The sequence below is a fragment of the Pedobacter sp. T50_32 genome (assembly GCF_057652195.1).
Genome location: NZ_JBYFBY010000009.1, coordinates 1 through 115,343, shown reverse-complemented (window position 1 = coordinate 115,343; position 115,343 = coordinate 1). Strand labels below are relative to the sequence as shown.

The following is a 115,343-nucleotide window of genomic DNA, read 5'->3' as shown; positions in this document are numbered from 1 at the left end:
GGGGACTGGACAATCTTATCGCAACGGCGAGAAGTAATAAGGTAGCGGTATGTTTGGGTTTTCAGGATTTTTCGCAATTAACAAGGGATTACGGCGACAAGGAAAGCAAGGTAATACAGAATACTGTCGGTAATATATTCAGTGGTCAGGTGGTTGGCGAAACAGCAAAAAGCTTTTCGGAACGTTTCGGTAAAGTATTACAGAAACGCCAAAGTATGACCATTAAGTGCAATGATAAATCTACCTCTATCTCCACACAGTTAGACAGCCTTATTCCGGCTTCCAAAATTTCAACATTGACACAGGGTATGTTTGTTGGTTCCGTTTCGGATAACTTTGATGAACGTATCGAGCAAAAAATATTTCACGGCGAAATTGTGGTGGATAATGAAAAGGTAGCAGCAGAAAGCAAAGCCTATCAGCAAATACCGCAAATCCTTTCTTTTGTAAATGAGCAGGGCGAGGATAAGATGAAGCAGGAAATTGAAAGTAATTACAAGCAGATAAAATTAGACATCCTGAATATTGTTGTAAGTGAAATGGAGCGCATTAAAAATGACCCGAACTTGCAGCATTTGGTACAACAGGAATAATTTTTTTCAAATTTCTTGTCTATTAAAAACAAACATCGTAATATTGCGATATTAAAATATCATAACAATGGGCGCAAGTAAAACAGACCATTTCACGGAACAACAAAATCGGATTGCAACTATTGCGAAAGCATTAGGGCATCCGGCAAGAATAGCCATTATAGAATACCTCTTAAAAGTAAATGCCTGTATATGCAGTGATATAGTTGATGAATTACCATTGGCACAGCCTACCGTTTCGCAGCATTTAAAAGAATTGAAAAATGCAGGATTGATAAAAGGAAATATTGAGGGTAATTCTGTTTGCTACTGTATCAATGAAAAAACCTTTGATGTACTAAAAAAATATTTTTCAAAAATCGGCTATGCTGTAACCAATCAAAAATGCTGTTAAGCATTTTTTTGAATATATCAATCGCAATAAAGCAATATAACAATTAAATAAAAAACAATGAAACTATCAAAAATCAAAGAAATATTACCAGCATTGAATAATGTTGAATTTCAATTAGAGAACGGAACATTTGTACCGGAACACTTTCACGTTACAGAGGTAGGCGTTATTACAAAACACTTCATTGATTGTGGCGGAACTATCAGAAATGAAAAAGTTGTGAATTTTCAATTATGGAATGCTAACGATTTTGAACACCGATTAAAGCCAACCAAATTATTAAGCATCATTAAACTATCTGAAGAAAAATTAGGTATTGACGATGCCGAGATAGAAGTAGAATACCAAAGCGAAACGATTGGTAAATACGATTTGGATTTTAACGGAAATCATTTTATTCTGAAGAATAAACAAACGGCTTGCCTGGCAAATGATGCCTGTGGCATTCCTGCCGAAAAACAGAAAGTAAACTTGGCAGAATTAAGTAATGCCTGCTGTACGCCTAATTCGGAATGTTGCTAAATACTAAAACAAAATACGATGTATCAAAAACTAAACGAAATCATTAATAATAAAATAGATGTTCACAGCATCAGCGAAGAACGTAAAAGCGTATTACAGCCATTGATAGATTTTATACAGCAAAAGGTAAGCAATCGGGAGGAAGTAAACATCAATTTCATTTGTACCCACAATTCCCGAAGAAGCCATTTATCGCAGGTTTGGGCACAGGTAGCGGCCACACATTACAATATCCCGAATGTGCATTGCTATTCAGGCGGTACAGAAGAAACGGCACTATTCCCGAAAGTCGCAGAAACATTGACCAATCAGGGGTTTAATATTTTCAAAATTGCAGACAATAATAATTCTGTATATGCTATAAAATACAGCGATAATGTTTTGCCTGTTATCGGCTTTTCTAAAAAATACGATAGCCCTTTCAATCCTATATCAGCATTTGCAACTATTATGACCTGTTCACAGGCAGACGGTGGATGCCCTTTTATTGCAGGTGCAGAAAAAAGAATACCTATTACATTTGAAGACCCCAAAATTTCGGATAATACACCGGAGCAGGCACAGGTATATGCACAAAGAAGTTTGCAGATAGCAACGGAAATGTTTTATGTTTTTTCAAAAGTCAGTCAATAACCAATGCAACCAAAACTAAAATTTCTTGACCGTTACCTAACCTTATGGATATTTCTTGCAATGACAATAGGTATAGGTTTGGGATATTTCTTTCCGGGAATATCAAAAATCACAAATGCTTTATCAGTAGGAACTACAAATGTTCCGTTGGCATTAGGTTTAATTCTAATGATGTACCCGCCATTGGCAAAGGTTGATTACTCATTATTGCCACAGGCATTTAAGGATAAAAAAGTAATCGGTATATCCTTATTTCTGAATTGGGTTATCGGTACGGTATTGATGTTCGGGTTAGCCGTTTTGTTTTTAAGAAATGAACCCGATTATATGACAGGCTTGATACTGATAGGTTTGGCAAGATGTATTGCAATGGTAATCGTGTGGAGCGATTTGGCAAAAGCCAACAGAGAATATACAGCATTATTGGTAGCATTAAACAGTATCTTTCAGATAGTAAGTTACAGTTTCTTAGTTTGGCTGTTCATCAACGTATTACCTGCAAAGTTAGGATTAGCCAATTTCAATGTAAGCGTATCCATTAAAGACGTAACAGAAAGCGTATTGATATACTTAGGTATTCCATTTTTATCAGGTTTTCTAAGCCGTTACTTCCTTATCAAATCAAAAGGTACAGAATGGTATAACCGAAAATTTGTACCCAAAATATCGCCCATTACATTATACGCATTGTTGTTTACCATAGTATTAATGTTTAGCCTGAAAGGCGATAAAATATTAGAGTTGCCAATGGATGTGGTAAAAGTAGCCATACCCTTAATCATCTATTTTGTACTGATGTTTTTTGTGAGCTTCTTTATCAATAAATCCCTTAAAGTTCCTTACGACAAAAACGCATCAATCGCATTTACAGCCACGGGAAATAATTTTGAGTTGGCAATAGCCGTAGCCATATCGGTTTTCGGTATTCATTCCCCACAGGCATTTGTAGGGGTTATTGGACCGTTGGTAGAAGTTCCTGTATTGATAATCTTAGTAAGGGCGAGCTTATGGTTAAAGAAGAAATATTACAGTTAGGCACAAGCAATAGATGTTATGAAAAGGCAATAGGATTTTAACTGATGCGCTAAAAATATACAGGGTTCAATAATTAAAACTATACCACGACAATGATACAACTAATAAAGACCATACCCGCCTTTCCTGTTCGGGATATTGAAAAAGCGGTTACGTTTTACAAAGCCCGATTTGGTTTTGATTGTAGATATAAGGAAGCAACTTTCGCAATATTAATTAGGGATGGTATAGAATTGCATTTATGGGCTTCCTGTAATTATAGTTGGAAATGAAAAAGTATTTTTTTATTTCTCAAACCGATTAGTAGCGGAGCAGAAAGTTTTTTGGCAGGTACACACAGTTGTAGGATTGAAGTAAAAGGTATTGACGAACTGTACAAAGAACTAAAAGAAAAAGAGGTATTACACAATAAAAAAAACGAAATAGAAAGCACTTACTACGGCACAACAGAATTTGCAACTTTGGACTTGTACGGAAATTTGCTTACCTTTTACGAAAATATTGCATAGTAGCAAACAGTTAAATAGAGCTGTTTGATTTTTATATTTTAGTAATTGCTTAAATAAGCAAATTAACTATATTTGCGCTATGGATAATACTTCTTGCATAAGACAACTGGCAGACATTAAACAAATCAATCGCTGTAAAGAACGAGTTTCAGAACTCCACGGCTCGTTTGACTATTTATCGAACGGACTTGATTTGGCGGGAAATAATGTAAGACTGAAAATTCTGTTTCTTCTTTATGAAGAAAAACGACTTTGTGTTTGTGACTTAAGCGATATTCTTGGTATGACAATTTCAGCAATTTCTCAGCACTTGCGAAAACTCAAAGACCGAAAACTTATTGAAACCGAAAGAGAGGCACAAACCATTTTTTACTCATTGACAAAAGAGTATGAAAAAATGCTGAAACCATTTTTTAAAATACTTGATGATAGCAAAATTTTAGAAACAATATGAAAACTGACAGCAAGCTAATCGGGACTGGACTTTTGACAGCAATTGCAGCCTCATTATGTTGCATTACACCTGTTTTGGCTCTCATAGCTGGAACAAGCGGAGTTGCTTCGACTTTTTCTTGGCTCGAACCTTTCCGACCATATTTTATAGGTTTAACAATTTTAGTGCTTGGTTTTTCCTGGTATCAAAAGTTGAAACCACCAAAGAAAATTGATTGTAAATGTGAAACAATTGAAAAACCAAATTTTATGCAAACAAAATCATTTTTAGGAATTATTACCGTTATGGCGGCTTTACTTTTATCATTTCCAATTTATGCCCACGTCTTTTTTCCAAAGACTGAAAGTAACGCAATTATTACTCAAACTTCCAAAATTCAGAAAGTTGAGTTTACAATTAAAGGGATGACTTGTTCAGGTTGTGAGCACCATATTAAAACAGAGGTTAGCAAACTAAAAGGAATTGTCGAAGTTGTGGTTTCTTATGAGAAAGGCAACGCCATTGTTAAGTTTGACAACAAACAAACAAGTATTGCAGAAATCGAAAAAGCAATTAATTTGACAGGTTATAAATCGCTTAAAAGTAAAATTATATCATAATGGAAATTAGATTACAATCAATAATAACTTGCCCAAGCTGTGGATACAAAAAAGAGGAAACGATGCCCACAAACGCTTGCCAATATTTTTATGAATGCGAAAATTGTAAAACAAGGTTAAAGCCATTGCAAGGTGATTGCTGCGTATATTGTAGCTATGGAACAGTAAAATGTCCACCTATTCAAGCCGGGCAAAAATGTTGCTGACAGACTGTAAACAAAGTCTTCCGAGAGGGCGTATATTGTCTTAAATATTCTGAATAATTGGAGATGCAGTAAAACAATATTACAATGACGAAATTAGGTGTAAAAACACAATGTAAACCAATTACGAATGTAAACTTTGTAAATTATTCAAAAATATGACGACATTATTTATTAAAAATATGGTTTGTAACCGCTGTAATATGGTGGTGCAAAATGAGCTGGACAAATTAGATTTGGGAGTAAAGAGTATCAGGCTTGGCGAAGTAACATTGGATGAAGAGCCTACAGTCGAAGAAAAAAAGAAATTGAGCGAAGCCCTCGTAAGGTTAGGGTTTCAAATCATTGATGATAAGAAAAGCCGCATCATCGAAAAGATAAAGAACATTATTATTGAACTTGTACATCATCAGGATAACGATGCGAAAACCAACCTTTCAGAGGTGTTAAGCAATAAATTACATCACGATTATAATCACCTGTCCAATTTATTTTCAGAGATAGAAGGCACTACTATTGAAAAGTATTTTATTGCCCAAAAAATTGAAAAGGTAAAGGAACTACTGGTATATGATGAACTCTCTTTGAGTGAAATTGCTTTCCGCCTCAACTATTCAAGTGTAGCCTATTTAAGTAACCAATTCAAAAAAGTAACAGGGCTAACACCGAGCTATTTCAAACAAATAAAGGAAGACAAAAGGAAGCCTTTAGATAAATTGTAAATTTTACAAATCATTCCCAAAATTCCACAATAGCCTGTCCTAATATAATTGCCAATTTTGTACTGTTAATTAAAACGAAGCGAAATATGGCAACGACTAATAATAAAGAAACCGTCTATCTTCCTTTGGAAGATGTAGAGAGCGAACATTGTGCGTTAATCGTTGAAAAAGGATTAGCACAGGTAACAGGCATCACAACCCACAAAGTAGAACTAAACAACCGCAGGGCAGCTATCACGGTAGAGAACAGCGAAGCACTAGGCGAAGCGGTTAAAGCAATTAAAGCATTGGCATATGGCGTTTCCGCTGTAAAAAAATCCTTTCCTGTATTGGGTATGACTTGCGCCTCTTGTGCAGGCAGTGCCGAAAGCATTGTAAAGTATCAGGAGGGTGTTGTTGATGCTTCCGTAAACTTCGCAACCGGAAATCTTACCGTTGAGTACCTTCCTAATATGACCGATGCCATTAAACTGCAAAAGGCGGTACAAAGCATTGGCTATGATTTATTGGTGGAAGATGAAACCAAACAGCAGGAAACATTAGAAGTAATTCACGCTCAAAAATTCCGGAAGCTAAAAACCAAAACCATTTGGGCAACTATCTTGTCTTTACCTGTCGTTGTTATCGGTATGTTCTTTATGGATATGCCTTATGCCAATCAAATTATGTGGGCATTTTCTACGCCTGTGGTATTGTGGTTGGGAAAAGATTTTTTCATCAATGCGTGGAAACAAGCAAAACACCGTTCTGCCAATATGGATACGTTGGTAGCATTGAGTACAGGTATAGCCTATATTTTTAGCGTATTCAATATGTTGTTTCCCGAATTTTGGCATAATAAGGGTTTACACGCCCATGTTTATTTTGAAGCCGCAGCCGTAATTATCGCATTTATTCTGTTAGGAAAATTATTGGAAGAAAAAGCCAAAGGCAATACATCATCTGCCATAAAAAAACTAATGGGCTTGCAACCCAAAACAGTTATTGTAATACAGGCAGACGGAACAGAAAAGCAGACCGCTATTGAAGACGTAAACGCAGGCGATGTTATCCTTGTAAAGCCGGGCGAAAAAATTGCGGTGGACGGTATGGTAACATCGGGTAATTCGTATGTGGACGAAAGTATGTTAAGCGGTGAACCTGTTCCGGTACTGAAAAAAGAAAACGAAAAAGTATTTGCAGGAACGATTAACCAAAAAGGAAGTTTTCAATTCAAAGCGGTTAAAGTCGGAAAAGAAACAATGCTTGCCCATATCATCAAAATGGTACAGGATGCACAAGGCAGTAAAGCACCAGTACAAAAGTTGGTAGATAAGATTGCAGGAATTTTTGTTCCCGTTGTGATAGGGATTGCTATTCTTACATTTATCCTGTGGTTTATTTTAGGTGGCAACAATGGCATAGTGCAGGGATTGTTAGCTTCTGTTACGGTATTGGTCATTGCCTGCCCCTGTGCTTTGGGATTGGCTACTCCTACCGCTATAATGGTTGGCGTTGGCAAAGGTGCTGAAAACGGTATTTTGATAAAAGATGCTGAAAGTTTGGAATTAGCCAAAAAGGTTGATGCCATTATTTTAGATAAAACAGGAACGATAACAGAGGGCAGACCGGAGGTAACAGGTATCGAATGGCTGAACAATGATGATACAACGAAAGATATTCTTTTAAGTATCGAGAAACAATCAGAACATCCATTGGCAGAAGCAGTAGTAAAATATTTAGATGGTATTACAGCTACTAATTTATCAAACTTCGACAGTATTACAGGTAAAGGAGCAAAAGCCAATCACAATAACAAAACCTATTTTGTAGGAAACAAAAAATTATTAGCAGAAAATAATATCATTATTGCAGATGAATTATTAAAGCAATCCGATGAATGGGGGAAACAATCCAAAACCGTTATTTGGTTTGCAGACAGCCAACAAGCACTTTCCGTAATTGCCATATCTGATAAGATAAAAGAAACATCGGTAGAAGCCATTAAGGAAATGCAGGAAATGGGAATTGATTTGTATATGCTTACAGGCGATAACGAAGCAACAGCCAAATCAATTGCCAAACAAACAGGCATCAAGCATTACAAGGCAGAAGTATTGCCACAGCACAAAGCCGATTTTGTGAAAGAACTACAAAGCAAGGGTAAAGTTGTAGCAATGGTTGGGGATGGTATCAACGACAGTACCGCATTGGCAACAGCCGATGTAAGCATTGCGATGGGCAAGGGTTCAGACATCGCAATGGACGTAGCCAAAATGACCATCATCTCGTCAGACCTTACCAAGATACCGCAGGCAATAGGTTTGTCAAAACAGACCGTAGCCACCATCAAGCAAAACCTGTTTTGGGCATTTATTTACAACCTAATCGGTATTCCGGTGGCAGCTGGCATCCTTTATCCTATTAACGGGTTCCTGCTTAACCCTATGATTGCGGGTGCGGCAATGGCATTGAGCAGCGTGAGCGTGGTAAGTAACAGCCTGCGGTTGAAGTGGAAGAAGTAAAACAGTAAAAATCAAATAAGAAATTACACAACAATACTGAACTGAATAGTACGGAAATTTGCATAATCAGATAACTTTAAAATTTATTAACAATGGAAAATAAACAATTTCAATTCAAGACGAACATCAATTGCGGCGGTTGTATCGCATCTGTAAAACCGCACTTGGACAAGGCAGAGGGCATATGCCATTGGGAAGTGGACACGGCCAACAAGGACAAGGTACTTACAGTGAAGTCCGAGGGCATTACCGAGCAGGAAGTAATATCGACCGTACAAAAAGCAGGCTTCAAAATAGAACCTTTGAATGCCTAAGCCAACTACCTTTTAAAATGTCCTTTTTCCGACCGAATTTTCTGAAGGTTGGGTTGCCGAAAAAGGCATTTCATCAAATCCTGAAGAAAGAGGATATCTTGTTGTGGTCGTAACATTGTTTGTTTATATAGAGAAATTTTGCCTATATAGCAAAAAAAAATGTAAAAACAATATAAAAAACCAATCTTATTTGTAACTTTGTTGAGTTGAAAAATTATAGAATACATATAGGCATTTTGACACTCTTCTGTCTGGTTTTCTTTATGATACCAAGCCAGAGTTTTGCCTGTTCCAAAAATTCGACAAAGACCGAGCGGTCCTGCTCAAAAGAGAAATCCAAAAAATCAGAACATAAAAAAGGTTGTAAGGGCAAATCCTGCAAAAAATGCAAAAGCGGCAACTGCGATGGTGGTTGTTCACATAGCTCTTGCAGATGCAGTGCTTCAACTACCTCCCTATACTTACCAATCCCAATCGAATTAAAAGCTAAAAATCCATTTGCTGAAGTTAAAAAGCAAAAATTCGGTTTCAAGGAAGCCTACTATTCTTCGGGATTTTTCTTCATTTGGCTACCTCCTAAAATAAGCTAAAACTATGGCCTGATAGCCATAGGTGTGCCTTGTCAAAAGCTATTCCGGCTTTTGCAAATCCCCTATTTGTACTATTTATTTTAAAATTCAAGGGAAATGGGTTTGCTAATACCCCTTTTCCGAAAATGTATATTATTATGAAATCATTATCAAAAATAGTGATGGTAATCGCCGTATTACTATCATCAATAAACGTGTTTGCACAAATCAAGAATGCGAAAACGGAAACCGTAAAAATTTATGGCAATTGTGGTATGTGCAAAGCCACCATCGAAAAAGCAGGTAACGTAAAAAAGGTAGCCAGTGTGGACTGGAACAAAGATACCAAGATGGCTACGCTCACGTATGACGGCGACAAAACAAATCAGGATGAAATCCTGAAACGTATCGCTTTGGCTGGTTATGACAGCGAGAAGTTCCGTGCGCCGGATGACGTATATGCTAAACTGGCTGGTTGCTGCCAGTATGATAGACCCGTGAAGACGGTTGCCAAAAACAAAGAGGCTGGCATGGACATGAATGCCGGACATGGCAATCACGACCATAGCCAAATGGCAGCTAACAAAAATGCAGCTCAAAACCAATCACAGCTAAAAGCTGTATTTGACAACTACTTTTCAGTGAAAGACGCTTTGATAAAAACCGATGCGGCGACCGCATCTGCCAAAGCCGCTGAATTGGCTGCATCCCTTAAAGCAGTCGATATGAACAAGCTATCGGCAGAGGAACATACGGCTTGGATGAAAGTGATGCAGGATTTGACGGCCAATGCGGAAAGCATTTCAAAATCAAAAGATGTTGCAAAACAAAGAAGTGCTTTTGCGGCACTTTCGGAAAGCATCTACACACTTGCCAAAGTTTCTAAGCAGGATACCCCCGTTTATTACCAGCACTGCCCTATGTACAATGGAGGTAAGGGAGCCAATTGGCTAAGTAAGGAGAATGCCGTTAAAAATCCATATTACGGCTCACAAATGCTTACCTGCGGCAGTACCGTTGAAACCATTAAATAACAGGTCTGAAAGCTATGGTACAGTACAATGACATGGTGCAGGCGCTTAAAGACCTAAGACAACGTGGGTACAGTATGGACTTTAGTCTGTTGCCGGACTGTCTGTACTGTACGTCAAGGAGCCTGAAACTAAAACCGGAGGATTTTACGGTTACGGAAACTCATAGGTTTGAAAGCCTCGACAGCAGTCCTGATAACAATGCCGTGATTTATGCCATATCGTCTAATGATAGTAAGAATAAAGGCGTACTTGTTGATGCCTATGGTACTTATGCCGAAGAAATGACCCATGAGATGGCAAAAAAATTAAGTGCAACATAACTTTTAAAACCCCTTGTTATGAAAAAATATACTTGTCCTATGCACCCACAGGTGCTAAAAGACGAACCGGGCAAATGCCCGCTCTGTGGCATGGCATTGGTTCCCGTTGGCGGTGCGTCAGTTTCTCATGAACACACATCAGAACATGGGCATTCCGGGCATTCTCAACATGGCCATGCTGATGAAACCTTTAATAAACATGAGGGACATCATACAGGCGATTTCCTCACACGTTTTTGGATAAGCCTTGTCATTACAATCCCTATCCTGCTCCTGTCTCACATGATACAGCAATGGTTGGGTTTCTCCCTTGCTTTCAATGGCGATAAATATGTGCTGCTGGCATTGGGTACGGTGATTTATAGCTATGGAGGCTTGCCATTCCTAAAAGGAATGATTGGCGAGATAAAAGCCAAAGCCATAGGCATGATGACCCTTGTCGCCATTGCCATATCCGTAGCCTATGTTTATTCCGTAGCCGTTGTATTTGGCTTGCAGGGTATGGACTTCTTTTGGGAACTGGCAACCCTTATTGACATCATGCTGTTAGGGCATTGGCTGGAAATGCGTTCCCAAATGGCTGCTTCACGGGCATTGCAGTCATTGGTGGCTTTGCTGCCCAACGATGTTACCGTGGAACGTGGCGGAGAAGCCGTAAAGATAAAGCTCGAAGACCTGCAAAGCGGTGAAACGGCTATCATAAAACCGGGTGAAAAAATTCCTGCCGATGGATTGGTTCTGGATGGGCTTTCATATATCAACGAGAGTATGCTTACCGGAGAAAGTGTTCCCGTAAAAAAGGAAAAGGACGGAAAGGTCATCGCAGGCTCTATCAATGGCGATAGTGCGCTGAAAGTTAAGGTAACAGCCGTTGGAAAAGACAGCTACCTGAACAGGGTTATCAATCTTGTGCAGGAGGCACAAGCTACTAAGTCCAATACGCAAAACCTTGCGGACAAAGTTGCCAAATGGCTCACCTTTATTGCCATTGCCGTGGGCATAGGCACATTTGCCTATTGGTATGCAAGCAGTGGAGATATTGCCTTTGCGCTTGAAAGAATGGTGACGGTAATGGTAACGGCCTGCCCGCACGCATTGGGCGTGGCTATCCCGTTGGTGGTCGCCATTTCCACAACGCTATCGGCGACCAATGGTCTGCTCATCCGCAACCGCACAGCATTTGAAACCACCCGTAAGCTATCTACCATCATTTTTGACAAAACCGGAACGCTCACCAAAGGTTCCCATGCCGTGGAAAAGGTTATTCCCTTTACGGACGAATACAATGCCGATGCAGTTATCCAGTATGCTGCCGCAGTACAGCAAAATTCGGAACACCATATCGCAAAAGGCATTATGGCTACATTGAAAGAAAAGAGGCTTGCGTTATGGAAGTCTGAAAACTTTAGCTATATGCAGGGTATAGGTGTAAAAGGTGTTGTAAACGGAAAGAGTGTTGTAGCTGGTGGCCCGAATTACTTCACCGAAAACCACCTTTCTTTGCCGGAAATTCCAACCGAAATTAATCAGGAAGCCGAAACAGTAAACTTTGTTCTCATTGATGACCGGGTAATCGGCCTCATTACTTTGGCAGACAGCATCCGTGAGGGGTCGGCACAGGCGATTGAGGAACTCAAAAAAATGGGCATCAAGTCCTTTCTGCTCACGGGGGATAACGACAGGATTGCTGCTGCCGTAGCCGGAAAATTGGGTATGGACGGGTATTTGGCCAATGTGCTTCCGCATAACAAGCAGGAGAAAGTAAAGGAGTTTCAGGCAAAAGGCGAAATCGTAGCAATGACTGGTGATGGTGTAAATGATGCACCTGCACTGGCACAGGCAGATGTTGGAATTGCCGTGGGTTCCGGTACGGACGTGGCTGCCGAAACAGCGGATATCATATTGGTAGACAGCGACCCGAGGGATGTGGTCAAACTGATTGACTTCGGCAAACTTACCTACAAAAAGATGGTACAGAACCTGATATGGGCGGTTGGCTACAACGTGGTGGCAATACCGCTTGCGGCAGGCGTACTCTATCCGAATTTTGTTTTAAGTCCCGCTATGGGTGCTGTGCTGATGAGTGTAAGCACCATTGTAGTGGCTATTAACGCAAGTTTTTTAAAAATCAAAAAATAAATAAAAATGAAAAATCTAACATTATCAATCATTGCTGTTATCATGGCATTTGTAACAGTATCATGCAATCAGGCATCCAACAAAAACGAGCAGTCTTCAAGTGATACTGCTGTGGTATCACAAGAACAGCCAGCTTCCCAACCAAAAGAGGATGATACGGTAGCTGCGCCCGCTGTGAGTGAAACACCGAGCGGTCAGGAAGCAATAGCAACAGGAAAAGAAGAAACAAAAAACTTTTCTATTGCGCCCATAGTTACCGATTATCTGTCCTTAAAGAACGCCCTTGTTTCGGACGATGACAAAGCTGCCGCCAGTTCAGGGAAAAAGCTGTTAGCTACCCTGAATAAAGTGGACATGAAAGCCGTTCCTGCTGATAAGCACAAAAAGTACATGGACATAGCGGACGATGCTAAAGAACACGCAGAACATATCGGGGAAAATGTCGGCAACATCCACCACCAGCGGGAACATTTGGCCTCGCTTGGCGAAGATTTGAAAGACCTGATTGATTTGTTCGGTACATCGCAAACATTGTATCAGGACCATTGCCCGATGTTCAATGACGGTAAGGGTGCTGTTTGGTTCAGCGAAAACAAGGAAATCAAAAACCCTTACTACGGTTCTAAAATGCTGACCTGCGGTAAGGTGGAAAAAACAATTAACAGCAAATAAAATTCAGGGTTATGGAAAATATGCAAAACAGTCACCATGCGGGTCATTCCTCGGAGCATGGCACGCACAATACAAAACATGCTTCGGGCATGTACAAACGCTTTGCGGTGATGGCTGTCGCCATGTTCGCAGTGATGTATTTTATCATGTACGCCATGATTGACGAGTGGCAGAACCTGATACCCAATATCAATAACCTGTACATGACCCTGCTGATGACCTCGGCAATGCTGCTTATCGAATTAGCGATAATGAAAGTGATGTACCCCAACAGGAAGATGAATTGGGCGATAGCCATCATCTCGGTTGCCGTTGGCATCTTTTCATGGTTTGGTATCAGGGAACAAATCAATGTCGGGGACAAGCAGTTTGCAAAGGGTATGATACCCCATCACGCAGCAGCCATATTGATGTCCGAAAAGGCACACCTGACCGACCCGGAACTGATAGAGCTGCAAAAAAACATACTTAAAACCCAAGCGGAAGAAATTGAACTGATGAAGCGCAAGCTAAAAGAGTTTGAAGAAAGTAAATAATAAAATTTAAAAAACAGTTTCGACATGAGCAAAATAATAATAGGCTTTATTTCCTTATCAGCCCTGCTATTCACCGCTTGCGGACAGGTAGGGTCAAATAAGGATGAAGCGACACAGCATTCGCAGGCAACTCCGGAAAGCCACGGGCATAGTAACCAAATAGGTGAATTGGTTCCATCGGATGAAGTCTGCATGGTCAACGATGCCTATATGGGCAAAAGGCAGTTTGACGTAAAATTTGATGGTAAAACCTATTACGGATGTTGCGAAATGTGTAAGGAACGTATTCCAAAAGATGCGACCGTGCGGATGGCGATAGACCCCTATTCCCATAAGCAGGTAGACAAAGCTAATGCGGTGATTGCTGTGACAGGAAATAACGGTGAAGTTTCTTATTTTGAAAACAAGGAGAATTATGCCAAGTATGTGAAAAAACAGTAGACACAAAAAGATGAAGCCACAATAAAATAATTATGACCATAAAGAAGAAAATCATATTGGGGCTGGCTGTCGTCCTGATTGCCATACAGTTCTTTCAGCCCTTACGGAACCAGGCGGTTGAAGTGCCAGCCACCCATATCGAAAGGGTGTACACCGTACCCCAAAATGTAAAGGCTATCCTTGTTCAGTCCTGTTATGACTGCCATAGCAACAATACCCATTATCCGTGGTACAGCCGTATCCAGCCCGGCGCATGGTACATGGCAGAGCATATAAAAAAGGGGAAAGAGGAACTCAACTTTAGCGAATTTGGCGACTATTCTGTCCGCAGGCAGCGAAACAAGTTCAGGGCTATGGCCGGGCAGGTTAAGGACGGGGAAATGCCGTTGTCATCATACACACTAATTCATCGCAATGCAGTATTGTCACCGGAGGATAAGCAGGTTTTGATAGCGTGGTTTAGCACAATGGAAGACAGCATTAAATAAAATTTTTCAAATCATGAACGGATATAATAAAATACCTATAAGAATTTTGCAAACAGTGCTGATACTGCTTTGCACGCAAACGCTGTTTGCACAGAGAGTGGTGCATTACGAGCTGTATGTAAAAGATACGCTTGTCAACTATGCAGGTAAGCAAAAAAGGGCAATTGCCGTAAACGGGCAAATCCCCATGCCCACCCTTACCTTTACCGAGGGCGACACTGCCGAAATAGTGGTGCACAACCAATTGAAAGAAAGCACATCACTTCACTGGCATGGTGTGTTCCTGCCCAATAAAGAAGACGGTGTGCCCTGGCTTACACAAAAACCCATCGCACCGGGCACAACCTACACCTACCGTTTTCCGATTATCCAGCATGGTACGCACTGGTACCATTCCCACTCAGGATTGCAGGAGCAGATTGGCATGTACGGAAGTTTTATCATGAAGAAAAGAAGCGATGATAAGACATTCAGAAAAGGAATTGACGATTTGCCGACCGTTCCAATTATATTAAGTGAGTGGACAAATCTTAACCCCGATAATATCAACCGTATGCTACACAATGCAAATGATTGGGCGGCCATTAAGAAAGGCGCAACACAATCATATGTTGAAGCTATTAAGGAGGGAAAATTAGGGGTAAAGGTAAAAAACGAGTGGAAGCGGATGCTGGCGATGGATGTCAGTGACGTTTACTATGATAAAATCCTAATAAATGGTAGCCATAGCACCGATTTGAAAACAATTGATGGTAAAAAGCTAAAAGCAGGCGACAAAGTCAGATTGCGTGTTTCCAATGGAGGGGCGTCTTCATATTTCTGGCTACGGTATGCTGGAGGAAAAATTACAGTAGTAGCGAATGATGGGAATGATGTTGAGCCTGTAGAGGTGGACAGGTTAATCATTGCCGTTTCTGAAACTTACGATATTGTAGTGACTATCCCTCAAGATGGTTTGGCTTACGAGTTCTTAGCAACAACCGAAGACAGGACACAATCTGCGAGTTACTTTATAGGTGATGGGGTCAAACAGCTTATTTCTCCACTCCCACGATTGAAGTATTTCGAGGGGATGAAGATGATGAACGATATGATGAAGATGAATGGCGATTTGGACGATATGGGCATGAAGATGAGCCTTAACCAAATGGACATGAATGTAGTGATGTATCCCGAAATTACCGGAGATGCAACAAAAAAAGCAGACCACAGTAAGCATGAGGGTATGGATATGGATAACGACGCTAACCGTTACAACGCTAATGCCTTGGGAGACATCAAAACATTAAATTATGCTATGTTGCAATCACCTTATAACACCTCTCTTCCAAATGATGCGCCTGTAAAAGAGTTGAAATTCACACTTACTGGCAACATGAACCGCTATGTATGGAGCATGGATAATAAAATACTTTCGGAAACTGACAAAATACCTGTAAAAAAAGGAGAAATTCTACGGATTACCATTTATAATAATTCAATGATGCGGCATCCAATGCATCTTCACGGATTTGATTTCAGGGTGATAAACGGAAAAGGCGAAAAATCGCCGCTTAAAAATGTGTTGGATATCATGCCTATGGAAACAGATACCATTGAGTTTTTAGCAAATGAGGAAGGTGATTGGTTCTTTCATTGCCATATATTATATCACATGATGGCGGGAATGAACAGGGTCTTTGAAGTTGGAGACTACAATAACCCCTATCTACCCGACAAGGCAAAAGCCTATAAAGAATTGCAAAGAGAAAGTAATATGCCTCATTTTATGGCACAAAACGATTTTGCAACCAATGGTAATGATGGAGAAGCTATGCTAATGAATGCACGCTACCAATTAGGAACAGAATGGCGTTTAGGCTATAATAGTATGCACGGTTATGAAGTAGAAACCCATTTAGGTAGATACATTGGAAAGATGCAATGGTTCATGCCCTTTGTAGGTTTTGATTACCGCTACCGTAAAATGGGAGAAGATGAACACGAAAAGAACATATTTGGACAAACCAACAAGAAAGACACCCGCAGGGCGTTCAGTTTAGGGTTTATGTATACGTTACCTATGCTGGTCAATTTTCAGGCAGAAGTATATCATGATGGAATTGTGAGATTGCAGTTAATGCGTGAAGATATACCAATTTCAAAAAGACTAAGAGGTGGTTTTATGGTGAATACCGACTTAGAGTATATGGGAGAACTTAGGTATATCATTAATAAGAATATAGGTATACGTACCCACTATGATAGCGATATGGGCTTTGGTGTGGGGCTGGCATTGACTTATTAAAATTAAATAACTAAGGGTTGTAAACTGCATAACCGTAAAAAAATATCGGTAAAAAAAAGGAGGTGATGCAGGTGTAATTCGCAAAGACTAACCTGCATCATACTACAACCCTTTAAAGTATGCAACAAAAATCTATCTATCGTTCCATCATCAATACGGTAGAGGTTGAATTTTTTTAAGCAGTAATTGCATCATAAGCTAATACGAACAGTGTTAGCTTTTCTGTATTAACCAATAATATATTACATCAAAATGAAGCGAATGGATAAATTTTACAATGAAACATATCTTAAATTGGAAACTGCAATCCAGGAACTGGAGATTGAAACCGACTGCCCCATAAAAAGAATTGAAGCCGTTATACACCATATCATACAAAGCCTTGCCGACTTAAAGGACTTTGTACTGAAAAATGACTTTAAGAATATGGAAGAAGAAATCCATTTTTTCAAGTATCAGAAACCTGTTATTGTTTCAAAGCTCATCTACTACAATGCCATCTATAAAATCGAAACAAGAAGACCCTACGGGAACAAGCGTACCAAGAAATATTTTACCAAAGAACTGAAAAAGCTAAAAAGGTTCTTTGAAAACAACCTTGATTTTTACAAGTATTACCGCAGCAATAATTCTTTCGTTGACGAAAAATTCTTTGTGCGTGGCAAGCACGATATAAGGCTGTGGTTAGACACATTTTATTTTGAAGCAGACCATCGTTTTTCTACTTCACACGATTATAAGGTTGCCAAGATTATTGCCAATGACCTGATACAAGTTTATTTGGAAGACAGGCTCAATAACATCAATGTGAAAAGGGGTTCGGACAATTCATTGAAATGGACGGCAAGTAAAACGGCACTGACGGAACTCATATATGCACTGTACTCCCACGGTGTATTTAACAATGGGAATACAGACATAAAATTGATAGCTAAAACTTTTGAAGAAGCCTTTAATATTGAGTTAGGCGATTTTTACCACACGTTTATGGAACTGAAAGCCCGTAAGATAAACCGAACCAAATTCCTTGACAGCCTCTGTGAAGCCCTAATAAAAAAAATGGACGAAAAGGACGAAAAGTAACGACTATTATAATACGCCACGAGGTGAATGAACGCCTTTTGTCCGTATAATGCTTTCCTGCACCTTTGGGGCTTCATTCTGCTTTTCTGCCTGCTCCGAAGCATCTTGTTTGGTTTCCGGCGTAATAGATAGCTGTATCTTTCTTTCTACGGCAGCCAGTTCCGTTTTAAGCTCACTCAATCGACTTTCCTTAGCCCAAGTACCGTTAACCACTTCCTGAAGTATCGGCAGGTCTTTTTGTATTTCAGCGATTTTCTCCTGCTCCTGCTTCACAAAGCCCGGCAGTTTTTCCAAAGCCCTTAAAAAATTCATTGCGGCGGTTTCGGGGTCTTTTGCCATCAGACCGTTATTGTAGGTGTACTCGATATTGCCCTCGCCAGTTATAAAAAATCTATTGACCCTTTCGAGTGTTGAATTATCCTTTGGAAGTTCTGTTTTAACCAATAATTGAAACCCGTAGAGGTTGCCTATTTCACGATAGTCGCCTGCCGTGCGGGCTTTGTTCGCAATCTCGTTCAGTTTTGCGCCTATTTGTTTCGGATTTGCATTGGGCGGCAAGCAATCTAACAGCACAGGGTTTTCGATTGTACCGTCCGAACGCTTTTGCAGGCGTTGCTGTAAGTTTTCCCAGTCGGTACTCATCCGGCTCAAACGGGATTGAGTGCTTTGCAACATTTCCATATAATCCTGTACCTTAAATTTGGCACTGGATTTAGAGCGGTTGAACGCCTGCTTTTCGCTTTCCAGTCCGGCAATCTGTTTTTCCAGTTTGGCTTTATCCAACAGGTCTGTATTTCCTGACAGGATTGCCACATATTCCGAAAAGTTCATTCCTGATTTTTCATCCATACTTCCCTCGTCAATCGTTCTTTTGGTCAGGTTGTTGTTCCCGATCTGGTCAGGTATAAAATGTCGCTCCCAGCTCAATGGTATCAAAACGTTTGGCATATTCCAGCAAAAAATCAACATCCCTCGTTTTTTCTGGATAGAGCGGCCCTACCCACTCCCTTCTGCCCCATTTGGCGCAGCCCACATAGAACTTTGTTCCAGCATTATCAATAGAGGAAAGTACCTTCTCGGTGAGTGTGCCATCAGGTGGCAGGCGATGATCGATCAATAAAATATCCTGTTCAGGTCTTCCAAATTCCATATCTCTATTTTAAGAGTCATAGCCTTCGATGGCCATGCCAATATTTCGGAGCGTATCTGCGGCAATCAGATCCGCCGTATGCCATTCCAGTCCCATGATCGAAAAGTTTGTCCATATCCGGCCAAGCTTTCTATCACCTTGGTAAACATCATACACACTCTGTTCCAAAGGATAGTTCTGGGGCACGACCAATAGCCGTACCATCCTATCTGCAATCAGGGCATCAATTTCAAAGGGTTCCATCGCGTTCTACTTGCTAGCTGTATTTACGCCAAAGAAATGGATTTGTTTGTCAAAATCAAAATACGCAAGCAATACCTTAATCGAAAAGATTGCCCGTTGGAGGTAGGGGCCGTTTGTGCTTCTGCTGTTTCTTGCCAGTTTGAGATGCCGGCTTTTCCTGCGATTTCGGCTTGATCACCTCTTCTCCAAACAGATTTTCCTGTCTGGGCTCATCCTTAACCTCTTCCAACAGATCCATTCCCTTATTTGGCTTGGCCTTTGTCGATACCGCAAGCGCCTTCTTGCTCACCCGGTACCTGTTCATCTTGTTGTCGGGATAGGGCTCGCAGAGCGACAATAGTTCATCTACCGAAAGCTTCTTGTTGAGCCATTTACGTTCGTCGATCTTGTGCAGGATCACCGGCATCCGTCCTTTCTCATGGATCTCCCCCACCGTCTTGTTGGCCTTACAGGTAAAGATCGCATAGGTGCGGTAAGGCTCACCATTTTCATCGATCCATTCCGACCACAGTCCAGCAAAGGCAAAAATTTTCCTTTCCGTTACAAAGCGCCATGGCCTTTTATCCTCTCCCAATTTCTCCGTTTCATAGAAACCGTCCGCTAATACCAGACAGGTCTTCCGCTGACGCAGTAAAGGCTCAAAAGTCGGCTTGTCCAACACCTCCTCGCTACGGATATTGAAGGAAGAAAAGTCCACTTTTTTGCTATCCGAATCAGGCGGCACGATCCCAAAGTGCATCCGCTGTACGATATCCGGTTCATCGGAGGTCACGATAAAACCCACATCAGTAATGGCAATATTGGGGTCGGGCTGGTATTCCCCGCGAAGGCTATAGCCCTGCTGCTTGATCAGTTCCTTTTCTTCTGCGGTAAGGGTATAGCGTGCACACATGTTGGAGGATTGAGCTACTAATCTACAAATAAATATCCTTACAGTAATGTGGTTTCAAATCAACTAGCGCACCGGGACCAATACACTCCTGCGCTGCAAAGAAGCTGCAATCTGTTCCACGATCTTTTTTACATAGGGCCTGATCAACTTGGTCGTTCCCTTCCATTTTTCTGGCCGTGACCAGTCTGGAAAGATGAAGATCCCATAACTCTCTTCCTCTTTACTTGCGGGCATGTACATGTCACCCAAATACTCGAAATCTTCATTGAAGATGCTGTACTCGCCAGTGGCCCCCATCACATCCGCCACAAACAATCTCTCCCTCCTGCCCTTGAACTGCAGTTCGATCCGATGCCCAAAATCTGGGTCGTTGTACCAGATGTTGTTCACCAGCTTTCTGCCGCAGTTGATATTGAAGCCGTAGGCCGTCCCCGGATCGCCGTGGACCGCCAAAAACTTCTTGATCAAAACATCCATTTCCTTGATCACCAAGTTCAGTTTTTCGGTGCCGGCGGCAAAATCTACCATGAAATAGGTGCCGTCCGAAGACTCGGTAATCGAACTGATCTCGGCAAACCTGTTCTTCAGATAGGTCGACAATTGTCCCATCTCCAATCCGATAATATCGATATGTGCTCCCATAATTCTATAACGTACATTAAATCAATTTGTTCTATATTGCCTTAACCACGATGACATCTTCGAGCCTCGTCGTAAATTTCCGCGACAGGTACTCCTGTTTCATGAACCATTTCTTTTCATAGCCCATGACCGCATAACGGATGGTATCCTTTCCATACACCGCATTCATCCCGTCGATCGCCCGCAGTGCCCTTTGCATCTTTTCATTTTTGACCATATCGACCCTATCAAACAGCGAGGACTGCACCTGCCCTGCAGGCTTCAGATCCTTCAGTTCGATCCCCACCTTTTGGTAACGGTAACCTTTGACAAAGATCATTCGCAGTGCCCTAACTGCCTGCTTGATCAAAACAGCCGTATCATTCGTCGCCACCTCAAGTTTGATTTCCTGGCCAGCCGAATAGCGATCGGTAACCACGGCAAACCTCGAAGTATGGGCATACACAAAAATCTTGGCGCAGACCGATCCCTGCGCACGCAGCTTCAACGCCGCATTGGCCACATAATTGGCCAAAGCCTCTTCCATCGGCGGCAGTTCCCTTTCAAATCCACGAAACGATCTGGCCGTGGCAATCGCCTGTTTGTCCGGCCTATCATATTCCATGGGAATACATCTTTCCCCCTTCAGCTCCCTATACGTTCTTCGCCCTTGTATCGTCATCAGTTTGAGTACATAATCTTCGGGCAACTGTATAAAATCCCAGGCCGTATATACGCCTTCCTGTATCAGCTTGATGGCATAACGTGGGCCAATGCCCCAGACATCATCAATCTCCGTTGCTTTCAGGCCCGCCTCGATCTTCTCCGGCGTATCCATCATAAATACACCCGTCTCCGTTTTCTTCGACAGCTTATTGGCGATCTTGGCCAAGGTCCTATTTGGGGCGATACCAATACCCACCGGAACACCTACCCACTTCAATATTCTTTCCCGAAGCTCTATTCCCTTTCCCTCCAAGTTTTCATACTTATGTCCCGACAGGTCACAGAAACATTCGTCTATCGAATAGATTTCCTGATCGGGAAAACTGCGCTTGATGATCTTCGTGATCCTGCGCATCATATCCTGATAAAGTGTATAGTTCGACGAACGCCACCATAACTTCCCCTGGTTCAACAGTTCCCGCAGCTCAAAGAAAGGCGTGCCCCGTCTGATCCCCATCAGCTTCGCCTCATTGGACAGCGCAATGGCACAACCATCCCCATTGCTCATCACACAACCGGGCATATATTTCAGGTAAGGTTGGAAAGCCCGTTCCACACTAACGTAAAAGTTGTTCGAATCGATTAAGACGACCACTGTTCCTCCTCCGCTGGTTATATATCGTATGCGGGACAACGCCCCAAATGTTGAACACCGTCCCCTCGGTCAGTTCAATCGGCTTGTACAATTTATTGTCAGGCATCAGGAAAACCCTGGCTCCCTTTTTGTAATAGCTGCGAAGGATAAACTCTCCATTATATTCCCCAACCACGACATCGCCATTCTGCTGCACCAATGAACGGTCCACCACCAATAAATCATCGGGAAGGATTCCCGAACCGATCATGCAGTCCCCTTCCACCCTCGCAAAAAAAGTCGCCTCTGGATATTTGGAGACGTAGTCGTTCAGGTCAATGCTGGCCTCCTCGTAATCTGCGGCGGGACTTTCAAAGCCCGCATGTATCCGCTCTGTAAATAAGGGAATCAGCTTTTCCGCATTCCCTTTTTGGTAAAGTGTTAGCTCCTTCATATGCCATCAATTAAATCAACACCACAAATTTATGCTAATATTTTTAGTATTTTATTAACAATTCGTCAACATTAATTGTTCGACTATTTCGAAATCAGCGAGAAAACACAGTTAGAAATCCAAATAATAGCGTTCGTACAGTTTGGAATAAATGTTTTGGCTTTTAAAAAGCCTAAATTATTCAGCAATTTTAGGTAATGACGGAAATATAAAAATTCTTGTAAATCCTTAGGAAGCAACTGGCTGTTAGCCGTTTCTGCAACTTACCACTTCTCATGAATCCGCACAACTAATATATCGGACGGATCTTTCATCTGAAAACAAAAGCTGGTCATTATTGTTGCCTAGTTATATCCAAGATCACACATGAACAAAGCATCTATTCTGACCGAACCTGCTCCACCAGCCCATCCAAATGAGGAACAGTTTTGCAGGGACGTCATCGAAGGACTTGACAGTTCTCCAAAAACAATGCATTCAAAATATTTTTACGATGAAAAGGGAGATCAGCTCTTCCAACAGATTATGGATTTGCCCGAATACTACCTTACTAGGGCAGAACTGGATATTTTCCGTAACCAGACTGTAGAACTTGCCTTTGCAATACAAACAGACAAGGCTCCCTTCGACCTCATCGAACTTGGTGCAGGCGACGCTTCCAAATCGAAATTCCTGCTCGGCCACCTGATTGAACAGGGTGTGGATTTCACCTATTGTCCAATTGACATTTCGGGACATATTCTACGGGAACTCAAAGACAGTCTCTCCAAAGATATGCCCACCTTGGACATACGCATCCTGGAAGGAGAATATTTTGATATGTTGCAAAAGGCCACGGCCTACTCCGACCGTCGGAAAGTAGTCCTATTTCTCGGAGGCAATATCGGCAACATGGAACTCGACCAGGCCTACTCATTTTGTAGGGAATTGCGCAGCCGATTGAACTTAGGCGATACGGTGTTGATGGGGTTCGATCTAAAGAAGAACCCACATCAGATCCTGGCGGCATACAATGACAGCCAGGGAATCACAGCGAGCTTTAACCTCAACCTTTTGGAAAGGATCAACCGAGAACTGGATGCGAACCTTGAAATCAAGAACTTCAGCCACTACCAGAATTACGATCCCCTCACTGGCGCCTGCAGGAGCTATCTGGTCAGTCTCGTGAACCAGGAGGCGCTCGTCTGTGGCCAAAGATTCTATTTTTCCAAGCATGAGTTGATCCATATGGAAGTTTCACAAAAGTTCTCCGAAGAGCAGATTGAAGACCTGGCGCAGCGCTCGGGCTTTAGCCACCAACAATACCATTACGATAAGAACAACTGGTTTACCGATGCCATATGGATAGCAGAATAAACACCCAACCTGAAGAAACAATTGAAGTGCTCAAAAGAAAATACGAGCTAGTGCGCAATCATACTGTAGACATCTGCAAGCCCTTGGCGATTGAAGATTATGTCGTACAGCCCACTGCGGATGTCAGCCCACCCAAATGGCACCTGGGACATTCAACCTGGTTTTTCGAAACATTCATCCTGCAACCCTATTCAGCGGGTTATGAGCTTTTTGATCCACTTTACAACTTTGTGTTCAACAGCTACTATGAGTCGATCGGCACGCGGGTCATACGCACTGATCGCGGCAACCTTAGCCGGCCATCAGTGGCGGATATCTATCGATATCGGAACTATGTAGACCGGCACATGATACTGCTGTTAGGTAGTGGGACACTATCCCAAGAAATAGTTCCACTTTTGGAACTGGGACTAAATCACGAGCAGCAGCACCAAGAACTACTCTACACTGATATCAAATATATACTAGGCCATAATCCCCTTTTCCCGGCCTATAACGAAAAAGGACTTATTGAACAGCATAGCACTACGACTGAGATGTTGCAGTTTCCAGAAGGTGTCTACGAAATTGGATTTAAGGGAGACAGCTTTTGCTTCGACAATGAGCTTGGAAGACATAAAGTTTTCCTTAACGATTTTCAGATTTCGAGTGTACTTGTTACCAATGCAGAATATCTTGAATTCATCAAGGCCGGCGGATACCATGATTTTTCACACTGGCATGCCGAAGGATGGGATTGGGTAAGGCAGCAGCATGCCTCGGCACCCCTTTACTGGCATTCCATTGAGGGCAGATGGATGAACTATACCTTGGCAGGGCTCACGGAAATCGTTATGGAGGAACCAGTATGTCACGTCAACTTCTACGAAGCATCGGCCTATGCCGCTTGGAAGGGATTGCGCCTACCGACCGAGGCCGAGTGGGAAACCGCCGCGCCGCATATCCAATGGGGCCAAAGATGGGAATGGACAGACAGTGCCTATCTACCCTATCCAGGCTTTAGTAAAGCGGCAGGAGCTATTGGGGAATATAACGGTAAGTTCATGGTCAATCAAATGGTGTTGAGGGGAAGCTCTGTAGCGACACCAAAAGGACATGGACGCCCTACCTACCGTAACTTTTTCCATCCGAAGCACCAATGGCAGTTTAGTGGAATAAGACTGGCAAAATAGCTTGGCAGATGTGGCGGCTCACTTTCTTCAACTAAATAATGAAACCACAGGGCACATTTTTTTCAAAAGTAAGCCCAAACATATCATCTTGTGCTAAGTAAATCAATACTTGGCGGCCACCTTAGAGAGATTGAGAAAATAAATGCCGACCACTTAGAGAAATTCCCTAATAGGCGATTTTGCGCAGGACATCGATTCGTTGGATATCGAAAAAAAAAAAAAAAATAACGGAGGAGTTTTCAAAGTATGGCAATACTGATCGAGGGAAAGCACACATGCCTTAAACTGACAAAACCAACAGTCTACAGCGCAGGTAGTTGACAGCCGGTTTTGAAGATTAATACCTGAAATACATATCATTCAAATTTGCCTTTGGTCTATTGGTTGGATCATCATGATTAGGCTAATGACAGTAGAAGATAATTAAATTGTTAAAAACTCACTTGAGAGCTACTTTAATGATCAGAAAGGGTGAGAGTTACCGCGACCGCAGGTGATGGCGTAATCGCCAGCAAATTATTGTCATCTGGGATAATGTGAGATGTCATACTTACTGACCTCAATATGCCAAGGATGGATGGCTACAGCTCACGGATTTCGTGGCCAACAACCACCCCGCTATCCCGATAGTAATTGCCACAATGAACGATGAGCCGGGCATCAGAGAACTGGCCAAATTTTTCGGTGCTAAAGCGATCCTTTCTAAATGTAGGCCCCTCCCTGAACTTTTAGAAACCGTCAGAAGATTAGCCGCTGCCGAGACCCTTGTCTAATTTAAAGCCTTGCTAGATCCATCTACCAACCCCGAAGATCAAATAGCGCTTCCGCTTCCACCCACCACCTTGATCTCCCCGTCAAACCTCTTCCAAAACCTAATGTAGCGATAGCTGGCCGCAAAAGGTTCATCTTTAAATTTTCCTTTCAGTAATATCGTCAATGTCACCACGGCCATGTCATCAATAATGTTCAGCTTTTCCATTTCCGGGCGCAGTTCCTGTACTTTTAAGACGCCACTTCGGTAGGTATCCAGATCTATCTCCTTAGTGATGGTCGTACCGCCCGGCAGCACGAACAACAGATCGTCGTGCAGCAACCGGTCGAGCTCGGTAACGTCACCAGCCTTGATCGCACTGTAAAGTCTGTTCTCCTGTTCCAGGATTTCGTCTGCTGTTAGCTTATTGTCCATTGTAATGAAGGTTACACTGAAAAATGGCACAAATACAAGAACGACACCTTCTAGGAGCGTCGTTCATATTAGATCGATTTAAATTAGTTCTTAATTACTTTCTTAATGATTTGTTCGCCTGCGCCAATTAGTTTTAGCATATAAATACCTTTAGCTAGCGTACTTAAATTTATTGTAGTAACGCCGCCATTTGCATTTAACTGAAAAGTTTTTATTATTTTCCCGTTTACATCAATCAGCTCTGCCTTATTAAAACGTTTGTCACTAATGTTTACGTTCAAATCACTTAAAACGGGGTTCGGATAAAGCACAACAGTACCAGCGGCTAATTGGAAGTTTACTGGAATAGTTCTTTCTAAACCTAATTTGCCGTCTTTATCTAGCTGTAATAGTTTGTAGTAAGAGGTACCAGCAAATGGGTTTATATCTACAGGCCGGACCATAGCGAAAAATAGATAAATAAGATTCCGCGCTGTTCTAACCGATCAAAATTCATGAAAGATAAACCTTTTTCCTATTTCGCATAAAAAGTGAATGCCTATTGAAAGCTTTGGCAACTAATACATCACTTTTTTACCCACGCTTCTTAGATATTCCCCCGCCTATTTCTATGGACAAGCTAAGATAGCTGTGAACGATTGGGGCCATAACCTTAACATCTGACTTGGAAGAGTTAACATCTCACAGTTTTAAAAGTTGCTTGACACTTTTATAATCCATGTCGATTAAGTCCTCCACTCCCACATTTTTTCCGGACGATGAAGAAATCTGTACACCAGCTGGAACCAATACAAATCTAAACTTGGTCAGCAGCCCTGTCTGACCGAATATAGCGGTATTATCTAAACGTCTAACGTAAACCGTGATGCTATTTGAACCTCCGCTGCGCATAAAGTACATGTAGGGTTTAGCATCCGAAACAATATACGGCAAAGAGTAATGGTAATAATCTGTCATATATCCCAGTATTGCACCGCCCTTATTCAGCATGACCGATAAAGAAGACTCACCAATAGCATTCAAATAAGGTGCTGGTAAAGAATAAGAAAAATTATAAAGAACGCCACCACCACTTTGTTGCCAAGTGATGTTGATATCCTGTGACGAAATTACATTGGCTGTTCCCCTAAGGCTAATCGGCATTCCCCATCCAGAAGCGGTTTTCGGCCCGAAGAAATCTCCGTTATTAGTGTTGAGGAAATAGTCTCCCATATCTCCGTAAGCAGAGGACGGATTTCCGTTTCCATTTAGGATTTTTGAGCCCGCTGCCCCGGCCGCCCCCGTGGCTCCTGGATTTCCTGGGTCACCTTTTTCTCCCTTACCACCTTTTAAATCTAACGGTATTCCCCAATTATTGGAAACTTTTGGACCGTAGAGCATCGAATTGGATATATCCAGATACATATCGCCTGTTTTTCCCAAACTATTAGTGGGAACTCCGTTTCCATGATGGATGACCGCACCGTCCTTTCCTGGAATACCTTGCATTCCTTGTTCGCCTCTTGGGCCTTCGGGACCTGTTTCACCTTTTTCTTTTTTACAGCCTATAAAAATACTGCTTACCATAAGCAATAGTCCTAAAATTTTGGATAGCTTTCTCATATTATCTAATTATACTTTACTTCAAATTCTGAAAGGTTTAAATGATATTCTGTTTGCGAAATGTACTTGAAAGCATACTGTACCGTACCGCCGGGAAATACGGTATTTTCGCTTAACGTGATAAAGTTGCCCGGTACGTCCTTTGGAAAGCGAACAGGCAGCTTCGCATCTAGATTCAAATCGTTGAAAAGAGATAAAACGGACAAATCCGCCTTTGTAGTCGCCAGATAAAACGTGGATTTATCATTGGTTTTAGTATAGCTGACTTTGTATTCCATACCTTTTATTTTAAGGAAACCAGAAAAAGTATCTCCAAAATATCTGCTTTTGCCTGTGGCTTTCCAATAATCGGGTAATTTGGCCTTTTTGTTGGAGTACAGACGGTGTTTTATCAACTTTTTTCCGCTGTTCTTTTCGCCGTCCTGATACGCCTGTAACACTTCGCCGTTTGGCTTCAATATGAACCACAAGGTCATCTCGTCTGTTTCACGAAAACCCGCATCATCAGACGTAAGCAGCCAATAGTTTAATTTGGGTTGACGGTATATTGCCATTTGTGCCTTTTTACCGTTGGCATTGGTGTATTCCCAGATCCACATTTCGGAGAAGTTGTATTGCGTGTTGCTTTTCATCGTTTTCTTTTGCTGTGCTACAACGAAGAGGGGGAACAGCAGAAAACCAATGAAAATTATTTTGACAAACCTGTTCATTATTTCGTGGATTAATAAGACTGATAACCTGCCGGATTAAAATTGTACGAACCGTCTGAAATGCCTCTGAGCTTTATCTGAAAGCCTGCACCGGAAATTTCGGTAACCAAATACGTCATTCCATCTACTGAAATATAGCCCAGGTTATAAAACCCGTACGCATCAAACTTACCGGGCGGCAGGCATACATCAGGGGATGGAACAATCCAAAAGCTGATGGTTCTGCCTTCATCGTCCTTTCCGGTGTATTCGGTTTCTGTGTTAACCGTATTAAGATGCTTTCGGGTCTTACCGGTTTTTTTGAAATTGTCTTTAAACCGTTTTTCATTGATAGCATCACTTTGAACAACTGAAACAGTAGTTCCCAGAGCCATTTTTGTGCGATACTTTTGTCCCTCGGCAATGGTATAGGTCTCCATTTCATTATTACGGATAAACTGGTCAACTGTTACTGCATTGCTTCCTTCCTTTCCCGACATAAATTGTTGAAAAGCCGCATTGGGCATATACGCTTCTCCTGCTTTTAGGTTCAGAAAGAAATAACCATTGCCGGACTGTCCGTCGCCACTTGCATAAAATGATATTTTCTTTGTTTCATTAGGGCAGGCAAAACAGCCTTTTTCTTTGAGGTACTTTTCTAAATCAATCTTTTTAAGGTCGATTGATTTTCCGCTTCCTCCGTAGTTGCGGTCAATTTCTTCCAGCGTTTGCTTTTCATCTTTTATGCTTTCGCACTTATCCAATATCAGTGTGGCGTTGGATGCGGCAGCAGTCCAGAAATTGCTTTTCCCTAACAGCTTGTCCACTTCGCTGGCAGCGATAGTGATTTCCGAAAACTCACAGCCTTTTCCATCTGTGCAAACCGCAAGCATTTGCTTTGTTTTCTTCTCCTGGGCATTGGTACAGGAAGAAAAGGACTGAACAAAAATGAGTAGGAAAAAAATATTTTTCATAATGAGCGGTTTAAACATAAATTTTACTTTTTGTTAATAGATAAAGTCTTCCTTAGCCTTTCCCAAGGCTTGAAAGACGGGATAATTCAAGGTAATGCTGCCTTCAAATGCTTTCCATTTTTCGGGGTTTTGGGCATCTTGCGTGTATCCGATATTTCCTTTGAGCCTGATCACAGTTTTTTTCGGTTTTAATGATAGGATTTCTCCTTCCACATCGAAAGCCATCATCATATCGGCTTCGTTATTTTTATAGTTCGCCGTAGAAAAGCTCATGGAATTTTCTCCACTGGTAATCATTCTGCCTTTTATCGGTCGCATCTGAGTGAGGTCTGTTCCTGTAAAGCCAATGAGGATATTATCTTGTCCACCTTCTTCATTGGTAATGGTCAGGGATATGACTTCTTTGGCTGCCGTAATGGTAGCAAAGCCGTTTTTAAACCGTTCGTTCAGGTTCAGCCCTTGGTCTTTAATATCAATATCCGCTTTGTTCTTTTCGCTGTTGTTGAGGTGATCCATATCGGTATCTATGCCTGTTGTTTTTTTCAGGACCGTTTCCAATGCGGATGCTTTCTTTTCTTCGTTGCCACCGCATCCGGCGATACAGAAGACAATAGCAATCAGAAATATCTTTTTCATAGCCCTTTTTATTTACACTTGCTCAATACAATTTCTGCTAATTTTACAGCGACCGATTTGTTCTTTTCCGTGTCGTTACTGATATCGGTCCTGATTTCGAACTTTACGCCGTTTTGCAATACATAAAGCTCATTGGTAACCACATTCCAAACTGCGGCATCTCCCAAACCTTCTACCGTTCTGTAACCTTTGGACACCTCTTTGAACGCTCCTGTTAAAGCCCCGCCTGTTTTCTTGATCTGGTCTTTGCCGATATTTTGTTCCTTAGCTTTTTTCATTGCTTTATCGGCATCGGCATCGCCTGAATTTCCTTCGGCAATTTCATCAAGCGCATCGTTTGCAGCCTGCATCTGCTCGTCCGTCACTTCCCTGTAAGTCTGATTAAAAGTAGTAGGTGACATCGGCTTTATGGAGCGTACAACTATCATATCGGGCAACTGCATTTCGTTGTTGAAACCTCGTACCTTTCCCATCCTGCCGTTTTTGAATTTGTACACAAATTCGTCGTTTTCGGGGTTGTTAAGTCGGTTGTTGTACTTTGTTTCCATTACGTCTTTTGAAAATCCAGTAGCATTTAAAACATCGGTTTCGGCAAGCAGCGCATCATATTTGTTCTGATAATCCAAAAGGCATTTGTTATCGCCTTTGGCATTGGGGTCATTGGATTTACTGTTGATAACGGCATCTAAATTAATGTCATTGCCGTTTTGTTTTTTGCCGTCATTATTCCCGCAGGAAAACAGCGTAAGACAAAGCAACGTTATGGCGGCTGGTATTTTTATTGATTTCATCTTCTAATTGATTTAAATGTTTTGAAAATTATTGAATGCCTGAAAACCATTTGCCGTATAAGCTGCCCAATAAAGGTACAGGCACTTCTTTGCCGTTGATGGCATTGAACAGTCCCATCATCCAAAGGATGAGCAGGGCAAACATTCCAACGATACAGATTACCCATCCTAAAAATGGAATGATATTGATTAAGCCCAATGCTAACCCGGTATAGATCAGCCCTAAGCTCTGGCGGATATGGAAATTGGCAAACGTATTCTTCTTTTCGGCATTCTGCACAAAGGCAACTGTCAAACCTATTAAAGTGAGATAGGCAATGATGGCAGTACTTTTGCCATCGGCTGTGCTGTGCTGTGTATTTGTTTCCATATTTTATAAAAGTTTAGTCGTTTATGCGTGGTACTTTTGGCTTTGGATTATCTTCCAATCTTGGAACATTCGGTTTCGGCTTGTCTTCCAACCTCGGCACATTGGTTTTGGACTTATCCTCCAATCGCGGAACGTTGGGCTTAGGATTGTCTTCTATTCTCGGCACATTCGGCTTAGGATTATTGCCTGGTTCTACGGGAAGCAGGTCATCTCCTTTAGGATTTACCGGGAGTAAGTCATCATTGCCTTTAGGGTACACTGGTAATAAGTCATCATCCAAAGGTTCGTCGTTTCCAAAAGGGTCCGCTGATGGTTCTTCTTTTATGAGTGTAAAGGTTACGGGAACTTTACCTATGCAGGTTTCTTTTGTAGGCACTTTTATTTCGATGGTATAAAAGGTTTCTATCTTTTTCCTGCTTACAATGGTAACATTATAGTACATTTTCATACCTCCCGATTTATTGGAATTAAAATCGAGCATACCTTTGTAGGTATTGTATCCTGTCTTTACCCACCGCATTTCGTTGGAGGGAAACAATTGCGCTGGGTTAAAAGGAGATTGAAAGTTGATATTCCCTTTTCCAGCGGTCCCAGGAGTAATTTTACTCCGGATAAAAGAACCAATATTACCTGTACCATAGCAATCGTTTCCTGCGGAAGCTCCGTATGAAGCATTCCAGACACCATCTTTGGGCTGCAGATACGGATTGAAAAGACCGATTTGCGTATAACCGTCGCCGCCCCATTCCCGGTCAATATCTTCCCTTGATTTTTTGTCTAAATAAGTAATGACTTCGCCGTTATTCTTTTTGCCCAATACGATGATGTCATCGGGCTGTATATCTCTGCCAAAATCCTTATCAAACAAATCACTTTCAAAATCCGAAAGTTCAAAGGTGCAGCCACCACCCTCGGAGCAGTTGGCGATAATGACCTTTTCGGCAAATGCAGATGCCGAAATCAGCATTGCAATCATTAAAAAATATATTTTCATAGCAAGTAATTTTAAGGGTTCAAAATAGCGTTGACCAGTTCGGCTGATTTTTTCTTTGCCAAGGTTTCATCATCGCCAAAATTGGCAGTGATGGTAAAGGCTGCATCTTTCGCCAATACGTGCAAGGAATTCATCGGGGTTTCCCAAAATGCCATTGTAGCCACGTTTTCGAGCTTTTCCGTTTGGCGTCTTTCTGCATAACACGCAATGTATTTTGCTTCCACCGCTCCTGTTTCTTTATTAAAATCCTTTTGCTTTGCCATAGCATCTACCTGCATCTGTAACCCGTCGTTAGTACCATAGTATTGCTCAAATTCCTCAACGGTCATTCTTTTTATAAAACCAATGCTAAAACTGTTATAATCATCAATCTCGTGTTTGCCATTGCCAACCTTTTTCTTATTTCCGGTAGCCCAGCTATACAGTAGGGTATATTGACCTTGCGGGTTAATATTGTTTTCGATGTGTTCATCAATCTTATCAACAGGTACATCTGCAACTGCAGCAACCATTTCTTTGGTAAGGATTTTTTGCAATTGGTTTTGATTGGAAATAACTACTTCCGAATTAAAGTCATCGGGAATACGCACACTTTCTGTATTACCACCGCAGGAAGCAAAAAGAAAGGATGCAATGAGTATTTTTAATGCCTTTTTCATTACCACCAGTTTTTATTGTTTGATAAACTCAACACGGCGGTTCTGCGCCTTGCCTGAAGCAGTGTTGTTAGATGTTACAGGTTGACTTTCCCCTTTACCGTCTGTAACCAATCTTGAAGCATCAATGCCGAACTCTTTTACCAAAGCATTTTTTACCGAAGCAGCACGGCTTTGCGACAGTTTCAGGTTGGCATCATCAGCTCCGTCGCTATCAGTATGCCCCAAAATCAAAATGTTTCCTGATGTGGCTTTAATGGCTTGTGCGGTATTGTTAAGTGTTGCCCAGCTTTCGGGCTTAATGCGTGAAGAGTTTACGTCGAAGTAAATGGAATTGGTAACGAATTTTCCGGCAGTTTTTATGTCCTGTGTAGCATTAGGTACGTTTCCGGCAATGCGGATATTGCCCATATACATTCCATCGCCCCACATATTGGTAGAAAAGATAAGATTGTACTGTGCTTTTTTGGAAAGCCCGTTGGGAAGGTTGAGCATTTCTTTTCCGTTGAGATAAAGGGCAACCTGATTGCTATTGCGGTATATGGACACACGGTTTACTGCACCTGGGTTCCAGTTGGATTTAAAGGTATTCTCAAACATTAGTTTTTTGCCGGGCAGGTTAGAATTATACTCTGACTGTGCTGAAATATACACCACTTTTGTACTTCCGTGCGGATGTACATCCAGTTCTATTGATGGTTCGGCAGCCCAGTACATACTGTACTCCTTACGGTCGTCTAATACAACAAAATTTGTGCGGAAACCGCCCTCCATTTCAGACATTTTTGAAGGGTCGGCGTAGAGGTCAAACTCAAGCGTAAACTGCTCGGGCAGATTCTTAAAGCTGTTCGGAAATACAAATCCCTTGCGGGGCATTTTGAGCCAGTTACCGCTTGCTGCTGGAATTGTTCTTACATTGGGTCTTTCAAAATCTGCGGATGGGTCGTATTCGTACATATGCCAGTTGGCACTCCCTGTGCCTAATCTTGCGGTGGCAAAATCTTCAAAGAACAGCACATTTTTTCCAGGAATAAAGGTGGAGCCTTTGTATTGGCTGTAATCTGTTTCTCCATTCGAAGAGTTAGGTTTATTAGATGATGGGCTGGAAGGCTGCGTAGTACTCTTGGTCTCTTTTTTCTTGAAGATACTTCCGATACCTTCTTCTATTTTATTAAGGCCCTTGTCAATTGTCTCATCCGTTTTTTGCTCGGTCTTGTTTTTCGTTTTTTCCTTAGTGCGGTTAATCACCCTTTCTAATATCTGTGCATCTGCACTGTTTATGCAGACCAAAAAGGTCAATACGGTAATAATTGTAGTTTTCATATTATGATATGTTTATGTACTAAAATTTGTTATTTAATTTTAATGGAGCGGGCTTTCGCATCGGCGGTTCCTTTGCTCAGTTTTATTGTTTCCACTTTACCGTCTTGGAGTTTCCATACAACGGCAATTGACCTATTTTCTATTTTCTCATATCCACAGGCATAAGCTATGTTGCCTTTCACCGCAATAGACAGTGCTTCGCTTTCCAGTTCCGAAAGCACTGTTGGAATGCCATTTATCCAAACAGTAGCAGACATATTGTACTGTTGTGAGTAAGCATGTCCTGCAACGTATACTTTATCCCCCGAAGCAGCTACCGACTCGGCAGTGGCTCCTATGCTACCGCTCGGTATTGCTAGCACTTGCTGTGTACCATTTTTCCACAACAATGCAGATCGTGGTCCACTTGCACTAGTCAACTTACCACTTCCGGCTACATACACGTCGTTGCCGTTTTTAGCGACCGAACTTGCATTAAATTCAGCTCCTTCTCCCAATTTGGTAAGTACAGCATTTTTCCAAAAAGCAGCGGCAGATGATTGTACTGAGGTGACATAGCCTACCGCTAAAACATCGGTATTATTAACGAAAAGGTCGGTAACAGAACCGACACCACCGGGCAATTGCTCCCTGTTTCCATTCTTCCACACACTTGGCAATTCGTATTGGTCGATATAATGCCCCGCAAAATAAATATCTTGGCCCTCTACGTCGATGGCTCTCGGATAGATATTGTAATCGTTTTCTTTAACTAATGTGTTAATACCGTTCTTCCAAGCGTATATTTTTGCCGTAGGGTAGTATGCCGAAAGGGCTTTGTAGCTCAGTTTCCATACAGCATAAACATCATTGTCGACAAGATCCAGGTCGGCTACCTCATTTGCATACCGAACGTAACCAGTAGTTAACATCGTCGGATCATAAACTTGTAAGGGCGTTCCGTTTTTCCAAACTACTTCGCCCGTAGTATTAGTCTCGTTGGAGTAGCCCGCCACATAGATATCTGTTGGAATTTCTTCATCGGGTTGTTCGGTCGACCCCGGTTCGTCTTTCCTACAGGACAATAAGAGAAGAGTGGTTAGCAAAAAAATGCCTGTTAGTTGAAGTAGTATTTTTTTCATCTCAATTTGGTTTTGTACTTTCTTTTCTACGTTAGTGTGCAAAAACCAAAAAAGTAAACATGGAAAATATATTTTTTTAGTTTTGTTTACTTTTTAACGATCACCATACTAATAGATGAAAGACCAAGAACTGATTAGGCGAATAAGGGAAGGCGATGAAGAGGTATTAAGACATATCTATGAGACCAACAGAAAAGGCTTTTTGGAATTTGCGGCACGTTTTGGCATTGAAAAGGAAGATGTGCTGGATATCTATCAGGATTCTATCGTTGTTTTTTATGAGAATGCAAGAAACTGCAAATTGGACTTTTTGAAGAGCACGGTAACAACATATATTTTCGCAATTGGTAAGTACAAAATCTATGGTCTGTTAAAGAAGAACAAAAATGAAATTCCGTTGGAAGGGATTTCTGATGAATTGATCGTTAATGAGACGGAAGAATACGAACCGGACGAACAGGCCAAACGCCTTCAAATTGCTTTTAGGATGCTGGGAAACAAGTGCCGTGAGGTACTCACGATGTTCTACTATGAAGGAAGAAAACTGCAAGAGATACAGGAAAAAATGAATTATGAGAGTAAGGATGTGATGAAAAGCCAAAAGTCACGCTGTTTGAAGAAATTGAAGGAATTGGTAGCAAATAATGAGAAATATGGATAGGGAAGATCTTATAAACGCATATTTTGAAGGACAACTGGATGAAGGGCAGCGACAGCAGTTCGATAAGCTGATGAGTGAAGATGTAGAATTTGCGAAAGAGCTTACTTTTAGAAAGAACTTGGCACAAGCCATAAAAATTGAGGAGAGGAGCCGTTTAAAAAGCAAGTTGCGCACTTTTGAAGGGGAGCATAATGTAAGTAGAAAGAGCTTCGGTATCCGCAGATGGATTTCGGCCTCTGCTGCAATACTGATTGTGGGCATTGCTGCGATATGGTGGCACGATCGAAGTTCCCCAGAGCGGCTGTACAGTAGCTATTTTGAGACATTCCCCAACATCGTTCAGCCCTTGGTGCGCGGTGAAAGTACGGATAGCACTAATTCAGCAGCATTTTTAAGTTACGACCAGGGAGATTATCAAAAATCGGCCATGCTATTTGCCGACGCTAGTGATGCGATCGGACTATTCTACGGCGCTTTGAGCGAAATGGAATTGGGCGAGCATCAGAAAGCCCTAAAGCTATTTGAAAGGATTGACGTCTCAACCGCTGAACTTGGACCATACATGCTGTGGTATAAATCACTCAACTTGTTAAAATTGGGCCGAAGAGCAGAAGCCGCCGCTATTCTTTCGAAACTAGAAAAAGAAAATGACTTCGAGCTGGCGGACAAGGTTTCCTCACTGAAAAATGAACTAAGTCCGTAACTTTCGCCAAAGAAAGATGAGTACGGCTGAAATAGTCAAAATCACCCCACCATAGACCAACCACTGCTGGACGGGCTTTGTAAAAAGTGCAGAGCTGTCCCCATTTATGATAAACCCTGCCCAAAAAAATGGGTGGGACTTCATAGGATTTTTGCGGATAAAATCCCTTTTGGCAAGGGCTAATGCCTCATCCTTGCTATACCCGTTTTTGAGGTGACCGTAAAAAGCGCCCAATACCTGTGCAGTTTCCTTATCAGGCACTTTCCATAGGCTAAATATGCTCGAACGAGTACCGGCGAAGCTGAATGCGGTAGCAAGGCTCATGATACCTTCCCCATTCCTGAGTTTGCCATTTCCTGTGTTACACGCTCCCAAAACAATCAGTTCTGCGGGAATACGCATCTGATAGAGCTCTTCGAAAAATAGGGGCTCGCCTTTACTGAATACCAGACAGGACCTGTTGAACTCTTCCTGGTTCAAATAGGCGTGCATGGCAAAATGGTATATCGAGTGATCGCTAGCGTGCTTTAAGAAATCAGTTTTGGCGACCTGCCCGCCAACAACAGTGCCGTCCATTGTTCTGGCAATTTCATTGGCCTCTTTTTGGGATGATGGTAGTTGTGGCAATGGCAATCCCTGGTAATTGGCACCCTGACTGTAGATAGGATTGAAGATAAGTGTCTCTTTACGGTCCTTTTGGAGTTTAACGTTTCGGTTCCAATTCAGCATTGCAATTGAATAGGCATAGGAAATCTGGTGCTGCTGAACCAAGAACGCTTTCGAGCCGGACATCCATAATGCTTCGAAAGGAAGGGAGTTGAGAAAATTGTCCGGAATGACTGTAAGCTTGCCACTTAGGCCTTTTGGCAGAAGTAGGCTGGCCAATTGGCGGCCAGATTTTTTATAGCCTGGGTCAAGTTGCCCCAAGTTCTCGATAAACCGCATGGCCGCCTGCCGTACACGAGGGCCAGCGGCAATCCGATGGAGTTTGACCTTTTTCCGGTCCATCTGCACTAGATAGATATCCTTGGCAAGAACATAGTATTTCAGCAGCTGCTCATCTTTATCCAGCTGTCGCTGGGTAGCTCCGATTAGTGTACCGAGATTTTTTTGTCCAACTGGGACGTTCTTGCCAGAAGAGGCTGCTTTCCTGAGATAGCTTTTGTAGAGATGTTGCGACGAATTTTCTTCAATGATATCCAATATGGCAATGAGCTGCTTTTGCTCATTCAGGTATCTCTCTGCGGCAATATATAGCAGACCTTCGGCATTCTTTCGCTGTAGATTGTAAAGTGTAGAATTGTATTCTCCCTTTAGATAGAACTCACGGAACATGGCACTGGACGTCCTGAGCAGCTTTTCTGCCTTATCCAAATCAGCTACTTGGAGATTGTTTTTATATTTCTCTATAAAAAGAAGCCCGGCGGTCGCAAATATGTTGATATAGTTATGTGAATTGAGGTCGGTAATATCGCCTACATTGAAATCAGAGATTTTAGTCGGTTTCTTTAGCTTATGGGACAATATTTGTTCAATCGTCTTTTCCGCCAATTGACAGGCCTCCCAATGCCTCTCCTTACCGGATAAGCATTTGGACTTGATCATCTGAAGGGCATATTCACTAGCGCTGAAGTCTCCAAAATCGAAGGCCTTGAGGGAAAGATCGATATATTTTATGCCCTGGTCGTATCTACCTAGCTGCTCGTTGGAGGCACCAATCTTTGAATAAGCAAGCATCACATCGAAGTTGCTTCCCGTTTGCCGCGCAAATGACAGGTATTCACGAGCAAAGGCGATCGATCTCTCATAATCCCCTGCAAAATAATAATAGTTGTTAATGTGCGAAAAACAGGAGTTGATGTAGGCGACGTCGCTATCTTTGATAGGTTTTCGAACTTCATCAATGAAACGTTTGAGTATAATTATAGCTTGAGCTGGGAGATCCTTGCTAAGTGCGACGGTAACCTCCATTTTTCTCCCTACCCTATTGGCCTGCGCTTTTTCATCTTTTTTTAGTTTTACATTTTTACCACGAATAAAGACCAGATACTTAGCATACGTAGCTTCCATTCCCCTTTGGTCATCATAATTGAGTTGGTAGTAGTACAGATCGTTATATGTCGATATGAAGTCTGCCGTTGAAAAAAGCTTTGGGCTAGCCTCCATCACAGCTAGCGCCTTTTGGGTATAGATGATTTCATACTTCTGGTTGTGTAGCCCCGAATAGGTATAGGCACGTTGAAAAAAAAACTCCCTAAGGAGTGTCTGGTCTTTTTCCAAGGCCGCCGCGCTTGAAGCGTACAGTATATTCGTCTCCTTCAGGGCATGTTCATATTGTGCTGATAGGTTGAGCGCTGTGACCAAGAGGATGTGCTGCTTCAGCTTTGTTTGCCAGGAAAAATTATCCGCATACATTTCCTTCCGACACAAACTGATTGCCTTTTCATATGATCCTTCTGCGATCAACTTTTCTATAGCGTTTAGCCTGATGCTATCGCTACGTACTGTTAAGCCATCGGTATGGGGTAGACGATAAGAGCAATTGTTAAGTCCGTGACCGGCGACCCCCCAGAACATTAAAGCTAAAAATACAACTGCCTTCATATGTGGTTTCCCTATTGTAAATATAGCATTTAAGCTTTACAAATATCAAACTGAGTTGTATTTTCCACATCAGTTAACAGCTAAGCAGGTGATCCTTGAGAACAAACCAGTCCTTTACAACATTCGTATTAGACATCCACTTACACATGCAAAATTAACTACCAAAAGGTACTTGGTAAGTATTGTTTGATCTTTTAAAATCTTTTAAATTTGATCAGCATGTGCATTTACTATCCAGAATGCATGAACATCACATCGTCCCATATAAGCACCAGAGTTATTAACTAGTGTAACGGCAGCATTTATTTTCGTAGAGCGTATTGATGTTTCCAAGCATGTCCTAAAGGTGAAAGATGCTATCTTATAAGTCGGCACAGATTGCAAACCGTTATAGACATTCAGTTCTTGGAATGAGCATGTGCGCTAGGTGTAGCTTTGGAAAAACCATATAAGGGGTCCGAAAGTTTCAGATCTGTTAAGACCACTGAACACGATTATTTCAACCTACTATTGGCATTACTGCTGATAAACATTTCATTTCTTCCTTCAGCAACAATGACCATAAAACGCTCGTAATGCTTAAGTATGTCCGAAATCAGTTCGTTGCGAGTAAATAGGCTCACATCGTAGCCCTCTCTGGCATCGCCAAAATAAGCCATCGGGAAATAAGCTTTAGCACCTTCATAATCGGGCAGGTTATCTTCAGAAAGCACATGCTCAGATACGGTCCTCGATTGGCTTCTTACACCATATACAAAGTTGTTCACCACATCGTAAAGGATTTCGATTTCTATCCTGGTCGGTTTCTCATAACTGTTTACCTCTGCGGTAACGCCATTTTGCGGAAATTCTGCCTGTAGTTCTAGCAAAGCAGGCTTTACCTTTTCTGCAATGAAAACATCAATTTCCTTTCGATCGCCGTAGCAAACCATTTGCTTTAGCCGCTCTTTCCAAAACTCTCCAGACCAAGGCACCGTGGTCACCGAAAAATCTTTCTCGTAATAGCTGTAATCCATCACCAGGGCCTTAAGCAAGCTTACAATAAACAGCAACACAATTATGGCGAATGGCAGTGCGGTAATGAGGGTAATACTCTGTAAAGCGGGCAAACCTCCGGCATTAAGCAAGATGAGCGCCAAGGTAGCCAGCAGTATACCCCAAGCAATGATTTGCCATTTGGGCGAAATTTTGGCATTTCTGGTGGCAATGCTGTTCATTACAAACATGCCCGAATCTGCCGAGGTGACAAAAAAGATAATAATGATGAGGATCACCAAAAAGCTGGCGATGCTGCTTAGCGGAAGATATTCCAAAAATTGGAACATCAAGGTATCTGGATTGGAAGCCAATCTACCCAATGCTCCACTGGCGATATACTGATCGAACCAAATGGCGCTGTTGCCAAATACCGACATCCACACGAAGTTGAAAAGTGTAGGGATTAAAAGTACCGCAGCAATAAACTCGCGAATGGTACGGCCTTTAGAAATTCTGGCAATGAAAAGTCCAACATAAGGCGACCAAGATATCCACCAAGCCCAATAAAGGATGGTCCAATTGTAAAACCAGGGCAAAGTTTCTTCTTCGTAGACATGCGTACCAAAAGTGAGGTTAAAAAAGTTATTGATGTAATTGCCAAGCCCCTCGGTGAAACTGCCAATAAGATATACTGTAGGTCCGATCAATAAGACAAATAACATTAATACGATCGCCGCAATGATGTTGACGTTGCTCAATATCCTAACGCCCTTATCCAGTCCTGTGATTGCCGAAAAAATAGCAATACCAACTAAGACTGCAACAATTCCCGCTTGGTAAGTGATGTTGCTTTCGGGAAGTATACCCAGCGATTGTAGTCCTGAATTAATCTGCACTACCCCGAAGCCGAGTGTGGTGGTGATACCGAAAAAGGTACTGCACAATGCAAAAACATCAATGGCACTACCCCATTTGCCATTTACTTTATCTTTTAACAGGGGATAAAGGCAGCTGCGTAAGGATAGCGGCAAACGGTAACGGTAGCAGAAATAGGCCAAAGCCAAACCCACTACACCATAAATAGCCCAAGCATGAATACCCCAATGGAAGAAGGTGTAAAGTTGCGCGTTTTTTGCACGGTTTATCTGCCCGCCTTCAAACACAGGATTAGTATAATGCCGCATTGGTTCGGCCACACTAAAGTACATCAATCCAATTCCCATACCTGCCGCAAAGAGCATCGATAGCCAGGAGAAGAACGAATATTCTGGTTTGCTGTCGTTCCTTCCTAACCTGATCTGACCGTACTTGCTGAACATCAGGTATACCAAAAACACCACAAAAATGGTAACCGACCAAACGTACACCCAATTGAGGTTCACGAAAATGAAGTGCTTTACTTTCGCCAAAAGTTGTTCGGTAAGCTGGGGAAAAATGGCTGCGAGCATGCAGATGCCCACAATAAAAACTAGGCTGGGAAAGGTCACCCCTTTACTTAGGGTATGTTGTATTTTTTTCATTAGCTCATGTATTTGCCCAAAGGTAACCTTATTTAGGAACTATTGTCAAATTCCTGCTAGACTGCAAATCCATCGAATACTACAATTTCAGGGCAACGTGTCTGCTGCTTAGCGTTGCATACCTGCTAATCCCATTTATTTTCCCCGTTGGCAAAAAAACCTACCGGGTTAATTTTTGGACTGGTCTGAAATCGCTCTTTACTGATCCCCACGTTCACTTGCGATTGCTGAGAGGCAAAGGAGATGACTTTTTCCTTTTCAATAAGTACACGCTCCCAGTCAGAGGTCGATGTATCGTCCACGAGCAGATAGGGCAGCGACCATCTGTCCAGATCCACCATGAGGTCTTTCAAAAGCCCAAGACGACCGGTACTATTGTGTACCTCGTAATTTACAATGTGTTTAATACTCAGCACATGTCTTCCCTCTTCAACTGAAAATTCGGCCACGTCAGCCAGTCCAGCGCCGGCTTTGACCATTCCCAGCGTAGGATAACCATTACCCGCCCTTCCGAAAGCTGGCCAGGCACGATGGTTGAAGAGTAGCGAAGTATCGAGCTTTGTAATCGGCCTAGGATCTTCACCCTCCGAAATTCGCTTTAATTCCGCTTTATCTAGTGAAGACCTTAGAACCTTTCGCTCCGAGAACTGCAGAGCAGCATCCCGCGGCAAAACAAGTAACTTTTCGTTGAATGGCCAGCTGCCAGTATCCACAACCAAGTATTGCACCCCCCATTCCCTATCCTCGAAATAAATATCTTTTACCTTGCCCAGCTCCCCATCGGCAGCTACAAGCATAGTCCCTATCAACTCATTGGCATACGTAAACATTTCTTACAAAAATTGATTTCTTCGTTAAGAACATATCAAACCGTCATTTGTTGGGTAGAATTAAAGGTTATGGGACAACACGGATGATTTCTGCCTTGTTGAATGGATTTCTGACTGAAGGAAAAATAATCACAAGGTAAAAATATGCGATGTTAATAAGTTTCAAAACTAAAGAGACATAAGTTTGTTTAAGATTATTAACAAAAAGTTAAACAACCTATCAAATGAATAAGTGTATACTGATCGTTGAGGACGATCCAGATATACTGGATATCCTGCAACTTACGCTGGACCGTTCCGACATTGAAATCATAGCCTATAACCACTTGCCTACCGTGCTAGAAGTTTTGGTATTATCAACAAAGCTGATCATCATGGACGTAAGAATCTTAGGATCGGCAAAAACCGGTGATCAACTCTGTATGGAACTCAAGGCTTATCCTAAAACTCAACACATTCCAGTGATTTTATTATCGGCGGAGCATCGATTGGCAGAGATTTCCCTGCAGTGTAAAGCCGATGGCTACATTGCCAAACCGTTTGACATCATGTCCGTCAGCAAGACCGTATTCGATTACTTAGATTCCGCTGATCATACAGCTACCGACAAGATCATCGAAGGAAAAATGGAAGCTTAGATTGCACACAGGCGTCACCACAAAAGCGCGGGATGAGGTAAATTGCTACATTCTCGTTAGCAAAACGATTTAAAATCGCCGCACATGCGACGTGGTGTGCCTATTATAGTCCAGCCCTTTTTACAAGGCTATCCAGATAGTCCCATTTCAAGAGCCCCGTAGTCAATAATTCTCTTAAGTCATAATAGACAATGACACTGAATGAACTGAAACCGGCCAGCATTTCCTTGTAGTTGTTGCCATCGATCAAAGCATTAGCGATCTGCGTGACCAGATCTTCCTCATCTGGCGATATGGCAAAATTTGTGATCTGGTCTCCCATTATGTCATAACCTATAAGGTGGGATAGCCTTTCGATGGTAGCTTCCGCCTCTGCTAAAGTCATAATTTGTGATGTGATGGGTGAAAAAATGATGACTGTTAAAAAATTGAGATTATCAGCAATAAAACACATTTAAGGCTTAAATGTTTATCCTAATTTTTCGGACACCCCTAAGCGGCTTTTCTATGCTATCCCAGTGATGAGCAGAACACATGAGAAATCTACTGCTGATCATGAACATATCAGGGATTAAGTTGTTCATAACAATAAACTCCGATGGAACATTATCTGCCCTTGCTACTGATGACTGGACTGGCAGGTATGGGCATGACGTTCGTACCAAAACTGGCCAAGCTTACTGGCATTTCCTATTCCCTATACTACCTGGTTTTGGGCGTAGTGATCTTCTCTGCTTTTGGTAGTCATCTGCCGGCGCCTTCCCCGTTGAAATACGAAGTGCTTACCATACACCTTAGCGAACTGATCGTCATTATCAGCCTGATGGGGACGGGAATTAAAATCGACCGGGCATTTAGTTTCGTCAATTGGGCAGCTCCATTACGATTGCTTTCAATCGCAATGTTAATTAGCATAGCAGCGTGTGCAGTTGGAGGTCTACTGTTGCTTGGGGTCACATTTCCAACGGCTATCTTGCTGGCAGCAGTACTGTCGCCGACAGATCCCGTCTTGGCGGCTGATGTGCAAGTGGGCCCACCAAATGAAAAATTTAGATCGGAGACAAGATTTGCGTTGACTTCCGAAGCCGGGATGAACGACGGCCTAGCCTTCCCCTTTACTTGGCTTGCCATTGTTGCCGCCAGCAAGGGCATTGATGTAGAAAGCTTGTCGGCCTGGGCCGTATATCAGTTGCTGTACAAGATCATAGCTGGTGTGTTGTGCGGCTGGGTTTGTGGAAAATTAGTGGGTTACATGATTTTTACTTGGACGAAGAAAAAAAATGTTATCCAACCAACGGACGGACTCCTGGCAATCTCACTTACCTTTGCTACCTACGCCTTGGTGGAACTGGTACACGGCTACGGTTTTATAGCCGTGTTTGTCGCAGGATTAACACTTAGGCACGAGGAGAAAACGCACAGTTACCACAAAGAGCTACACTCCTTTACCGATCAGATAGAACGTCTATTATTGGGGGTATTGCTGATCCTACTTGGGGGCACTGTCGTCAACGGTATCCTCGTCCCACTTAATTGGGAAATCATATTTTATTCCCTATTGTTTTTATTGGTCATCCGGCCAATCAGTGCCTACCTGTCGCTATGGGGCCTTGACATCCATTGGAAGGAAAAGGCGGCCATTGGTTTTTTCGGCATCAAGGGTATGGGCTCTATTTATTATCTAGCCTTTGCTTTTTCGCAATTTCCTTTTGCAGAAAAGGAAAAGTTATGGTGTATCGTCGTCTTCACTATTGTGGTGTCCATTACCATACACGGCTTGAGCGCCTCAACTGTACTCAGGAAGATAAAAGCGGCGATCCCAAAAAAACCAATCCCCAAATAATTATGATTCCCCCTCAATATCCATGGGCATGACTATAGTCAGTCGGTACTCAATAGGACTGCAGATTGTCCTAGATCAACTTTCATTCTAATAATTTTGCTATTTTTGCTCTTTTTCCGTCCAATAAAGTAATATCACATGATCCAAGGTCTAAAACCAGCTCCTATAGAAAAGATCTCCAAACCTATACAACGATTTATCCAACAGCAAAAGGCTGGAGGCATTGTTTTGGGCCTAAGTGTAGTGATCGCCCTGATACTCGCTAATTCGCCATTGTCGTATGCCTATCACCATTTCCTCGAACATCAATTTGGTTTTCAGTGGGATGGACAATCTTATTTCAATTTTAATCTGCACCATTGGATCAACGACGGCTTAATGGCCATTTTCTTTTTCGTGGTGGGCTTGGAACTTAAACGTGAAATTGTTGGCGGTGAGCTTTCAAATCCACGCAAGGCTATGTTGCCCATTGCCGCCGCTTTGGGCGGGATGGCTGTGCCGGCCGTGATCTACCTGGTCTTTAATCCCTCGGGGCAGGCAAACGCAGGCTGGGGAATTCCAATGGCAACAGATATTGCTTTTGCTTTGGGCGTTCTTTACCTCTTGGGCGACCGCATTCCATTGGCTTTAAAGGTATTTCTTACTGCCCTTGCCATTGTAGACGATCTTGGCGCTGTGTTGGTGATCGCATTTTTTTACACTTCCGAAATTTCGAGCATGCACCTGATAACGGGCGGAGTGGTGCTCCTAATGATGTATGTAGGCAACCGGATGGGCGTAAGGAGCATCTTGTTCTATGCCATATTGGGCATTGGGGGCGTATGGACTACCTTTCTTTTGTCTGGTGTGCACGCTACCATTGCAGCAGTATTGGCCGCATTTACCATACCAGCAGATGTGAAGATTGACGAAAGAAATTATATTGAACGCATCACCCAATACCTTAATCGCTTCCGCGACATAGACCCAACAGAAAATACACCCACGCTCACCAACGAACAGTTGCATGAACTGGAAAGGATACAAGAAACTACCATAGCGGCAACACCCCCGCTTCAAAGATTAGAACATGCCCTGCATCCTATGGTGACATTTTTAATTATCCCCATATTTGCACTTGCAAATGCTGGCGTGTCATTAGCTATTGATATGGACCACCTTTTCAGTACCAACGTGGCTATAGGTATAGCGCTTGGCCTATTGGTTGGTAAAGTTGTTGGCGTGGTAGGTTTTACCTTACTAGCAGTAAAAGCACGTATTGCGCCATTACCCGAAGGCATGGATTTCCGTAACCTTTTGGGGCTCGGCCTTTTGGCATCGATAGGTTTTACCATGTCACTTTTTGTAACCTCACTAGCCTTTAGTAGCGAAGAATTAATTACCCAGGCCAAGATTGGGATTTTCGCAGCATCGCTGATCGGTGGTATTATGGGTTACCTCACGCTGAATAGGGCAGCAAAAAGGAAAGTTGCTGTATCACCATCAACCTAATACCTATGAACAACCCCATCTACAAATTTATCAACCTCCACGAAGGAGAGCAGGACGAACAGATCGTTCTAGAGAATGTTACCGCCAACACCTCATTTAGGGGGTCAAACCTTTGGATCCTTGCCTGCGCCATTCTAATTGCTTCGGTAGGCCTCAACGTAAATTCAACGGCTGTGATCATAGGCGCCATGTTGATTTCACCGCTAATGGGACCAATCGTTGGTGCGGGTTTCGCTTTGGGCACCTACGACTTCGTACTGCTCAAAAAATCTGGAAAAAATCTCATCATTGCCACCTTGGTGAGCCTGTTGGTCTCGGCTACCTACTTTTATCTCAGTCCTTTTAAGGATGTACAATCGGAGCTGTTGGCCCGCACTGCGCCAAACATTTATGATGTCCTGATTGCATTTTTCGGTGGATTGGTAGGTGTAATCGCTTTTACACGGGTAGAAAAAGGCAATCCCATTCCGGGCGTAGCCATTGCAACGGCACTGATGCCTCCACTCTGTACCGCTGGCTACGGTTTGGCCACCCTTAATTTTGCCTATTTCTTTGGCGCATTTTACCTTTACACCATCAATTGCTTTTTTATCTGTATTGCAACATTCTCAGTCGTTAAATATCTCAAGTATCCCGCAGTAGCCATTGATGACCGTTACCGGAAACGCATTAGATATGGCATTAGCTTATTGATCATGATCATGATTGTTCCCAGCTGTTACCTCGCTTATAGTTTATGGAACGAGAAAAAATTCACCAAATCTGTCGAAAGCTTTATCGGTAGCGAGTTCACGGCTAAAGGCTATACGGTGATCTATAAAAAGTTGGAATATCATGCTAGGCCACGGAAGGTAGACATCGCTTTTCTTGACAGAAAACTCACCAAGGAAGAAATTGCCATGTACAATAGGCTGCTATCGGAAAGAGGAATTGTAAACACCGTTTTCAATGTAAGACAAGATGAAACAGATCTAAAATCTGAGATTTTAAGTGAAGTCAACAAACAGAATGCGACGATCTCCGAAAAGGATGTGACCATTAACAACCTGAGGAAAGAGCTAGACCGCTACAAGGTGAGTGATCCCAAATTGATCGCCGAGATCAAAATCATTTTCCCACAACTAAGCAACATTAGTCTGGGCAAAGCTGAACGTTTTGCGGGTACAGACTCAGCTACCCTTGACTTCGTAGTACTTTACCAAAGCAGCGCAGCGGTAGATACTGCAAAGTTAAGAAGATGGATGCAACAGCGGTTAGATAGCGGGAACGTTATATTTTTACAGGAGAAATCCCGGTAGACACAGTTTAAAAAGCCGTAAAATTACCGAGACGAGCAATACCTCTGGAAGATTGGAAATCAATCTTTTCAATTTCGGACGGAAAACAAATGCGTAGCGCCTCGTGCTAAATATTTAGCTGGTGCCCACAGTGATAGCAATACTCAGCATCCTTCCTGTGCTTTTCCCTGTTACAGTGCGCGCAGACAATATTGTTCAGCCTATCGTTTTCCTTATCTTTCATCTTTTCTTCACTGATAGACTTCCCAACTTCCCTGGCGATCTCCACCCCCACGATCCCGGTAGGGACTGCGATGATACCATAACCCGTAACCATTAGCACCATGGACAAAAACTGGCCGAAGGCGGTCGTTGGCACCATATCCCCATACCCAACAGTAGTCAGCGTGACAATCGTATAAAAAACACTACGTGGTATACTAGTAAAACCATTTCCAGGACCTTCCACATAATACATAAGGGTACCGATCAAAATCGCAATGATCATCACCGCATACAGGAATACCATGATCTTTGCCTTGCTGGCCAGTAATGCCACTTTCAATTTAGAAGATTCTTCCATAAATTCCATCAATCGAAAAACCCTGAACAGCCGGAGCAACCTTAAGATCCTAAAACTGCTGAGGATGTGGCTACCTGTGATAAATATGGAAAGAAACATGGGCAAAATGGAAAGGAGGTCTATCAGCCCATAGAAACTAAAGATATATTTGAAGGGTCTTTTGCTAACAAAGATCCTCAAGGCATATTCTAGCGTGAACAGAATGGTAAAAATCCATTCCAATAGGATCAGCTCCTTATGAAATCTTGCGTCGACCCCTTCCACAGTTTCGAGCATGATCGTAAAAACACTCAACAAGATAAAGATAAGCAGCCCCACATCGAAGGCTTTTCCAGCTGGAGTATTGACGCCATAGATGATGATGTAGACCTTCTGACGGAAAAGATCAAGTTTACTTTTCAAGTGAGGCTCGTTACCTATGTTATTTTTCATGATTTCTCTTAAATATGTTGCCCTTCCACTACTCTACCGTCATATACGACAGCGCCGCCAGTCTTGGTCAACAAAGTCTTACGGAAACACGCCTAAAACGGATGTTGTGACCTAGGATTTTGTAGCGCCCTCTGATACCAAGTCATCTCAAAGCAAACATCAATTAACGTTTCAAACATACTAAATCTATTTTATTTAAGTAGTTCGTATAAGACCCAAATCATTTTACTTTACATATAGGCATGCAGGTTAAAAGAAATTTAGAAGAAACCTACAGGCCTTAATGATTTTTGTTCAAAAGATAACAAAGCCCCGAAAAGTATGCAATTACAACCTCCCCCAGGACTTTCCAGAGGCAATGCTACGTTTAATAGACTCCTCTGTGTTTTTGCCTTCATTAGGAAAAAGCAATTGCAGGACGAGACGGAAATGAATCCCTCGATGGATATGATCAGATGATCATGCACTGGAATATAAAGTATTTTTCCAGCCCCCCTCCAAGTTGTTCGTCACCTAATGTCCTCGCTGTTTGGTCACATGCTTCTACTTGGATGGACATGCAAAACCACGATGGAACAGGCAGGCCTTCAATGCGATACTGAAGACCATCTTTATGTTGTTAATAACACTCGTATATCCACCACATGATAGTTTCACAATTCCCAATCCATGCCACTGCTGTTGAGCAGGATCAAGCAGAACTTTTCGCTTCGCTGGATTTTATTGGCATTCCAGAAACCAAATAAAAATTCATCAACATCCTTTGAGGTTTTAACGACCAGTCTTCGGCTAAGTCCGATCTCTTGTCGGTAACTTAGGGCAACTTACAATCCTAAGCTGAGTTCTTGATAAAGTTTCCGTAATCTTTCTGATTTAATCGAATGAAAAATTGATTTTATAGACTGACAGCCCGCATTTCTCATTAAGGGCAGATGGAAAGCAAAGAAATTCAAAGGCTCCCGAATGGATCTACTTTTTTTTGGGTATTACTTTCGCGCAGCGAATCCGTAAGGGAAAAACGGGGCAACGTTATGGATAAGCAATGAAATACTACATCAGGTATTCGAAAAACACAAATTAGGAAGAAGACATTCATCTTTATTTAGTTTAGAACGAAACCGCTTGGGCAGGTCCCTCATCGGTAACAGTGTTATTTTCTGGACCCACGTCCTCACCTTGTTGCAATTTCTCAAGCTCGCATTTCAATAGTCTTGTAATATCTTTTTTGATTTTTAAGTAGTTCTCCTGTACCATCTCTTCATCTACGTGCTCTATTGCAGGAATATCAATAAAACCGCTCTCTTGAGTGGCGATGGTCTTGTGGTCGTTTTGGATCTCACTATGGAACATTTTGAGCGAAATCTTCTGCTCGGGATTGTCTGCAACTATGCCCACAAACTCGCCGCTGGATAGGCTGGCAATCTTGGCGGCTGGGATGGCAAAGTCCAATTGCGTAGACTGGGAAATGGAAATGTCGCTGCTGTTAATTGACTTGCTCTGCCTTTCCTGCATGATCTTACCAAAGCCCTCGGAAAGTTTCCTTGCCGTATCTCCGGTAACCTGTCCCGAAATGATATTGCCTACAATACCCGTGATCACATCGGCCTGTTCCGAACCGTAATCCTTTTTTAACTGGCTAAAATCCTGTACCGCTAAGGTCGTAGCCACTTTATTACTCCTTGCCGTTGCGATCAGACTGTCTATATTGTTGAAGAATATCGTAGGAAACTCATCAAATATCAAACTACTTTTCAATTTATCCTTCTGATTGACCAGTTTGACCATCCTAGAGATATAAAGCGATAGCACTGCACCATAAACCTGTAGCTTCTGCGGATTATTTCCGACACAGATGATCTTCGGTTCTTCTGGATTGTTCACATCCAATGTAAAATCATTCCCACTCAGTACATAATACAAAGACGGCGAAGAAAGCCTAGCCAGTCCGATCTTGGCAGAGGCAATCTGCCCTTCCAATTGTGCCATGGCCTTGTTTTGATAAGCCGACACAAAGGGATTGATCAACACTCTAATCTCCTCCTGCTGATAGAGCACGGCAAATAACTGGTCATAGTCGGCCTGCATCAGTTCGATCACATGCGGCAGCGTACAATACTTGCCATCTTCGTACCTACGGAGGTACCAAATAATTGCCGTCAGGAAATTGATCGGACTTTCCACAAAGAAATCCCCCTGCTTTTTGATCCAGTCCCGGTTCAACCCCAGCATGATGGTGCGGCTGGCTTCGGTAGCATCAGTAATATCCTCCATGCTCTGCGGGTCCAAGGGATTGCAGCGGTGCGTCCTGCACAGATCATCAAAATTAATCACATAAAATTGGGGCTGCACCTTATAGTTGCCCCGATATTTCAACAGCATATTGTAGGCAAGCTTTGAAAGGTCATCAAACTTAAAATCGTAAAGGAACATCGAGAAGCCCTTTTTGATATGCTGTTCGATCAAATGCCTGATCACAAAGTATGATTTACCAGATCCCGGGGTCCCGGCCACCAGCAGTCCCCTTAAGGGATTGATGATATTGATCCAACTATCCCTGACATTGTCCTTCAACCGATATTTTGCCGGAAGATTGATCGAATATTCATTTTCAAGCAACCGTTCTTCCTGCGGAAAGGTTTCTGCCAGGTTATTGAAGATATCACTATCCAGATGGCTTTTGATCAATCTCGATAATCTTACCCCTCCAGTCAACACCAACAGATAACCTAGTGAGGTCAGGATTATATAAAGCAGTGCCAATAGAATAGCGTCAAGCTCCATATACAGGACCAAGGGACTTGCAAAATATACAGTGAGACCAATTCCGATCAGCCAAAAGATCGGTGTCAGTTTCAACTCTTCATCCTTTCTTCCCTTGGCTCCGACCAGTGAAACTATCAGACAGACCAATGCTGCAAACTTTGCAGCTATGAAACCAGTAAATAGCCCAGTCTTTGCAACGTTGCCGACAATCTGATCGGTAATGCCAGCGGTCAGTCCCCAAGCTAAAAAGGCCCGATAACAGCCAACATAGAAATGGATGGCCAAAATAAATATGCTGATCAGCCTCGTAAAATCTATAATCTTGCGAAGCGATTGGATGTCTTCCCCTGTATTCATATGCTTAGCGATTTAAATGCTGCGAATTCGATTTTCCCTTTTTTCGTTTCCTTTTAGGTTTCAGGCCATTGGGTATTTCTTCGTTGTAGTTTTTTGACAATACCATATCCAAAAGACCTTGGTTCGGCAAGCTGGATTTGGACAGTTCATCTCGAGGGAAAGTATTTGCCTGGGTCGATCTGATGGCAGCTCCCAAATAAGTTTTTAGCTCGTCCTTAGTAGTAAAGGTTTCGGTAAGGGCTTTGGCCGAATACGCCTTGCCGAGATCACTTCCATTAAAAACGCATTTGGTTCTATGGTCTACGAAAGTCACCCCATAACACCTGCCTTCTGGACTTATCCGATAAACCACTCCGATCTTCTGGGCAGCAAGCTCCCTATCAAAAGTGTGCTTGGTCAATGAGTTATATTTTTTTAATAGCCCATCAATCCGCTGTGTAACACTTTCCTTATAGGTCTGCCTGATCTCCCGGCTTCTTCCAAACTTCTTTTCCACCACATCCAGTAACGGTCTTCCACTCAATTGCGAGGCTTTGAAAGGGATGCCAATCCTTCTGCCATCCACATCGAGCAGCGAATACACTAGGCCACGGTTTTCAAACATTTTAGCATCCTCCTTTCCCCTATCGGCAACCACGCCAAATTGTGCAAGAACGGCATTGAACTCTGCAAGCGAGGTATATTTATAATCCCTGATCACTGCCCATACCACATTGGTAATTGTTCGTTTAGTTGCGGCCTTTCCATAAACAGCTTTAACCAGATCGATAGGTGCCGTTTGTAGGATTTCACTTTTCTGTCTACCTTCTGCCCTGACTAGATCGTACTTGATTTCCAATTCCTTTCGTCCGTCCTCGGAAAGCGTCCTACCGATGCCATGCATATCTATACGCTGACCAGTAGCAGTGATATTGGTGGTGACCACATGTAGGTGCGGGTGTGCAGTGTCATGGTGCTGATATACCAGATAGGGCTGGTCGCCGAAACCGATCCTGTCCATATACTCGACTGCAACGCTCTGAAGTTTGTTAGCATCTAAGCTGTCACTACTATCAAAATTGAGCATGATATGGAGTGCGTTGGTTTTGACATTCGGTTTGAGGAAAGTCAACAGCTCAAAACGTTTGAGTTTCGATGCCGTGTTTAGCTTTTCAATATCAGTCCCAAATTTATTAGCGAGAATAAGCTTAGCTTTTTGCTCCTTGACCTTATTTTCGTTATAAAGCATAATACTCCGGATACTCTTTCCCGTTACAATTTTTGTAACCATTTTTCAGTAAGCTCCCCAACCATTAGCAACAACCTATCCACCTTAATATCCACCTTTTTGTACAGCTCAGCCACCTGCATCACATAGTACTGTCTAGCCGCTTCTCTAGTCTTCTCCTGATTGAAACTACGTGTGATCTGATTGATGTTCACACCGATTGCTTTGAGTTCCTTACGGATAGAGACCAGTTCTTCCATCGGCGCATTCATCGTCGTATCCGTGTATACACAGTTAATCTTCTCCCGATTGATCAATTTACGGATCAGTTCTCCCATAGATTGGCAGGTACTTGATACCAGCAATTTCTCTAAACGGTCGAAACTTCTCTTATCTACCCTTGTCCTTAAAGGGAAGTCCAGACGCTCACTTTTCTCATCATTTTGAAAGCCCATTAGATACATTATTGGTGTTCAGGCAGGCACGAGTTCCGAGTGCCTGCTCCGACCGCAAGGCCGGCAAGATGTTTTTGTCTGTGGACAAAAATACATCTTGCCAAACACAAGGGTGTTTAAACCTAGGCGCCAGAACTGTGCTGCTGAACTATGGTTAAATGAAAAATTTGTCCGTAGCTAACCCTCGAGCAGTTTGAGGATATCGTCAGGTTTGTAATAAAATGTTTCACCGACCTTGGAGAAGCGGATGGTTCCATTTCGTCTTAGTGAGATGAGTATATCCTGGGAGATGTCAAGCAACTTCTGCACATCGAAAGTCTTAATCCATTCTTTCTGCTCGTCCTTCTTATTGAGCTTATAGCCCGGACGTCTTAGTCCTGCAAAGCGTTCCTCTTTGAAATTTTGCAGATCCTTTTTGGATATTAAATCAAATGCTGTCATAATTCATTCTATATGGCAGCAAAGTTGGTTTACGGCGACTGAATTTTGTGGATAGGTCTTAGGTACGTCCCCAAATTTATTATAATGAAGATGGGAAATTGGAGGATTATTCTTATCATATACTGTACTGATATGAAGTTGAAAACAGAAGGGCATTTTGTTTTAAATATCAGTGCAAAACAAATTATGGGCAAGTTTTGAAACCTAAGTATACCAAGAACCATGTAACACGTGGCATTTCATGGAACTTGGTTCTTGGTAGTGTCTTTATTCCTGTACTGGTATCCTAAAACCAAACTTACTTCCTTCGCCAATGGCAGATTCCACCCAAATTTCTCCACCCTGTGCCTGGATAAAGTCCTTGGATATGGCGAGTCCAAGTCCAGAGCCAGATTTATTATTGCCATCCGTTGGGACTTGAAAGTAACGGTCAAAAAGACGCTTCTGATACTGCTCATCAATACCCTTTCCAGAGTCCCTAACAGAAAATTCAATAAAGCTGCCCTTCTGGACAATCTTGATAACTACTTTCCCTTTTTCTGGGCTGTACCTCAATGCGTTGGATAGGAAATTGACCATTACCCATGCCGTTTTTTCCGTATCCGCATGGATGCGGGGCAGATCGTTCCTGCATATCAATTCCAGTTCGATGGCTTTCTGTTCGGCCTGAAACCTAACAGCGTCCATCGCGTAAATTGCTATCTTTCTCGGATCGGATTTCACAATATTGAGCTGGATGTTACCAGTTTCGACCTGAGCCAGGTCCAAGAGTTCACTTGTAATCGTCAGTAAGCGACCGCAGTCTTCCTTCATGTGCTGTACCAGTTGTTGCTGTTCCTCGTTCAGTTCCCCAACACGCTGGTCGTTCATCAGTTTGAGGCTCATCTTTAGTGAAGATATAGGTGTTTTGAGCTCATGGGAGACCGTCGCGATGAAGTTTGTCTTGGCTTCATCAAGTTCCTTGTATTGCGTCACATTCTTTAAAACAAATACTTCTCCTGCGGCTTTTTTTGATTCTCTGATTGCAGTTTCCTGCTGGCTATCATAGATTGGCACAAAAATTTCCTTTCTATCCAACTGAAAGAAAGACTCCCTGTCATCGGCATAGATCTTCATTGGCTTTGCGCCATTTGATGTCCCCATTACTCGCTCCAGCAGACCATTGGTTTTAGCCAATGCCACGGCATCTGTGCCAACTATCTTAGCCGCTTCCAGATTGAACACTTCCTCGGCCGTCCTGTTCAGGAACAGGATTTCGTTTTTTTCGTTAACACCGATGATTGGGTCCTGCATCTGTTGTATAATGGTCTCGATCCTCAACTTCTCCGACTGTATCTTCGCTAGATTACTGTTCTCCCATTTTTTCAATTGCCTAACCATGGCATTGAACTCTGAAGCCAGCTCGGAAAATTCATCGCTTCCCCTGAATTCCACACGTTGGGTATAATTCTTTTTGGCAATTTCCTTGATAGCCGCAGAGAACTCCCTTAGTGGATTGGCCACAAATCCGGGAAAGTTGACACTGAACGAAAGCAGTAGTAGAAAGCAGATGGTGGCCGCAAAAATTAGATAGGAAACCGCTTGGTCCACGCTGTCCCCAGCGTCGGTATTCTTCTTTTCGATGGCATCCATGTTCAATTTTTCAATATGGCGCAACCAACGGTAGACATCTTTTACCGCCCGGTTTTGAACTTCGGCATTTGAAGCTTGGTCAATTAGCCTTAGGTAGGCCTGTTCCATTTTGGCCACGGTTTCCTTTTCACCACTTTCGGTAAGGTTTCGTTTCTCCTTTTGCAGATATTCATTAAAACTATATTGCGCCTTAGCGTTAAGAGGCAGGGGATTTTCCTCTAATACCAAACGCATGGCACTTACATATCTCAAACTCTCATAATTGTCTTTGAGGATAACCTTCGAGCTGTCTGATATACGGTTGATCTGGTATAAAGATATTATACCGAACAGTAGCACTACGGCGAACAGGAACCCGAAGCCGAGCCAAAGTTTTGTTTTGATTTTCATCCTTTAATTTTTATTTTCTTAATGGTTGGATGGAGCTTACCACCATTAAAAATAATGATTTCAATGATGGACGGTTCATTTCCTTAAAATTTATGAGAGTATAACCAAATCTGTCTCTTTCTCTGCTATGTTTTTTAACAGCTTGCTGATCAATGTAGTATTCAATATTACTTTTAATAGGCTAAAATTCGGCTTACCGATACATATGGTAGTGATTTCCCGCTCTTGGGCAATCCTGGTAATCGTTCCAGTTACATCTTCTTCCTTCACTTTGATCACTTCGGCGCCCAACTCTGTTGCCAGTTTAAAATTGTTGATCAGATGTCGCTGCAGGTCTAATCTTACCTTGTTGCCTCCCTCTTTCTCCCTTTGTACGTAAAGTACGATCCAGGGTGAGCGGTAATAGGAAGCCAAACGGGCTGTTTTCCTGATAATTACCTTGGCTGTATCATGGTTGGCAGAAATACAGGCCATGAACTTTTCCTGTCTCAGCTTTACCTGTTTGGGCACTTCAATGCTTATTTTCCGTTCCAGGTGGTGGGCCACTTCCTTCAGTGCCAGCTCACGTAATTGGAGTATCTTTTCCACCCTAAAGAAATTGCCAAGGGCACGTTCAACTTTAGTTTGGTCGTAGATTTTTCCCGCCTTTAAACGATCTATGAGTTCATCGGCCGTTAGATCGATATTTACCACCTCATCGGCCACCTCCAATATTTTGTCGGGAATGCGCTCGGTGATGGGAATGCCTGTGATCTTCTCTATCTCTTCATTCATGCTCTCCAGATGCTGGATGTTGACAGCCGAAATTACATTGATGCCCGCATCGAGAATATCCATCACATCCTGCCAACGTTTTTCGTTCTTGCTGCCTTCAACATTACTATGGGCCAATTCATCAACAATGACAACTTCTGGATGGAGGCCCATAATGGCAGCGACATCCATTTCCTCAAGCTCCTTGCCCTTATAGAAAAGCTTTCTTCGCGGAATCATGGGCAGCCCATCCAACAGGGAATGGGTTTCTGGACGAAAGTGGGTTTCGATATAGCCAATCTTCACTTCTATACCGTTCTTCAACAGCGAATGTGCCTCCTGGAGCATCCGATAGGTTTTGCCCACACCTGCGCTCATGCCGATGTAGACCTTAAGCTTGCCACGCTTGGATTTCTTGATCAGCTCCAAAAAGTTCTTTACCGAATCATCTTTTTTATCTTCCATTTATGGTCTAATTTATACTGGTCTGTTAATCAAAATCGCAAACCCCAAACTCAAAATCGCTAAAACTACAAATAACAAAATAGCCTTGAGCTTTTTGTTATTGCTTTTCAAAGGTATCATCATTCATCCTTTCTTTTCCTAAAAAACCTGACCAGCATACCACCAGTAAAAATCGTCGCCATACTGATCAGGATTTCAAACAACAGTACCATCAGTACTTATTATTTTTAAATTCATATTTTCTTAAAAAGAGACCGCAATACTTGCCGTGATTGCGGTATTATGGTTCACTGTGGCCGCATCTCTTTCAAATATCTTGTCTTTGCTATCGTACACCTTACCTTCCAACCTGATTACAGCATTGTTGATCGGCATATAATCTATGTTCATCGAGTAACCAGCTGTTCTGAAACCATTAGGTGTTGCAGTAGAAATGATCATCCCTTCCTTATCCTGATAATATTCAAACCTACCAGCCAATGCCCATTTATCAGTAAATTTGTATTGTGCAATAGCCAATGGCGAAAGTACCTCTTTCTTCTCGCTGCTTCCCTGTGCCAGCTGCTGTGTTCCGTAATCAAGACCTAAGGTCAGCCCAAATTGCTGTGTCAACTGTAGCACACCATAAAAATTATGGTAAAAGCGTTGAACACGTAAGGCATCTTCGCCTTCGGTACCCAAATAGTTGCTGTAGTTCAGCGTTACTCTCGAGGAAGGTTTCCAGGTCAACTGTAATCCACCAGCTGGTTGGCTGTTGCCTTCCTGACGGGCGATACGTTGCCAACCGTTTAAGTAAAGGATGGTGGCGGCAAACTTCCCGTCGTTAGTCATGTATCCCAATTTCGCTCCCGATTCGTAATACGGTGTGTTCTCTGAAGAGATATTACGGGTCAATACCCAGCAGTCTTTGCTGATGGCACTTTCAAAACCGATATGCGAGGAAAAGATACCTGCATCTAACCAAAGGTTGCTTGTTTTGGAAAGCTTTAACCCAGCATTGGCCTCAAAAATATTTTTCAGCACCCCTGGTTCGGCAGCTAGGTTAGCGTTTGCATAGGTACCTGCCATTACGGCCAGGTTTGCCCTGATTGCTCCATCGTCATAGTTGCCCTTGATAAAGCCCAGGTTCAGGTTCGTTTCGTTATGTCTATTATGGGAATACACAAATCCGGGTCTGTTGTTATCCGCTGGTTTATTAAAATCGTAACCAAAGTAGGTCTCCAAATAGCCACTTACCTTAATTTTTGTTGTTTCTTGGGCAAAGGCATAACTTCCAGTCGCTAATAAAGCTGCGATTAATAATAGTTTTTTCATCTATTTAAAAATTTGTTTTTGTGATGAAGCTATCCCGATTGCTCAGAATGGTTCCATATATTTTGTTCTGTTATTTAATTTGTTAAGTAATCTTCCGATTTACCGATGAGTTGCCTGTTCCTAAGGTTGGCAAACGCTGGAGGTTCAGGCAGCGGTACGGAATGTGTTTTTTGTTATTTTTTGATTTCGTCTAATGCTAGGTTTAGCTTCAATACGCTAACTGTAGATGGCCCGAAAAGACCAGCTAACGGTTTTTGGGTATTTTTTTCTACCAGATCGGCTACTACTTTTTCGTCTAGCTTTCTATTCGTTGCTATTCTTTTTACCTGTAGAGCAGCGCCTTCTGGAGAGATATTAGGATCTAGTCCACTACCCGATGCGGTTACCATATCCGCAGGAATATCGCTTTTCTTAATTCCGGGGTGGTATTTAAGTAGGGTATCAATCCTATCTGATACAACTTTCAAGTAATCTGGGTTGGAAGGACCTTTGTTAGATCCTGCCGATCCTGCAGCATTATAGTTTACGGCTGACGGTCTCCCCCAGAAATAATTAGTGCTCGAAAAGCTTTGGCCCAAAAGTGCATAGCCTACTACTTTTCCGTTTCTTTCAATTTTTTCTCCACCACCTTTACCAGCAGAGAAACTACCGGCAAATGCTACAATTAACGGATAGATCACGCAAAGCAACACCAATAGTACCGCGGTTAGCCTGATCGATTGTATGATATACTTTTTCATCTCTTTATGATTTGTTTTTAGTGGTGATGAAGCTATCCCGATTGCTCGGGATGGTTTCATCTTTTTTTAATTTGATATGATAAATAATTTCCTTTAGAAGAACATTCCCACCAATAGATCTATAGCCTTTATACCTATGAAAGGGATAGCTACACCTCCCAGACCATAGACCAACAGGTTTCTCCGCAATAATGCACTTGCGCCAATCGGCTTATATTGTACGCCCTTTAAGGCCAATGGAATGAGTATCGGGATAATGATGGCATTGAAGATGACCGCCGAAAGTATAGCGCTCTCTGGACTATGCAGCCCCATGATGTTAAGGTGCTGCAACGCCGGTATCGAAGCGATAAACAAAGCTGGGACGATTGCGAAATATTTAGCCACGTCGTTGGCGATAGAGAAAGTGGTCAAAGTACCTCTGGTAATCAATAACTGTTTTCCGATTTCGACAATCTCGATCAGCTTGGTTGGGTCATTGTCCAGGTCGACCATGTTGCCCGCCTCTTTTGCGGCCTGTGTACCACTGTTCATGGCCACACCGACATCGGCCTGTGCCAAAGCTGGCGCATCATTGGTGCCGTCGCCCATCATCGCTACCAATTTGCCTTCTGCCTGTTCCTGCTTGATGTAGTTCATCTTATCTTCCGGCTTTGCTTCGGCAATAAAATCATCCACACCTGCTTTCTGTGCAATAAACTTTGCTGTCAATGGGTTATCGCCCGTCACCATTACGGTTTTAACGCCCATTTTTCTCAAACGTTCAAAGCGTTCGCTGATCCCCGGTTTAATGATATCCTGTAGTTCGATTACTCCTAGGGCCACTTCGTTAACGGCTACTACCAGCGGTGTACCACCATTGTTAGAGATTTCTTTTACCTGTTGTTCAGTTTCCATTGGAAATTTGTTGCCTGCCGAAGTCACCATGTTCAGTATAGAATCAAAGGCACCTTTCCTGATACGTTTGCCATCTACGGTATCCATACCACTTGAACGGGTCTCGGCAGTAAACTTGATGAACTTCGCACCTTCCGGTGCCGCCGCCACGTGATAGTTCTGTCCAGCTGCCAATTCCAAGATGGATTTACCCTCAGGCGTTTCATCTGCCAATGAGCTCAATACACAGGCGTCAACAAAAGTTTTATTGTCAACTCCCGGAGCAGGATAAAAACTGGTGGCCTTACGGTTACCAATGGTAATGGTACCTGTCTTATCCAACAAAAGCACATCGATATCGCCTGCGGTTTCTACCGCCTTGCCTGATTTGGTAATCACATTGGCACGCAAGGCCCTGTCCATTCCGGCAATACCAATGGCAGATAACAAGCCACCGATGGTCGTAGGGATCAGACAAACAAAAAGGGAGATCAGTGCCGCAATAGTAATAGGCGTATTGGCATAATCGGCAAATGGCTTCAACGTTACGCATACGATGATAAACACGATTGTAAAACTGGCCAAAAGGATGGTAAGGGCTATTTCGTTCGGTGTTTTCTGGCGTGATGCCCCTTCTACCAAAGCAATCATCTTATCTAGGAAGCTTTCTCCAGGCTGTGTATTTACCACTACCTCGATACGGTCCGAAATCACTTTTGTACCACCGGTAACTGATGATTTATCACCTCCGGACTCCCTGATTACGGGAGCAGATTCTCCAGTAATGGCAGATTCGTCTATGGTAGCGATACCTTTAACAATCTCGCCATCTGTTGGGATGGTGTCGCCAGCTTCGCAGAAAAAGACTTCTCCCTTTTTGAGCAGAGCTGATGAACGTATCTCTACGCTACCATTGGCCAAGATTACCTTTGCAGGTGTTTCCTCCCTCGTTTTCCTTAGCGAATCGGCCTGTGCCTTCCCACGTGCTTCGGCAATGGCTTCTGCAAAGTTGGTAAACAGCACAGTCAACAAAAGTATCAAGAATATGATGAAGTTATAGGCTGCAGAGCCCTGCCCACTATTGCTAAGCGAGTAAATGGTCACCCAGGCCATGATCACCGTACCTATTTCAACGGTAAACATCACCGGGTTTTTGATCATTACCCTTGGATCGAGCTTTACAAACGATTCCTTTAGGGCCGTCCGCACTAAAGCGGGTTCGAACAATTTATTTGATGAAGTTTTCATCTGTTTAATTCATTTTATGTGATGGAGCATCTGGCTATTGCTAAGCTCCCTATGATTTCGTTATCTAATCTGGCTACTTTAACATGGAGAAATATTCGGCCAAAGGTCCCAAGGCCAACGCAGGGAAATAAGATAATGCGTTAAGGATGATGATTACCGCAAAGGTCATCAGTCCGAAAGTAAGTGTATCTGTTTTCAACGTACCCGATGATTCTGGGATGTATTTTTTACGTGCCAATAGTCCTGCAATGGCAATTGGTGCAATGATCGGTAGAAAACGTCCCAAGAATAAAACAAAGCCTGTCATCACGTTCCAGAATACATTGTTATCTCCCAGCCCCTCAAAGCCAGATCCGTTATTTCCGTTGGCTGAGGTCATCTCATATAGCATTTCCGAAAAGCCGTGGAAACTAGGGTTGTTGAGCCAATTTTGGGGCTGTACCGCCCATTCGGCATCACCATGGTTGTTAAATACGTAGGTAGATAATGCGGTGCCTGCCAATATCATGAACGGACTGAGCAATGTGATCAGAGCGGCAATTTTTACTTCCCGTGCCTCTACCTTGTGCCCCAAAAATTCTGGTGTTCTTCCCACCATCAGTCCCGAGATAAACACGGCGATAATGAGGTAGATAAAGTAGTTGAGTATCCCCACGCCACAACCGCCGTAAAAGGAGTTGATCATCATGCCCAACAATTGCCAAGCGCCAGACAAAGGCATGGTACTATCGTGCATACTATTGACTGAACCCGTAGAGATAATGGTGGTAACCGTGCTCCAATAGGCAGAAATTGCTGGGCCAAAACGTACTTCCTTGCCTTCCATGGCGCCAGTAGATTGGCTGATACCCATTTTGGCTATCGCTGGGTTGCCACCAAGTTCTGAACTGACCATTGGAAACAAGAGCAAGAGCATACCTATGGTCATTACCCCAAAAATTACCCATGATAATTTTCTTCTTCTGATGAAAATACCAAAGGCAATGACCATTGCAATTGGAATGATAACCTGTGCAACTAGCTCTACCGTATTTGTAATATAGTTTGGATTTTCTAAAGGATGGGCAGAGTTTACACCAAACCATCCACCACCATTGGTACCTAAGTGCTTAATGGCGATCATGCCAGCCGCAGGACCACGGGACACGTTAACGGTATCTCCCTCTAATGAAATAAACTGGTCTTTACCCTCGTAACTGGTAGGCGTGCCATTAAATGCTAGGATGATTGCAATAAGCAATGACATTGGTAGTAACAAACGGGTGATAGACTTGATAAAGAAATCCCAGAAGTTACCCAATTTTTCAGTGGTCTTATCACGGAATGCCTTAAAGAACACTACCGCGGCAGCAATACCTGTAGCGGCACTTACAAACATCAGGAACATCATGATGAAGTGCTGTGTAAGGTAGGTAAGTCCGGTTTCTCCAGAGTAATGCTGTAAGTTACAGTTCACCACAAAGCTGATGATGGTATTGAAGGCAAGATCTGGTGTCATACCAGGGTTGCCGTCTGGGTTTAAGGGTAATTTATCCTGATAGATCAGTACAAATAAACCATAAACCAACCAAACCAAGTTGATGGTCAGCATGGCTTTCATTGCCTGCTTCCAGTTCATTTCCTCTTTTGGGTTGATTCCAGAGATCTTGAAGATCCCTTTTTCCAAAGGTTTGAGGAAGTCTGTCCAAACCTTTTCTCCGGCAAATACTTTTGCCAGATACCTACCCAAAGGTATAGCGACTACCAATGTAAGCAAGTAGGTCGCCAAAATTCCGAGTAATTCTGTGTTCATGTAATTAAAATTTTTCTGGTTTGATCAGCACGTAGAGCATGTAGATGAATACGGCTAGGGAAATAATGAATAGTGCAATCATGGTTTTTAGATTTTCTCGAACCAATCGATCGATCTGAAGCAAATCCAACAGAGTACGATGATGGCCAGTAATAATGAAATGGTTAACATATTTTTTCGTTTTGCCTGCACTATGCCAATTGTCATGCCGAATCAACAGAGAAGCAAATAAATGGCTGTATTTCAAATAAATATGTAGTGATAATTTATTTTAAGATTTTTTGCAAACAAAAAAACCCTTCCAAAATGGAAGGGTTTTTTCATATTGAAAAGATTATTGTTAGGTATCGATATGGTATTCTTCTATCTTACGATAAAGGGTAGTAAGCCCAATACCCAAAAGACGTGATGCTTCAGTTTTATTCCACTTGGTATAGCGTAGCACCCTCACGATATGCATCTTTTCCATGGTCTGCATGTTCATCGAGTCGATTGTATTGGAATCCGTATGGAATTCATTGGGCAAAAGGTCAGCAGTGATCAAATTGCCATCAGCGAGAATGGCCAAACGCTCTACAACGTTCTTCAGTTCACGGATATTGCCCTTCCAACTATGGGCAGTCAGTTTTTCTATCACCTCTCTTTCAAATTGGAGCTCCTTTCTATTTACCTTTTTGGCAAATTCTTCTAGGAAATAATTGGCAATGGGGGAAATATCTTCCCTGCGGTGCGCAAGAGGGGGAAGCTGTATAGAAAATACCGAAAGACGGTAATAAAGGTCCAAGCGGAACCTACCATTGTCCGCCTCGCTTTGAAGGTCCCTATTGGTCGCGGCAATGATACGTACATTGACCTTACTGGTCTGGGTATCGCCCACTTTGATAAAGGTTTGGCTTTCCAGCACTCTGAGCAGTTTTGCTTGTAGATCAAGGTTCATCTCACCAATCTCATCTAAAAACAAAGTGCCACCATTTGCCTCTTCGATCAGTCCTTTTTTATCTTTGGATGCGCCTGTAAAGGCGCCAGATTTATAACCGAATAACTCACTTTCCAACAGCTCTGGACTAAACCCACTGCAGTTGACTGCAACAAATGGCTTCTGCTGGCGTGGGCTATCTCCGTGGATGGCCTGGGCGAAGACTTCCTTTCCCGTCCCTGTTTCGCCCAATAATAGTACAGTCGTATCGGTTGGTGCTACTTTTTTGGCGAGCACAATGGCATCACGGATGTGTGCCGATTGCCCGATCATCGTTTCGAAACTGTATTTTTTGGCTACCCTGTTTTCCAGCTCGTTCAATCTGGCATTAAGTTTCGCCTTCTCCAACGCCTTATAAATCAACGGAATGATCTTGTCGTTATCATCACCCTTGGTGATATAGTCAAAAGCACCGTTACGCATCGCTTTTACGCCATCGGCTATGGTACCAAACGCCGTCAGGTTGATGACCTCTGCGTTTGGTCTCAGTTTTTTAATTTCGATAACCAGATCTACCCCGTTATAATCGGGCAATTTCACATCGCTGATCACCAACGGAATGTCCTCATTCTTCAGGATCTTCAACCCTTCCTTTCCGGTAAAGGCTTGTAGTACCCTAAATCCTTCTAGATTGATGATGCGGGCAAGCAGGTTATTGATATTCTTTTCATCATCGATGATCAGTATACTTTCTTGCATGATGGGCGAGTGTCTTTAATGTTCCAATTGATGCTCGAAAGATAGTGATTTTAATTGCGCTTCAGAAACCATCATATGGCACATCAGATCCAAAAGGTTGATGTAGATGTTGATACCTTCTTCGATTTCTGATATACTAATATATTCATGGGCAGAATGCGAACGGGCGGAGTCTCCCGGACCCATTTTTACGGAGGGCAGTTTAAGCCAGTCCTGATCGGAACTGGTGGGCGAGAAATAGGTCTGTCTTCCCAACTGTTCGGAAAGCATATTAGGCCAGCCCTATTTCAGTTGACAGATAGACATCTTGTACCGCCTGTAAAAACCTTGCGCCCTCGGCAATTGGACGGTGGATGGCGCGTCGACCTATCATCATTCCAGAACCACCAGAACGCTTGTTTACGATTGCGTTTTTTACCGATACGGTTAGATCCTGTTCTCCCAAAGATTTCCCCCAGAATGTAGCAGGGGAATTTCCCTATTAAATCTGTGTAGTTTGATGCTAGCGTGTCAGAGCATATGCGATACACCTTTAATAGGCACCCCATTTTCTAGGGTTACAGTTATAGCGAAGGTATATCTCGCCAAATGAAAAGTAAACTGCTTGTTGATTTCTGCTTCTTCAACAACAATCTTCAATAATGATTAAGGATCTGGTTTGTGTAAAACGGGAATATTTTACCATTGGATAAAGCAGCAGGATTCCTATTGTACTTCTTTATGATCTCCAACGCCTCAGGTAACAATAACATATTAAACTTTCGCTCCGTAAAGCGTTTGGTTTTCTGCTTGTAAATTCTATCCAATATTCCCCATTCAAATAATGTGTAATATGGTCTCTACTGAACCGTGTGATATCACATGGCGAAAGTCCCGTCAGACAGGCAAACAGAAACACGTCCCTGACTACCCGCACACCATTTTTTTCTTAACTCCAGATTACGCAACGTGTCCAGTTCATAAGTATCTAGACAGTTTCTGTCCTTGGTAACCATTTTTCTATTGAAATGTTGGATTCGCAAAAGAAAATCATTCAACAAATTAGTGGTTAAAAGAAAACACAAGCACAGCATTAACTTAAATAATACCTTCTTCATTTGATAATTATTGAATTGTTAGTGATTTTTTTTTGCAGATGTCACTACAGACTTGTCAAACCATAAACACTTTTACAACGATTATTGTAGACTGGTAACTTTACAAGACGCAGAATATGGAAACAACAGAGAGAAAGAAAAATACAAGCAATGCACGAAGATATCTACCTCCGCACCTCACGAATGTAGAAAATACCGAGCTCGCGACCATTATCGACGTACTTTATCAATTGGCCGCAGCTTACCATCAAAAAAATTAACCATGCAATCTGCAATTCTTTATATTAGGGTAAGTACGGACGAACAGGCAGACAGAGGCTATTCGCAACGCAATCAAGACGAAGTATTGAAGAAATATTGTTTGCAACATCGTATAAATATTCTAGACATTATTTTCGAAGACTATTCGGCTAAAACTTTTAATAGGCCAAAATGGACACAGATGCTGCAGAACTTAAGTAAGCAGAAACGCTACCGTTCCAAGTTACTATTATTCACAAAGTGGGACCGATTTAGTCGCAATACCTCCGAAGCTTATCAGATGATTTCCTATTTACGTAACCTGGGGGTTGAGCCGCAGGCCATAGAACAACCACTTGACCTTTCCGTCCCCGAAAATAAAATGATGCTCGCCTTTTATCTTGCCGTTCCTGAGGTAGAAAATGAACGTCGGGGACTCAATGTCTTCTACGGGCTGCGACGAGCCAGAAAGGAAGGCCGATGGACATCCATTGCCCCTATTGGATATCTTAACAAAAGCACCGAAAATGGCACCAAATACATCGCCCCCGATCCTACTCACGGGAAACTGATGAAGGAAGCATTTGAAGACCTGGCAAAAGGTAAATTTGCCATTGACCAGGTCTGGCGCGCGGCCAAGCTAAAGGGATTGAAATGCGGTAAGAGCAATTTTGCCCAAGTCATACGAAACCCCATCTATTGCGGACTCATTACCGTGCCTGCACACAAGGATGAAATGTTACAATTTGTGATTGGACAACATCAAGCATTGATCACCAGGGAAACATTTGAGAAAGTTCAACACTATCTGAACAAAGGCAAACAAGTGAAGGGCGGAAAGTTAACTTGCAGACCTGAATTATTCTTGAGAGGCCACCTATGCTGTCCCAAATGCACCAGGATGCTCACGGGTAGTACCTCTACTGGGCGGAATGGTAAGTATCATTACTACCATTGTTCCTCTGCCTGTGGCACAAGATTTCCCGCGGAGAAGGTTAATAGCCAATTTCTGGAGTTTTTAAAAAAATATAACATCGATACTGGCTTCAATAAGCTTTTCATCGCCATACTTGAAGAACTGTCACAAAACGGAGGAGAAGCAGTTTCAAAACAGATTGGCGAACTGAACAACCAGTTACAGCTGATCAGTCTCCGTATGGAAAAGAATAGAGAGCTCCTCTTGGACAACATTATAGATGGAACCGATTTCCAAGAAATCAAACTAAGGCAAACTGAGCAGTCCGAAGACATAAGGAAACGGTTGAAAGAACTTGAGGCGGCTCAGGTCACAGCAGAGGCAATATTGCCCAAAGCAAAAAGTTTTTCGCTCAACATATATGAGTTGTTCTCAATGACCAGCATGGAGCAGCAGCGACGTATGTTGCACCTATTGTTCCCTAATTTCCTTACCTACGACAGCAATGGTTTCCAAGGTATTTCAATGCCGGACAACCTTTCTATTTTATGGGAAAAACTTAAAGTTTAATCACAAAAAAGCTGTGATGCCAGCTGATTTTTTAGTAAATTGGGACTAGCCGAATTTACACGTATGAAAACAGCACATCTATACGTCAGGGTCAGCACCGACGAACAAGCCGAAAAAGGCTACTCACAAAGAAATCAAGAAGAAGTCCTTCGCAAATACTGTCAGATCAAGTCTATCAGCATAGATAAAGTCTATCATGAGGATCATTCCGCGAAGACCTTTAATCGTCCAGTTTGGAAAAAGCTTTTGTTGGACATCAAGAAAAGCAGGGATAAGGCCGATTTGATCTTGTTCACAAAATGGGACCGATTTAGTAGGAACGCAGGGGATTCCTACCATATGATCAATCTACTAAAACGATTAGGAATAGAGCCACAAGCCATTGAGCAGCCATTGGACTTAGAGATCCCCGAAAACAAAATGATGCTCGCCTTCTATCTTGCGGCACCAGAAGTTGAAAATGAAAGACGGGGACTGAATATTTTTCACGGACTTCGCCGAGCCAGGAAAGAAGGAAGATGGGTCTCGGCGGCACCTTTGGGTTATCAAAACCTAAGCAAGGCCGGCAAGAAATACATCGACCTCATTGAACCGACAGCGACCATCATCCGAGAAGCTTTCGAAGAGTTAGCGAAAGGGAACTACAACGTATCCCAAGTTTGGGAAATGGCCAGGACAAAGGGATTAAAGACCACTAGAAACAATTTTTATGAGCTCGTACGTAATCCAGTTTACTGCGGAAAAGTTAAAGTCCATAAATACAAAGATGAGGAAGCGTATCTCGCCGATGGTCAACATTCGCCATTGGTATCTGAAACAGTTTTCAACAGAGTGCAACATCTATTGGAGGGAAACAAAAAGGCTTACAGCTTAACAAAACCTGATTCTTCTAATGAACTAATCTTGAGAGGGTTCATTAAATGCACGAAATGCACACGTATGCTCACCGGCAGCGCTTCGAAAGGCCGTAAAGAATATTATCACTACTACCATTGTAGTTCGACCTGCGGTGTAAGGTTTAAAGCGGAGTACGCGAATGAATGGGTAGCAGAAGAGATCAAAAGATTCATTCCAAAATACGGACCGCCGGAATTGTATCTCGAGTTATTGCTGAATGCGTTTCACCAACATTCAAGTCCAGAACAGGACGAACGTAAAAGGGTGGTCGGAGAAATCAATGCGGTCAACCACCAACTAGCCAAGGCGAGAGATATGGTACTTGAAGGTGTATTCGATACAAGCGATTTCAAAACGCTGAAAATAGAAAGCGAAAAAAAGATCTCCCTACTGGAATCTAAGCTGCCAGAAATTTCAAAATCAATCGGATCATTAAGACATGACCTCAAAAAGGCGATATTGAACCTTAATCATATTGATATACAATCAGATAACACAAGAAATAAGCAGAAAAGGGACATTATTGGTTCGATGTTCCCCGAATATTTGTGTTTTGACCAGCACATACATCGAACCGCCCGAGTAAACGAATTAGCGGAAAATATCTCATTGATTAACAGTATTTTAAAGCACAAAAAAAAGCGGACTAAAACTGATTTATCAGCTTTGTCCGCTCTGGTGGTGCCTGCTGGGATCGAACCAGCGACACAAGGATTTTCAGTCCTTTGCTCTACCTACTGAGCTAAGGCACCTCCCGTTTGGGAATGCAAATGTAGTTTCTTTTTTTGAAAGGCAAAATTATTTTTCAAAAATATTTCTAAAATAAAAGCAGAAAGCACTTTTAGCGCTATAAATCAACACATTAATTTTTCATTAAAACATAAACTAATTCATAACCGTTCTAAATTCAATAAATTATGCAAGCATAATAAATGTTTTAAAACGAAATATTTTAACTTCGTTGTACCATTACGCTAGATTAATTATGGTTTCACAAATTATATTCGTCATCCTGGCCCTAGCTGGCACTGCATTATTTGCTTACAATGCCCGCAAGGTTATTCGCAATATCAAATTGGGAAGAACAACCGATCGTAGCGACAAACCGCAGGAAAGGTTAATGACCATGCTCAAAGTTGCTTTTGGGCAAACCAAAATGGCAGTTCGTCCAGTTCCTTTTTTCCTGCATTTAATCGTTTACTTAGGCTTCATCATTATTAACCTAGAAGTACTCGAAATTGCTATAGATGGCGCATTCGGTACACACCGCGTATTTGCCGGCTTAGGAGGCTTCTATAGCTTTCTCATTGGCAGTTTCGAAATTTTAGCAGCTGGCGTTTGGCTGGCCTGTGTAATTTTCCTCATCCGAAGAAATATTCTAAAGTTGAAACGCTTTTCTGGTGTGGAGATGAAAAATTGGCCAAAATCAGATGCCAACTACATCCTCATTACCGAAATTTTGTTGATGACAGCTTTTCTAACAATGAACGCCGCCGATGCTAAATTACAGGCTTTAGGCGCAGCTCATTATACCGCAGCAGGTTCTTTTCCAATCAGCTCATGGCTGCAGGGCTTGTTACCAAATGCTGTTGACAGCCTTATTTTCATCGAACGTTTTTGCTGGTGGTTCCACATTGTAGGCATTTTTGCATTCCTAAACTACCTACCCTATTCAAAGCATTTCCACATTATGTTGGCCTTCCCAAACACGTACTTTTCGAAGTTAACGCCAAAGGGGCAGTTTACCAACATGGATAGCGTAACCAATGAAGTAAAGGCGATGCTAGACCCTTCGTTTGTACCAGCAGATACCGCACCTGGTAAATTCGGAGCAAAAGATATTCAAGACTTGAGCAGAATTAACCTGTTAAATGCGTACACCTGTACAGAATGTGGCCGATGCACCTCTGTCTGTCCGGCGAACATTACTGGAAAATTACTTTCTCCACGTAAAATCATGATGGATACCCGCGACCGCATGGAAGAAGTGGGCAAAAATATAGATAAGCACGGCGCTGATCACCAAGACGGGAAATCGTTGTTAGATGATTACATCACCAGAGAAGAAATTTGGGCCTGCACTAGTTGCAACGCTTGTGTAGAAGCTTGTCCTGTGAACATAGATCCGCTGGAAATTATCATGGAGCTAAGACGCTACGCAGTAATGGAAGAGTCTGTTGCACCAGCAAGCATCAACGCCATGCTTGGAAACGTGGAGAACAATGGTGCACCATGGAAATACTCTCCTTCCGATAGATTTAATTGGACTGAAGGGAATTAAGGTAACGAAGAAGGAAGCTAAGCACAACAAAGGATGAGATTAGGGTTATTAGCAAGTATATTTATATTGTTTTTTTGTGCTTGTGCTCAACAACCAAAAGATGCACCAGCAAAAAGCAAGTATAAAATCCCAACGTCTATAGGCTTTGTTAGCGACTATGAGAAAAACTTTAGTTCGGCACAAAAAGACTCGCTTCGAAATTTGGTAGAAGCATTTGAAAAAGAAACAGGTATTGAAATTGCAATTGCCACTTTTGATACCACCATGGTAAGTAAAACAGACTTTAACGACTTCACTTTGGCAACAGCGAATGATTGGGAAGTTGGCAAAAAAGATGAAAATAATGGCATTCTGATTGGCTTTTCAAAAGGTCATCGAATGATGAGGATAAACAATGGCTACGGGATCGAAAAGCTGATTTCTGATGAGGAAACTCAAGAAATCGTGAATAAATATTTTATCAGCAACTTTAAAAAAGACCTTTACTTTAAGGGAACTTTTGAAGGCACAAAAGCATTAGAAGATTTACTCAGAACAAAGATCAAAAAGTAATACGCCAAACGCAATACGAACACAATGGAATTCAAAGTACCAACAATGGCCGAAATGATGGCCGCAGGAGAAGAACCAGAAATATTATTTTGGGTGGGCTGTGCCGGAAGTTACGACGAACGAGCGCAAAAAATCACCAGAGATATCTGCAAAATCTTACATCATGTGGGCATGAAATATGCGGTGCTAGGTACCGAAGAAAGCTGTACTGGTGATCCAGCCAAAAGAGCCGGCAACGAGTTTCTTTTCCAAATGCAGGCAATGGCTAATATCGAAGTGCTGAATGCCTACAACATTAAAAAGATAGTCACCGGTTGTCCGCATTGCTTTAACACCATTAAAAACGAATATCCTGGCTTAGGTGGCACTTACGAAGTCATCCATCATACACAACTTATCCAAGATTTAATTAACGAGGGCAAGCTTAAAGCTGAAGGTGGTGAAAGCTTTAAAGGTAAGAAAATTACCTATCACGATCCTTGTTACTTAGGCAGGGCAAATGGCGTTTACGAAGCTCCAAGAAAAGTATTGGAAGTTTTAGATGCCGATTTGGTAGAGATGAAACGCTGCAAAGCAAATGGCTTATGTTGCGGTGCTGGCGGTGCACAAATGTTTAAAGAACCAGAAAAAGGCAAAAAAGATGTTAACATTGAACGTATTGAAGAAGCCTTGGCTACCGAACCGCAATTTATTGCCGCTGGCTGCCCATTCTGCATGACCATGCTTAATGATGGCGTAAAACTAAAAGACAAAGAACAAGAAGTTAAAGTATTAGATATCGCAGAGATTACGGCTAGAGCTAACGGGCTTTAATCCCTCTCTTCGCTGTGCGGTTTCTCTCCTCTACAGGGAGAGATTCGTTCTTGGGAATGTTTGTAGGATAGAGATATTGGAAGCACCCCCTTCTTCGTCATTGCCAGCTCGACTGGCAATCGTAATGCGATATACAATATTTACAAATCGCCATGAAATAAGTCTCTCCACGACGGATTATGCTTTTCTATTAACTGATTTTTCCAAATTCTATCCCATCCTTTCAATTTCTTCTCCATTGCAATCGCTTCTTCGATAGTAGAAAATGCTTCAAAGTAAACAAGCTTATTACAATTATATTTGGCAGTAAATGACGAGGGATAAGCTTTAGTCTTATGTTCAAGAACTCTCGTAAACAAATTGCTAGTTACACCTATATAAACTACGGTGTTAAACACATTAGTCATTATGTAAACACAACCACCACGTTGCATATATATTAATTTTATTTCGCATTACGATTCCGAATTAAATTCGGAATGACGGCAAGAATAAGAAGCTTGCCTAATGAACCTATTTATTAGCAACCAAGTTAGGCTGCGTCAACGCTCTGAAATGACTAGCCAACTCGTTCAGTTGGTCTACATCTATATCTTTTAGCGGCACAACCAAATAAGTCGACATACTATCGATAGCACCTTGCTTATCATTACGGGTTTGTACAATGACGTCGTCATTTTTGGTATGTAGCCAAAGTTCTCCGCTCTTGGTATCGCCGTAATAGTTCATTGCTTTAAACCTGCTTAGGTTAAACGCAAAAAACTCCTCCTTGCCGTTGGTGTAAACCTTTCTGTAACGACAAAAACCAGTGTTAGTAATCTTCAGTTCATATAGTTTTAAAGGCTCTTTTTGTCCGTCTTTATCATAGTGTTTGTTCAACATACCATGTATAAAAACCCGACTATCTTCTGGTGCCGCAAAACCTACCAACAGTAAAAAAACTAGACCGAACGAAAAGAAAACAAACTTTTTTAAGGACAATGTAAACTTTTGCATGAGAGTTCCCGTTTAAAAAGACGGAAGTTAAATATTTTGATAAATTTGAATATGATTTTTTCTCCACAATCTAAAGTTTGGATCTACCAAAGTAATCGGAAGTTTACGGAACAGGAAGCAGCAGAAATAAGCGATATTTTAGCTCGCTTTGTCGACCAATGGACCGCTCACGGCTCGCAGCTTCAGGCTAAAGCAGAAATCTTCCACAACTATTTTATTGTGCTTACAGTAGACGAACAGGTGGCAAATGCTACAGGTTGTTCAATCGATTCTTCTGTAAGGATAATTAAAGAAATTGAAAGCAAATACGGTTTGGATCTGTTCGATCGTTTCAACATGGCTTATAAAATAGATGACGAAGTACATGTTGCCCCCAAAGAAGATTTCGAAACGTTGATTAGCATCAAAAAAATTGGCTTAGAAACTATCGTGTTCAACAATTTGGTGCAAACCCTAGAAGATTTTGAGCAAAAATGGGAAGTGCAACTGCAAGATAGTTGGCACAAAAACATATTTGCAGAACAGCTAAATGGTTAATTGTTTAAATTGGTTATTCGGTTAACTGATTTTTTTGAAAATGTGCGATCAGTACATCTTGGCAACTGTAGTCCCGCTATTCGCTGTAATCTTTTTGCCGACAGCCTGCACACCAAATGTCATGCTGAGTTTATCGAAGCATCATCTGTTCGTAAAAATCCTTCGACAAGCTCAGGATGACACTTTTACAAAAAGTATTTCCGCTCCTATCGGGTTTAGGAAACGTAAACCTGTGCACAGCACTTGCATTCTAAACCCGACATAAGCGAGCACGACCCCGATATTTCATCGGGGAAGTAAAGCGTTTGGCGGGACGAACATTAATAGTACCACTGCCTTTGCTTTTCAAATAATCAAGTCTTATCTGTTATTAACTAATAATTAACGACGAACAAACAACTTGTATGTTTATTTGTTAACTTGGGATTACAGATACCGTTAATGAAACGTTGGCTCAAAATTTCTTTAAAAATAGTAGGCGCACTGCTTATTTTACTTATCCTAGCTTGGGTAGGTGCAGCATATTACATCAGCAAAAACAACAAGGCCATTTTAGCCAAAATACTGAACCAGGTAAATACCAAAGTGAATGGAACGGTAAGTGTTTCGCACATGGAAACTACTTTGCTCAAGGGTTTTCCGGGGATATCTGTATCCTTAAAAAATGTATCGCTGAGAGATAGCTTATGGCAAAAACACCAACACGAACTGCTTAATGCAAAAGATATTGATGTTTCGCTGAACGCACTTTCGCTGGTTGTGGGCACCATCAACATCCGCAAAGTGGCCATTAACAATGCTAAAATCTATTTGTACACAGATTCTACCGGCTATACGAACACCAGTATGTTCCGCACCAAAAGCCAGAAAAAGGCAGAGAACAACAACGACAAGTCGAACGATTTACAGGTAAGGATTATTGATTTGAACAAGGTGGATTTAGTGATTGATAACCAGAAACGCTTTAAACTTTTCAGTTTTTATGTAGACGAACTGAAGGGGAAAATAAAATATCCGTTTGGCAGATGGGATGGTGATTTTAAATTGAAAACACAAGTACGGAGTTTTGCCTTTAATACCAGAAAAGGTAGCTTTTTAAAAGACAAAAGCATTATTGGCAACATGACAGCACATTATGATGATGAGGCGGAAGTAATTATTATAGACCAAAAACCAATTAAGATAGGTGATGATACCTTTAGCATCGGCGCAAATATTAACGTGGCCGAGAATAAATCTGCTTTCTCTATTGCCATAAAGGCTGATCAAATTATGTTCCCTAATGTTGCGAAATTGCTGGCACCTAACATCTCTACTAAGTTGCTCAAATTTGGAATAGAAAAGCCCATTGATGTTACCGCTAGTATTATTGACAATGGCGATAAAACCAGTAGCGACCCGCTCATTAATGTAAAAATGACGGTGGCGAATAACAACCTTACTATTCCATCTGGAAATTTAACAGATTGCAGTTTTACAGGATTTTTCTCTAACCAAGATACCACCAGCAAACCCATTGGCGATGCAAATTCTATTATTCGCTTCTACGGATTGAAAGCGAACTACTATAATGCGCCAATTAGAGTAGATACATTTACGGTTTCGAACTTAGAGAAACCTTTGGCGCAAGGTTTGGTGACTTCGAAATTCAACTTAGAACAATTGAATGGTTCTTTTGAGGAAGAAAGTTTCAAGTTTGAAAAAGGCACTGCCGATTTGAGCTTGTTTTGCCAGGCAGATATTGACAATTTCTTGTTTACAAAACCTGTACTTCAAGGTAAAATAGCAATTAAGGGTGCCACTATTAATTACCTGCCTCGTAATTTAAAGTTGGTAAACAGCTCGCTAGATTTAAACTTTAATCAAAAGGACTTACACATCACCAACAGCAGACTTCAACTCGGCAAAAGCATATTGAACATGAGCTGCAGCATCGAAAACTTCTTGAATTTTTACTACACCGATCCACAAAAAATAGAAGCAAACGTAAAACTAAGCAGTCCAAATTTGAACTTGAGCGAGTTTATGCCATTTTTAGGACCACGACAAGCGAAACGCAAGAAAACATCGAGCAAAAATGCAATTAAAGAAGCTTCGGAACAGTTGAGTGCAGCTTTGGAAGCATCTAAAGTGCATTTACAGCTGAATGTGAACAGGGCGGTTTACAATAAATTTATAGCCCGTAACTTAAATGCCAATATTTCGCTGATTGGCAATGGCGTTTACTTCAATAAAATTGCGGTGCAACACGCTGGCGGCAATATCAATTTCAGCGGAAAAGTGGAGCAATTGGGCGCCGTGAACAAAATGCAACTGAACGCCAATATTGCCCGTGTAAGTATCAAAGAGTTCTTTTACGCCTTCGATAATTTTGGTCAGCAGTCTATTACCAACAAGAACCTAAAAGGATTTCTTTCTGCTAACGTTAATGCTTCGGGCAATGTAACAGCAAAAGGAAATATGGTTCCAAAATCGATGTATGGCAAGGTGAACTTCACTTTAGACAAGGCTGCATTGGTTGGTTTCGAACCTTTAGAAAAGGTAGGGAAGTTTGTTTTCAGAAGCAGAAATCTATCGAATGTAGAGCTCGAAAAACTAAATGGCGTACTTACCCTACGCGGCGATAAAGTAGATATCAGCCCTATGAAGGTAAATTCTACCGCACTTAACTTTGATGTAAAGGGAGTGTATAGTTTCAATCGCGGCACCAATATTGCCTTAGATATTCCTCTGCGAGATCCTAAAAAAAGCGCTGATATTATTGACAAAGAAGAACGGGAGTTGGCACGAATGAAAGGAATTGTGCTACACCTAAAAGCTGTTGACGAAGATGGGGAACTTAAGATTAAGTGGAACAGGAAAAAGGACAGGGAGTTATAGCTCTCTATCCTCCCAAATATGACTTTCAATAGCCTATTGTTGAAGAACCATTAATTTTTCGCAAGCTTGTTGTTTCTAATAGACCTCAATAATGGTTGCTGGCTTTTGAAGTTAGAATTTTACCGATATACCCAAACCAGAAGATGCAGCGCCAAATGTTAAGCTTTTCTTTGCATTCTCCAGTGCGGTCGTTCCTTTAGATGAAACTGGAATTGAAAAAACTGTAGTAATTAAACCAACTACCGCTGCCCCAGCTCCTGCATACACGAGAGTTTCGTTAATGTCATATTCCCCTCCACTAAGCACACCTACCCCAGTTACTGCCGCTCCGGCGGCGGCAAGACCAACACCAATCCACATACCTCTTTTTGCCTTTTTTCTTTCTTTTAAGTAAACGTTAAAGTGTTTTGCGGCTTCTGGATACTGGCTTTCACGCCCTGATAAAATTTGCTTTATTTCTGCCTCTATTTGCGTTTGTCGAACTAGCGTTGCTAGGTTTCTGTTAGTTAAAGATACAGCAGCATTAGAAAAAGTGGCACCAACTGTATTTATGACTTCTTCTTGTTGCTGGCTTTTACTTATCTGTGTATTAACATTAGTGTTTTGGGTAGCACCTGTCTGATTATGTTGCTGCGTTTGGTTTCCTTGGTTGACGGTATTATTGTTTGCTACGTCATTTTGCTGAGTAATGGCAGAATTCGAAGCGCTCGACTTAGTTGAACTTGCGCTGAAATTGCAGTTGGGATTTCTTCCATCAAATACAAGACAAACATTACGCACTTGATAATACAACATCGTTTTTGAAGAACTATAAATTGCAAATCCATTACCATTCATTGAATTAGCATTATCCCTGCTATCGAAGGTAGCACTTTTGTAATAGCCATCATTTTCCCCAACTGCACTTGAGTAATCAACAGCTCCTATAAAAACCTGGTTAGAAATTCTCCATTCGAAAGCTATCGGCATTCTTGTAACCTTATGGCGAACGCTCCATGCATAGATTCTTTTTTGCTTATCATACCATTTTAGTTTGGCACTAAACAAAATATTGGCATTCTCGGGTGTGGCCACCCAATTTCCCCATTCAGTATCATATTGAATAACTTTTTCGTCTTCAGCAATAACCTTTTGACTAAATACAGCATTCACTTGCAAAAGGAACACCAACGGCAGTAGATACTTTTTCATAATAGATAGTTTAGTACACAAAGCTAGCATCCAAAAAACCCGAATTTATATACCTAGCACTCGGTATATTCTAAAACCCTTTTTTAACACTATATTTATACTACCTATGAAAATCTTACCTGTTATTTGCTTTATCTTTTATGGCTTTTCGGGCTTTGCCCAAAACCACAGGCCAATTTTAATTGATCATTCGAGCAGCTATGATATTAGAAACTACGGTTATTTCTATGAGGATAAAGGGCTAAAAGCTACCGTAAATACTTTAGTTGAGCTAAAACGCCAAGGCAAACTCACCGAGCTTACATCTGGCAGAACGTTTAACAAAGGATTTACCCAAAGCTATTGGTGGATTATTTTTGATGTACACAATACTTTAGCAGAACCAGTAAATCTATTTTTCAACGAACGTAGCAACAGCGTTAACAGGCTACAGTTATTTAAGTTAGATAGCGCAGGAAAAATTACTGCTATGGCTCTCACTGGCGACCACTTTAAGTTTGGCAGTAGACCAATAAATTACCACAACTATCTCTACCCAATAAAATTAAGGGCAAACGAAAAAGCATCCTATTTTTTATGGGCAGATAAACGTGGGCAAAATATGGTAATGCCGCTAGGTTTGGCAAAAGATGTTGATCTGATACATGCAGAAATTCCCTTTTACACCATATTTGGCATTTTTGTTGGTATCTATTTTTTCGCAATTGTATTTAACATCTTTTTATTTATTTCTCTTAGAGATAAGATACACTTGTATTATGCTGTTTATGTAACCTGTATTCTTGTGTTTAATCTTGAAGATGAAGGCTTAGGTTTTCAGTGGATTTACCCTAACATTCCTTTATTGCAAGATTACTTAAGAAATATCATTGCATTTATTAGCTCGGGATTGTTGGTTCAAATCATGCTTTTATTTATTAGTCAAAATAAAACAAATAGCAGATTTTACGGTCTGGTAAACGGTTACAAAAACCTCTGTTATTTACTGACTTTGCTACCGCTGGGACTACTAATTTTCGGCACCAATTTACAGCTTGAAAAAATCAATTTCTACATTGCTAATTTCATAGCGCTATTAACAGTAATCATACTCATATTCAATACTATTGAACGGATTGTTAAGGGATACAAATTAGCTTGGTATTATTTAGTTGCCATGCTTATTTTACTATTAGGAATTTTAAACTACGTTTTTAATGCTCTTGGAATAACCAGCTATTACCCCATATCGGTTACCACAGGGCTGGTAGTAGGATTAACTGCCGAAATTGTCTTCCTTTCTTTTGCCCTAACCCAACGCTACAATTTCCTTAAAAAAGAAACCAAAACGCTACAGCAGGAAAAAAGCAAATTAGAAATTGCTTTAATAGATGATGTTTTTGAAGCGCAGGAAAATGAAAGAAGGAGGTTAGCCCAAGATTTACATGATGATTTGGGCGGTACCTTGTCGGCCATTAAACTTAACGTAACCGCATTTAAAGCAAACATTATACAGCTGCCGCCAGAAAACAATAAGTTTTACGAGCAAACCATCCACATGATAGAGAATGCCTGCGAAAATTTAAGGGAAATATCGCATAACCTGATGCCCAAAAACCTAGGAGATAAGGGGTTAATAAGCACACTAAATGAGCAGTTTTCAGAAATCAACCTGACGGGGCACATTAGGTTCGACTTTATACACGATCTGAACAAACCTGTTTCTCCTGAAATAGAATTGACTGTTTATCGTATTGCCAAAGAACTAATTAGCAATGTGATCAAACATGCAAAAGCTAAAAAAGCCTCCTTCCAAATCATTTCTACCGAAGAACAAATTATCGTTATGTGCGAAGATAACGGAGTGGGTTTTGATAATGAAGTTACCACAAACGGAATTGGACTTAGCAACATAAAACTAAGAGTAAACCAATTAAAAGGCTCATTTAATGCCGAAAGTAACCAATTAGGCACTAGCATAAGTATTTTCATTCCAAACTAAAATGGACGCTACAGCTAACACATTGAAAATTATGATAGCAGACGACCACGTACTGTTTATGGAAGGACTGTGTGGTTTGTTGACAACTCAAACTGATTTTGAAGTTATAGGCAAAGCGACAAATGGCAAAACACTGCTTCATTTGATAAATACACAACAACCAGACCTACTCATTCTAGATTTAAACATGCCTATTTTAGATGGCGAAACGGTCGCAAAAAAAATAATCGAGCGCCATCAACATATTAAAATATTAGTGCTATCAATGTATAACACTTCTGCAGTACACAAAAAGCTAAAAGACATTGGCGTAAACGGTTGTTTGCCAAAAGATACCTGTACAGAGCTGCTATTTAAAGTAATTAGAGACATACACCAAGGAAAAACCTACTTCACATTAGCTACGCCGCCAGACGAAACAAGCAACAGTTTTAGCAATACAGATCTGTTTTTAAAAAAGCATAAGCTAACTTATCGGGAGTTAGAAATCTTAAAGTTGATTGCTCAAAACTATACCTCGCAAGAAATTGCCAATAAACTTTTCATCAGCATGTTTACTGTAGATACACACAGAAAAAACATGATATACAAACTGAAAATTGATAAAAAAGTAGGATTACTAAAGTTTGCAATAGAAAACAACCTTTGGAGCGAACATTAAAAATCTAACGGACCCAACCTGCGCATATTTCGCATAATCAAATACTTCCGATGTTGAATATAACTTGTTGCTTTATTTGGGTTCCAGCGTAGTGGGTTTGGAAAACATGCAGCAATTAAAGCTGCTTCCGAACGAGTCATTTTTCTACAAGAATGACCATAGTACTTTTGCGACGCAGCTTCAGCACCGTAAATACCATCTCCCATTTCAATTACGTTCAGATATACTTCTAAAATACGCTCCTTGCTCCAAAGCACCTCAATCAATAAGGTAAAGTAAGCTTCAAAAGCCTTGCGCACATACGAACGTCCTGGCCATAAGAACACATTTTTAGCCGTTTGCTGAGAAATGGTACTTCCACCTTTAATTTTTTTCTTCTTAGCCCCTTGTTTCTCGTTATTTTTATATGCTTTTTCGATGGCTTTGATGTCGAAGCCCATATGCTTCAAAAAAAGTTGGTCTTCGGCACTAACGGCTGCACGCTTCATGTTATCAGAAATCTCCTCAAATTTTACCCACTCTTTCTTAATCTTGGCAGGTTTTCCATCTGCTTTGCGTTCCCAATTGCGCTGTACCATTAAAAAGGTAATCGGCGGATTGATAAAGCGATAAGCCAATACCCAAATTACTGAAAACATAAAAAACCAGAGCATCACTTTGCCTACAGCAACTGCAATACGCTTAAATAAAGGTCTTTTCGTTGTAGCTTTCTTTGATTTTCGGGCCATGATGCAAAGGTATGTTTTTTGGATGAAGCTCATATTCATTATTTGGAAAAGCAATGGCAATGCTACTATTGAAGTTTAGTCCCGCCAAACGCTTTACTACTCCCGATAAAATCGGGATACGTGCTCGCTTATGTCGGGTTTAGAATGCAAGTGCCCTGCACAGGTTTACGTTAATTAAACCCGATAGAAGCGGAAATACTTTTGGAACCGTCATTTCGAAGGAGGTACGACTGAGAAATCTCAGAGTGAAATGCTTCTAACTAACAGATTTCTCTCTAAGTTCGAAATGACGGCAATAGGACACAAAAGTATTACAGCGTATAGCGGGACTGCAATTGCCATGAATTACTAACAAACATTTTCTAAAAACCTAAACTAATGAACAAGTGAACCAATGAACTATTGAACTAATAATCGTAAATTTGTTGATGCTAAAAAAAGAACGTTACCGTCATTTTGTAGAGCATTTTTCTACCAAGCAACCGCACGCCGAAACAGAGCTGCACTACAACAATCCGTACCAGTTATTGGTGGCGGTAATTCTATCTGCGCAGTGTACCGACAAGCGTATTAATCAGGTAACTCCGGCACTTTTTCAACGTTTCCCCAATGCCAAAACGCTGGCCGAAGCTACGCCAGATATTGTGTTCGATTATATTAGAAGTGTGAGCTATCCGAACAATAAGGCCAAACATCTAGTGGGAATGGCCAACATGTTGCTCAATGATTTTAATGATGAAGTGCCATCTGATATAAAAGAGCTGCAAAAAATGCCCGGCGTGGGCAGAAAAACGGCAAACGTAATTGCATCAGTGGTTTATAATGAACCTGCAATGGCTGTTGATACGCATGTTTTTAGAGTAGCTAATCGTTTAGGTTTAACTAAGGGCAAAACACCATTAGCGGTGGAAAAAGAATTGGTAAAAAACCTACCTGAACATACTATTGCAGTGGCCCATCATTGGTTAATTTTACACGGGCGCTATGTTTGCGTAGCTCGCAGTCCGAAATGTGAGGTATGTGAACTAACCTACTTTTGCCAATATTTTGAGAAGCTACAGAAAGCTAAAAATATGAGCAAAACATAAAGGAGTAAAAAATATTTCTAAAAAAACTTGCACTTAATAAAAACATTTTGATATTTTTGCTAAAATTATTAGTTAAACATAATTTATTTAGTTGCCGAAACGTATTATATTTATTACCAGAATTTAAAAGACATGAATCCGAATACAGAAAAATTAAAAGCACTACAGCTTACTTTAGATAAATTAGAAAAATCTTACGGTAAAGGTTCTATCATGAAACTTGGCGACCAAGCTGTAGAGAGCATGGATGTAATCTCCACTGGTTCTATTAGTTTAGATATTGCCTTAGGCGTTGGTGGTGTACCTAAGGGACGTATCATTGAAATTTATGGACCTGAATCTTCTGGTAAAACTACTTTGGCTACGCACATTATTGCCGAAGCTCAGAAAAAAGGTGGCATTGCAGCAATTATTGATGCCGAGCACGCTTTCGACAAGTTTTATGCAAAGAAATTAGGTGTTGATACTGACAACTTATTGATTTCTCAACCAGACAACGGTGAGCAAGCTTTAGAAATTGCTGATAACTTAATCCGTTCTGGCGCTATTGATGTAATCGTGATTGACTCGGTTGCTGCATTAGTACCAAAAGCAGAGATTGAAGGTGAAATGGGTGATAGCAGAATGGGTTTACAAGCTCGTTTAATGAGCCAGGCTTTACGTAAGTTAACTGGTACTATTGCAAAAACTGGATGTTGCTGTATTTTCATTAACCAATTGCGTGAAAAAATTGGTGTAATGTTCGGTAACCCAGAAACTACTACTGGTGGTAACGCATTGAAATTTTATGCTTCGGTACGTTTAGATATCCGTAGAACTTCTCAAATTAAAGATAGCGATGAGGTTTCTGGTAACCGTGTGAAGGTGAAGATTGTGAAAAACAAAGTTGCTCCGCCTTTCCGTTTGGCAGAATTCGACATCATGTTTGGTGAAGGTATTTCTAAAGTTGGCGAGATTATAGATTTAGGTGTTGATTTTGGTATTGTTAAAAAGGCAGGTTCTTGGTTCTCTTACGGAGAAACAAAATTAGGTCAGGGTAGAGATGCTGTTAAACAGTTATTGTTAGATAACCCTGAGTTAGCTGAAGAAATTGAAACTCGAATTAGAGAAGAAGTTACTGGAGAGCAGTTAGAAGAACAATAGATTGTACAGTAATTAAAAATATGAAAGGGCACAGTTCTAATGAATTGTGCCCTTTTACTTTCTATAGATTTGTACGAAGCTTATTTTTTAAGTGTTATTAGCCGTACAATCTTTTAGTTTTCTTTACTTGTCACTAACCTTATCTAAAACTTGAAGGTTTTGGAGCTGCAGCTGGTATTTTCTCCTTCACAAAAGAAGCATCTAACCTAACAATGGTATATGCTGCAATTACAGCTCCAATTAGTAACAACACTAAGCCTAAGTAATTTTTCTTCTTATCTTGTCTAATTACCCAAATTAAAAATACGATTAGCGGTATCGCCAATAAACCAAAAAAGATAAAACTATTTGCTTGCATATTATTCTATTTTAAAAATTCATCCTGGCCAAAGGCGAAACATCTTGACCAACAAAGTCGCTCTGTAAAAATTTTTGATAACCAGCTATCGCAATCATCGCCGCATTATCTGTACAATATTCAAATTTAGGGATAAACACCTCCCAACCTAGTGTATCTTGTAATCCTAAAAGTGTGTTACGTAGGCCAGAATTTGCCGAAACACCACCTGCAATTGCAATTTGATTACAATTATACTCCTTCGCTGCCTTTTTCAATTTACTAAGTAAGATATTGACAATACTATGTTGCACCGAAGCGCAAATGTCTGCCAAGTTCTCTTCCACAAACGTAGGATTTTCTTTAACGCCATCTCTCACAAAATAGAGAATTGCAGTTTTAAAACCGCTAAAGCTATAATTTAATCCTTGTATTTGCGGAACTGGAAATTGATAAGTCGTCGGATTACCTTCTTTAGCATACTTATCAATCAAAGGCCCTCCTGGATAAGGTAGGTTTAAAATCTTCGCAGTTTTATCAAAAGCTTCACCCGCAGCATCGTCCAAAGTCTCTCCTACTATTTCCATATCGAAATAATCTTTCACTAAAACGATCTGGGTATGTCCGCCAGAAACGGTAAGGCACAAAAATGGAAATTTCGGTTTTGGTTCATCAATGAAATGAGCCAAAATATGCGCCTGCATATGGTTCACAGAAATTAAAGGTAAATCTAGTGCCAATGCAAAAGATTTGGCAAAAGAAACGCCTACCAAAAGCGATCCTAACAAACCTGGTCCTTGCGTAAAAGCAACACCATCAAGCTGTTTTTTGTCCACTTCTGCTATTGCTAGCGCTTGTTGTACAGCGGGAACAATATTCTGCTGATGCACTCTAGAGGCTAACTCAGGAATTACCCCTCCATAATTTTCATGAATTGTTTGGTTTGCAATAACATTGGCAGTAATTTTGCCGTTATCACAAATGGCAACTGAAGTTTCGTCGCAAGATGATTCTATAGCTAATATGATAGGCACTGGAAAGATATTTAAGCTACAAAATTATTAAAAAACTATTAAAAATACTTCTGTGGATTATCGCTTCGATCATTATTTTGATTGCAGGCGTACTCTTTTCCCTACAGTTTAAGCCTGTACAGACCTACGTAGCTAAAAAAGCAGCAAATTATTTATCTAAAGAATTAAATACAACCGTGAGTGTTGGGGGACTTTACGTGCGCCCTTTCAAGTCTGTTGTGTTAGAAGAATTGCTAGTTCTCGATTTGCAAAAAGATACTCTGGCTCATTTTCCTAAGTTTTTGGTAGACATTAACCAATTTTCACTTAAGCAGAGAATACTGGATATCAACACTGTTCAGTTGAATGATGGCACGTTTTTCTTGAAAAATCAACTAGATGGAAATTCCAACCTTGATTTCATCATAGACTACTTTGACAGTGGAGAACCTAAAAAACCTAAGAAAAAGAAGAAGAAATTTGAAATTCTATTTGATCGAATCATCATCAACAATCTTCACTTCAAATACAAAAACCTCCGAGATACCCAGACAGTTGCAGGTGTAAATTTTGAAGACGTTGATGTAACGGAGATGAATGGCATTTTTGAGGGACTTAATACGAAAGATCACATTCTTCAAACAAAAATAAAAAACCTTACACTTAGGGAAAAAAGTGGCTTTTATCTTAAAAACTTAAGTGCCTTAACTACGGTAGACAGCAATGCAATAGAGCTGAAAAACCTATTACTGGTTACGAACAAAACTCGCCTTACTAATTATTATCAGATGAAATTTAAATCCTTCAAAGATTTTAATGATTATGAAAATAAGGTGAGGATGAAAGCCAATTTCATTAACAGCCATGTATCTTCGAGTGATGTAGCATTTTTTGCTCCCGCCCTTAAAAACATGAAGCTAGATTTGGAGGTTGATGGGCAAATAACTGGCCTAGTTAATGATTTAAGAGCAAAAAAACTTTCTGTTAAAGCAGGAAGGGCAACTTACATTAAAGGTGATTTTAACATGAAAGGACTTCCAAACTGGAACGAAACTTTCATGGATATGAGAATTGATTTAGCCGGAACTAACAAAGTAGATCTAGATAATATTTTAACTGACCTCACAGGGAAACGTGTAAAATCAATTCCAGATATCATTAGTAAATTCGGCAATATTAACTTCAATGGACGTTTCACGGGTTTCCAGAACGATTTTATCGCCTTTGGAGAATTCAAAACTAAATTAGGTCGCTTAGAATCTGATGTTAACATGAAGATTGATAAGAAGGGTATTCCATCTTACTCTGGAAATGTGAAAACATACGACTTCCACATTGGCGATCTTCTTAACGAAAAATTACTAGGCAGAATTAGTTCAGAGCTTTACATCAAAGGTCGTGGAACCGAAGTGAAAGATTTGAGCGAGGAACTGAAAGGACAAATCAGTTATTTAGATTTTAAAGGCTACAGGTATCGTAACATTAACATTAATGGTACTTTCGAGAAGAAATTCTTTGATGGAAACCTAAAGGTAAATGACAAGAATGTACAGTTAGATTTTGATGGAGGTGTAAATTTAAACCCAGAACTTCCAGTATTTAATTTCAAGGCTAACATCAGAAATGCTCGCTTAAAAACCCTGAAACTCTACAAAGATTCGCTTAAAGTAGACGCCATTTTTAGCACCAACTTTTCGGGAACCAACCTCGACAATATTCAAGGAAGTTTATTGCTGCAAGAAATTACACTTAACAATTTAAGAGGCGTATACAAAGTAGATTCTGTGTTTCTTAATGCTAGAGGAACTGGTTTAGACAGGAGTTTAAGCATCAATTCTGATATTTTGGAGGCTGGGATTAAGGGCCAGTACGACTTAGGCACAATTGTTTCCTACTTCAAAACCATTGCAAAAACTTATATCCCATCGCTAAAAACTGAGATTTTCAGCTACAAAACCCAAGTATTCGATTTTAGGCTAAAGATTAAAGACTTTGAACCTATTGCTGAGCTTGTTTCTCCAGGTTTAGAGATAGATAAAGAATCTTTATTAGTAGGAAATTTCGATTCTAAAAATAAAACCGCAACACTAGGTGGTATTATAAAACGACTGAAATACAAAGGCATTGTTGCGAATAACATTATCATTGACGAGAATACCACGGAAAGGCAACTGACAGCGATTATTTCTTCAGATCGGGTAGATTTGAATGACAGTCTGTACATTAAGAACGTCAACATTTCGAACATTTTGCGCAACGATAGCTTGGCGCTCAACGTAAAACTATCTAACGCAGATGATGCCAACCAGCTAGATTTAAACGGCTTGGTTGAATTTTTACCAGACACCTCAAAGATCAGTATTTTACCCTCCAACTTAAAAATTAACTATCAGGATTGGAACATTGAAGACAAAGTACAAATCAGTTTCAATGGAGGAAAAACGAAAGTAGAAAACTTCTCATTAAGCAATGGAAAGCAAGATTTGAAAGTAGACGGCGTCATTTCTGACGACCCTTCTGATGCATTATTAGTAACCTTAGAGAACTTTAGACTTTCTACAATTAATCCATTTATGAAAGGGTCTGGATTTAGTTTTGCAGGAATAGCCAATGGTAAAGCAAAGATCAACAGCATCCTCAAATCTCCGCAAATTAGCGATAGCTTGCATATTGATTCGCTTAGCTTTAATAATACGTATATTGGTAGTCTTACCGATACTTCTTCATTTAACAGCACAAGCAAGATAGCTTCGGTTTACACTAAAATCGTAGCTGCCGACAGAGAGACTTTTAATATTACTGGAAATTTAGATGCCGCTCAGAAGCAAATCGACCTAAAAGTAAACTTAAACGATAGTGAACTTGCTATCTTAACCCCTTTCTTAAATAAACTGGTATCTAATTTAAAAGGTAAAGTATCAGCAGATCTCACCGTTAAAGGTCCTTTTGATCAACCTTTAATTAATGGCGACATCACACTTAACAAAGCGCAGCTAACGGTAAACTATCTTAAAACCACCTACGTTATTGATGATGAGGTTTCAGTTAACAATAGTGCTATTCAATTAAATGATCTCGTTTTAAAAGATCTAGAAGGCCATACAGGAACTGCTAACGGCAGCGTTGACCTAAAAGACATCAACAACCCCAACATACAGGTACAACTAGAAGCTAAGGGTTTGATGGCACTGAATACGACCTCAAAGGACAACGCAATTTATTTTGGTAAAGCCTACGGAACTGGAAAATTTTCTTTCAGAGGACCTACCAATGATATGTTTATCGATATTGATGCGAAAACAGAAAAAGGAACCGTTTTCAGCCTTCCACTTAATAGCTCCGAAACCGTAACCGACAAGGACTTTATCACCTTTGTGAGCAAAGACACAACGAAAGTGGTAAAAAAACAAAGCAGTTTCGAAGGTTTGAGTATGAGGTTTAAGTTGTCTGTAGATCCTAATACTACTGTGAATATATTTACAGTTTTAGGTAAACTTAGCGGCACTGGAAATGCAGATCTAGAGCTCAACATCTCTAAAGTTGGCGACTTTGAAATGAAGGGCGATTACATTATTGAGAGCGGCATATTTGACTTTACCGCAAGAGAAGTAATTAACAAACGCTTTGAGATTAGACAAGGAGGAACAATTAGATGGACTGGAAATCCGACGAATGCTCAAATCAATTTGAAAGCCATTTATACCTTACGTGCAGCATTGGGCGATTTATACCAAGCTGCTAACCGCGATGGAAGCAGTAATGCCACACAGGTTGTACAAACCGAGGTAGAAATGGGCTTGACTGGACTTTTGATGAAGCCAGACATCAAACTTGACATTTTCTTTCCAACCGTACCGGCCGTTAAAGAAGAATTACAATCTTACTTTAATGATGGCAATAACATGAACACACAGGCGTTGAGTTTAATTATTCAGCGAAGATTTGCGCCGGGAACAGGTGCAGAAAATCTAAGTCAGCAGTTGGGTTCTGTAGGTACTGGTACAGCAACAGATTTAATTTTCAACCAATTGAACAATGTGCTATCCAGCTTGAACTTGAACTTCGTGGATATCAACATCAGATCATTTAACGAAGCCAGTGCCTCATTCAAATTCTTTAACGATAGGGTAATTGTAAACGCCGGAATTACCGATATGAGCAAAAGCTCAATTGACAACAGCATTGGTTTCAGAAACCAAGTTGGGCGTGAAGTGGAGGTTTTAGGGTTGATTAAGAAAGATGGTAGTTTGGTGGGTAAAGTAGCGAATAAACCGCCTACCATACAAAGTATATTCGCCAACCCTGGTATAGATCCGTTCAGAAACATCACTTCACTTGGATTAATCTATAACCAACAATTTGACACCTTTGCAGAGTTGATGCAGAAAATATCTGGCAAATACCGTAGGGAGCAGAAAAAGAAAGAAGCCGAGAAAGAAAAGCAACGTATAAGCAAAGAAGCGATCATTAACGAGAGCAAGAAAAATCAACGGAAGTAATATTGGCCTTGAGTCTGGCCGCATCAATTTCTTCATCTCAACCGAAGTGGACTAGATCTTTTCCAATTAAACGTAAATAAAAAAGCGTCAGAAGTATTTACCTCCCGACGCTCTTTAATAAATTTCAATAAGCATTTAGCCTTTCAAAATCTGATGGCCCATTTTATCTCTCTTGGCAATCAAGTAAGATTCATTGTGCTTATTACTTTCTATCTCAATTTCTATATTTTCTACAATCTCTAAACCGTAGCCAATTAAGCCAGCTCTTTTGGTCGGATTGTTAGACATCAATTTCATTTTGGTAATGCCCTGCGCTCTTAAAATTTGCGCACCAACACCGTAATCACGTTCATCTACTTTAAAACCTAACTGAATGTTAGCTTCGGCAGTATCTAAACCAGCGTCTTGCAGGTTGTAGGCATGTAATTTATTTACCAAACCAATACCTCTACCCTCCTGGTTCATATACACAATTAGACCTTTTCCTTCCCTCTCAATCATTTCCATAGCCTTATGCAATTGCGGACCACAGTCGCAACGGCAAGAACCAAAAATATCTCCCGTAACACAAGAACTATGAATACGCGTTAAAACAGGCTCATCTTCTTGCCATTCGCCTTTAGAAATAGCTAAGTGCGTAGCTCCATTGCTAAGTTGCGTATAAGCAGTCATCTTAAAATCGCCCCATTGAGTTGGCAAGTTTACCGTAACTTCTTCTTTAATTAAACTTTCTGCTGCCAAACGATAGCTGATCAAATCTTTAATAGAAATGATTTTCAAATCATGCTGCTTAGCAATCAGCATCAAATCTGGTAAACGAGCCATGGTACCATCCTCGTTCATAATTTCTACGAGTACACCAGCAGGCTCAAAACCTGCCAAACGAGCAATATCTATGGTAGCTTCGGTGTGCCCCGTTCTACGCAAAACACCTTCTTTTCTAGCTCTAAGCGGAAAAATATGTCCTGGTCTGCCTAATTCTTCTGGCTTGGTAGCCGGATTAATTAGCGCTTGCACCGTTTTAGCTCTATCATGTGCTGAAATACCTGTAGTGCATCCCTGTCCAATTAAATCTACCGATACGGTAAACGGTGTTTGATGTAAAACGGTGTTATTCTGCACCATTAAATTCAACTCCAATTTATCGCACATTTCTTCAATAAGTGGCGCACAGATTAAACCACGCCCATATTTAGACATGAAATTGATGACCTCAGGCGTTACATTCCTAGCCGCAGTTAGAAAATCACCCTCGTTCTCACGGTCCTCATCATCAACTACTATGATAATTTTACCAGCCCTAACATCGGCCAGCGCTTCTTCTATTGTATTTAATTTAATTTCCATTTTGGCTTTATAACAAAATGAATGAGGTTTTCGCCTCACTTTAATTTGAGTACAAAGGTACAACCTTTAGCAGCAATAATTGTACTGAATTATAATTATAACGTAAGTTTAGTGAGCCGCAGCCAAAGGGTTAGTTTTAACAGAAAAAGCATTCAATAATTAGAAAAGCAGTTGATGTACTGCTATCTTACCGTAGCCCCGCTGTACATTACTAGTCCGCACTCGTTCCTCGCTTGCGGGCTATCCATTTCCATCGGGTTTAGGTGGCAAAAATTGTGTAATAACTTTACGTACTTTGCCAAACCTCCGAAAACTTTGCGGTTAATTAACGCTAAGAAAATAAGAGTTTCGCAACGAACGCAAAAGTTAAACGGGCATGGTTTACAGGTGCTTCGCACAGGTTTTAGTTAATTAAACCCGATAGAAGCGAGCACGTAGCCGAAGTATGAGGCAAGTAAAGCGAATAGCGGGACCATTGCCGCCATGCGCACTAACGATCATTTCCTTATTCACTAATAGAAATTACCGTTATTGTTTCCTCACTTCACCAGCTTCTACAGCTTTCTTCCTGCTAAGTTTTTTAAACAAACCAACCACCGCTTGTTTATAGTAATCGATATCGAAAAGTGCCGAATCTACTGTTGCCTTGTAAGTTAAGAAAATACCAACCGGCGTGAGGATGAAAATAGCCATCCACATACCAACAACAGGATCTAAAGAACCTTCTTTCGCAGATTTTTCGGACACCGTTGAAATAATGTGATAGAACAGGAAGAAAATAACGGCGATTACCACAGGTAAACCTAAACCACCTTTACGAATAATTGCCCCCAATGGCGCACCGATGAAGAACAACAACAGACAGGATACCGCCAAAGTATATTTACGTTGGTATTCTATTTTGGCTTTTAAAATCTCTTTGCTTCTAAATTCGTACTCTGCCAATTGACCTTTTATGGTCTGTTTTAAGGCATCAACCTGGTCGTAGGCACCTTGCAGCGCCTGCACCCGTTGATCTTTTGGAAGTACTGTGAGCACACTGCCTTTAATAGTTTTTGGTGGAGTTTTAACTTTGGTGTAGCCTTTTACGTAACCGCTTTGCTTAAAGTAATATTGGGCACTATTTTGCAATGCCTTGCCTACGCTATCAAGATCTTTAGTTAAGGAATCTCTTCTTTGCAACAGTTCTTTCCTGTTGAGCATAGGTGCATTATTTTTGAAATTTTCTTCCTGCGTACGGGTCATATCCTTAAAACTACTGAAGTCGAATTTCACTTCAGTTTGCTTAAAGCGCATACGCGTTAACGACTGACGAGGATTATAACCACCGCTGTTAGATGCTGCTTCTTGATAACGTACGCCATTCACCAAGTTGAGTACCATGTAATTACCATCGGAAGTTTTGGACATTTTGCCTTTTTGGGCCATAATAATTTGCGGAATACCGTTTCCACTGCTATGATCGTAAATCATGATACCGTACAGCGAATCGACAGCGCCCTCTCCTTTACGCTCTACACGCATAGAATAGCCTGGAATACTATTGTTAAATACCCCTGGCTTAATGAGGAAGGATAATTTTTTATTCCGTACATCCCAAAGTAGAGAACCATATTTGAGGTTGGCCTTGGGCAACATATAATCTGAAAAGAAAAAGGAAGCTACCGCTAAGCCTACAATGAGCACCAAAAGCGGCTGCATAGCTTTACGTAAAGAAACTCCGGCAGATTTGATGGCAACTAATTCGTAATTCTCGCCCAAGTTGCCAAAGGTCATGATAGAAGAAAGCAGGATAGCCAAAGGCAGCGCCATGGCCACGTTAGACGCCGATGCATACATCATCAGCTCGGCAATTACATACCACTCAAAGCCTTTGCCTATTAAATCATCGACGTACTTAAATAAAAAGAACATCAATAGAATAAACATCACAATAAAAAATGTGACGGCAAAAGGCCTAAGAAATGCCTTTATCAGCAATAAATGGATCTTTTTCAACTATGCAAAGATAGGCAAAGCCAATGATAAGTTAAATTGTTTAGCTACCTAATTACAGTAAAAACGATTAAACTTAGGCTCCTAGTACGCTTAATAGATAAGTAATTTGGTTATCCCAAATCTGCTTTCTTTCTTGTATGGTATCTTCTGTGGCAAAATCTGTGATGGCTAATGCTACATCATTGGTAAGTTCGTCTTGAACAATTTCCATTTCTGTATAGCAGTAAGGTTCGTCATCAACCCATTTAAACTTCACTAGCTTATTTTCTTTTGCACTAATGAGTTTTGCCTTTTGCACCTCTCCGTCCCAAGTAAAAGTATAGGTTTGGTCTCTAAAAATTACATCATCAGCAAACCACTGCGACAAACCGTTTGGCTCGCTTATAAAGCTATATAGTATACGTGGAGATGACCTTATTGCGTATTCTAATGTAAATTTCTTCTTTTCTGACATCCTAACTTCTGATTTATATTTTTCTAAAGAAAAGTATTTTCTTTTATAAAAGCAAAGTTTTAGGAAATAAGTATTTTTTTTGCTACACCTGTTAGATTTAAGCTTTTTTTGAGGGCAACGCAATGTGCTAAATAACTAGAAGACAAGCTTTGAGGAGCCTTGTTGTTTTAGCGGAAAAACCTTTTGAAATAATTTTCTTGTTTATTGGATTAAATCCTATATTTGCAGCTCGAAATTTTTCGGCGGGGTAGCTCAGATGGTTAGAGCGCAGGATTCATAACCCTGAGGTCGGCAGTTCGATCCTGCTCCCCGCTACACTGGTAATCAAGCCTTTAGACTTAAAACTCTAAAGGCTTTTTTCTTTGTTAACGTATTGTTAACGCAACCTCTAATTCTGCTTTCGTAGAATTCAAAGATACATTTTTTGTTATTGGAAAAGTTTATTAGCTTAGTAAATAAACTCTTATAACGCTCATGGAAGTAATTTGTCTTGAAGAAACCGCTTTTTATGCACTGATTGAAAAAGTCGTTGATAGACTTAGCGACAAGAAAAAACCAGAGGATAAATGGATATCTGGAAAAGAGGCTATGCAGAAATTACGCATCACTAGCACCACTACTCTACAGAACTTAAGAGACACAGGAAAAGTCAGGTTCTCGCAACCATCAAAAAAAATCATTTTATACGATGCGGATTCAATAAATGATTACTTGAATGATAATAGTTATGAAACAAATGACAAATGGATATGAAAGAGAATTTCAACGAGGAAGAATATGTATCTGGATTTAACAAAGGCTATTATCTAGCCAAAGAGTTTCCAGAGTTAGCAGATATTTTAAAAAATGCTACCGGCACAAGCGACAGACTTGAAGGGATGAAAGATGGTAGAGAGCAATATTCTTACGACCATTTTGAAAGCAGACTACCAAGTTACCTAAGAGATAATCCATTTGACAAACAAGATAGACCAATCGAGAAAAATAAAGATATAGAGCCAGATATAGAACGATAAAACTATTCAAGAAGATTATCTATAAAAATCTGGGTCAATATCTTGCTTTACATCTCTATCTCTATCTCTATCACCTCCTCTAATTTCTGGCGTAGATAAAATATCATTCCTATTTACTGCATAATCATATGATGTTTGATGGAAAAACTCGTCCATTTTTTTCTCAAACATTGCTCCATTATCTTTATTGTCTACAAACTGCTGCTCTTTTGTAACTTCTGGTTCTTTTGTATTTTCTTTTAAAGCTGTCTTTGGCTCTGTTTTATTTGCAAATGCTTCTATACTTTCTTTCAAACTTGCAGGAGCTTGGTTTGCTGTTTCAGGTTCATCACGAACCAAGTACTTAGCTTCAAATACCTGCCATCTGGAAAAATCCTGAGACTTACCAACGTCCTTTTTTGTATTAGGTGAGAATTCTTCTTTTGAAAATTCAGCATACTTTTCAGAATAAACAATACGGTCTGCCTTATCTAAAACCTCTCTTCTGATAGCAGGCTCTGCATTAGACGAAGCATCCTCCGCTATTTTCATCATGGATTGCTGCAATTTATCTTTTTTATCTTCTAGTTCAGCTATTTTATAAAACCTGCTTTTCTCTTGTGAGAAAGGTGCACCTTCAAACTTAAGTTCTGGTCTATAGCCCTTATCAGGTGGCATATTTTCAATTTGCTTGATTAAATCATCTACCTGCGCACGCAGTGGCTGAAACACCGTCTCCAAATGTTCATACCCATTCGGAAACCCAGAATATTTTTTCTCCATAAAATCAGTTGATTAGAGCATCTAATTATGCTAATATACTCAAAACAAAGCTAATACTACAATAAACAACTCGGATTATTTAAGTATGGATAAAGATTATCAAGAATATTTAGAATGTAAAAATCGAGTACTAGAAGACATATACGATGGCAATTCAGAAGCAATGGAGAAAGAGTCTAGCCTGAGACGGCACAAGGTAATTAATTGGGATGCTTTAAGTGCCGACCTTCATGTTTATCCAGAATGGGACGAAGGCAAAGACGATTTAATTCGTTTGGTCTTGGGATATCTACCACCAAAAAAATATACGGTAAGATATGACGCTTTTCTTAAAGCGGCTCTTCATCGATACAAATATAAGATGATTGATTATGATACATTTATGAATGAAATTACGCCATGTTTAACAAACATGAGAAACTATGAAATCATCGAACATAATTACGAATACGAACAAAAATATTTTGATATGTACGAAACTCATTACCCAGAATTTAAGGATGTTGTCAAAGACAGATTGAAGAAAATTCTAGGGTATACCCCCGAACTAAATTGTTCTCTTGTAGTTGAGCTAGGACAAAGAAAATATTGTACTGAAAACCTCAAAGGATATTTAAGAAATCAAATCACTAGCTACGACATGCAAGCGATAACTATAATCAAATACCGAGAACTCTTATTAACTTATGGACTAGATGAAGCCAAATCCATGCCTTTTTTTGCTCATGAAGTTATGGAGCGATTTTCCAAAGGCGAAATCATACTTTAAAGAATAGCAAAGTATGTAGTGTCCTGTATTAGACAGAAAAAAATCTAAATTATTTTTACAAAATATTCTCTTTAAGAATTGGCAATGTGTAATTTAGAGTAATCACGCTTTACTAAATTAAACATCTCTCCATGCACAATTATCAATTAGATGATACTCTCATCGAATTTAAAAAAAACTCTAAACCTTGGACTTATCGACATGCTTTTGAAGGCGTTCAAATCTTCGGCGGCATAGGCTCGGGTAAAACAAGTGGCTCGGGTGCAAAAATTGCAATGAAATACCTTGAAAAAGGTTTTGGCGGTCTTGTCCTCACTGTAAAACATGATGAAGTTGAAAACTGGTTAGACTACGCACGAAGAGCTAACAGACTAGGTGACATTATTGTAATCGAGCCCAATGGAAAATATAAATTCAATTGCTTAGAGTACGAGTCAACCAATAGCGAAACAAACAAATCAATTACAGATAACATTGTTGACGTCTTAAAAACGGTCATCAATGCATCAAAGCAAAAAGATTCTGGCAAAAGCGAAGATGCTTTTTGGGAAAATGCAATTGATATGCTCATGTACAACCTAATTGACTTGTCCAAACTAGCTTATGGAAGCGTCAATATCAATTTCCTATATTCAATCGCAGAAACACTACCAAAAGCTAATGATGAAAAGCTAAGCAGCTTAGAAAAAGCACCCCCTAGTGCGTTTGAAAATGCATATAATCTTGCACATCAAAATGTAAAGAAAAAAGTTTTCGATTGGTACAAAACTGTTGATGTTGGAAAATTACATTCACTAAAAGAAGAAGAATATGAAGAGCTGTATCTGAATGAAGTTCCAGAAAGTCGATTATTAAAAGAGTTACATCAATATTTTTTTGATAGCTTAAAGAATCTAAATGAACGAACTCGGTCATTGATAGATTTTTCATTAATAGGCTTTATATTTAGGTTGAAACGTGACCCCGTCTTCTCAGCTTTCTATAAAGAAAAATCAAATGTTACGCCAGATGACTGTTTAAAAGGGAAAATAATAATTATAAATTTTCCAACTAAAGTATATCACAAGGTTGGCAGAGACTGTCAAATTATGTTCAAATACATCTGGCAACGAAGAATGGAAAAGAGGAATGTAAAAGAGAATAATATCCCTGTTTTTCTATTTGCAGATGAAGCTCAAAATTTTATACATGAACATGATGCTGATTTTCAAGCTACAGCAAGAGGCAGCAGAATTGCTACGGTATATCTAACCCAGAATATCCCAAACTATTATGGTTCAATGGGAGGTAATAACGGTGAGTTTAAGGTAAAAAGTTTTATTGGAACGTTAGGCACTAAAATCTTCCATGCAAACTCTGACCAAGATACAAACAACTATTCTTCTTCAATAATTGGCAAAGCCTATTATAAAAAGACTAGTGACGGCAGTACTATTGGTGGCGAGCAAGGCAATATAAATTTTAGCACAAATGATAGTGAAGAACTGCAAGACATTTACCAACCGAATGAATTTGTCGGTTTGAAAAATGGTGGGGGAACTAATAACAATATTGTATCCGCAATCATCCAGATACAAGGAACGCCACTATTCAAAAATGATGAAAAATCAGAATTCTATGATAATTATAGCCTCGTTAATTTCAAACAGTTAGACCAATTAAATTAAAACCTCAACCACATGCAAACTAAATCTTATTATCGCACCGTTTTTGAACGCAGAAACCTTATAAAAGACTTCTTTTACGCTTTCTTTCAAGGGTTAGCCTCTTATCCAAGATTAACATTAGAAGTATTTATTAAAGGAAAATTTGGAGTTCGTTATTTCAGCTTGGCATCAGTAATAACTATCGCAGTAATTCTTGCACTGTTTCCAATGCTTTTTAGCAGGATGTTTGGAGGCTATGGAAGCTACAATATGAGTTTTGGGGATACTATCATGGAACACAAGTTATTTTATGCATTTATAGTTTTGTTTCTCCTGTTTTCAATCAAGAGATATAGAGAAATCAAATTACCATGGGGAGTAATGGACACTTCAAAATTCAGTTTATCGATAGGTACACCAGACCCATGGTTAGCAAATTTAAAATTTAATGGTAAACCAATTGATATTCGATATCGTGAGGTTTTTGTTGAACCTGCAATATTTCTAATAATTGGAATTATATGTGTTTTACTGAAATCTATACTTGGTGGAGTATTGATTATTTGCAGTATAATTTACTGCATAAGCTTTTTATTCGCTTATAGAGATTCCGACGAATGGGTTTTGAATATTAATGATAAACGACTTGCAGCAGAAAGCTTTCATGATGCTTTTGTTAACGATAAAAACAATTCAGACAGTGGATTTGAATATCGTGGAGCTAAACCAAATAGTAAAGATGACAGGGAAAAAATTTATAAAGCATCACTGTCAGATGATGATGACATAGCACAGTAAAGCATCGTTAGCACCGCTAAGGGAAGAAGTCTGATACTTAAACTGGAAAAACGAGGTATTAACAAAACAGTTAGTGAAATCATTTTTCTTAGCGGTGCTAACATTTCGCACACAAGTTCCAATTTACAAAGTCCATTATTTGACATTAACGAAATTGGAATTACTACAAGATTGACAAGTTTATAATCTAAAGTCTTTGTCATGATAAGAATGATACAAAGCACATCGTCAGCTCATGCAAAAGACTATTTCTCGGATGCTCTTTCTAGAGCAGACTATTACATAGATGGGCAAGAGCAAAACGGCAATATCAACGGCAAGCTTGCTTCCCGTCTTGGTCTGTCAAATGAGAATATAAAAGAAGTTTTCTATTCACTGGCCGACAACATTAACCCTGTTACAGGGCAACAGCTTACCCCACGTTCTAAACAAGATAGAACCGTGGGGTACGATATTAATTTTCATTGTCCTAAATCCGTATCAATCATTCATGTTTTATCAAAAGATGATGAAATACAGAAAGCATTTGAGGCGAGTGTTCAAGAAACAATGCGTGAAATAGAAGCCGATGCGATGACAAGGGTTCGCATGGGTGGCAAAAACGAAAACAGAAAAACGAACGAATTAATATGGGCTGATTTCACACATCATACTGCCCGTCCAGTTGACGGACACACGCCAGATCCGCACCTACATTCTCATTGCTACGTATTCAATGTTACGTATGATAAAGTTGAAAACAAATTTAAGGCAGCTCAATTTCGAGATATCAATAGAGATATGCCCTATTATCAAAGTAGGTTTCATAAACGACTATCTGACAAACTAATAGACCTTGGGTATAATGTAAGGCGTACAGACAAATCTTTTGAATTGGCTGGCGTTCCTGAAAATGTAATTAAACACTTTTCAAAGCGTACTGACGAGATTGGTCGTATTGCTTCTGAAAAGGGTATTACAAATGCTGAAGAGCTAAGTGAGTTGGGAGCGAGAACTCGCTCAAAAAAACAAAATGGTCTTTCTATGGCTGATTTAAAGGCTGATTGGAAAAGGCAAATTGCTGAAATTGGAGAGAATAAGACAAACGAAAGTGAAGACTTGCGTTTCAGCAAAGACAAAATTATCAATGCTATCCCTGCTTCAAAGTGTATAGATTTTTCAATTCAACACACTTTTGAAAGAGCATCTGTAATGGATGATAGGCGTTTGCTTGAAAAAGCATATCGTCACGGCATTGGTGATAACAATCTTGCTCTTGATAGAATTACGGATGAATTCTACAAAGACCAAAGGCTAATTCGTATCAATGAACATGGGCGTTCAGTAAGCACAACGAAAGCAGTTCTTGTTGAAGAGCAAGAGATGGTCAAACTTGCCCGTCAAGGATTAGGGAAACATAAGCCATTGTATTATGAAGCCCCTCAAATCAATTTAACAGGGCAACAATACGAGGCTGTCAGAGATGTTCTTACCAATAGAAATTTAGTATCTATTGTAAAAGGTGCGGCAGGCTCTGGCAAAACCACATTGCTAAAGGAAACCGATAGACACATCAAAAGTCTTAATAAAGAAATGTTTGTTTTAGCCCCCACCGCCGAAGCATCAAGAGGTGTTTTAGTGAATGAAGGATTTAAGAATGCTGAAACTGTAGCTTCTTTTCTACTAAATAAAAATCTACAAGACAAAGCCATAGAGCAAGTAATATGGGTTGACGAAGCAGGTCTATTGGGTACACAGGACACTTTAAACTTAATCAGAATCGCCAAAAAGAATAACTCTAAAATTATTTTTGGCGGTGATACAAAACAGCACGCTTCTGTTGTAAGGGGTGATGCGCTGCGTATCTTAAACACTGTTGGCAACATTAGAGTTTCAGAAGTAAACAGAATTTACCGACAGAAAAATGAGGTTTATAAATCCGCTGTGGAAAGCCTATCCAAAGGCGATATTGGTACAGCTTTTGTTAAACTGAACGACATGGGCGCAATCAAAACGGTTGAGCCTAAAAATCCAAATTCCGAATTAGTCAATGACTATGTAACAGCCGTTAAAAAAGGAAAGAGTGCTATAGTAATCTCTCCTACACATGCACAAGGCGAATCGGTTACCAACGACATACGAAAAAAATTAAGAGAGAATGGATTACTAGGCAAAACGGAAGTTAAGGCTAGAAAGCTTACTAATGCTAATTTCACTGAAGCTGAAAAATCAGATTACAGAAACTATAATCCTGGGCAGTACATTCAATTCAACCAGAATTTAAGAAACATTAAAAAGGGCAGTCAATGGAAAATTGATGAGGTCAACGAAGGAAACATTCTTATCTCAAATAATCATGGCATAAAAATGCCTCTACCTCATGATATGACTAAATATTATGAGGTATTTGAACAATCCGAATTATCACTTTCCAAAGGAGACAAGGTAAGAATTACCAAAATATGTTACGACAATGAAAATAAACGACTAAACAATGGGCAATCTTTACAGGTGCTATCAGTAAAGAATAAAAACCTTTTGATAATGAGGAATGAGATTAGTGGCAATGTCTATACCGTGAATAAAGATTTTGGACATATCGCCCATGCTCATTGCATTACCTCTTATGCTTCACAAGGAAAAACGGTTGATGAAGTATTTATTTCACAGCCCTCTTCCACTTTTCCTGCAACAGACGCCAAACAAATGTATGTATCAGTATCACGAGGCAGAGAAGCTACGAATATCTATACGGACGACAAAGAGGCGTTATTGGAATATGCCTCTATGCTTAATGAAAGACGCTCCGCAATGGAACTGTTAAATAAGCAAGACCAACAAGGAATACAGATTAACAGGATTAAACAAGAACAATCGAAGGATTATCCATCGAGTAGCCAGAGTATCAACAAGGACAATATAAATCCATTAGGATATGAACCAGAGAGATAAACGAATTTCAATCAAAGAAATGAATGAGGAGCTTACTAATCCGAATAAAAAGGAGAACGTCATTTACACTTACGATACCGATGCCACCGTTAGAAGCCTTACATTTACTTCACTAAATGATGACAGACAGACGTTTTACTATCACAATTTAATTACACATAGATATTTTTCAGAAGAAGATGCTCTGCAACTCTCATTTACGTCTGGCATTTTTGAATTAAAAGGCACAAACCTTATTCAACTAGACAAACTTATATCAAAGTATGTAGTTCGGGAAATAGTCATTATAGAGGAAAGATACATTCAAGCTAATGGGCTTGAAGATTCTGATATTATAATTATATCCTTTAAAGAAGTCGGTGTTTAAACGACAAAAACGAAACGCCCTAGAGAAATCTAGGGCGTTTCGTTTAGAGCTGTAATTCTTCTAAGTAATTAACAGCTTTACTAGCTTCACTCGATGCACTGAAAATAAAAGTCTTGTTGTCTTTAAGTGCTTCAAGCCAACTAGCTATATAGCTTGCATGATTTGGCATTTCAGCTTTTACCAAGTCAAATTTGCTACAAAGGAAAGCAGAACCTAATTCGGCAACCAATTCCTCGTAAGCATACTCTTTATCTCCGAATTTCTTGCCTTTGATGCGATTTAATCGCTGTGGCGCACCTGTTGCATGAACTATTTCGTGAAACCTAGTGGCATGAAAGCCCTCTTTCGCTGTACAGTTAGGTGTATCTATGAAACGCTCCTTTACGGGCATGTAAATTTTATCGTCTGTGCGGTGGTAAAATGCCCCTTTATGGTGAAATACAAATTCTATCCCTGTATTGTCTACAAATTTTTCAATAGCGTCATCATTATCAAATAATGGCTCGGCTGGAAGTTCTTCTTCTACAGGTGCAATATAGCTCTCCAATTGCTGTTTATTGAATACCGTTGTCGGCTTTACAAATGGGATTACATCGATTTCACCATCCTCTTTTTCCTTTTTGATTACATCGTAATATACAATTCGAGTGCCTTTTTCGCCTTTCTTGACCTGTTCACCCTTAGAAAGCCATTGCTGATAACTGCCCCATTCATTGGTCGTAAATTCTTGTGTGATTGCCGAACACCAAAGCATAAGAATATTAATCCCCCTGTATCTATTTCCGGTAACGGAATTAAGAGGAAGCTTTAGCAAACCATCTTTTCTATCTTTCCAAGGTTGATGCCAAGGCACTGTTCCCTTTTCTAATTGAGCGATAATAATATCGGTAATTTCTTTGTGGATATCTGTTTTTGGGGCATTAGGTTTTTTCATTTTTAGACCTCATAGATGGTGTAGTGGTAACATGAAATAAAAAGCCGAACGGCAAATGACCAAACCAACTTTAATTTTGGCTGGGCGGGGAAACCCAGAATGGGTGGCGAAAATTACTGTTGTGACGGGAATGTGTTCGGTAATGATTGAATGTTGAAACCGATACACATTGTATGGGCGTAACTGCAGCTAAACCTTGCCGCCACAATTCAGTATTATTTATCTATGGAGTTGGTTTTCGCATATGATATGCGTTTACATCATTATACGATGGATAGAGGTGTCGCATCGATCGGTGGGTTAGATTTTCTTCGGACTTACAGATTTCTTCGATACGCTGCTCAGCAAGTTCGCCAGCTTTATCGTTATCCATCCAAGAATAAATAACCTGATAGCCATAGCCTTTGATGTAGGGATATGCTCGTTCAATGAGGCTTGTTGAATTAAGAATAATGTTGTCATTCTCAATAGGCTTACCATTTAGTTTTGTGACTACCGTTAAAAAATCGAACATTCCCTCAAAGATGTTGATGCCTTTAGGCTTTGGTGTATTGCCACGAATAAAAGAGATTTCCTTTTTTCCTACACAACCTTTGAAAAACGAGTTTCTTATTTCATAGCCCTTTTCCTCGTTCTTTAAGCCCAAAGCAATTATTTCCTTTTGGGTTGCCTTATTAATTACCCGAACCTCTTTCAGATACTTGTGGGCAACGGTTAAAGAAATGCCCCTGCTCACAAGATAATTATTTAGACCAAAAAAAGTGACATTGTTGACGCTCTTAAGTTCCAACTTGCTTTCTTCTGGGGTCAGTTCGGAAAATGTAACAGGCTTCTGAGATGCGTGTCTGTCGCCTAACATATTTTTTAGCCAACGTAGAGCATCTGCGATGGTATCCGCTTCATTGGTCGCCTTAAGATAGGCTGTTACGAAACCAATGCTATCGCCTCCCTCACCAGAACCGAAGTCATACCAGACATTTTTTGCATGATTTACATGGAAGCTTGGTGTCTTTTCTCCCCTAAGAGGGGATAAGTACCAACTATCTTTTGTATCACTTTTATGAGGTTTATAATTTAGAATATCCAGAATTTCGGACATGGGAATGCACTTCGCTTTTTCAATATTCATAGCGTCTCCAATAGATTTCAATTTTTAGGAATTGAGGCAAATGCCTCGAGGCTAGTCGAAGTGGGTTTGTTACTGTTGTGCTAACTTGTCAACGTCACAACGAGGCTTATTGGTAGCCTGTTCTTTGATGGTCTTCACAGTTTGTGAGAGTGCAAATTTATCTAGGTCAGAACGCCTGTAGCGAACAGTACGACCGATTTTAATAGGATTTAACTGGTATCGTTTTGTACAATCCCAGACTGCTAATGTATCAGGCGAAAACCCTCCAAGATATTTTGCCGCTTCTTTTCTGCATAGCAGTCGGTCATCGTCTTTTGTGACTTTGCTTGTCATTACTACTCCATACTTATTTATTTTGATTTTTAGAATATACTCCATCCGAGAGTTCGGTGGAGGGGTTTAATACGGTAAATACACTATGTGAGTCAACCAAAATCAGTTTACATTAATGAGCAATAATGTCATTTTCTTAGTTATAGCCAGTTAACTTAATTATCTTTCATAATAATAGAGCAATTGGCTTATTAAGTTAGTCTCTAATAAATTTTTTAGCAATAATTTGAACGTTCAAATTATTGGAATGATTTAATTTGCTAGCAATCTTAAAGTATTAATTCTTACCATGTATGGTATTAAAATTTGATAATTTTAATTTACTTTACAGGAACTTATATAATCTCTAACATTGATGAATTATGAATGCTAACGATTTGAAGAGGAAAGTGAAAATGGGTGATTTATTACGTGCTCATGAAGCATTGGTAAAAGAAGGAGAAAATCATCCCGAACCAAGCGTGTTAGTCTCTTTTGCAGTTAACAAGAATTCACTCGATAAAGAGACACTTTCAAAGTGGGAAAACCATATTGACGAGTGTGAAAGATGTAAATCTACAATAGCGAATCTTACCTTAAATAAATAATATGAATTATCAATTATTTCACATTGGCACTCTGCCATGTGGATTAGGGCTGCTGTCTATTCTTTCTTATTCTGGAAGGTTCTATTTTAATATTATTAATTCTTCCGAGGTTTTTAATTCGACACATCAACATTACAAAACCAAATTAGTGAAGTATTTGAATTTTTCGATTTCACCCGAAATAGGTACTATTTATAAAGATATTCTTATTAAAAATTACTTTCAAAGTTTTGATGATGAAAGAATGCAAGAGGAATTTTCTAAAAAAAAAATAATTTTCATTTCTACCGATATTACTTTAAAAAATTACGATAAAAATCTCTCGCATATTCATAATATACTAAAGAAAAGGGAAGCATCTAATCTTAAAACTGTTTTGTTATTGATTGGATATTCGGAAGTTGTTGCAAGATTTATGCGCTCTCTCAAAAGTTTAGACAAAGAACATGAAAAAAACAAACAGACCTATTTTGTCAGTTGCAATACAAATGCAATTTTTAGCTATCCAGAATATTGTTACGATAGGTGTATCATAAATGTTAACGATGAGGCATATGCTTATTTTGATATTGAACAATCAGGTGATAAGAAAACATTAAAGCTTATACAGGAAGCTCTATCTATTGTTAAAAAGACTTCTTTCGCAACACCAATTGAAAATTTAGAAACGATATTGCTAAAGCCAAATTATTTCTTTAGACTTTTCTTATCAATCCTTTGTTATAAGGTCGGGGAAATTTTTCTCAAAGATTATTTAAAATATAAGAGTTCTAGATTAATTGCCTATGAGATTTCAAAGGAAATTCAATTACTTTTTGGTTTGCCAATTAAAAGCCAAATATTCGTTGATAGAGAACTTTCGTTGATAAGACAGTTTGGAGGCTCTATTTTAGCAATTCTGCCTTGGGTTACCAACAAAGAGCTTATGCTAAATTTCAATTATAATATATATTGCGATATTGAACCTATGATATCTGATTATACTCATGACAACAAAAACGTTGAGGTTCTGACTTGGATTCCAAAAGCTTTGGAAATAATGAAAGCTTTTGACAAAGAATATAAAAAGAATCGCAAGAGATAAATTCTAAAGAGCTTAAAGTATTGCCGACTAAGTTATTGACGGATTCGAACTTGTTAAGCATAATATTAAATGTCTAATAACGTATTGCTCTGTCTAAATTTCACCAAGGATAGATAGGGGAAACGGATTTTAGGAAAATAATTTATATGTTTATTTTCAATTGGATGTGGAGAAAGTTAGTCTGACTTCCTGTCCGCCAGTTTTTTTTAATCGACATTATTTGTCATTAATGAAACAATTGAAATTAAAGGTTATTTCCCTATTCCGTGTATGTTCTTGGACAACCTCGTCCAACCGAATCTAACGATTTTGGGGATATTTTGGGGAAACGAAACTCCCCCGAAATTAACCGTTTCCCCAAAGGTTAAGATTCCTACTAAAAAGGAATAAACCTATGGCTCTTTCCGACTTAGCCTGCCGCCAAGCCCAATCAAAAGACAAATATTACAAAATGCCTGATACAGGGGGGCTATTTCTTGAAGTCCGTCCCACTGGTAACAAGATATGGCGTATAAAATATCGCTTCCAAGACTCGGAACGAACGATTACGTATGGGAATTATCCTATTGTTAGCCTTGTCGAAGCTCGGGAATACAGAGACAGCATAAAGGCAAAGATTATTCGTGGCATCGATCCGCTAATTGAACAAGAAGAGAAACGTAGCCTTGCCCGTTATAAGAATGCCCAAACATTCCAGTTAGTGGCTGAACAATGGCACAATAGATACCTGCCGACATGGAATCCAAATTATGCGAAAGAAATACTCAATAGGTTAAATGCGAATGTATTTCCCTGTTTTGGTAAAAAGCCAATATCAGATGTTACGATAGCAGACATCTTAAATTGCCTAGAAAAAATTGAAGAACGTAAAGCCTACGATTTAACAAAAAGGGTATTGCGCCTTATTGGACAAATTATGCGTTATGGAGTGCAAACTTCACGTTGCACAAGAGATATTACCCCCGACTTAAAAGGTGCGCTTATCAAGCATAATTCGGGGCATTACGCATCTATTGAAACAAAGGATATTAAAAAGCTTGTTAAAGACATCTACATGGGGGATGCAAGGTTTTTCAGACAAACCAGATATGCCTTAAAATTAATCTTGTTGACCTTTGTAAGAACAAAGGAACTATTAAATGCAACTTGGGATGAATTTGATTTTGACAATAAAATTTGGACAATTCCTGCTGAAAGAATGAAAATGAAGAAAACTCATTTAGTACCACTTTCAAAGCAAACTTTGGCAATCCTTTTGGAGATGAAAGAGCATTACGGACATCAAAACTACATCCTGCCTAGCGTGCATTTTCCTAAACAACCTCTTAGCGATAACACGATTTTAAAAGCGTTAGATAATCTTGGTTACAAATATAAAATGACTGGTCATGGATTTAGGTCTTTAGCTATGAGCTGTATAAAGGAAAACTTTGATTACCGTCACGAAGTGATTGATAGGCAATTGGCTCATGTGCCTAAAAACAGTATCGATAAAGCTTATGACAGGGCAAAGTTCCTTCCACAGAGAACTTTAATGATGCAAGATTGGTCTGATTTCATAGATAAACAGCTAGCATAAAAAGAAACGGGCTAGTAAATCCTAGCCCGTTTCTTCCTAATCTATCTTCTTTTTTCAATGCTCATTAGCATCGCCTTTATTTCGCTAATCTTCCAACCCGTAATGTTAGGGGCTAATTTATATGGCTTGGGGAACTTTCCACTTTTACAACCATTCCACCACGTAGACTTGCTTACTGGAAAGAGAGTTAAAACTGTATTCAACCTAACGAAACCTTCATTTTCTGAAATTGCACTTGTATCCATCTGCCCTCCACTATTTTTGAGATTTAACATCTAGCACCTTCAATTCTTTAAAAGTCAGAAAAAGAAAGTCATTAATGAAGGATAACACGACGTCATAAATTAAGTTGCTTAAGCATTATGTTTTTTTCTAAAATACTTCGACTCAATAAACGTTAAAATGGTTTTTCTAAAATCCTTGTCAAATGCGGCATCTTAATTTGAAAGTAACTTGCTAATTAAAAAATCTAAAGTTTCTTTATGCCTCTCTGTTGCAATACATTTTTTTAATTTTTTTACAACATTGCTAGCGTTTTCTCTAAAAAATTTTATTTCTAATCCTAGCCTTTAATTTATAAGCATTGTAAAGAAAAAATGTAATTTTTTCTTTACAATGAAAAATATTTTTATGTTTGTGTTAAATAATTAAAAAATTCTGATTCTCCGCAAACACACCTAATATTTTTAGTATATTAGCGCTCAAAAAGCAGGGATTATGAACATATTCAGTTTTACGGCTCATTTCGGTTCGGAGGAAGATTGTCGTTTGCATTTCAAGGAGCAGCGTGATAAGGAAGGGGTTGTCTGCAAGCGATGCGGGGGCACTTCCCATTATTGGTTACAGGGTAAATGGAGTTATGAATGCAAAGGTTGCCGTTTCCGCACCTCGTTGCGCAGCGGTACGAACATGGAGAGCTCCAAGCTGCCGTTTCTGGTGTGGTACAAAACGATGTTCCTGATGAGTTGCACAAAAAAGGGATTCTCCACCAACGAACTCCAGAAGCAATTAGGATTGAAGCGTTACGAACCGGTATGGGCGATGGTACACAAACTCCGCAGGGCGATGGGCAACCGGGATGCAAGGTATACACTGGAAGGGATGATAGAACTGGATGAGGGTTACTTTTCGGTGGCCAGTAAGGAAATCGAGCGAGGCAAGGGTACACGTGGCCGGGGAGCCGAGGGAAAGCAGAACGTTGCGGTGATGGCCGAAAGCACCCCGTTGGAAGATATCGAAACGGGCAAAAAGGAGAAGCATGTGCGTTATTTCAAGGCCAGGGTACTGGATAGCCATCAAAGTGAAGGAACCAACGGGTTGTCGGTTGCTGCACCATTGATCATCAACTATATTGATAGCGCAATGATGTTGGCTGATTTTAAAAAAGCACGCGACTTGAAACCAGATGCGATCATTTGTACCATGCATTGGGGAACTGAATACCAAAGCTTGCCCAACAGTTATCAGAAAAAATGGGAAAAGTTTTGTTATGACCAAGGCGCAGATATGGTCATAGGTGGTCATCCTCATGTTTTACAGCCTGTTGAATTGAAAGAAGTTAACGGGAAACAGCGGCTAACAGCTTGGTCACTGGGTAATTTCGTGTCCAATCAGCGGGATCGTTACAAGGATGGCGGTATGATTTTGCGGGCTGATTTGGTAAAAAGTAGCGAGGCAGTCAACATTGAACACGTGACACATACCTTCACTTGGGTTTATCCGCGTCAAGAAGCTGCAGTGAAACCATTTTATATTCTACCGGAGTTTGATTATGGCATCCATCGTCCGGATTTTTTCACCCCTGAGGTACAAACCAAAAGCAACTTGTTTTACACCGATTCAAGAGCACTTTTTCAAAGTCATTCGAAAGGATCTGTTGAATATAAGGTAGATGCTGATTCCACGGTTGTGACTCATTACAAATTGCTTTTGTCAGGGTATTATGCCCAAGAGTATTCAGAAGGGATACTTCGCAATCCAATTAATTTCTCAAAAAAATTCACCCCAACGATCCACAAGGTGGTGGCTCCGGATGGAACCTATCATTGGGTAATTGGTTATTTTCTCACGGAAGAAGAGGCCAGGGGAACACAGGTTCACGATGCAGTAATTCCAAATCCCCGCATGGTGTTCATTTCACCTACAATTTACAAAGTACTTCCATGAAAGTAGCATTGATTGTTGCTGTTGATCAGCAATTCGGTATTGGAAAGAACAATGATTTGATGTGGCATTTGCCTGCAGATATGAAATTTTTCAAAGAAACAACCACGGGACATATTGTGGTTACAGGTAGAAAAAACTACGATTCCATTCCGGAACGTTTTCGGCCGTTGCCCAACCGCGAGAATGCGGTCTTAACACGCAATACCGAATATCATGCTCCTGGAGCAGTTGTTTTTTCTTCCTTGGAATCCTGTTTGGATCATTATAAAAATGAAGTGGAACGAACCGTTTTCATAATTGGAGGCGGACAAATTTACCGAGAAGCTTTAGCGCTTGATTGTGTTCAAGAGATGTTTATTACCCATGTGCAGGGCGAATTTGGTGCAGATACCTTCTTCCCGAAATTCGAAGCTGTCGCTTGGAATGTTGAAACGGTAGCAACCCAAGCAGTGGATGAGAAAAATGCCTATGCGTTTGAAGTGAAAAGGTATTGGAGGTAACGTGATTACTTGATGAGAAATAAGAAATCATTGTCTACCTACTTTCGTTATATTTGATCAAATAAAGAAACAAACCTGCACAAAAACATCAAGTATTATGCTGTTTTGTACAGAAAAGCCGTATCAATAAATAAGTTATGTGTAATTTTAGCCGCAAACGCAGTTAAAACAAAAAGGCTCCGAATTTCGGAACCTTCTTTTTATCATTTCATTTTTCTAAAAAACTTGTACAACAAATCGATTTTATTTGAACAAAGAATTGGCATTGCTTCAAAAAGGGTTTCTTCATCCCATTCCCACCATTTCATTTCCTGCAATTTTTGGATGTCATCATCACTAAATCTCTTTTTTATCAATTTGGCTGGATTTCCCCCTACAATTGAATAAGGTTCAACATCTTTTGTAACCAAAGCACGACTGCCAATAACAGCTCCATCTCCTATCTGAACTCCTGGCATTATCATAGCTTCACTACCAATCCAAACATCATTCCCAACAACTGTATCTCCTGCTTTTTGAAATCCATCTTGGCTTTTACTGAAAACATCAAATTCAGACATATAAAAAAATGGAAAACTGGAAATCCAATCATATTTATGACCTTGATTACCTGCCATTATGAAACTTGCACCGCTCCCTATTGAACAATAAGAACCGATAATTAGTTTATCGACATCATTCCTGTCCGGAAACAGATAACGAGCACAATCGTCAAATGAATGACCGTGATAATAACCAGAATAATAAGAATATTTACCCGAAATTATATTGGGATTAGTTATGTGGTCTTTGATTATTTTTCCTTTAAAAGGACTTTCGAAGTAATTTTTCATTATTTAACATATTTAATTTACAATAAGAGACAATAAGGAAACGAAGAATAATACTAAACTATTCTCTTCCTATACGTTGCGTAAAGTAAATTTGCTAATCTGATAATTTCATCTGACAAAGATACTAAAAAACTACACATAACATCGCATTGGCAAAATGGCGGGTTAAGTTCAAAATTCAACTTTTGTGCTTTTTATTCCGCCGAATGTGTCCCACATTCAGCTTTTTTTTAATAATTTAGCTTCTGTGGAAACACATCGGCTACGTCACTGCTAAATTGAACTTTCGGTTCAATTTATCCGCCACTTCGCCAATGCGTTTCCCGTTATGTGAAAGAATAAAACGGCACCTCCAAAAAAGAAAGTACCGTTTCGAAATCAAATTTACATTATTCTCAATCCACTATTTCTGAAACAGTTGATTTTTCTATTAGGAAAATCCCATCAAAAGAATCTACTATTTCAGTTTTTAGATATATAGAATCAAAACGAATCTTACTACAATTTTTTAATTCCTTACTTTTATTGATTATTAAACAGCATTCTTTTCCTGATAATTCCTGCATAAAAAATTCAACAGAATCCGACTCTGGAGAATCAAGTGGAAATTTATCAACCCTAAAACCAAATTGATAATCATTATCAGGATACAATGCGGCAGTTTCTCCACGTAGATTAGTTATTGCAAATGCTTTGTATTTTTCTCCAAAAGTCATCGAAAGTCTTTGCCCCATTGGATAACAACTAATAAATCCGTCAAAATCGACCGGAGTTTTTTGAATGTGAGCATTGTGGGCAACTAAAATAATCTTTTTACCAAGTGAATTTTTCAAAAACCAATCAATACTTTCTGCCATATACTGGTCTTTTGCTCCCATATCTCCCTCAATTCCCTTTTCAGTAATGAAGCTTTCCATAGCATCAGCATTATAATTCATATAAATCAAGCCTTTAACTTGATGAAGTATCGATTGAAACTCTAAACTTTCCAGTTTTGGTTGAAGAGTGACCAAACGAATGTAAACTTTTAATAGCAATGCTTTTAATTCATTATGTTCAGCTTCATCAAAAAGCGATAAATTTAACGCAAGCTGAGAAGTCGAATAGAAATCAAATTTCTCAGCAAGATTTAAAATCTTCTGTAAGACATCAGAAGAAACGATTGAAAGTCTTTGCAAATAATCAGATACAATACGAAAGTTTGGAAAATAAGAACCTCCATTTTTAGGAATATCCACACCTAAAAAGGTAATTTGATTATTATTGTCTTGATTATACCGACGAAGCCATAGCAAAGTATCTTTAAACTCATTTGGATAATAAAAGTGTGACAGTAACTTATCCAAATCGTCGAATGGAATTTGTGATTTTATCCACTTATCAACTTCTAATCCTTCAGAAAAACCAAACTCAAATGCCAAGGTGTCAAAATCACATTCAGTTACTAAAAACTCAATAACTTGATGCCTGAATGTAAAAAACTCTTTTATGAAATGTGAGTTTTCGCCTAAACCAACAATTGTAGAAGAATCAAAATATTCTCGAAATCGAAAAAGACTTTGTTTTATGGATGTATTATTTTCCGAATTAAACGGAAAAGTTAAGGGTTTTATATTTTTCATTATTACCTTATTTTAAATTAAAAATTAACGTACCAAATAGCAACCGTCTCAAAAAGACGATTTAATAATTTACTTTAATTTTTAATTACCAAGGCTTGCTGAAATACATAAAATGTGAATTATTTGAATACAAAGATACTAAAAATTCCTTCACATAACATCGCATTGGCAAAATGGCAGGTTAAGTGCTAAATTGAAAGTTTCTGCATTTTATTCCGCCGAATGTGTTCCACATTCAGCTTTTTTTAATAATTTAGCTTCTGTGGAAACACATCGGCTACGTCACTGCTAAATTGAACTTTTCGTCCAATTTATCCGCCACTTCGCCAATGCGTTTCCCGTTATGGGCCATTTTTGAATGACAATGCGAATAGATACAGACAAACAAATGAATTTACTTAGTGATAAGAACGTTGCAATAATTGGTGGTGGACCCGTTGGACTGACTATGGCAAAATTATTACAGCAAAACGGCATAGACGTTTCAGTTTACGAAAGAGACAACGACCGAGAGGCAAGAATTTTTGGTGGAACCCTTGACCTACACAAAGGTTCAGGTCAGGAAGCAATGAAAAAAGCGGGATTGTTACAAACTTATTATGACTTAGCCTTACCAATGGGTGTAAATATTGCTGATAAAAAAGGCAATATTTTATCCACAAAAAATGTAAAGCCCGAAAATCGATTTGACAATCCTGAAATAAACAGAAATGACTTAAGGGCTATCTTGTTGAATAGTTTAGAAAACGACACGGTTATTTGGGATAGAAAACTTGTTATGCTTGAACCTGGTAAGAAGAAGTGGACACTAACTTTTGAGAATAAACCGAGTGAAACAGCAGATTTGGTTATTCTTGCCAATGGCGGGATGTCCAAGGTAAGAAAATTTGTTACCGACACGGAAGTTGAAGAAACAGGTACTTTCAATATACAAGCCGATATTCATCAACCAGAGATAAACTGTCCTGGATTTTTTCAGCTATGCAATGGAAACCGGCTAATGGCATCTCACCAAGGTAATTTATTATTTGCTAACCCCAATAATAATGGTGCATTGCATTTTGGAATAAGTTTTAAAACACCTGATGAATGGAAAAACCAAACGCAGGTAGATTTTCAAAACAGAAATAGTGTCGTTGATTTTCTTCTGAAAGAATTTTCCGATTGGGACGAACGCTACAAAGAATTGATTCATACGACGTTGTCATTTGTAGGATTGGCTACACGGATATTTCCTTTAGAAAAGCCTTGGAAAAGCAAGCGCCCATTACCCATAACAATGATTGGGGATGCCGCACATTTGATGCCGCCTTTTGCAGGGCAGGGAGTAAATAGTGGGTTGGTGGATGCCTTGATATTGTCTGATAATCTAGCCGATGGAAAATTTAATAGCATTGAAGAGGCTGTTAAAAATTATGAACAGCAAATGTTTATCTATGGCAAAGAAGCACAAGAAGAATCAACTCAAAACGAAATTGAAATGTTTAAACCCGACTTTACGTTTCAGCAATTGTTAAATGTATAAAATGGAATAAAACGGCACATAACAAACAAATTGGCAATAGAGCCGGTGAAGTACTTCTATTGAACTTTTGTGCAATGTTGAAGATTAGTAATTCTATTCAACATTTGTGCTAAAAGTCGGCTCCATCGCCAATTTGCCAAACGTTATATGCCATATTACACCAAAACTCGTCTGAATTATACAAAATGAACTATGTTTAACTTTTTTAAACCTAAACCAAAAAATCAAATTGAAATGGAAGTTTCGGGAATAAATCCTGAAACAAACAATGAATTTCTATTCTATAATTTTATCGAAAATACACCAAACTATATTCTTGAACCTTGGCTAAAAAAAGCAAAACAAGTTGGTTATAAAGTAAAACCTCAATACGAACAAGCGATTTTGCAAAAATTGAAATTCAATCAATTTAAAAATCCTCATACATTCCCTGAGTACTTTGAAAATAAATTTGATTTTATTGCTATTGACTTTGAGACAGCAAATAACAGTAGATTAAGTGCTTGTGCAATCGGATTATGCTTCGTGAAAAATGACACAATAGTTTATTCGACAAAACACTATATAAATCCACCAAAATCAGAAAAGTTTTTAAAAACTCATACTTCAATACACGGAATTTCATATGAAGATGTAGAATTTTCCCTTAATTTTCAAGAATTATGGGAAGACGAACTTTCTAAATATCTTTCATCTAATTTATTAATTTTTCATAATGCGAGTATGGACTTGAGTGTTTTGAAAAATCTATCTGATTCTCCGCAAACACACCTAATATTTTTAGTATATTAGCGCTCAAAAAGCAGGGATTATGAACATATTCAGTTTTACGGCTCATTTCGGTTCGGAGGAAGATTGTCGTTTGCATTTCAAGGAGCAGCGTGATAAGGAAGGGGTTGTCTGCAAGCGATGCGGGGGCACTTCCCATTATTGGTTACAGGGTAAATGGAGTTATGAATGCAAAGGTTGCCGTTTCCGCACCTCGTTGCGCAGCGGTACGATCATGGAGAGCTCCAAGCTGCCGTTTCTGGTGTGGTACAAAACGATGTTCCTGATGAGTTGCACAAAAAAGGGATTCTCCACCAACGAACTCCAGAAGCAATTAGGATTGAAGCGTTACGAACCGGTATGGGCGATGGTACACAAACTCCGCAGGGCGATGGGCAACCGGGATGCAAGGTATACACTGGAAGGGATGATAGAACTGGATGAGGGTTACTTTTCGGTGGCCAGTAAGGAAATCGAGCGAGGCAAGGGTACACGTGGCCGGGGAGCCGAGGGAAAGCAGAACGTT

At 40.4% G+C, this 115,343-nt stretch carries 111 protein-coding genes, 2 tRNA genes and 2 pseudogenes (1 of these 115 running past the window's edge); 59 read left to right on the top strand and 56 right to left on the bottom strand.

Annotation, left to right across the window (positions count from 1 at the left end):
- The 13 genes from mobC (AC23ME_RS20055) to AC23ME_RS19995 form a co-directional block, all read left to right on the top strand.
- On the top strand, positions 1-593 hold the 3' end of the coding sequence (gene mobC / locus AC23ME_RS20055) for a conjugal transfer protein MobC (RefSeq protein WP_487729518.1). Its footprint begins 1,408 nt before the window's first position; 593 of the gene's 2,001 nt are visible here — the last part of the coding sequence; the start codon falls outside the window, past its left edge; it ends in the stop codon at positions 591-593.
- 67 nt (positions 594-660) lie between these two features.
- Positions 661-987: an ArsR/SmtB family transcription factor gene (locus AC23ME_RS20050; RefSeq protein WP_487729517.1), complete on the top strand. Its 327-nt coding sequence runs from the start codon at positions 661-663 to the stop codon at positions 985-987.
- Between the two features lie 57 nt (positions 988-1,044).
- Entirely contained in the window at positions 1,045-1,509 is a 465-nt protein-coding gene (locus AC23ME_RS20045) for a DUF6428 family protein (protein ID WP_487729516.1), read from the top strand.
- 18 nt (positions 1,510-1,527) lie between these two features.
- The gene (locus tag AC23ME_RS20040; protein ID WP_487729515.1) at positions 1,528-2,142 is read left to right on the top strand and encodes a protein-tyrosine-phosphatase; all 615 of its coding nucleotides are present in this window, start codon (positions 1,528-1,530) and stop codon (positions 2,140-2,142) included.
- A gap of 3 nt (positions 2,143-2,145) precedes the next feature.
- Positions 2,146-3,177 carry an ACR3 family arsenite efflux transporter gene (arsB, locus tag AC23ME_RS20035; protein ID WP_487729514.1) on the top strand — a complete coding sequence of 344 codons (1,032 nt, stop codon included), beginning with the start codon at positions 2,146-2,148 and terminating at the stop codon, positions 3,175-3,177.
- A gap of 92 nt (positions 3,178-3,269) precedes the next feature.
- Entirely contained in the window at positions 3,270-3,449 is a 180-nt protein-coding gene (locus AC23ME_RS20030; protein WP_487729513.1) for a VOC family protein, read from the top strand.
- A gap of 51 nt (positions 3,450-3,500) precedes the next feature.
- Positions 3,501-3,686, top strand: coding sequence for a VOC family protein (locus tag AC23ME_RS20025; RefSeq protein WP_487729512.1), 186 nt, complete (start codon positions 3,501-3,503; stop codon positions 3,684-3,686).
- Positions 3,687-3,765: 79 nt separating this feature from the next.
- Positions 3,766-4,140, top strand: coding sequence for an ArsR/SmtB family transcription factor (locus AC23ME_RS20020; protein WP_487729511.1), 375 nt, complete (start codon positions 3,766-3,768; stop codon positions 4,138-4,140).
- Positions 4,137-4,739: a mercuric transport protein MerTP gene (gene merTP / locus AC23ME_RS20015; protein ID WP_487729510.1), complete on the top strand. Its 603-nt coding sequence runs from the start codon at positions 4,137-4,139 to the stop codon at positions 4,737-4,739. Before AC23ME_RS20020 ends, merTP begins: the two co-directional genes overlap by 4 nt.
- Positions 4,739-4,945 (top strand): GDCCVxC domain-containing (seleno)protein, encoded by a 207-nt coding sequence (locus AC23ME_RS20010; protein WP_487729509.1) that lies wholly within the window; start codon positions 4,739-4,741, stop codon positions 4,943-4,945. Before merTP ends, AC23ME_RS20010 begins: the two co-directional genes overlap by 1 nt.
- A 155-nt stretch (positions 4,946-5,100) precedes the next feature.
- A complete protein-coding gene (locus tag AC23ME_RS20005; RefSeq protein ID WP_487729508.1) occupies positions 5,101-5,664 on the top strand; it encodes a helix-turn-helix domain-containing protein in 564 nt (187 codons plus the stop codon).
- Positions 5,665-5,750: 86 nt separating this feature from the next.
- Positions 5,751-8,168 carry a heavy metal translocating P-type ATPase gene (locus AC23ME_RS20000; protein ID WP_487729507.1) on the top strand — a complete coding sequence of 806 codons (2,418 nt, stop codon included), beginning with the start codon at positions 5,751-5,753 and terminating at the stop codon, positions 8,166-8,168.
- A gap of 92 nt (positions 8,169-8,260) precedes the next feature.
- Positions 8,261-8,482: a heavy-metal-associated domain-containing protein gene (locus AC23ME_RS19995; protein ID WP_024566625.1), complete on the top strand. Its 222-nt coding sequence runs from the start codon at positions 8,261-8,263 to the stop codon at positions 8,480-8,482.
- A 214-nt stretch (positions 8,483-8,696) separates the two neighbouring features.
- On the opposite strand, the gene AC23ME_RS19990 is transcribed toward AC23ME_RS19995, so the two are convergent.
- Positions 8,697-9,014: a hypothetical protein gene (locus AC23ME_RS19990; RefSeq protein ID WP_185145522.1), complete on the bottom strand. Its 318-nt coding sequence runs from the start codon at positions 9,012-9,014 to the stop codon at positions 8,697-8,699.
- Positions 9,015-9,209: 195 nt separating this feature from the next.
- On the opposite strand from AC23ME_RS19990, the gene AC23ME_RS19985 reads away from it, so the two are divergent.
- The 9 genes from AC23ME_RS19985 to AC23ME_RS19945 all read left to right on the top strand — a co-directional run bounded on the left by AC23ME_RS19985 (position 9,210) and on the right by AC23ME_RS19945 (position 18,051).
- Positions 9,210-10,085 (top strand): DUF3347 domain-containing protein, encoded by an 876-nt coding sequence (locus tag AC23ME_RS19985; RefSeq protein ID WP_487729506.1) that lies wholly within the window; start codon positions 9,210-9,212, stop codon positions 10,083-10,085.
- A gap of 14 nt (positions 10,086-10,099) precedes the next feature.
- Entirely contained in the window at positions 10,100-10,405 is a 306-nt protein-coding gene (locus AC23ME_RS19980) for a hypothetical protein (protein ID WP_013407366.1), read from the top strand.
- An 18-nt stretch (positions 10,406-10,423) separates the two neighbouring features.
- Positions 10,424-12,544 (top strand): heavy metal translocating P-type ATPase, encoded by a 2,121-nt coding sequence (locus tag AC23ME_RS19975; protein ID WP_487729505.1) that lies wholly within the window; start codon positions 10,424-10,426, stop codon positions 12,542-12,544.
- A 6-nt stretch (positions 12,545-12,550) separates the two neighbouring features.
- Entirely contained in the window at positions 12,551-13,216 is a 666-nt protein-coding gene (locus AC23ME_RS19970; protein ID WP_084018988.1) for a DUF3347 domain-containing protein, read from the top strand.
- 11 nt (positions 13,217-13,227) lie between these two features.
- Positions 13,228-13,752 (top strand): DUF305 domain-containing protein, encoded by a 525-nt coding sequence (locus AC23ME_RS19965; protein WP_487729504.1) that lies wholly within the window; start codon positions 13,228-13,230, stop codon positions 13,750-13,752.
- A 24-nt stretch (positions 13,753-13,776) separates the two neighbouring features.
- The gene (locus tag AC23ME_RS19960; RefSeq protein ID WP_078797523.1) at positions 13,777-14,193 is read left to right on the top strand and encodes a hypothetical protein; all 417 of its coding nucleotides are present in this window, start codon (positions 13,777-13,779) and stop codon (positions 14,191-14,193) included.
- 32 nt (positions 14,194-14,225) lie between these two features.
- Positions 14,226-14,681, top strand: a complete 456-nt coding sequence (locus AC23ME_RS19955) for a heme-binding domain-containing protein (protein WP_072885944.1) — start codon at positions 14,226-14,228, stop codon at positions 14,679-14,681.
- A 13-nt stretch (positions 14,682-14,694) separates the two neighbouring features.
- A complete protein-coding gene (locus AC23ME_RS19950; RefSeq protein ID WP_487729503.1) occupies positions 14,695-16,968 on the top strand; it encodes a multicopper oxidase family protein in 2,274 nt (757 codons plus the stop codon).
- 261 nt (positions 16,969-17,229) lie between these two features.
- Positions 17,230-18,051, top strand: a complete 822-nt coding sequence (locus AC23ME_RS19945; protein ID WP_091098934.1) for an RteC domain-containing protein — start codon at positions 17,230-17,232, stop codon at positions 18,049-18,051.
- A gap of 6 nt (positions 18,052-18,057) precedes the next feature.
- Here the strand turns inward: AC23ME_RS19945 and AC23ME_RS19940 are convergent, their stop codons facing one another.
- From AC23ME_RS19940 to AC23ME_RS19910, 7 genes are all read right to left on the bottom strand, one after another.
- Positions 18,058-18,900 (bottom strand): hypothetical protein, encoded by an 843-nt coding sequence (locus AC23ME_RS19940; RefSeq protein ID WP_487729502.1) that lies wholly within the window; start codon positions 18,898-18,900, stop codon positions 18,058-18,060.
- Positions 18,901-18,949: 49 nt separating this feature from the next.
- A complete protein-coding gene (locus AC23ME_RS19935; protein ID WP_487729501.1) occupies positions 18,950-19,201 on the bottom strand; it encodes a DUF72 domain-containing protein in 252 nt (83 codons plus the stop codon).
- A gap of 9 nt (positions 19,202-19,210) precedes the next feature.
- Positions 19,211-19,444 carry a hypothetical protein gene (locus tag AC23ME_RS19930; protein WP_487729500.1) on the bottom strand — a complete coding sequence of 78 codons (234 nt, stop codon included), beginning with the start codon at positions 19,442-19,444 and terminating at the stop codon, positions 19,211-19,213.
- Between the two features lie 76 nt (positions 19,445-19,520).
- Positions 19,521-20,336, bottom strand: a complete 816-nt coding sequence (locus AC23ME_RS19925) for an SOS response-associated peptidase (RefSeq protein WP_487729499.1) — start codon at positions 20,334-20,336, stop codon at positions 19,521-19,523.
- Between the two features lie 63 nt (positions 20,337-20,399).
- Positions 20,400-20,978 (bottom strand): hypothetical protein, encoded by a 579-nt coding sequence (locus AC23ME_RS19920; protein ID WP_487729498.1) that lies wholly within the window; start codon positions 20,976-20,978, stop codon positions 20,400-20,402.
- A gap of 31 nt (positions 20,979-21,009) precedes the next feature.
- Positions 21,010-22,206, bottom strand: coding sequence for a Y-family DNA polymerase (locus tag AC23ME_RS19915; protein ID WP_487729497.1), 1,197 nt, complete (start codon positions 22,204-22,206; stop codon positions 21,010-21,012).
- 34 nt (positions 22,207-22,240) lie between these two features.
- Positions 22,241-22,711, bottom strand: a complete 471-nt coding sequence (locus AC23ME_RS19910; protein WP_487729496.1) for a LexA family protein — start codon at positions 22,709-22,711, stop codon at positions 22,241-22,243.
- A 366-nt stretch (positions 22,712-23,077) separates the two neighbouring features.
- On the opposite strand from AC23ME_RS19910, the gene AC23ME_RS19905 reads away from it, so the two are divergent.
- Positions 23,078-24,067, top strand: coding sequence for an L-histidine N(alpha)-methyltransferase (locus AC23ME_RS19905; RefSeq protein ID WP_487729495.1), 990 nt, complete (start codon positions 23,078-23,080; stop codon positions 24,065-24,067).
- On the top strand, positions 24,052-25,239 hold the full coding sequence (egtB, locus tag AC23ME_RS19900; protein WP_487729494.1) for an ergothioneine biosynthesis protein EgtB: 1,188 nt from the start codon (positions 24,052-24,054) through the stop codon (positions 25,237-25,239). Before AC23ME_RS19905 ends, egtB begins: the two co-directional genes overlap by 16 nt.
- Positions 25,240-26,050: 811 nt before the next feature.
- On the opposite strand, the gene AC23ME_RS19895 is transcribed toward egtB, so the two are convergent.
- The 12 genes from AC23ME_RS19895 to AC23ME_RS19840 form a co-directional block, all read right to left on the bottom strand.
- Positions 26,051-26,425 (bottom strand): nuclear transport factor 2 family protein, encoded by a 375-nt coding sequence (locus AC23ME_RS19895; RefSeq protein ID WP_487729493.1) that lies wholly within the window; start codon positions 26,423-26,425, stop codon positions 26,051-26,053.
- An 83-nt stretch (positions 26,426-26,508) separates the two neighbouring features.
- Positions 26,509-26,868, bottom strand: coding sequence for a T9SS type A sorting domain-containing protein (locus AC23ME_RS19890; RefSeq protein ID WP_487729492.1), 360 nt, complete (start codon positions 26,866-26,868; stop codon positions 26,509-26,511).
- Positions 26,869-27,106: 238 nt separating this feature from the next.
- Complete coding sequence (locus AC23ME_RS19885) at positions 27,107-28,027, bottom strand: hypothetical protein (RefSeq protein ID WP_487729491.1); 921 nt, start codon at positions 28,025-28,027, stop codon at positions 27,107-27,109.
- 5 nt (positions 28,028-28,032) lie between these two features.
- Entirely contained in the window at positions 28,033-28,737 is a 705-nt protein-coding gene (locus AC23ME_RS19880) for a hypothetical protein (protein WP_487729490.1), read from the bottom strand.
- A gap of 11 nt (positions 28,738-28,748) precedes the next feature.
- Positions 28,749-29,690 (bottom strand): hypothetical protein, encoded by a 942-nt coding sequence (locus AC23ME_RS19875; protein WP_487729489.1) that lies wholly within the window; start codon positions 29,688-29,690, stop codon positions 28,749-28,751.
- Between the two features lie 33 nt (positions 29,691-29,723).
- Positions 29,724-30,326: a hypothetical protein gene (locus tag AC23ME_RS19870; RefSeq protein WP_487729488.1), complete on the bottom strand. Its 603-nt coding sequence runs from the start codon at positions 30,324-30,326 to the stop codon at positions 29,724-29,726.
- Between the two features lie 8 nt (positions 30,327-30,334).
- Complete coding sequence (locus AC23ME_RS19865) at positions 30,335-31,117, bottom strand: hypothetical protein (RefSeq protein ID WP_487729487.1); 783 nt, start codon at positions 31,115-31,117, stop codon at positions 30,335-30,337.
- Positions 31,118-31,145: 28 nt separating this feature from the next.
- The gene (locus AC23ME_RS19860; protein ID WP_487729486.1) at positions 31,146-31,487 is read right to left on the bottom strand and encodes a DUF4870 domain-containing protein; all 342 of its coding nucleotides are present in this window, start codon (positions 31,485-31,487) and stop codon (positions 31,146-31,148) included.
- Between the two features lie 13 nt (positions 31,488-31,500).
- Entirely contained in the window at positions 31,501-32,481 is a 981-nt protein-coding gene (locus AC23ME_RS19855; protein WP_487729485.1) for a hypothetical protein, read from the bottom strand.
- A gap of 11 nt (positions 32,482-32,492) precedes the next feature.
- The gene (locus AC23ME_RS19850) at positions 32,493-33,140 is read right to left on the bottom strand and encodes a hypothetical protein (protein ID WP_487729484.1); all 648 of its coding nucleotides are present in this window, start codon (positions 33,138-33,140) and stop codon (positions 32,493-32,495) included.
- A gap of 12 nt (positions 33,141-33,152) precedes the next feature.
- Positions 33,153-34,460: an OmpA family protein gene (locus AC23ME_RS19845; protein WP_487729483.1), complete on the bottom strand. Its 1,308-nt coding sequence runs from the start codon at positions 34,458-34,460 to the stop codon at positions 33,153-33,155.
- A 29-nt stretch (positions 34,461-34,489) separates the two neighbouring features.
- Positions 34,490-35,581, bottom strand: coding sequence for a hypothetical protein (locus tag AC23ME_RS19840; protein WP_487729482.1), 1,092 nt, complete (start codon positions 35,579-35,581; stop codon positions 34,490-34,492).
- Between the two features lie 115 nt (positions 35,582-35,696).
- On the opposite strand from AC23ME_RS19840, the gene AC23ME_RS19835 reads away from it, so the two are divergent.
- Both AC23ME_RS19835 and AC23ME_RS19830 read left to right on the top strand, forming a co-directional pair.
- Complete coding sequence (locus AC23ME_RS19835) at positions 35,697-36,242, top strand: RNA polymerase sigma factor (protein ID WP_487729481.1); 546 nt, start codon at positions 35,697-35,699, stop codon at positions 36,240-36,242.
- On the top strand, positions 36,226-36,945 hold the full coding sequence (locus AC23ME_RS19830) for a hypothetical protein (RefSeq protein ID WP_487729480.1): 720 nt from the start codon (positions 36,226-36,228) through the stop codon (positions 36,943-36,945). The genes AC23ME_RS19835 and AC23ME_RS19830 overlap by 17 nt, the downstream gene beginning before the upstream one ends.
- Here AC23ME_RS19830 and AC23ME_RS19825 read toward each other — a convergent pair.
- From AC23ME_RS19825 to AC23ME_RS19815, 3 genes are all read right to left on the bottom strand, one after another.
- Positions 36,934-39,549 carry a CHAT domain-containing protein gene (locus AC23ME_RS19825; protein WP_487729479.1) on the bottom strand — a complete coding sequence of 872 codons (2,616 nt, stop codon included), beginning with the start codon at positions 39,547-39,549 and terminating at the stop codon, positions 36,934-36,936. The genes AC23ME_RS19830 and AC23ME_RS19825 overlap by 12 nt on opposite strands.
- A 494-nt stretch (positions 39,550-40,043) precedes the next feature.
- Positions 40,044-42,047, bottom strand: coding sequence for a BCCT family transporter (locus AC23ME_RS19820; RefSeq protein ID WP_487729478.1), 2,004 nt, complete (start codon positions 42,045-42,047; stop codon positions 40,044-40,046).
- 125 nt (positions 42,048-42,172) lie between these two features.
- Entirely contained in the window at positions 42,173-42,877 is a 705-nt protein-coding gene (locus AC23ME_RS19815; RefSeq protein WP_487729477.1) for a PRC-barrel domain-containing protein, read from the bottom strand.
- A 224-nt stretch (positions 42,878-43,101) separates the two neighbouring features.
- On the opposite strand from AC23ME_RS19815, the gene AC23ME_RS19810 reads away from it, so the two are divergent.
- A complete protein-coding gene (locus AC23ME_RS19810; RefSeq protein ID WP_487729476.1) occupies positions 43,102-43,515 on the top strand; it encodes a response regulator in 414 nt (137 codons plus the stop codon).
- A 103-nt stretch (positions 43,516-43,618) separates the two neighbouring features.
- Here AC23ME_RS19810 and AC23ME_RS19805 read toward each other — a convergent pair whose 3' ends face one another.
- Entirely contained in the window at positions 43,619-43,969 is a 351-nt protein-coding gene (locus tag AC23ME_RS19805; RefSeq protein WP_487729475.1) for a hypothetical protein, read from the bottom strand.
- Positions 43,970-44,113: 144 nt separating this feature from the next.
- On the opposite strand from AC23ME_RS19805, the gene AC23ME_RS19800 reads away from it, so the two are divergent.
- The 3 genes from AC23ME_RS19800 (at position 44,114) to AC23ME_RS19790 (ending at position 48,147) form a co-directional block, all read left to right on the top strand.
- Complete coding sequence (locus AC23ME_RS19800) at positions 44,114-45,358, top strand: cation:proton antiporter (RefSeq protein WP_487729474.1); 1,245 nt, start codon at positions 44,114-44,116, stop codon at positions 45,356-45,358.
- Positions 45,359-45,496: 138 nt separating this feature from the next.
- Complete coding sequence (gene nhaA / locus AC23ME_RS19795; RefSeq protein WP_487729473.1) at positions 45,497-46,849, top strand: Na+/H+ antiporter NhaA; 1,353 nt, start codon at positions 45,497-45,499, stop codon at positions 46,847-46,849.
- A gap of 5 nt (positions 46,850-46,854) precedes the next feature.
- Positions 46,855-48,147 (top strand): DUF389 domain-containing protein, encoded by a 1,293-nt coding sequence (locus tag AC23ME_RS19790; protein WP_487729472.1) that lies wholly within the window; start codon positions 46,855-46,857, stop codon positions 48,145-48,147.
- Positions 48,148-48,253: 106 nt separating this feature from the next.
- On the opposite strand, the gene AC23ME_RS19785 is transcribed toward AC23ME_RS19790, so the two are convergent.
- From AC23ME_RS19785 to AC23ME_RS19715, 15 genes are all read right to left on the bottom strand, one after another.
- Complete coding sequence (locus AC23ME_RS19785; protein ID WP_487729471.1) at positions 48,254-49,141, bottom strand: ion transporter; 888 nt, start codon at positions 49,139-49,141, stop codon at positions 48,254-48,256.
- 1,107 nt (positions 49,142-50,248) lie between these two features.
- Positions 50,249-52,261 carry a conjugal transfer protein MobC gene (gene mobC / locus AC23ME_RS19780; protein WP_487729470.1) on the bottom strand — a complete coding sequence of 671 codons (2,013 nt, stop codon included), beginning with the start codon at positions 52,259-52,261 and terminating at the stop codon, positions 50,249-50,251.
- 4 nt (positions 52,262-52,265) lie between these two features.
- Positions 52,266-53,489 (bottom strand): relaxase/mobilization nuclease domain-containing protein, encoded by a 1,224-nt coding sequence (locus tag AC23ME_RS19775; RefSeq protein ID WP_487729469.1) that lies wholly within the window; start codon positions 53,487-53,489, stop codon positions 52,266-52,268.
- Positions 53,490-53,512: 23 nt separating this feature from the next.
- Entirely contained in the window at positions 53,513-53,923 is a 411-nt protein-coding gene (locus tag AC23ME_RS19770; protein WP_487729468.1) for a plasmid mobilization protein, read from the bottom strand.
- Between the two features lie 177 nt (positions 53,924-54,100).
- Positions 54,101-54,364 carry a helix-turn-helix domain-containing protein gene (locus AC23ME_RS19765; RefSeq protein ID WP_487729467.1) on the bottom strand — a complete coding sequence of 88 codons (264 nt, stop codon included), beginning with the start codon at positions 54,362-54,364 and terminating at the stop codon, positions 54,101-54,103.
- 267 nt (positions 54,365-54,631) lie between these two features.
- The gene (locus AC23ME_RS19760; protein ID WP_487729466.1) at positions 54,632-56,386 is read right to left on the bottom strand and encodes a HAMP domain-containing sensor histidine kinase; all 1,755 of its coding nucleotides are present in this window, start codon (positions 56,384-56,386) and stop codon (positions 54,632-54,634) included.
- A 90-nt stretch (positions 56,387-56,476) separates the two neighbouring features.
- Positions 56,477-57,604, bottom strand: a complete 1,128-nt coding sequence (locus AC23ME_RS19755) for a sensor protein KdpD (RefSeq protein ID WP_487729465.1) — start codon at positions 57,602-57,604, stop codon at positions 56,477-56,479.
- A 243-nt stretch (positions 57,605-57,847) separates the two neighbouring features.
- Complete coding sequence (locus tag AC23ME_RS19750) at positions 57,848-58,918, bottom strand: porin (RefSeq protein WP_487729464.1); 1,071 nt, start codon at positions 58,916-58,918, stop codon at positions 57,848-57,850.
- 173 nt (positions 58,919-59,091) lie between these two features.
- A complete protein-coding gene (locus AC23ME_RS19745; RefSeq protein WP_487729463.1) occupies positions 59,092-59,658 on the bottom strand; it encodes a K(+)-transporting ATPase subunit C in 567 nt (188 codons plus the stop codon).
- Between the two features lie 93 nt (positions 59,659-59,751).
- Positions 59,752-61,782: a potassium-transporting ATPase subunit KdpB gene (kdpB, locus tag AC23ME_RS19740; protein ID WP_487729462.1), complete on the bottom strand. Its 2,031-nt coding sequence runs from the start codon at positions 61,780-61,782 to the stop codon at positions 59,752-59,754.
- 73 nt (positions 61,783-61,855) lie between these two features.
- Entirely contained in the window at positions 61,856-63,574 is a 1,719-nt protein-coding gene (gene kdpA / locus AC23ME_RS19735; protein ID WP_487729461.1) for a potassium-transporting ATPase subunit KdpA, read from the bottom strand.
- A 4-nt stretch (positions 63,575-63,578) separates the two neighbouring features.
- Positions 63,579-63,656 (bottom strand): K(+)-transporting ATPase subunit F, encoded by a 78-nt coding sequence (gene kdpF, locus AC23ME_RS19730; RefSeq protein WP_487729522.1) that lies wholly within the window; start codon positions 63,654-63,656, stop codon positions 63,579-63,581.
- 258 nt (positions 63,657-63,914) lie between these two features.
- Entirely contained in the window at positions 63,915-65,249 is a 1,335-nt protein-coding gene (locus AC23ME_RS19725; RefSeq protein WP_487729460.1) for a sigma-54-dependent transcriptional regulator, read from the bottom strand.
- 15 nt (positions 65,250-65,264) lie between these two features.
- Positions 65,265-65,519, bottom strand: a complete 255-nt coding sequence (locus AC23ME_RS19720; RefSeq protein ID WP_487729459.1) for a hypothetical protein — start codon at positions 65,517-65,519, stop codon at positions 65,265-65,267.
- Between the two features lie 587 nt (positions 65,520-66,106).
- Complete coding sequence (locus AC23ME_RS19715; protein WP_487729458.1) at positions 66,107-66,346, bottom strand: hypothetical protein; 240 nt, start codon at positions 66,344-66,346, stop codon at positions 66,107-66,109.
- Positions 66,347-66,462: 116 nt separating this feature from the next.
- Here AC23ME_RS19715 and AC23ME_RS19710 point away from each other — a divergent pair, with 116 nt between their 5' ends.
- The 3 genes and pseudogenes from AC23ME_RS19710 to AC23ME_RS19700 all read left to right on the top strand — a co-directional run.
- Complete coding sequence (locus AC23ME_RS19710; protein WP_487729457.1) at positions 66,463-66,606, top strand: hypothetical protein; 144 nt, start codon at positions 66,463-66,465, stop codon at positions 66,604-66,606.
- A 2-nt stretch (positions 66,607-66,608) separates the two neighbouring features.
- Positions 66,609-68,072 (top strand): recombinase family protein, encoded by a 1,464-nt coding sequence (locus AC23ME_RS19705; RefSeq protein ID WP_487729456.1) that lies wholly within the window; start codon positions 66,609-66,611, stop codon positions 68,070-68,072.
- A 63-nt stretch (positions 68,073-68,135) separates the two neighbouring features.
- Positions 68,136-68,915: pseudogene (locus tag AC23ME_RS19700) on the top strand (recombinase family protein); the annotation flags it as partial.
- A 730-nt stretch (positions 68,916-69,645) separates the two neighbouring features.
- On the opposite strand, the gene AC23ME_RS19695 reads toward AC23ME_RS19700, so the two are convergent.
- Positions 69,646-69,721 (bottom strand) — tRNA-Phe (locus AC23ME_RS19695).
- 233 nt (positions 69,722-69,954) lie between these two features.
- Between AC23ME_RS19695 and AC23ME_RS19690 the strand changes: the two genes are divergently transcribed.
- The 3 genes from AC23ME_RS19690 to AC23ME_RS19680 are packed head-to-tail and all read left to right on the top strand — an operon-like array spanning position 69,955 to position 72,615.
- Complete coding sequence (locus tag AC23ME_RS19690) at positions 69,955-71,250, top strand: 4Fe-4S dicluster domain-containing protein (RefSeq protein WP_487729455.1); 1,296 nt, start codon at positions 69,955-69,957, stop codon at positions 71,248-71,250.
- 33 nt (positions 71,251-71,283) lie between these two features.
- Complete coding sequence (locus AC23ME_RS19685; protein ID WP_487729454.1) at positions 71,284-71,802, top strand: TPM domain-containing protein; 519 nt, start codon at positions 71,284-71,286, stop codon at positions 71,800-71,802.
- Positions 71,803-71,826: 24 nt separating this feature from the next.
- Positions 71,827-72,615 (top strand): (Fe-S)-binding protein, encoded by a 789-nt coding sequence (locus AC23ME_RS19680; RefSeq protein ID WP_308849812.1) that lies wholly within the window; start codon positions 71,827-71,829, stop codon positions 72,613-72,615.
- Between the two features lie 140 nt (positions 72,616-72,755).
- On the opposite strand, the gene AC23ME_RS19675 is transcribed toward AC23ME_RS19680, so the two are convergent.
- Both AC23ME_RS19675 and AC23ME_RS19670 read right to left on the bottom strand, forming a co-directional pair.
- Positions 72,756-73,049, bottom strand: coding sequence for a GIY-YIG nuclease family protein (locus tag AC23ME_RS19675; RefSeq protein ID WP_487729453.1), 294 nt, complete (start codon positions 73,047-73,049; stop codon positions 72,756-72,758).
- 79 nt (positions 73,050-73,128) lie between these two features.
- Positions 73,129-73,611, bottom strand: a complete 483-nt coding sequence (locus tag AC23ME_RS19670; RefSeq protein WP_487729452.1) for a hypothetical protein — start codon at positions 73,609-73,611, stop codon at positions 73,129-73,131.
- 51 nt (positions 73,612-73,662) lie between these two features.
- On the opposite strand from AC23ME_RS19670, the gene AC23ME_RS19665 reads away from it, so the two are divergent.
- Both AC23ME_RS19665 and AC23ME_RS19660 read left to right on the top strand, forming a co-directional pair.
- A complete protein-coding gene (locus AC23ME_RS19665) occupies positions 73,663-74,148 on the top strand; it encodes an ABC transporter ATPase (RefSeq protein WP_487729451.1) in 486 nt (161 codons plus the stop codon).
- 441 nt (positions 74,149-74,589) lie between these two features.
- Complete coding sequence (locus tag AC23ME_RS19660) at positions 74,590-77,028, top strand: AsmA family protein (RefSeq protein WP_487729450.1); 2,439 nt, start codon at positions 74,590-74,592, stop codon at positions 77,026-77,028.
- A gap of 111 nt (positions 77,029-77,139) precedes the next feature.
- Here the strand turns inward: AC23ME_RS19660 and AC23ME_RS19655 are convergent, their stop codons facing one another.
- A complete protein-coding gene (locus AC23ME_RS19655) occupies positions 77,140-78,219 on the bottom strand; it encodes a hypothetical protein (protein WP_487729449.1) in 1,080 nt (359 codons plus the stop codon).
- 106 nt (positions 78,220-78,325) lie between these two features.
- On the opposite strand from AC23ME_RS19655, the gene AC23ME_RS19650 reads away from it, so the two are divergent.
- Positions 78,326-80,200: a sensor histidine kinase gene (locus AC23ME_RS19650; RefSeq protein WP_487729448.1), complete on the top strand. Its 1,875-nt coding sequence runs from the start codon at positions 78,326-78,328 to the stop codon at positions 80,198-80,200.
- A gap of 31 nt (positions 80,201-80,231) precedes the next feature.
- Positions 80,232-80,861, top strand: a complete 630-nt coding sequence (locus AC23ME_RS19645) for a response regulator (protein WP_487729447.1) — start codon at positions 80,232-80,234, stop codon at positions 80,859-80,861.
- Here the strand turns inward: AC23ME_RS19645 and mtgA are convergent.
- The gene (mtgA, locus tag AC23ME_RS19640) at positions 80,858-81,589 is read right to left on the bottom strand and encodes a monofunctional biosynthetic peptidoglycan transglycosylase (protein WP_487729446.1); all 732 of its coding nucleotides are present in this window, start codon (positions 81,587-81,589) and stop codon (positions 80,858-80,860) included. The two genes, AC23ME_RS19645 and mtgA, sit on opposite strands and share 4 nt — an antisense overlap.
- Before the next feature lie 428 nt (positions 81,590-82,017).
- Here mtgA and nth point away from each other — a divergent pair, with 428 nt between their 5' ends.
- Both nth and recA read left to right on the top strand, forming a co-directional pair.
- Positions 82,018-82,677, top strand: a complete 660-nt coding sequence (gene nth, locus AC23ME_RS19635) for an endonuclease III (RefSeq protein WP_487729445.1) — start codon at positions 82,018-82,020, stop codon at positions 82,675-82,677.
- 132 nt (positions 82,678-82,809) lie between these two features.
- A complete protein-coding gene (gene recA / locus AC23ME_RS19630; protein WP_487729444.1) occupies positions 82,810-83,820 on the top strand; it encodes a recombinase RecA in 1,011 nt (336 codons plus the stop codon).
- 139 nt (positions 83,821-83,959) lie between these two features.
- Here recA and AC23ME_RS19625 read toward each other — a convergent pair whose 3' ends face one another.
- On the bottom strand, positions 83,960-84,178 hold the full coding sequence (locus tag AC23ME_RS19625) for a hypothetical protein (RefSeq protein ID WP_487729443.1): 219 nt from the start codon (positions 84,176-84,178) through the stop codon (positions 83,960-83,962).
- 11 nt (positions 84,179-84,189) lie between these two features.
- On the bottom strand, positions 84,190-85,191 hold the full coding sequence (gene tsaD / locus AC23ME_RS19620) for a tRNA (adenosine(37)-N6)-threonylcarbamoyltransferase complex transferase subunit TsaD (protein ID WP_487729442.1): 1,002 nt from the start codon (positions 85,189-85,191) through the stop codon (positions 84,190-84,192).
- 77 nt (positions 85,192-85,268) lie between these two features.
- Here tsaD and AC23ME_RS19615 point away from each other — a divergent pair, with 77 nt between their 5' ends.
- Entirely contained in the window at positions 85,269-89,669 is a 4,401-nt protein-coding gene (locus AC23ME_RS19615) for a translocation/assembly module TamB domain-containing protein (protein WP_487729441.1), read from the top strand.
- Positions 89,670-89,804: 135 nt separating this feature from the next.
- Here the strand turns inward: AC23ME_RS19615 and AC23ME_RS19610 are convergent, their stop codons facing one another.
- The 3 genes from AC23ME_RS19610 to AC23ME_RS19600 all read right to left on the bottom strand — a co-directional run bounded on the left by AC23ME_RS19610 (position 89,805) and on the right by AC23ME_RS19600 (position 93,468).
- A complete protein-coding gene (locus tag AC23ME_RS19610) occupies positions 89,805-91,016 on the bottom strand; it encodes a bifunctional 3,4-dihydroxy-2-butanone-4-phosphate synthase/GTP cyclohydrolase II (RefSeq protein WP_487729440.1) in 1,212 nt (403 codons plus the stop codon).
- 528 nt (positions 91,017-91,544) lie between these two features.
- Positions 91,545-93,014, bottom strand: a complete 1,470-nt coding sequence (locus AC23ME_RS19605) for an LptF/LptG family permease (protein WP_487729439.1) — start codon at positions 93,012-93,014, stop codon at positions 91,545-91,547.
- Positions 93,015-93,087: 73 nt separating this feature from the next.
- Complete coding sequence (locus tag AC23ME_RS19600; RefSeq protein ID WP_487729438.1) at positions 93,088-93,468, bottom strand: START-like domain-containing protein; 381 nt, start codon at positions 93,466-93,468, stop codon at positions 93,088-93,090.
- A 241-nt stretch (positions 93,469-93,709) separates the two neighbouring features.
- Here AC23ME_RS19600 and AC23ME_RS19595 point away from each other — a divergent pair.
- The 3 genes from AC23ME_RS19595 to AC23ME_RS19585 all read left to right on the top strand — a co-directional run bounded on the left by AC23ME_RS19595 (position 93,710) and on the right by AC23ME_RS19585 (position 94,484).
- Positions 93,710-93,783: transfer RNA gene (locus AC23ME_RS19595), tRNA-Met, on the top strand.
- A gap of 159 nt (positions 93,784-93,942) precedes the next feature.
- The gene (locus AC23ME_RS19590; RefSeq protein ID WP_487729437.1) at positions 93,943-94,221 is read left to right on the top strand and encodes a helix-turn-helix domain-containing protein; all 279 of its coding nucleotides are present in this window, start codon (positions 93,943-93,945) and stop codon (positions 94,219-94,221) included.
- Positions 94,218-94,484 (top strand): hypothetical protein, encoded by a 267-nt coding sequence (locus AC23ME_RS19585; protein WP_487729436.1) that lies wholly within the window; start codon positions 94,218-94,220, stop codon positions 94,482-94,484. Before AC23ME_RS19590 ends, AC23ME_RS19585 begins: the two co-directional genes overlap by 4 nt.
- Positions 94,485-94,499: 15 nt before the next feature.
- On the opposite strand, the gene AC23ME_RS19580 is transcribed toward AC23ME_RS19585, so the two are convergent.
- Positions 94,500-95,246 carry a hypothetical protein gene (locus AC23ME_RS19580; RefSeq protein ID WP_487729435.1) on the bottom strand — a complete coding sequence of 249 codons (747 nt, stop codon included), beginning with the start codon at positions 95,244-95,246 and terminating at the stop codon, positions 94,500-94,502.
- Positions 95,247-95,331: 85 nt separating this feature from the next.
- On the opposite strand from AC23ME_RS19580, the gene AC23ME_RS19575 reads away from it, so the two are divergent.
- The 5 genes from AC23ME_RS19575 (at position 95,332) to AC23ME_RS19555 (ending at position 101,757) form a co-directional block, all read left to right on the top strand.
- Positions 95,332-96,015, top strand: a complete 684-nt coding sequence (locus AC23ME_RS19575; RefSeq protein ID WP_487729434.1) for a hypothetical protein — start codon at positions 95,332-95,334, stop codon at positions 96,013-96,015.
- 131 nt (positions 96,016-96,146) lie between these two features.
- On the top strand, positions 96,147-97,682 hold the full coding sequence (locus AC23ME_RS19570) for a type IV secretory system conjugative DNA transfer family protein (protein WP_487729433.1): 1,536 nt from the start codon (positions 96,147-96,149) through the stop codon (positions 97,680-97,682).
- A gap of 12 nt (positions 97,683-97,694) precedes the next feature.
- Entirely contained in the window at positions 97,695-98,459 is a 765-nt protein-coding gene (locus AC23ME_RS19565) for a hypothetical protein (protein WP_487729432.1), read from the top strand.
- 201 nt (positions 98,460-98,660) lie between these two features.
- Positions 98,661-101,390 (top strand): MobF family relaxase, encoded by a 2,730-nt coding sequence (gene mobF, locus AC23ME_RS19560; RefSeq protein ID WP_487729431.1) that lies wholly within the window; start codon positions 98,661-98,663, stop codon positions 101,388-101,390.
- On the top strand, positions 101,374-101,757 hold the full coding sequence (locus tag AC23ME_RS19555) for a hypothetical protein (protein WP_487729430.1): 384 nt from the start codon (positions 101,374-101,376) through the stop codon (positions 101,755-101,757). Before mobF ends, AC23ME_RS19555 begins: the two co-directional genes overlap by 17 nt.
- Before the next feature lie 43 nt (positions 101,758-101,800).
- Here AC23ME_RS19555 and AC23ME_RS19550 read toward each other — a convergent pair whose 3' ends face one another.
- The 3 genes from AC23ME_RS19550 to AC23ME_RS19540 form a co-directional block, all read right to left on the bottom strand.
- Positions 101,801-102,691 (bottom strand): ArdC family protein, encoded by an 891-nt coding sequence (locus tag AC23ME_RS19550; RefSeq protein ID WP_487729429.1) that lies wholly within the window; start codon positions 102,689-102,691, stop codon positions 101,801-101,803.
- A gap of 223 nt (positions 102,692-102,914) precedes the next feature.
- Positions 102,915-103,841, bottom strand: coding sequence for a toprim domain-containing protein (locus AC23ME_RS19545; protein ID WP_487729428.1), 927 nt, complete (start codon positions 103,839-103,841; stop codon positions 102,915-102,917).
- 48 nt (positions 103,842-103,889) lie between these two features.
- Entirely contained in the window at positions 103,890-104,198 is a 309-nt protein-coding gene (locus tag AC23ME_RS19540) for a helix-turn-helix domain-containing protein (RefSeq protein WP_487729427.1), read from the bottom strand.
- Positions 104,199-104,515: 317 nt separating this feature from the next.
- Between AC23ME_RS19540 and AC23ME_RS19535 the strand changes: the two genes are divergently transcribed.
- The 3 genes from AC23ME_RS19535 (at position 104,516) to AC23ME_RS19525 (ending at position 107,403) form a co-directional block, all read left to right on the top strand.
- Positions 104,516-104,740: a hypothetical protein gene (locus tag AC23ME_RS19535; protein WP_487729426.1), complete on the top strand. Its 225-nt coding sequence runs from the start codon at positions 104,516-104,518 to the stop codon at positions 104,738-104,740.
- 1 nt (position 104,741) lies between these two features.
- Positions 104,742-105,824 (top strand): hypothetical protein, encoded by a 1,083-nt coding sequence (locus AC23ME_RS19530; protein WP_487729425.1) that lies wholly within the window; start codon positions 104,742-104,744, stop codon positions 105,822-105,824.
- 394 nt (positions 105,825-106,218) lie between these two features.
- Positions 106,219-107,403 carry a tyrosine-type recombinase/integrase gene (locus AC23ME_RS19525; RefSeq protein ID WP_487729424.1) on the top strand — a complete coding sequence of 395 codons (1,185 nt, stop codon included), beginning with the start codon at positions 106,219-106,221 and terminating at the stop codon, positions 107,401-107,403.
- A 41-nt stretch (positions 107,404-107,444) separates the two neighbouring features.
- Here AC23ME_RS19525 and AC23ME_RS19520 read toward each other — a convergent pair whose 3' ends face one another.
- Positions 107,445-107,648, bottom strand: a complete 204-nt coding sequence (locus tag AC23ME_RS19520) for a helix-turn-helix transcriptional regulator (protein ID WP_487729423.1) — start codon at positions 107,646-107,648, stop codon at positions 107,445-107,447.
- Positions 107,649-108,120: 472 nt separating this feature from the next.
- Here AC23ME_RS19520 and AC23ME_RS19515 point away from each other — a divergent pair, with 472 nt between their 5' ends.
- Together AC23ME_RS19515 and AC23ME_RS19510 are read left to right on the top strand one after the other, a co-directional pair.
- The gene (locus AC23ME_RS19515) at positions 108,121-109,569 is read left to right on the top strand and encodes an IS1595 family transposase (RefSeq protein ID WP_228455817.1); all 1,449 of its coding nucleotides are present in this window, start codon (positions 108,121-108,123) and stop codon (positions 109,567-109,569) included.
- On the top strand, positions 109,566-110,069 hold the full coding sequence (locus AC23ME_RS19510) for a trimethoprim-resistant dihydrofolate reductase DfrA49 (RefSeq protein ID WP_038694170.1): 504 nt from the start codon (positions 109,566-109,568) through the stop codon (positions 110,067-110,069). The genes AC23ME_RS19515 and AC23ME_RS19510 overlap by 4 nt, the downstream gene beginning before the upstream one ends.
- Before the next feature lie 203 nt (positions 110,070-110,272).
- Here the strand turns inward: AC23ME_RS19510 and catB are convergent, their stop codons facing one another.
- The gene (gene catB, locus AC23ME_RS19505; RefSeq protein WP_010256763.1) at positions 110,273-110,902 is read right to left on the bottom strand and encodes a type B chloramphenicol O-acetyltransferase; all 630 of its coding nucleotides are present in this window, start codon (positions 110,900-110,902) and stop codon (positions 110,273-110,275) included.
- Positions 110,903-111,297: 395 nt separating this feature from the next.
- Positions 111,298-112,524 carry an EreD family erythromycin esterase gene (ere(D), locus tag AC23ME_RS19500; RefSeq protein WP_015345560.1) on the bottom strand — a complete coding sequence of 409 codons (1,227 nt, stop codon included), beginning with the start codon at positions 112,522-112,524 and terminating at the stop codon, positions 111,298-111,300.
- Positions 112,525-112,882: 358 nt separating this feature from the next.
- Here ere(D) and tet(X) point away from each other — a divergent pair, with 358 nt between their 5' ends.
- The 3 genes and pseudogenes from tet(X) to AC23ME_RS19485 form a co-directional block, all read left to right on the top strand.
- The gene (tet(X), locus tag AC23ME_RS19495; protein WP_005783159.1) at positions 112,883-114,049 is read left to right on the top strand and encodes a tetracycline-inactivating monooxygenase Tet(X); all 1,167 of its coding nucleotides are present in this window, start codon (positions 112,883-112,885) and stop codon (positions 114,047-114,049) included.
- 192 nt (positions 114,050-114,241) lie between these two features.
- Positions 114,242-114,841, top strand: a complete 600-nt coding sequence (locus tag AC23ME_RS19490; RefSeq protein ID WP_050427871.1) for an exonuclease domain-containing protein — start codon at positions 114,242-114,244, stop codon at positions 114,839-114,841.
- A 19-nt stretch (positions 114,842-114,860) separates the two neighbouring features.
- Positions 114,861-115,343 (top strand): annotated as a pseudogene (locus tag AC23ME_RS19485) (IS1595-like element ISBbi1 family transposase); the annotation flags it as partial.

Bases quoted from the DNA above. Each gene is read 5' to 3' on its own strand.
- AC23ME_RS20050 (WP_487729517.1), top strand. From the start codon at position 661: ATGGGCGCAAGTAAAACAGACCATTTCACGGAACAACAAAATCGGATT.
- AC23ME_RS20045 (WP_487729516.1), top strand. From the start codon at position 1,045: ATGAAACTATCAAAAATCAAAGAAATATTACCAGCATTGAATAATGTT.
- AC23ME_RS20040 (WP_487729515.1), top strand. From the start codon at position 1,528: ATGTATCAAAAACTAAACGAAATCATTAATAATAAAATAGATGTTCAC.
- arsB (WP_487729514.1), top strand. From the start codon at position 2,146: ATGCAACCAAAACTAAAATTTCTTGACCGTTACCTAACCTTATGGATA.
- AC23ME_RS20030 (WP_487729513.1), top strand. From the start codon at position 3,270: ATGATACAACTAATAAAGACCATACCCGCCTTTCCTGTTCGGGATATT.
- AC23ME_RS20020 (WP_487729511.1), top strand. From the start codon at position 3,766: ATGGATAATACTTCTTGCATAAGACAACTGGCAGACATTAAACAAATC.
- merTP (WP_487729510.1), top strand. From the start codon at position 4,137: ATGAAAACTGACAGCAAGCTAATCGGGACTGGACTTTTGACAGCAATT.
- AC23ME_RS20010 (WP_487729509.1), top strand. From the start codon at position 4,739: ATGGAAATTAGATTACAATCAATAATAACTTGCCCAAGCTGTGGATAC.
- AC23ME_RS20005 (WP_487729508.1), top strand. From the start codon at position 5,101: ATGACGACATTATTTATTAAAAATATGGTTTGTAACCGCTGTAATATG.
- AC23ME_RS20000 (WP_487729507.1), top strand. From the start codon at position 5,751: ATGGCAACGACTAATAATAAAGAAACCGTCTATCTTCCTTTGGAAGAT.
- AC23ME_RS19995 (WP_024566625.1), top strand. From the start codon at position 8,261: ATGGAAAATAAACAATTTCAATTCAAGACGAACATCAATTGCGGCGGT.
- AC23ME_RS19985 (WP_487729506.1), top strand. From the start codon at position 9,210: ATGAAATCATTATCAAAAATAGTGATGGTAATCGCCGTATTACTATCA.
- AC23ME_RS19980 (WP_013407366.1), top strand. From the start codon at position 10,100: ATGGTACAGTACAATGACATGGTGCAGGCGCTTAAAGACCTAAGACAA.
- AC23ME_RS19975 (WP_487729505.1), top strand. From the start codon at position 10,424: ATGAAAAAATATACTTGTCCTATGCACCCACAGGTGCTAAAAGACGAA.
- AC23ME_RS19970 (WP_084018988.1), top strand. From the start codon at position 12,551: ATGAAAAATCTAACATTATCAATCATTGCTGTTATCATGGCATTTGTA.
- AC23ME_RS19965 (WP_487729504.1), top strand. From the start codon at position 13,228: ATGGAAAATATGCAAAACAGTCACCATGCGGGTCATTCCTCGGAGCAT.
- AC23ME_RS19960 (WP_078797523.1), top strand. From the start codon at position 13,777: ATGAGCAAAATAATAATAGGCTTTATTTCCTTATCAGCCCTGCTATTC.
- AC23ME_RS19955 (WP_072885944.1), top strand. From the start codon at position 14,226: ATGACCATAAAGAAGAAAATCATATTGGGGCTGGCTGTCGTCCTGATT.
- AC23ME_RS19950 (WP_487729503.1), top strand. From the start codon at position 14,695: ATGAACGGATATAATAAAATACCTATAAGAATTTTGCAAACAGTGCTG.
- AC23ME_RS19945 (WP_091098934.1), top strand. From the start codon at position 17,230: ATGGATAAATTTTACAATGAAACATATCTTAAATTGGAAACTGCAATC.
- AC23ME_RS19940 (WP_487729502.1), bottom strand. From the start codon at position 18,900: ATGGATGAAAAATCAGGAATGAACTTTTCGGAATATGTGGCAATCCTG.
- AC23ME_RS19935 (WP_487729501.1), bottom strand. From the start codon at position 19,201: ATGGAATTTGGAAGACCTGAACAGGATATTTTATTGATCGATCATCGC.
- AC23ME_RS19930 (WP_487729500.1), bottom strand. From the start codon at position 19,444: ATGGAACCCTTTGAAATTGATGCCCTGATTGCAGATAGGATGGTACGG.
- AC23ME_RS19925 (WP_487729499.1), bottom strand. From the start codon at position 20,336: ATGTGTGCACGCTATACCCTTACCGCAGAAGAAAAGGAACTGATCAAG.
- AC23ME_RS19920 (WP_487729498.1), bottom strand. From the start codon at position 20,978: ATGGGAGCACATATCGATATTATCGGATTGGAGATGGGACAATTGTCG.
- AC23ME_RS19915 (WP_487729497.1), bottom strand. From the start codon at position 22,206: ATGCCCGGTTGTGTGATGAGCAATGGGGATGGTTGTGCCATTGCGCTG.
- AC23ME_RS19910 (WP_487729496.1), bottom strand. From the start codon at position 22,711: ATGAAGGAGCTAACACTTTACCAAAAAGGGAATGCGGAAAAGCTGATT.
- AC23ME_RS19905 (WP_487729495.1), top strand. From the start codon at position 23,078: ATGAACAAAGCATCTATTCTGACCGAACCTGCTCCACCAGCCCATCCA.
- egtB (WP_487729494.1), top strand. From the start codon at position 24,052: ATGGATAGCAGAATAAACACCCAACCTGAAGAAACAATTGAAGTGCTC.
- AC23ME_RS19895 (WP_487729493.1), bottom strand. From the start codon at position 26,425: ATGGACAATAAGCTAACAGCAGACGAAATCCTGGAACAGGAGAACAGA.
- AC23ME_RS19890 (WP_487729492.1), bottom strand. From the start codon at position 26,868: ATGGTCCGGCCTGTAGATATAAACCCATTTGCTGGTACCTCTTACTAC.
- AC23ME_RS19885 (WP_487729491.1), bottom strand. From the start codon at position 28,027: ATGAGAAAGCTATCCAAAATTTTAGGACTATTGCTTATGGTAAGCAGT.
- AC23ME_RS19880 (WP_487729490.1), bottom strand. From the start codon at position 28,737: ATGAACAGGTTTGTCAAAATAATTTTCATTGGTTTTCTGCTGTTCCCC.
- AC23ME_RS19875 (WP_487729489.1), bottom strand. From the start codon at position 29,690: ATGAAAAATATTTTTTTCCTACTCATTTTTGTTCAGTCCTTTTCTTCC.
- AC23ME_RS19870 (WP_487729488.1), bottom strand. From the start codon at position 30,326: ATGAAAAAGATATTTCTGATTGCTATTGTCTTCTGTATCGCCGGATGC.
- AC23ME_RS19865 (WP_487729487.1), bottom strand. From the start codon at position 31,117: ATGAAATCAATAAAAATACCAGCCGCCATAACGTTGCTTTGTCTTACG.
- AC23ME_RS19860 (WP_487729486.1), bottom strand. From the start codon at position 31,487: ATGGAAACAAATACACAGCACAGCACAGCCGATGGCAAAAGTACTGCC.
- AC23ME_RS19855 (WP_487729485.1), bottom strand. From the start codon at position 32,481: ATGAAAATATATTTTTTAATGATTGCAATGCTGATTTCGGCATCTGCA.
- AC23ME_RS19850 (WP_487729484.1), bottom strand. From the start codon at position 33,140: ATGAAAAAGGCATTAAAAATACTCATTGCATCCTTTCTTTTTGCTTCC.
- AC23ME_RS19845 (WP_487729483.1), bottom strand. From the start codon at position 34,460: ATGAAAACTACAATTATTACCGTATTGACCTTTTTGGTCTGCATAAAC.
- AC23ME_RS19840 (WP_487729482.1), bottom strand. From the start codon at position 35,581: ATGAAAAAAATACTACTTCAACTAACAGGCATTTTTTTGCTAACCACT.
- AC23ME_RS19835 (WP_487729481.1), top strand. From the start codon at position 35,697: ATGAAAGACCAAGAACTGATTAGGCGAATAAGGGAAGGCGATGAAGAG.
- AC23ME_RS19830 (WP_487729480.1), top strand. From the start codon at position 36,226: ATGAGAAATATGGATAGGGAAGATCTTATAAACGCATATTTTGAAGGA.
- AC23ME_RS19825 (WP_487729479.1), bottom strand. From the start codon at position 39,549: ATGAAGGCAGTTGTATTTTTAGCTTTAATGTTCTGGGGGGTCGCCGGT.
- AC23ME_RS19820 (WP_487729478.1), bottom strand. From the start codon at position 42,047: ATGAAAAAAATACAACATACCCTAAGTAAAGGGGTGACCTTTCCCAGC.
- AC23ME_RS19815 (WP_487729477.1), bottom strand. From the start codon at position 42,877: ATGTTTACGTATGCCAATGAGTTGATAGGGACTATGCTTGTAGCTGCC.
- AC23ME_RS19810 (WP_487729476.1), top strand. From the start codon at position 43,102: ATGAATAAGTGTATACTGATCGTTGAGGACGATCCAGATATACTGGAT.
- AC23ME_RS19805 (WP_487729475.1), bottom strand. From the start codon at position 43,969: ATGTGTTTTATTGCTGATAATCTCAATTTTTTAACAGTCATCATTTTT.
- AC23ME_RS19800 (WP_487729474.1), top strand. From the start codon at position 44,114: ATGGAACATTATCTGCCCTTGCTACTGATGACTGGACTGGCAGGTATG.
- nhaA (WP_487729473.1), top strand. From the start codon at position 45,497: ATGATCCAAGGTCTAAAACCAGCTCCTATAGAAAAGATCTCCAAACCT.
- AC23ME_RS19790 (WP_487729472.1), top strand. From the start codon at position 46,855: ATGAACAACCCCATCTACAAATTTATCAACCTCCACGAAGGAGAGCAG.
- AC23ME_RS19785 (WP_487729471.1), bottom strand. From the start codon at position 49,141: ATGAAAAATAACATAGGTAACGAGCCTCACTTGAAAAGTAAACTTGAT.
- mobC (WP_487729470.1), bottom strand. From the start codon at position 52,261: ATGAATACAGGGGAAGACATCCAATCGCTTCGCAAGATTATAGATTTT.
- AC23ME_RS19775 (WP_487729469.1), bottom strand. From the start codon at position 53,489: ATGCTTTATAACGAAAATAAGGTCAAGGAGCAAAAAGCTAAGCTTATT.
- AC23ME_RS19770 (WP_487729468.1), bottom strand. From the start codon at position 53,923: ATGGGCTTTCAAAATGATGAGAAAAGTGAGCGTCTGGACTTCCCTTTA.
- AC23ME_RS19765 (WP_487729467.1), bottom strand. From the start codon at position 54,364: ATGACAGCATTTGATTTAATATCCAAAAAGGATCTGCAAAATTTCAAA.
- AC23ME_RS19760 (WP_487729466.1), bottom strand. From the start codon at position 56,386: ATGAAAATCAAAACAAAACTTTGGCTCGGCTTCGGGTTCCTGTTCGCC.
- AC23ME_RS19755 (WP_487729465.1), bottom strand. From the start codon at position 57,604: ATGGAAGATAAAAAAGATGATTCGGTAAAGAACTTTTTGGAGCTGATC.
- AC23ME_RS19750 (WP_487729464.1), bottom strand. From the start codon at position 58,918: ATGAAAAAACTATTATTAATCGCAGCTTTATTAGCGACTGGAAGTTAT.
- AC23ME_RS19745 (WP_487729463.1), bottom strand. From the start codon at position 59,658: ATGAAAAAGTATATCATACAATCGATCAGGCTAACCGCGGTACTATTG.
- kdpB (WP_487729462.1), bottom strand. From the start codon at position 61,782: ATGAAAACTTCATCAAATAAATTGTTCGAACCCGCTTTAGTGCGGACG.
- kdpA (WP_487729461.1), bottom strand. From the start codon at position 63,574: ATGAACACAGAATTACTCGGAATTTTGGCGACCTACTTGCTTACATTG.
- kdpF (WP_487729522.1), bottom strand. From the start codon at position 63,656: ATGATTGCACTATTCATTATTTCCCTAGCCGTATTCATCTACATGCTC.
- AC23ME_RS19725 (WP_487729460.1), bottom strand. From the start codon at position 65,249: ATGCAAGAAAGTATACTGATCATCGATGATGAAAAGAATATCAATAAC.
- AC23ME_RS19720 (WP_487729459.1), bottom strand. From the start codon at position 65,519: ATGCTTTCCGAACAGTTGGGAAGACAGACCTATTTCTCGCCCACCAGT.
- AC23ME_RS19715 (WP_487729458.1), bottom strand. From the start codon at position 66,346: ATGAAGAAGGTATTATTTAAGTTAATGCTGTGCTTGTGTTTTCTTTTA.
- AC23ME_RS19710 (WP_487729457.1), top strand. From the start codon at position 66,463: ATGGAAACAACAGAGAGAAAGAAAAATACAAGCAATGCACGAAGATAT.
- AC23ME_RS19705 (WP_487729456.1), top strand. From the start codon at position 66,609: ATGCAATCTGCAATTCTTTATATTAGGGTAAGTACGGACGAACAGGCA.
- AC23ME_RS19690 (WP_487729455.1), top strand. From the start codon at position 69,955: ATGGTTTCACAAATTATATTCGTCATCCTGGCCCTAGCTGGCACTGCA.
- AC23ME_RS19685 (WP_487729454.1), top strand. From the start codon at position 71,284: ATGAGATTAGGGTTATTAGCAAGTATATTTATATTGTTTTTTTGTGCT.
- AC23ME_RS19680 (WP_308849812.1), top strand. From the start codon at position 71,827: ATGGAATTCAAAGTACCAACAATGGCCGAAATGATGGCCGCAGGAGAA.
- AC23ME_RS19675 (WP_487729453.1), bottom strand. From the start codon at position 73,049: ATGCAACGTGGTGGTTGTGTTTACATAATGACTAATGTGTTTAACACC.
- AC23ME_RS19670 (WP_487729452.1), bottom strand. From the start codon at position 73,611: ATGCAAAAGTTTACATTGTCCTTAAAAAAGTTTGTTTTCTTTTCGTTC.
- AC23ME_RS19665 (WP_487729451.1), top strand. From the start codon at position 73,663: ATGATTTTTTCTCCACAATCTAAAGTTTGGATCTACCAAAGTAATCGG.
- AC23ME_RS19660 (WP_487729450.1), top strand. From the start codon at position 74,590: ATGAAACGTTGGCTCAAAATTTCTTTAAAAATAGTAGGCGCACTGCTT.
- AC23ME_RS19655 (WP_487729449.1), bottom strand. From the start codon at position 78,219: ATGAAAAAGTATCTACTGCCGTTGGTGTTCCTTTTGCAAGTGAATGCT.
- AC23ME_RS19650 (WP_487729448.1), top strand. From the start codon at position 78,326: ATGAAAATCTTACCTGTTATTTGCTTTATCTTTTATGGCTTTTCGGGC.
- AC23ME_RS19645 (WP_487729447.1), top strand. From the start codon at position 80,232: ATGATAGCAGACGACCACGTACTGTTTATGGAAGGACTGTGTGGTTTG.
- mtgA (WP_487729446.1), bottom strand. From the start codon at position 81,589: ATGGCCCGAAAATCAAAGAAAGCTACAACGAAAAGACCTTTATTTAAG.
- nth (WP_487729445.1), top strand. From the start codon at position 82,018: ATGCTAAAAAAAGAACGTTACCGTCATTTTGTAGAGCATTTTTCTACC.
- recA (WP_487729444.1), top strand. From the start codon at position 82,810: ATGAATCCGAATACAGAAAAATTAAAAGCACTACAGCTTACTTTAGAT.
- AC23ME_RS19625 (WP_487729443.1), bottom strand. From the start codon at position 84,178: ATGCAAGCAAATAGTTTTATCTTTTTTGGTTTATTGGCGATACCGCTA.
- AC23ME_RS19610 (WP_487729440.1), bottom strand. From the start codon at position 91,016: ATGGAAATTAAATTAAATACAATAGAAGAAGCGCTGGCCGATGTTAGG.
- AC23ME_RS19600 (WP_487729438.1), bottom strand. From the start codon at position 93,468: ATGTCAGAAAAGAAGAAATTTACATTAGAATACGCAATAAGGTCATCT.
- AC23ME_RS19590 (WP_487729437.1), top strand. From the start codon at position 93,943: ATGGAAGTAATTTGTCTTGAAGAAACCGCTTTTTATGCACTGATTGAA.
- AC23ME_RS19585 (WP_487729436.1), top strand. From the start codon at position 94,218: ATGAAAGAGAATTTCAACGAGGAAGAATATGTATCTGGATTTAACAAA.
- AC23ME_RS19580 (WP_487729435.1), bottom strand. From the start codon at position 95,246: ATGGAGAAAAAATATTCTGGGTTTCCGAATGGGTATGAACATTTGGAG.
- AC23ME_RS19575 (WP_487729434.1), top strand. From the start codon at position 95,332: ATGGATAAAGATTATCAAGAATATTTAGAATGTAAAAATCGAGTACTA.
- AC23ME_RS19570 (WP_487729433.1), top strand. From the start codon at position 96,147: ATGCACAATTATCAATTAGATGATACTCTCATCGAATTTAAAAAAAAC.
- AC23ME_RS19565 (WP_487729432.1), top strand. From the start codon at position 97,695: ATGCAAACTAAATCTTATTATCGCACCGTTTTTGAACGCAGAAACCTT.
- mobF (WP_487729431.1), top strand. From the start codon at position 98,661: ATGATAAGAATGATACAAAGCACATCGTCAGCTCATGCAAAAGACTAT.
- AC23ME_RS19555 (WP_487729430.1), top strand. From the start codon at position 101,374: ATGAACCAGAGAGATAAACGAATTTCAATCAAAGAAATGAATGAGGAG.
- AC23ME_RS19550 (WP_487729429.1), bottom strand. From the start codon at position 102,691: ATGAAAAAACCTAATGCCCCAAAAACAGATATCCACAAAGAAATTACC.
- AC23ME_RS19540 (WP_487729427.1), bottom strand. From the start codon at position 104,198: ATGGAGTATATTCTAAAAATCAAAATAAATAAGTATGGAGTAGTAATG.
- AC23ME_RS19535 (WP_487729426.1), top strand. From the start codon at position 104,516: ATGAATGCTAACGATTTGAAGAGGAAAGTGAAAATGGGTGATTTATTA.
- AC23ME_RS19530 (WP_487729425.1), top strand. From the start codon at position 104,742: ATGAATTATCAATTATTTCACATTGGCACTCTGCCATGTGGATTAGGG.
- AC23ME_RS19525 (WP_487729424.1), top strand. From the start codon at position 106,219: ATGGCTCTTTCCGACTTAGCCTGCCGCCAAGCCCAATCAAAAGACAAA.
- AC23ME_RS19520 (WP_487729423.1), bottom strand. From the start codon at position 107,648: ATGGATACAAGTGCAATTTCAGAAAATGAAGGTTTCGTTAGGTTGAAT.
- AC23ME_RS19515 (WP_228455817.1), top strand. From the start codon at position 108,121: ATGAACATATTCAGTTTTACGGCTCATTTCGGTTCGGAGGAAGATTGT.
- AC23ME_RS19510 (WP_038694170.1), top strand. From the start codon at position 109,566: ATGAAAGTAGCATTGATTGTTGCTGTTGATCAGCAATTCGGTATTGGA.
- catB (WP_010256763.1), bottom strand. From the start codon at position 110,902: ATGAAAAATTACTTCGAAAGTCCTTTTAAAGGAAAAATAATCAAAGAC.
- AC23ME_RS19490 (WP_050427871.1), top strand. From the start codon at position 114,242: ATGTTTAACTTTTTTAAACCTAAACCAAAAAATCAAATTGAAATGGAA.